Genomic DNA, 115,343 nt, shown 5'->3' with positions numbered 1-115,343 from the left:
AGGCACTGGCTGAAGGTAAGTCAGCAGTGGGCAGCCGGGGCCGCGGAGGGAAGGCTGGCTCAGTACTGGAAGAACGCCATGACCTCGGCGGCGGCCGGCAAGGAGATGCGGGTGTTCGGCTTCGCCGACTGGGCTGTCCAGAGGATGCGCCGGCACCTGCTGGCCCTCTACGGACCTGTGTGGAGCCAGAGCAGGCGCGTGTACACCCAGGAGCTGTGGTCGTTCCTCCTCGTGGCCCTTCCGCTGATCGGCGTCTACACAGCCGTAGCGGCCGCCACCGTGCACGGGCGGGCGAGCATCGCGACCGAGGCCTCGGTACTCGCCGCGGCGTGGGCGGTCTTCGCCGTCATCGTCGGTATCTCGGACGCGTACGACATCGAGTCCGCGTTGCCCGTCCTCAAGGCCTACGGCGAACTGACCGCCCTGGCCCCGCAGCACACCCGAGGCGCAGCGCACCCCGTCCTCCCGGAACCCGGCGCCAAGGCTCCGCCGACGGTCACCCTGACCGACGTCTCCTTCTCGTATCCGGGAGCCGACCAGCCGGTGCTCGACGGCCTGACCCTCGAAATCCGGCCCGGCGAAGTCCTGGCGATCGTCGGTACGAACGGTGCGGGAAAGTCGACACTGATCAAACTCCTGGCCGGGCTGCATCAGCCCGGCTCCGGAACGATCACGGTTGACGGGACACCACTCCGGGCCATCCCGTCGGACATCTGGCGAGCCCGACTGGCCATGGTCTTCCAGGACTTCGTCCGCTACCCCCTCACCCTTCGGGAGAACATCCTGCTCGGGCGGCCTGCCGGTGCGCAGGACACCGCGGCCTTGCGGTCCGCCGTCTCGCGGACCGCTGTCGGGAGTCTCGTCGCCCGCCTTCCGTCGGGCTGGGAGACTCCACTGTCCCCTGTGGCCGAGGACGGCGTGGAACTGTCGGGCGGCCAGTGGCAGCACGTCGCCCTCTTCCGCGCGCTGTACGCGGTGGAGAAGGGGGCCCGGCTCGTGGTCCTCGACGAGCCCACCGCCCAGCTCGACGTACGCAGCGAGCTGGAGGTCTTCACCGGGCTCTGCGCACTCGCCCCGGCCTGCAGTGTCGTACTCATCTCGCATCGACTGTCATCCGTCCGTCAAGCGGACAGGATCGTCGTGCTCGACAACGGCCGGGTCGCGGAATCGGGGTCCCACGACGCGCTGATGGAGCGCGGGGGGATCTACGCGGAAATGTTCACGATTCAGGCGGCTCAATTCACAGACGCCCGCCGCTCCGGGAACGCCGCGCCCGGACAGGAGGCACTGATATGAACCGATCCTCCACAGCGGTGCGCAACCTCCGGCTGTACCGCGAACAGTTCGCCCTCTGCCTGCGCACCAAGCCACTACTCACCGCGGCAGCCCTGGGAGTGCAGCTCCTCGGCGTCGTCTCATTCGTCGGCATCGGTCTCGCCCTGCGTCAGACGGTGAACGCAAGCCAGTCCGGCGTACTGTTCGCGGCCGTGATCGGTGCCGCGGGAGCTGCTGCCGCCTACGCGGTCGATTACGTCATCGGCACCATCGCCCGGAGCCTGCGCATCACCGTCGTGGAGCAGGTCGGTCTGCTGGAGACCGATGCCGACGTCTTCCGCCGGATCGGCCGAATCGATGACATCGACCATCTGGAACGCTCCGACTTCGCCGACCGGGTGGCCGCACTGCACGGTGCCGCCTGGGCGGTAACCGACTCGGCCTGGGGAGGCATCGAGACGGCGCTCAACATCGCCCGGCTCGGCTTGGCCCTGGCCGTCCTGAGCGATGTCAGCCCCTACCTGCTCCTGCTGCTTCCCGCCGCACTCGTACCGCTCTGGTTCGATGCCGTGGGCAAGCGCACCGTCGCGACCACGGAGATCTCGACCGCCGGACGGCTGCGTCTGCAGCGTCAGTTGTTCGACCTCGCCGTACAGCCCGGGGCCGGCAAGGAGATCCGCGTGAGCGGCTCCGCGGACGAGCTGATCAGCCGGCAATCCGCCGCATGGAACACCGTCCATCGCGACCGCTACAGGTCCCAGCTGATCGCAGCGGCCTGGACGGCCGCCGGCTGGACCCTGTTCGTCCTCGGCTTCGTCGCGGCACTGGGCCTGGTGGCCGGACGAGCCGCGGAGGATGCCGCGGTGGCCGGCGACGTGGTGCTCAGCATCACGGTGGCCGCCAACCTCCGGGCCGCCGTTCAGACAACAGTCGCGCGTGCCACCGAACTGGCAGGCCACGGCCGACTGGTGGAGCCGTTCCTCTGGCTGCGCAAATACACTGCCCGCCGGCAGCAACAGTCCTCCGGCGGTCTGGCAGCACCATCGGCCCTGACGAGCGGAATCGAGCTCCGCGACGTCGGCTACCGCTATCCCGGCACCGACCGTCCAGCCGTGGATTCGGTCAGTATCCTGCTCCCTGCCGGGAGTGTCGTGGCGGTGGTCGGGGAGAACGGATCCGGTAAGAGCACACTGGTCAAACTGCTGTGCGGGTTCCACCGTCCGGATTCCGGTGCCGTCCTTGTCGACGGCGTGGACATGCGGAGCATGGACATACCCGCGTGGCGCACCCGCATGGCCTCCGCATTCCAGGACTTCGGACGCTACCCGCTGCCCCTCCGGCACGCGATCGGCCTCGGCGACCCGCCTCGCATGGACGACCCCGACGCGGTGCTGTCCGCGATGCGGGCAGCAGGCGCCGAGGATCTCCTCGAGGTCCTGCCCAAGGGGCTGGACACCCAGCTGGGCGTGGAGTTCGGCGGCACGGAGCTCTCCGGAGGCCAGTGGCAGCGGACCGCTCTCGCTCGGTCCTGCATGCGCGAGCGCCCTCTGCTGTTCGTACTGGACGAACCGACCGCGTCGCTCGATGCCGCGGCTGAACACGCTGTGTTCGAGCGGTATATGGCCCGTGCCCACGAGATCGCCCAACTGGGCGGGGCCGTCACCGTCATCGTGTCCCACCGCTTCTCCACCGTGGCCGGCGCAGATCTGATCCTCGTGATGGACGACGGCGAACTCGTCGAGCACGGCTCGCACGCGCAGCTCATGACCCGCAACGGAATGTACGCCACGTCGTACGGCCTCGCCGACACCGCCTACTCGATGCCGCGCCCCTGATGACCACTGCAACAGCCTCCGTCGAAGGAGACCTCATGCCTCTAGCCCGTACCCATCCGATCTCTGTCCAAGGGCGCAGTTCCCGCACGTACGGACTGAACCGGAGCCAGAAGTGGATCTGGCAGATGATCGAGTCCCTGGCTCCTGACAACCGTCACATGTACCTGCCTGTGCGGATCGACATCGAGGACGGCTCGTCGGTGGAAATCGACGACGTCACCGCCGGTTTGCACGATCTGATCGCCCGGCACGAAGCGCTCCGTACCACGTACGCCCGGGGGGAGCGCGGCGAACAGCTGCAAATGGTCCACGGCGATGCTGAGGTGGCGGCGCGCGTGTTCGAGGCGGGCACGCAGGACGTCGAGGACGTCTGTACGCAGGTGGTGGAGGAGATGCGCGCGCTGCCGTTCCTCCTGGACCTTCCGGTGCGGGTGTCCCTGGTGACCCGAGCCGGCCGTCCGCGCATTCTGCTCCTTCAGGTGAGTCATCTCTCCGCCGATGCTTGGGCATTGCGCCTGATCGAGCAGCAACTGCGGTACACGCTGTCGGCTGACAGCCGCGCCGTGCAGGACAGCGACGGGGGCCGTACTTCCTGGCAGCCGGTGGACCAGGCACAGCACGAGCAGGGTGAGGCGGGTGCTCGGCGCGCCGCCAGGGCACTCACACGCTGGCGGCAGCAGCTGGACCGGTTCCCTGCGACGAGCTTCCCGGAACGGCACGGCTCGGAACCGGAGAACCCGAGGTTCGCCGAGGCGAGGATGGATTCTGCCGCGCTCGCGGCGGCCGCCCTGGCGCTGGCCGATCGCCACAGCGCGACAGCCTCCAGCGTTCTCATGGCGGCGGTGCTCACCTTGCTCGCGGAGCGCTCCGGGAACGGCAGCGCCGGTGTATACACCCTGGTCGCCAACCGGCTCACGGACGATCTGCGGGACATGGTCGGTACGGCAGTGCAGTACGCGCCGGTATCCGTGGAGACTGCCGGTCGCACGTTCCCGGAGACGGTTCGGGCGACTTGGTCCGCCATGATGCAGTCGCAGCGCTCGGCGCAGTACGACCTCGATCAGGTCGAGGCACTCGTCCGCGAAGTGACCGAGGACCGGCAGGGGGAACTCGATGTCGCCTGCACCATCAACCTGTTGAACGAGTTCGACCCCACCGCCGAGGTCGCCGCAGGCCCGCCCCCATCCGTCTCCGAGGTTAACGAACTCGCCCGGCACACGCGCTTCTCGTGGGACCGCGGGATGCAGCAGGAAAACCTGAAGTTCTATATGTCGGTGCGCGTCTCTCCCGAGCGGATCGCACTGTTCGCGCGTGGGGACAGCACAGTGCTTCCCTCGTCGGAGATGCGGGACCTGATGCTCGGAATCGAGACTCTTCTCCTCGAGGCGATGGCGGAATGACACACAGTCTCTCTCTCGCCCGCACGCAACCGGCCTCCGTTCAGCACGTCGTGCGCGTCTCCTTCTTCGCCGAGGACGAACTTCTGCGAAAGGGTCTGCAGAAGATTCTGGGCGACATCCAGGGAGTCGAAATCGCCGTCAGCTGCGGGTCCATTCAGGACGTTGCGCAGGCGCTGGGCAGCGGAAGTACCGATGTTCTGGTCATCTCCGCCCCGGAGAGCACGGCGCTCAGCGCATGTGTGTCCGGGCGGACCATCCCGGCTCCACGCGTCCTGGTGCTGCTCGACGAGTCGCACGTCAACTCGCCGACGCCGCTCGGTACCGTCCCCGCCGACGGCTTCCTCCTGCGGGAGGAAGTGACTGCCCAGGCTCTGGAGCGGGCCCTCTTCCAACTGGCCAGTGACGAAATGCCGATGCCACTCAAACTCGGCCGGCTGCTCGTCGCATCCCTGCAGGGCTCCGGAGGGGGCCGGCCGGCTCGATCCCAGCTCACGGCCCGTGAGCGCGAGAGCCTGGCGCACCTCGCGGAGGGACTGAGCAACAAGCAGATCGCGCGCCACATGGGGATCTCCGAGCACGGGGTCAAACGGCTCGTGGGCAACGTCCTGCTGAAGCTGGGAGCAACCAACCGGACGGCCGCCGCGGTGCTCGCGATGGACGCAGGGCTGCTCGGCGAGCGATTGATGCGATCCGCTGAACGGGGTGGTGGCGACGTATGACCGGCACCATTCAACAGGAGAGCATCGACACGGCCTCTCGGGCGCCGATGGTGCATGAGTTGCTCACGACCGCTTTGGAGCGGCACCCCGACGCCCCCGCGGTAAGGGACGAGTCCGCCGCGTGGACCTACCGCGACCTCGACTCGTTCAGTCGGTCGGTGTGCGCCTGGCTCAAGAACCATGGCGTGCGGCGCGGAGAGCGGGTGGTTGTGTCCCTGCCCAACTCCCGTGTCCTGGTGGGGCTGCTCTTCGGTGTCGTCCGCTACGGAGCGGTGTTCGTTCCGGTGAGTCCCGACGCACGGCCGAATCAGCTGGTCGCGCTGATAGATGACTGCCGGCCGGTCCTGGTCGTCCAGGAGACGGCCGACAGTGAGACCCCTTCAGGGAGTCCCCGCCGCACGAGTGTCGCGGAACTCCTCGCGGAGCTGCCTGTTCCGCTGCCCCAGCCGGAGGCGGACCGGGCAGAACGGTCCGACATAGCCATGTTCATGTACACCTCCGGATCCTCATCCCGGCCCAAAGCAGTCGTGTGCCGGCACCAGCAGGTCGCCTACGCCGTGACGGCTGTCGCCGACAGCCTGCCGTACCGCCAGGACGACGTCGTCTACTGCAGGCTTCCCTTCTCCTTCGACTACGGCCTCTACCAGATCTTCCTCTGCGCTCGGGTCGGCGCGTCTCTCGCAGTGACCGGCCGTCAGCCCGAGCCCGCAGTCCTCAAGTTCGCGGCCCTGTACGGGGCAACGGTCCTTCCGGTGGTACCGACGCTGGCGACCCTGATCCTGAGGCTCGCACGACGAGGGAGACAGCTACCGCCCGTACGCCTGATCACCAATACGGGTGCCGAGCTCACTGCGAGCGCCGCCGAGGAACTGCGGTCCACCTTCCCCGGCGCCGCCGTCGTGTTCATGTACGGCATGACGGAGTGCAAGCGCATCACCATCGCCGCCCCCGACGAGGATCTCCGGGCCCAGGGAAGTGTCGGCACCGCGCTGCCAGGCACCCGCGTCGATGTGGTGGACGGCGCGAAGACGGTCCTTCCTGCCGGACGGTCAGGCCAGATCGTGGTGCGGGGCCCGCACCTCATGGACGGGTACTGGCAAGCCCCCCGGGCCACTGCGGAGCGGTACGGTCCGCATCCCGTCACCGGCGAAAGGGCCTTGTTCACCGGTGACTTCGGGGTAATCGACTCAGCGGGACGCCTGACCTTCCTCGGCCGCAACGACGACATCTTCAAGCGGCGGGGGATGCGGACCAGTACAGCGGAGATCGAGGCGGCTGCCCTGGACGTACCCGGTGTGGTCCAGGCCGCGGTCAATCCGCCGGGTGCGGACGGTGTACTGCATCTCTGGGTGGTCTCGGAGGCCGCCTCCGCCACCGTCCTCGCAGGGCTGGCCGAACGGCTGGAGCCCGCGAAGGTTCCCGACCACTGCTGGGTGCGGGACCGGCTTCCGCAGACGGTGCACAAAAAGATCGACAAGCAACAGCTGCGCGAGGCCGAGCGGAACCTACCGGTGCGGCCGGCGAGGGCGGCGGGAACGACAGGGACGGCAGGGACGACGACATGACCGACTACGTGGGCCGCTACGGCACTCCGCTGTACGTGTACCGGCTGGACGAGGTGCGAAAGACGGCGACCGCTCTGCTGCGGGGCCTCCCGCAACCCTCCCGGCTCTACTACTCGCTCAAGGCGAATCCGCATCCCTCGGTCGTACGGGAACTCACGGCGCAAGGAGTCCACGCGGAGATCAGCTCGTGCGGAGAGCTGCGAGCAGCTCTCTCCGCCGGGCAGAACCCCGCCGATATCCTCTACACCGGCCCGGGAAAGAGCATCCACGACATGCGTACGGCGATCCGCTCCGGAGTCCGGCGGTTCTCCGTGGAGTCCAGGACCGAGCGGGGCCGCCTCGGCGAGGCGGCCGAGACCGAGGCTTCGGACGTCGAGTACCTGGTGCGGATCAACGCTCCAGGCCCGGCAGCCGGGAGCGCCGGCCTGCGGATGACGGGTGTTCCCTCGCAGTTCGGCGTCGACTTCGAGCAGGCCCGCGCTCAACCGGAGCTGTTCCGGGCCCGTGGTCGGCTGCGCCCTGTGGGGATGCACTTCTTCCCGGCCACGAACGTCGCCGACCCGACAGCGCTCTTCGAAGAGTTCCGGCTCAGTGTCGAGACGGCGGCCGCCTTGCGGGAGAGTACCGGATTCGACCCCGAACTGATCGACCTGGGAGGCGGGTTCGCCGCTCCGTTCGCCAAGCCGGGCGACCTACCGGACTACTCCTCACTGCGGGAATCCCTGGAGCCGGTTCTGGACCAGAACTTTCCGGGCTGGCGCGACGGCCGTCCGTCCATCGCCTTCGAGTCGGGCCGGCATCTGACAGCCTCGTGCGGCACCTTGCTCACCACCGTGTTGGACGTCAAGCAGAGCGGTGGCAGGACGTACGTGGTCCTCGACGCGGGTACGAACGTCCTGGGAGGCATGGCCGGGCTGGGGCGCATCATGACCCCTGCCGCCGTGCCGCTGCGGGTCGCGGGTGCCGGCCCGGAAGCCGCCATGGCAGGCCAGCCGCCTTCGCAAGCCGTCACCCTCGTCGGCCCCCTCTGCACCCCGCTCGACGTATTGAGCCGCTCCGCCTCCATCGAACCGATCGAGGAGGGAGACGTACTGCAGATTCCCCATACGGGTGCCTACGGCCTGACCGCCAGCCTCCTGGCCTTCCTCAGCCACCCTCCGGCCACGGAAGTAGTCGTCGACGGCACGACCGAAGTGCATGTCCGCCGACTTGAACTGACTGAGACCCCACTGAAAGGTGTTGCACGATGACGGCCCCATGGGACGAGGCGTTCGAATCCATCCTGCGCACGCTGCTGCGCACGCTGTCGGACGGGGCACCGCTCGACCCCGACCTGGACCTCGCGGCAGCGGGACTGGACTCGATGGCCAGCGTCGAACTGTTGCTCCTGCTCGAGGAGACCTACGGCATCGAAATCCCGGACGACCTGCTGCAACCGAGCACCTTCGCCACGGCAGGCAACCTGTGGCAGACGATCACCGGGCTACGTGTGACGGAGTCGCCGGCATGATCGCCACCGGCCGGACGGACGACGACGTCCCCGCGCAGGTGCTGGAGACTCTGCGCAAGCACGCGGCCGAGGCGGACAGAGAGGGAGCCTTCCCCGCCCGGAACGTCGAAGCCCTACGCGAATCCGGCCTGCTCGGCTTCCTCGTTCCGGCCCAGTACGGTGGCATGGGCGGTGATCTGCGCGGCATGGTGCGGATTGCCCAGCGGCTGGCAGGCGCCTGTCTGAACACGGCGACCATCTGGTCGATGCACTGTCAGCAGGCCGACGCCGTGGTCCGTTATGGCACCGAGGAGCTCAAGGCGCAGCTGCTCCCGTCCGTTGCACGCGGGGACACCTATCTCGCCTCGGTCACCACCGAGGCGGTCAAGGGCTGGAGCTTCATCACGGCCCGGTCCCCGATCGTCAGCCGTGCCGACGGCCTCCACCTGGACCGGCACGCCCCCGTTGTGTCGGGCGGCGCACACGCCGACGGATTCCTGGTGACGATGCGGGCATCCGAGAACGCTCCCCCTCATGAGGTCTCCCTGGTCTACGTGGGGCGCGACCAGGTACGCGTCGAGTGCGCCGGGGACTGGAACACGCTGGGCATGCGGGGTATGGAGAATGTCTCGCTCAGGCTGACGGGCGCCGTCCCCGAACGCAATCTGATCGGCACGTCCGGAGGGTTCCGAAAGGTCGCTGTCGAGAGCGCGATCCCCCTGGCGCACCTGGGACTTTCCGCGTGTTGGCTGGGTGCCGCTCAGGAAGCATTTGCCGGGCTCATCGGTCATCTGCGAAACCCCCGCCGCAAGGGCGGCCCCGACCTTTCCTCCGACCTGGTGCGCGAACGCCTTGCCCGCATTCGCCTGGACCTCGAACTCGTGCACGGCTATCTCCAGCGCGTCACGCAAGAGGTCTCCGACGTGCGTGAAGATGCGCGCGAGGTCCGGGGGGAGGTGCTCCAGATCCATCTCAACACGCTGAAGCTGGCCGCTTCGGACCTCTCCTTCCGAGCGGTGGACCGCATGGTGGAGCTCGCCGGGATGGCCGTCGGGTATTCGGCGAACAGTCACGTCCCCCTGGAGCGCACGCTGAGAGATCTGCGGTCGGCGAGCCTGAACTATTCCAACGACAGGCTGTGGACGGCCAATGGCGCACTTTCCCTCTGGGACCGCTCGGTGACGCTCGCCTGACCCGGGCCGGCACCGAACGGTACGCACCGCCCCCATGAGAGATCACAGTGAGATTCACATGCCCATAGACGCGGAACGGTTCCGTGAGATCTTCGGTTCCTTTCCGACGGCGGTAGCGATAGTCACCGCCGTCGACGGCCACGGCGAGCCAAGGGGATTCACCTGCAGCACAGTCTGTTCCGTGTCGGACGCGCCACCGACGCTCCTTCTCGGAGTTGGCAAACAGTCCCAGACTCTCCCGGCGCTCGTGTCGGCCCAGGCCTTCGTGGTCAATTTCCTCGCAGCGTCGGGTGAACACGCCTCCCGTGAGTTCGCCGGCAAGGGCCGGGATAAATTCGCGGGGGTGAAATGGCGCCCATCGAGTCATGCGGACGGCGCACCGATCCTGTCCGGCATCGCGCTCGCCTTCGCAGAGTGCAGAGTCACTCGCGCCATCGACGCAGGGGATCACTGGCTCTTCATGGCCGAGATCCACGGTGGCGACGTTTTCCGCCGCGAACCGCTACTGCATCACCAGGGGGAATACAGCCGCTGGCCGGCACCCCGATTCCGTATCAGGTCCCAATAAATATACAGAGGATATTCATGTCCATCAGCCCTCCCCTGATCGCGGTGATAGGCCCCGTCGAGCCTGACCTGCTCAGAGCCTTCATCACGCACTACCGGGACGGAGTCGGCATACGCGACTTCCATCTCGCCTTCCACTTCACCGAGCACGCCTCTCGTGCCCTTCGGGACCAGCTGATCACCGTGTGCGAGGAGATGGTCGGCCCGCCGACCGTCATCAGCCAGGGGCCGTGGCACGAGACGGTGCACAGCGAGTTGCGCGACCACCTCCGCGTGCGGGCCGGCGCGGGCTGGCACGTGATCGCTGACATCGACGAGTTCCACGACTATCCGGTTCCACCGGCCGAGTTGATTTCCGCCGCCGAGACCGCCGGCAGCCCCATCGTGGGAGGTCTGCTCTTCGACCGCGTGGCGCAGGACGGATCCATCAAGCCGTGGTCACCGAATGAAGGGCTGGACAAGGCGTATCCGCTCGGCGGCTATCTCACGCCCAAACTGCTGGGCGGCAACCCCGGCAAGATTGTGATCGCTCACTCCTCGGTTCGGCTGGGCCTGGGCAGCCACCGCAGCCTGGACGAGTTCCCGGTCAACCGCCCTCTGGTGCCGGTCCATCACTTCAAGTGGCGCGCCGGCATTCTGCAGGACCTGACGCGCCGGGTGACCGAACACACCAAGGGGGACTGGCACGAGAAGGGCCCTTGGATACGGAACGAGGCTTCGGCTCTGCTCGGCCACGTGGAGCAGCAGGGCGGCCGCATCGATGTGTCGGACCAGCGCCTCATGTTCCGCCCTGCTGCCTTCGGAAAGATCCCTGACGGCTGGGAGAAGGACTCCGTGGACCTCGTCGCAGAAGCAATGCGTCTGTGCGACGAACACGAATGGTCCGACGTCCTGGCACCGATCCCGGCGTCCGAGGCACAGGCAGGAGAACTCCCGTGCTGAGCACAGTCGTTATTCCTGTCCATCAGGAGCTGTCCGTGCTACGGATCTTTCTCGATTCCCTCGTCGACACCCTGGAACCGGAAACCCAACTCGTCGTCGTCAACGACGGTTCGGGCGGGGGCGTGCAGATCCTCCTGGAAGAACGGCTGACTCCGCTCAAGGACAAGGGGATCACGACGGAGATCATCCAGCACGTGCATCCGCTCGGTTGCGCTGCCTCCATCAACGAGGCTCTGGCTCTGGCACTCGGGGACTACGTATATCTCGTGGACTCCGACTTGATCCTCAAGCCCGGCTGGCAGTCCCGTATGCGCGCCACCCTGGAAAGTGACGAGAAAGCAGGGATGACGGGAGGTGTGCTTCTCTATCCGCAGACGGGCGGCGTTCAGCACTGCGGAGTGACCTTCACCGAGTCGGTCGGCCGGCATCTGCTGTTGAATTCCCGGCCGAGTGCCCTGCCTCAAGAGCCCTATCCGGTGCAGTTGGTCGTCTTCGCTCTGTTCGCGATGAAGCGGCAGGTCCTGGAGGACACCGGCCTGCTCGACGAGGACTTCTTCAACGGTTACGAGGACTTCGACTTTCAGATGCGTGCCCGCTCGCTGGGCTACGGCGTGCTGGTCGACCCGCAGGTGGTGGCCTACCACTGGGAGCGCAGCAGCGGCATCCACCGGGCGAGCAACCGCAAGAGCAACCTCGGGCGATTCTGGAAGCGCTGGGGTAATTCCCTCGTACCGGATCTGTGGGAACGGCTCTTCGCGCGCATCGAAAGCACCGCGGGGGCCCAGGCGTTCGACGAGGGGACCGTCGGCGTGGACCTGGCGGAATCCCGCAGCGATGCGGTGGAGTTCTGGAAGCGGATTGATGAACACGCGAACGGACCGAAGAAGGTCCATAACGGATCCCACCAGGTCGCGACCGGATCAACGGTGATGCTCGCACAGGTTCTGCCGGCAGAACTGGTCCGCGAGGAGTCGAGACTTCTGATCCTGACCGACAACTTCGTGCAGCTCCTGGACAACTGGCTCTGGTGGGAGGAGCGGTTCGCCGTCCGTAGTGACGATCTCGTTGTCGACCTCTATGGCAATTGCATGACCGCCTCGGAGATTCACGCCAGTTGCTGGCCGGGCCGGAAGATCAGATGAGGAAACCCGACATGGATTCAGCCGCGCCCGACGGCCGCGCGCCCGTCGAATTCCCGCTCAGTCTGTGCTGGCTCGAGACGGCCACACGCACCATCCCGGCCGCATGCAGCACGCTCGCCAAGAGCCCCACGCGGGTCCTGCCCGGCACCACTGCGATCTGCTGCACGGAGGCGGCCGGCGCCTACTTCAAGGACCTCGACGGCAACACCTGGCTCGACTGCGAGATGGCCATGGGCACCGCCCCTTGGGGTCATGCCCGTCGAGAAGTCGAGGAAGCCGTCATCGCCCAGCTTCGGCGTGGTGTCTCCTACTCGCTGCCCGCACCGCTGGAAGCCGAGGTCGCGAGCAGGCTGCTCCAGCGTTTCGAGCGTTACGACTCACTGCGTTTCTGCAAGAGCGGGGCAGACGCCGTAACAGGTGCGGTGCGCATCGCCCGCGCCGCCACCGGCCGGCAGATCGTCGTGGCGACGAGCTATCACGGCTGGCACGACTGGTCCGCCTATGGTCACTACGGGCAGAACCCAGCGCCCTTGGGCATCGTCGAGACCGTCACACAGACCACCCGTTGGGTGGCCGGTGCCGATCCGGCGGCCCTGGAGCAGGTCCTGGCGGAAACGGCGGGCCGCTGCGCGGCGGTCGTCCTGTGTCCCAACACGTGGGCCGCAGCGGACCTGCGGCGCGTGGTCGACGCATACCGCGGGGCAGGAGCCGTCGTCGTCTTCGACGAGGTGACCTCCGGCATCCGGATGGGTCGTCGGGCCACCGCAGGGGAGTACGGAATATGGCCGGACCTGCTGTGCATCTCCAAGGGCATGGCCAACGGACTTCCTCTCGCCGCGGTGCTCGGCCCGGCCGTGCTCATGGGCCGTGCCACCCAGGTCAAGTTCAGCAACGCGCATTCCAGCGAGTGCCTGGCACTGGCGGCGGCTCTCGCCTGCGAGGACCTTATGGACCTCGCACCCGAATGGCCCACCTGGCGCGTTCGCACCACCCTGATGATCGACCGTCTGAATGCGGAGATCACCCGACTGGGAATCTCGGACGAATTGATCGTGGAAGGCACGCACGCCAGCTTCGCTCTGCGCAGCCGAACGGCCGACGACTTCTGGTCGGACCCGTTCCGCGAACACCTGATCCGCGTGCTGGCAGCGGAGCGAATCTTCTCCAAAGGCTATCTGGTCTTCTCGGACGCCCATGGGGTCGAGGAGTTCGAGAAAGTCGAAGCTGCCCTTATGGACGCCGTCCGCAGCTGGATCCCGGATCGTCACACACCATTCTCCGAAAGCAGGTCATCTTGATGAAGGCTCTTGTCTACGTGTCTCCCGGTAAGACGGAACTGCGCGAGGTACCCGAACCCGGATTGATCTTCCCCCACGATGTGAAGGTGCGAATATACGGAACGGGAGTCTGCGGAAGCGATCTCAAAATTGTCCAGGGTAATTACGCCATCGGCCAAGCGGGCACGATCCTCGGCCATGAGGGTGTGGGTACCGTCGCCGAGGTCGGCCCGTCCGTCACCGGCCTCAAGGCCGGCGACCGGGTCGTCATCAATCCCACCCAGTCCTGTGGGCTGTGCAGCGCATGCAGGGTCGGACACTACTGCTACTGCGAGAAGTTCGAGGACCATCAGGTCGGCTATTCGCTTCCCGGCACATTCGCCGACTACTACGTCGGGCACGAACGGTACCTGTACCGGATTCCGGACTCCATGAGCTGGCGGACCGCGAGCCTCATCGAACCGCTGGGCTGTGCGCTCAACGGACTGGTGAAGGCTCAGGTGCAAGCCGGGGACTCGGTCCTGGTCATCGGAAGCGGTCCGATGGGGCTGCTGAGCCAGAGCATCAGCATGAAGCTCGCCCGGCTGACCGTCGCCACCGAAATCAGCCCGTTCCGGCGGGATTTCGCCCGGACTGTCAGCGACCATGCCCTTCACCCCGACGAGCTCACCCCGGCGTTTCTGCGTGAGATCAACGGCGGCAGGCGCTTCGACGTCGTGATCGACGCCGTGGGCAACCAGATCGAGACCGCTCTGTCCTTCGTGGCCAAGGGCGGACGAGTGGTACCGCTGGGCTGCGACGACAGCTACACAGCGGCAGTCAAGCCGGTGGATCTGATCGACAACGGCATCAGCATCGTGGGAGCGGTGCCACTGCATGACGCCATCGGGCCCGCGATGGAGTTTGCCCACCGGCTGCCGGAGCTCGAGCGGATGGTTACGACCGAGGTGCCGTTGGAGCACTTCATGGAGGCGTTCGACGCGACGATGGGCATCGACCGTGGCACCGGTGAATCCCGCCAACTCGCCGCCATAAAAGCCCTGATCCTTTCCTAGCAGCCGGTCGCCCTGCCCTCCTGCAGAACGTGCCGGGGATTCCGAGAACGGACCCCTCGTGAGATTTGCCCCCTTGAAAGACCTGCCCTCGAACGCCCGGTACTGCGTCCTTCTGGAGCCGCTGTGGGCGCTGACCGGCACGGTCGTGCTCTACTACGCCACGCTCTACATGAAGACCGTGGGTCTGAGCAATCTGTCGATCGGTGTCATCCTGTCGGCCAATCTGTATGCGGCCTTCCTTTGTCAGATCATCGCTGGAGCCGTGACCGACCGGCTCGGGCGCAGAATGACGTCCCTCGTGTTCGACCTGATCGGCTGGGTTCTGCCCATGGTTCTCTGGGCGATCGCCGGCGACTTCTGGATCTTCCTGGTCGCTGCTCTGTTCAACGCCTGCGGAAGCATCGTCAACACGTCCTTCAGCCTTCTCGCCACCGAAGACACTCCCGAGCCGGACCAGCCCAGAGTCTTCGCCGCCATCAAACTGGTCGCTATGGGAGCAGGGCTCCTCACTCCGGTCGCCGGCGTGCTCATGGATCGGCACGGGGTGGTTCCCACCCTGCGGATCATCTATGCCGTCGGTGCGGTCATGATGTTCGTCCTCTTCGTCTGGCGCCACCGACTGACCGAAGAAACGGCCGCGGGGAAGGCGGCCATGAAGCAGCGCGGTTCCGTCGGCATGAGGCACAGCCTGGCCACGAACCTGCGCCTGTTCTGGCAGTTGTCCCGACAGCGCCGGATGTGGCCGTTGATCGGCCTCTACATCGTCACGAGCCTGGCAGTGACGATCAACGTCTTCCAGGTGATCTACCTGGCAGAGGTCCTCGCGATCGGTGCCGGAACCATCTCCTGGATCCCGGCACTCGCAGCGGCTGTAGCGCTGTTGTGCTTCCTGGTGCTGCCACGGCTCCGGGAGCGCTCTGCCGTGAGCACGGCTCGGGCCGCCCTTGTACTGTGCGCCGCGGGATGGCTGCTGTTTCTGTTCGTACCGAAGCAGGGAGTCGTCCTGCTGCTGCTCAGCAGCACACTCACGGCTGCCGGTGTGTTCCTCACAGAGTCCTATCGCGACACGCTGGTGGTGAGCACACTCGACGACAACGGCCGGGCCGCGATGTTCGGAGCGCTGCAGAGCGTAGCCACCATGATGGCCATCCCCTCCGGGTACGTGGCAGCACTCCTGTACAACGCGCGGCCCCAGATGCTCTTCGTCGTGATCTTCCTGCTGTACACGGCCGGCGCGGTCTTCGCCTGGGTACTGAAACCGACGTCCGCGTCCTCCGGCAATGCTCCTCTCAACAGTTCGGAGCAAGTGTGGTCCGGGGCCTGATTCTCGACTTCGACGGGCTGATCGCCGACAGCGAGTCGATCTGGCACCGCGTTCTCAGCAGCATGTACGCCTTGCACGGCGCCGTACTGACCGAGGAGAGCTGGCTCAGAGGAGTCGGTGCCTCCTTGGCCGAGTTCGATCCGTTCGAGGAGCTCGCAAGCCTTACCGGTGCGCCCGCACGAAGAGCATCCTTCGAGGCGGAAGGCGAGTCGATGTTCCGCGAACTCATGGAACGGTCCGTCCCGCTGCCGGGAGTGACCGACCTGCTCGGGCAGGCGGCAGCACTAGGACTCCGGTGTGCGGTCGCCTCCAGCTCACGACGGGAGTCGGTCGTACCGTATCTGCGGCAGTACGGGCTCCTGGGTGGCTTCGACCACGTGATCACCCGCGAATCGGCACCGAGAGCCAAGCCGGCTCCCGATCTGTACCTGGAGGCGCTGTCCCGCCTCGGGCTGAGTCCCCACGAGGCAGTCGCCTTCGAGGATTCCCCTCCGGGCCTCCAGGCTGCCCGCGCCGCGGGTATCCGCTGTGTGGTCGTTCCCGGAGCAGTCACGCGAAGCCTTGACTTCGAGGGCTACCACCTGCGACTCGCCACTTTGCTGGGCTTCGAACTGAACGGCGCCGCGTTCCTGCGACGGCACGCCTGACCGGTCCGCTCGGCGTCCTTCCCTCGCAGGCCGGGGCAGGTGCGAGCGCTGCCCATGGCCGAGGTCGGTGACGACAGCGGGCGGGCCGACGGGACCGGAATGTGCCGGGGCGCCCGCTGGCAAACTGGGGGCACGCTTCGAAAACCGTCGGGGCCCGTACCGAGGGGTACGGGCCCCGACGCGTTCCGGGCGCCGGACCGAGGAAGGTTCCCCCATGAACGCGAAGCCGCCGGCCCCGGCGGGCGAAATCACACGCCGCAGACGGCGACGATGACCGGCCTCGGGGTGATGGAGCCCTTCGCGTCCACGATCCGCCGACGTGGGTGCTTCTCCCGCCGCCCGCCCGGGGGAGATCTCGGCGGGGGCGATCGGCCCGTGCTCACCACCGAGCAGGACATGGTCAAAGGCTGCTCGGTCCACCTTCCGAGAGCGAGGCGCGGTGGGGACGTCCCAGGGACTTTCAGGGGATTTCAGCTCTGTCGGAGGGACTTTCGCGGGACGATCCGTTGTACAGACCCGGAAGCCCGTTACAGAGCTGAAAGACGAGAAATCCCTGATCAGCACCCCTGTAAGGATCATTGCGCGACGTCACGCGGCGCCTGACACGCGCCGCCCCTTGTAGTTGATCTTCATCGTGTCCATGTCGGTCGCGGTGGAGCGCAGCGTGCCGTGGCCGTGACCCCGCTCCGCGAGGTGCGTCTGCGCACGGTCCTCGGCGATCGCCGACGCCATCTCCTCGCCGTCCACGGCATCCGAGACGACCACGTAGCGGAAGCTGAAGTGCTTCAGGGCCGAGTCATAGGTGAGGGTGCCCTCCTCGGTGAACTGCATCCCCGTCAGCCCGTGCTCCCCCGCCTCGGACAGAAGCCGTTCCCGCTCCGTGTCCGTCAGCCCCTCCCAGGTTCCCCGCACGATCACCCGGTACGTGTGCTGCGTGTCCATCGTTCTGCCTGCCCTTTCCTGGGGAACCGTCGAGCATGAATGCTACGGCGGTGAGGATGGACCGCACGCGGAATATCGTCGTCCTCGACGCCCCTTCCGGCCTGGGGCTCCGGCCCCCCGTCATGGAGATCCCCGGTCTCGACGGCTTCTGGGTGCCTCTCGATGCCGATGTGCTCGACCCGAGCGTGAGGCCCGCCGTCGACAGCCCGACGACGGCGGGCTGTTTCCCGAGGAGCTCGGGCCGTTGCTCCGGATCCTCGTCCGCTCACCGCGCTGCGCCGGGCTCAACGTCACCGTCTACGACCCGGATCTCGACCCCGACGCCACCGCGGGCGCCCTGCTCACCGACCTCGTCGTCGCCGCCTTTGCGGAAGACTGACACCCCGACCCCCTGGCCGGGGCGCCGTCCAGCGTGTTCCATGGTCATCGGGGGGCGCCCGGACCTGTGGCGGCCCGCGAGGGAGCGAGGTTGTCTTGGCCACGACCGTACGACGTGCCGTACTTACCCTGCCCGTAGCAGCGACCGGGCCGGAGAACCCACTGGCCGCGCTGCGGCCGCTCGACGAGACACACGCCGTCGGGAGCCGTGAACGGGACGACCTGCCCCGGGACATGGCACGGCAACTCGGCCACGAACCGCTGCGCACCGTCCTCCCGGTCCGGATCCTCGACGGGTACACCCGTGACCGCACGGCCACCGACCTGGACGCGATCGTCATCGAGAACGACCGGCTGCGCGCCACCGTCCTGCCCGGATTCGGCGGCCGGATCCACTCCCTCCACCACAAGCCGACCGGACGCGAACTGGTGTACCGCAACCCGGTTCTGCAGCCCGCGGACTTCGCGCTCAACGGTGCCTGGTTCTCCGGCGGCATCGAGTGGAACATCGGCGCCACCGGACACACCACGCTGTCCTGCGCCCCGGTCCACGCCGCCCTCGTCACCGCACCCGACGGCGGAGACATGCTCCGGCTCTGGGAGTGGGAACGCCTGCGGGACCTGCCCTTCCAGGTGGACCTGTGGCTGCCCGAGGATTCCGACTTCCTGTACGTCGGCGTACGCCTGCGCAACCCGCACGAGCATCCCGTGCCGGTCTACTGGTGGTCCAACACTGCCGTCCCCGAGAACGAGCACACCCGTGTCCTGGCCCCTGCCGACGAAGCCTGGCACTTCGGCTACGAGCGCACCCTGAGCCGGGTCCCCGTCCCGGAGACCGACGGCGCGGACCGTACGTATCCCGTGCGCAGCGAGTACCCCGCCGACTACTTCTACGAAGTGCCCGACGGCGCCCGGCGCTGGATCGCCTCTCTCGACGGGGAAGGCCACGGACTCGTCCAGACCTCCACCGATGTCCTGCGCGGCCGGAAGCTCTTCCTCTGGGGCAGCGGCACCGGCGGACGCCGCTGGCAGCAGTGGCTGACGGAGCCCGGCACCGGCGGGTACGCCGAGATCCAGGCCGGACTCGCCCGTACCCAGCTGGAGCACATACCCCTCGAAGCCGGCGCCGAGTTCAGCTGGCTGGAGGCGTACGGGCCGCTGTCCGCGGACCCCGCTGCCGTACACGGTGACGACTGGACGGCGGCCCGGGCCGAGACCGAGCGGCGGCTGGCCCGTGCTCTGCCGCGCGCCGATGTCGACGCGGCGTACGAGGCATGGCGCCAATGCGCCGACACCGAGCCGGGCGAGGTGCTCGCCACCGGCTCCGGCTGGGGTGCGCTGGAGGTCCGGCGCGCACGGTACAAGCTTCCCGGTACGCCCTTCGACCCGTCCACGCTCGGCGAACAGCAGGCACCCTGGCTGGAGTTGCTGGAACAGGGCACCTTCCCGCAGCCACCCCGGGTGACTCCGCCCGGACCCTCCCTGGTCTCCCCGCACTGGCGCGACATGCTGGAGACCGCACCCGCCGAACCCCTCACCGAGTACCACCTGGGCATCGCCCAGTGGCACGCCGACGACCGTGCCCAGGCGGTACGCAGCTGGGAGCGCGGTCTCGTACTCGCGCCGTCCCGCTGGCCCCTGCTGCGCTGTCTCGCCGTGGCGGCACGGGAGAGCGGTCAGAGCGACCGGGCCGCCGACCACTACACCGAGGCGTTCGACGACCTGTGTGCGGAGCGCCGCGACGACGGCGACACCTGGACGGCGGCCACCTCCGCGCTCGGCCGTGAGACGGTCGAGGCCCTGCTGACCGCGGGACGGACCGGCGCCGCCCGTGCGGTGCTCGAAAGCCTGCGCCCGGAGATCCGGACACGGGGCCGCTTCCGTCTGCTGGAGGCCCGAATCCTGTTGGCCGAGGGGGACACAGCGGCTGTGCGCGTGCTCTTCGACGCAGGCTTCGAGGTCGCCGACCTTCGGGAAGGGGCCGAGATCCTGGACGAGGTCTGGCGCTCGGCCACTGACGATCCGCTGCCGGACATCTACAACTTCCGGATGCGCCCGTTGCGTTGAGCCGGTGACCGTCCGGCTGGACGGCGTGCGGCCTGTGTGCGAACCGGCCGATGACGTCAGGGCGTCATCGGCCGAGCCGCCATCAGGCGGGCACGTTCCGGTCCACGTACTCGAAGACCGAGCCGTCCGGGTGCAGAGCGATCAGATTGCGGCCGGCCGGGGTGGGGACCGGGCCCGCGATGATCCGTGCCCCCACCCGGGCCAGGGCCGCATGAGCCTCGTCGACATCCTTGACCGCGATGGTCGCCGACACCTTGCGCAGAATCTCCAGCTCCGACTCCGGGCCGCTCATCAGCAAGAAGCAGCCGATCGCGGCGACCGAGACCCCGCCGCGCTCGAAGCGCAGCGCCGGAGTGCTGGTGAGGCCCTCGTAGAAGGCCACCGAGGCCTCCAGGTCGTCGACGCAGATTCGCAGCGTGGTTCCCAGGATTTCCATGCCCACGAGGGTAGTCGGCGGCCGGCCGGCATGTGATCGGATCCGCTGGGGAACGCCGGTGATCAGGCCCGGCAGAGCACCTCGCCGTGCGGCACCATGAACCACCCGTCGGGCTCCTCGCCCCACGCACGCCAGGCAGCCGCGACGGCCGTCAGCTGTCCGGCGTCGGCATGTCCGCCGTCCACCGCCAGTTTCGCGTACACCGATGCCGTCGTACGGTCCGCCCACAGACCGCTCCACCAGGCGCGGTTCTCCGGGGTGGCGAAGCACCAGGCCGCCGCGGTGGGAGTGATGTCGGTGAACCCGGCCTGCCGGGCCCAGGACAGCAGCCGGCGACCGGCGTCGGGCTCGCCCCCGTTGGCGCGGGCCACCCTGCCGTACAACTCCTGCCACTGCTCCATCCCCGGCACCTCCGGATACCAGGTCATCGCCGCGTAGTCGCTGTCGCGCGCCGCGACGACACCGCCGGGCCGGCACACCCGCCGCATCTCGCGCAGTGCCTGCACCGGATCGCCCACATGCTGGAGCACCTGGTGGGCGTGGACCACGTCGAAGGAGTCGTCCGGGAAGTCCAGCGCGTGCACATCGGCCGTGGCGAACTCGATGTTGTCCAGACCGCGTTCGGCCGCTGCGGCGGCTGCCCGGTCGAGGATGTCGCGGTTCGTGTCGACGGCGGTCACCCGGCCCGGGGCGACCAGCGCCGCCAGATCGGCGGTGATGGTGCCCGGTCCGCAGCCGACGTCCAGCACCGTTTGGCCCGGGTGGAGTTCACCGATGAGGTAGGCCGCCGAATTGGCCGCAGTCCGCCATTGGTGCGAGCGCAGCACCGACTCGTGGTGACCGTGGGTGTACACGGCGGTTTCCTTGGGCATGGCCGTACGTCCTCTCTGGGACTTCGCGAGCGGTAGGGCTACGGTACGCCGCGATGTCGCATCCTGAGATGGGCGTCTTGTCATCCGGACAAGCTATATCGGCATCGGGCAGTAGACCGTCAGCGCCTCCGGCAACTTGTCGATCATCAACTCCTTTCCGGAGTGCGCCACTTCGCCGTCGTACGCGTACGGCGTGCCCGGTGCGAGGCCGGAGATGCGCACCCTGCGCCGCCGTTCCGCCGCATGGACGGGCGACCGGGTCAGCGGCCCGGCAACCGCTGCCGCGAGCAGCCGCAGGCCCGGGGTCCGGCCGCCGTGCACCACCCGTACGTCCAGCAGGCCGTCGGCCAGGTTGTGCCGGCGGCCGGGCGCGGGACCCACCCGCTGGAACAGTCCGTTCCCCACGAAGAGCAGCCACAACGGCCGTCGCTGCCCCTGTACTTCCGCCGTCAGCGGGCGTTCGCCGCGCAGTACCTCGAAGGCCGCCAGCACTCCTGCGGGCCAGCCGCCGATACGGGGTGCCCAGCGCTCCCGGGTCCGTACGAGCTCCGGATACACCCCGAGGCTGAAGGCGTTGAGGAAGTAGCCGTGCGCCCCGCCCGGTCCCTGGGGGCCGGGCCGGAAGCGGCCGAGGTCCACCCGGACCGCGTCACCCGAGGCGAGCGCGGCCACCGTGTCCTGCACCGTCTCGATGCCGAGGTCGTAGGCGAAGTGGTTGAGGGTCCCGCCGGGGAACACGGCGAGCGGCACACTGTGAGTCGCCGCGACGGCCGCGGCCAGATTCACCGTGCCGTCGCCCCCGCAGACGCCCAGCGCCTTGGCCCGCCTCGCTGCCTTCTCCAGCGTCCCGGACAGATCGGCGGGCGCGCACTCCACCACCTCGGAGAGCGGCAGCGCATTGCGAACCAAGTCGGCCGTAGCGGTTGCCGACCCCGACTCCCGGTTGACGACCACGACCAGATCCTGCCCGGTCGGCAGCGCCGGAGCCTCGGCCGGCGGTCTTCCCGGTGCGGGCAGCTGTCCACGGGTCGGGACGACGCCCCGCAGTGCGAACGCCGCCCCTATGCCGAGCGCCGCGCCTGCCAGCACATCGCTCGGGTAGTGGACGCCGGTGTAGACGCGGGAAGCGGCCACGGCCACCGCAACCGGGGCGACGACCGCACCCCAGCCCTTCGACTCCAGGGCGACGCCCGTCGCGAATGCCGCTGCGGACGCCGCGTGCCCGGAGGGGAAGGACGTGGTGAACGGCTGCCGCTTGAGCTGTCGTATCACCGGCACCAGGTCGAGTATCGGGCGCTCCCTGCGCACCGCTCCCTTGCCCACGGTGTTGATCGCGGCCGAGGCCACGGCAAGTGAGGCGATGCCGCGCAGTGCGGCCCTGCGGGAGCGTGCGCTGCTGCCCAGCGCCGCCATGCCTGCCGCCGCCCCGAACCACAGCAGCCCGTGATTGGCGCTGCGGCTCAGCCGTGGCAGCAGGGGCTCGGCGCCCGGCCAGTGCCGTGCGGCCACGCTCTGGAAGGCGGCGAGGTCGCACTGATGGAGCCAGGTCTGCCAGCGGGTGGGCGAGGGAAGGGTGCGCAGTGTCGACATGGGACAGCGAATACCCTGCCGCAGGGCGGTGAACCAGGAGGCGCGCCCACCGAAGCCTGTCGGAACCGGGCCGAATCGAGGACAATCCGATGAATTGCCCCGGTGTCCGGCCTCTCCGGCGCGTCACGAACATTGCCCGGACAAGTTCCCAGCCGTTAGCCTGCGTTCGTAATTCCGGTCATTGGCCGGAGTGTCGAACGAGATGGGTGGGCGATCATGGGGCGACTCGTCCCTGCGGTGACCAGGGCGCTGGACGTACTGGAGCTCTTCCTCCAGGGTGAGGGAACCCTCTCGGCGCCCGAGGTCACCCGCAAGCTCCAACTGCCAAGGACCACCGTCCACGAACTGCTCACCACCCTTGCCGCGCGCTCCTACCTCGTCACGGTCCCCGAGCAGCCCGGCCGCTACCGGCTCGGCGTGCGGACGTACCAGCTCGGCAGCCGGTACGCGGAGAAGCTCGACCTCGCGGCCGAGGGGCAGCAGGTGGCCCGGGAGGTCGCCGAGACCTGCGGCGAGACGGTCCATGTCGCGATCCTCGAGGACACCGAGGTCATCTACATCGCCAAGGTGGACTCGACGCACGCAGTCCGCATGGTCTCGGCCGCCGGGCGCAAGCTTCCCGCACACTGCACCTCCGTGGGCAAGCTGCTGCTTGCCGCCCTGCCCGAGGCGGAGCTCGACGCCCGCCTCGACGGACGCGAACTCATCGCGATGACGGACAACAGTCTCACCGACGCCGCGGAGCTGCGTGCCGCGCTCGCCGCCGTGCGCAAGCGGGGGATAGCTGTCGAGCACCGGGAGTCGAACCCGGACGTGAGCTGTGTGGCGGCGCCGGTCCGGGACCGGTCGGGACGTGTGGTCGCGGCGCTCTCCATCTCCGTACCGATGATCCGCTGGAGCGAGGAGCGTGAGGAAGAGCTCGCGCAGCTCGCCGCGGGCGGCGCGGACGCGTTGTCCGGCCGGCTCGGGCACCACCGGGGGCAGGGGTGAGGCACGCCGTGGAGGTGGCCGTCCGGGAACAGGCCGAGCTCGGGGAGGGACCCACCTGGGACCCGGTGACCGGACGGCTGATCTGGGTCGACATCCTCTCCTCCCGGATCCATGCGTACGACCCGTCGAGCGGTCGCCGTACGGTCATGGTCACCGAGCAGCACGTCGGAGCGGCGAAGCCGCGGGCGGGCGGGGGGCTCGTGGTCAATCTGCGGGACGGCATCGGCCTGTACGACCCCGACGGGACCTTCTCGTGGCTGGCCCGCGACCCCGTTCCGGGGCGCCGGGGCAACGACGCGGCCGTGGCACCGGACGGGGCCCTGTGGGCGGGCACCATGCGCTACGACGAGAGCGAGGCGGGCGGCAGCCTGTCCCGGGTCGGGCCGGACGGCAGGGTGACGGTCGTGCCGGATGCTGTGACGGTCAGCAACGGCACCGGCTGGAGCCCGGACGGGCGGCTCATGTACTACATCGACACCCCCACACGGCGGATCGACGTATTCGACGTGGAGGGCGAACACGTCCTGAACCGGCGTCCGTTCGCCGTCGTCGAGGCGGGCGCCGGCTGGCCCGACGGGCTGACGGTGGACGCCGAGGGCTGCGTGTGGGCCGCCCTCTGGGACGGTGCGGCGCTGCGGCGCTACACGCCGGACGGCCGGCTGGACCTGGTCGTGGAGCTACCGGTCCGGCGGCCGACGGCGTGCGCGTTCGGGGGGCCGGGCCTCACCGACCTGTACATCTCCTCGGCCCGGACCGGCCTCGTGGCACCGCACCCGCTGTCGGGATCCCTGCTGGTGCTGGCCGACGCGGGGCGAGGGGTGGCGGGGACTCCGTTCGCGGGGTGACCGGCCCTGTCCGCCCTCGATCGCCGGACGGTCCCGACGGTGCCCCGGGGCCGCGGGGCACCTCGCGGGTGGGCGGCGGCCCGGGACCCCTGTGGGGCCCCTCCCGCCACATCTGGGTCCGGTGCGGGGGCGGAGCCGGTGAAACCTCCGTATAAAGGGCCCAGGGCGATGCAGGCGGAGGAGGCCCCGGGATGCACTGGAGCGAGCGGAAGCAGCCCCACCCCGTCCGGGAGGACCGCGGCCCCGTGCGCTACGGGCCGCCCGCGCCCGATCCCGGTCTTCCCGTGCTGCCCGAGCTGGCCGACGTGCTGGCCGCTTCGGCCGCCAGGCCCCGCCCCGAGCCCCCGGGTGGCGGAACGATCCTGCGGGAGGCGGCCTGCGCCTACTGGCAGCGGCGCGGCCTGCACAGCGGTCCCGGGGACATCGCGGCAGCCCCGGGTGCCCAGCCGCTGCTTCTCGCGCTCATCGCCGCGCACGGCGGCGATGTGCTCATGCCCCGTCCCTGTCCCGCCACCTGGATGCCGCAGGCGCGGCTGCTCGGCCGGCCCGCCTACCACGTGCCGACCCCGGCGGAGTGCGGTGGCATACCCGATCCGTTCGCCCTGCTGGAGACCGTACGCAGGGTGCGCGCCGAGGGAGGCAGGCCCCGGCTGCTGCTGATCTCCGTGGTCGACGACCCGACCGCCACCGTCGCCCCGCCGGAGCTGGTCCGGGAGGCCTGTGAGGCCGCTGTTGCCGAGGGCCTGCACATCGTCAGCGACGAGACCTGGCGCGACACCGTGCACCGTCCCCTCGACACGGTTCTGCTCAGCCCCGCCGAAATGTGTCCCGACGACGTGACCGTCCTCGTGGACCTGGCCGGTGCGCTGACACCGTCCGCGTGGCCGGTCGCCGTCGCGCGCTTCCCGGACACCGAGCGCGCGGCCGTCCGCCGCGCACGCACCCTCGACATCCTCACCGCCCTCGGCGCCCTCGTGGCAGAACCCGTCGCGCGGGCGGCCGCCCACGCGCTCAGGGAACCGGAGGCGGTCACGGCCAGGATCCGGCAGGCCGCCGGACTCCAGGCCCAGGTAGCCCCCGCCGCACACCGTGCCGTGCTCACCGTCGGCGCGCTGGCCAGGCCTCCGCAGGCGGGCCGGCATCTCTACGCCGACCTCGGCCCGCTCCGTACCCGGCTGGCAGCCAGGGGCGTCACGGACTCCATGGAGCTGGAGGAATACCTGACGGAGCGGCTCGGCACCCCGACTCCGGGCGGGCACCGGTTCGGGGACGAACTGGGCGCGCTGAGGGTACGGCTGGGCACCGGGCCGCTGCTCGGCTCAACCCCGCAGGAGCAGATGGAGTCCCTCACTGCGGTGGAGCCCTTGAAATTGCCCCATGTCGCACGAGCACTGAGCATTTTCGCAGCAGCCCTCGATGAACTCCGATGAAGGAGCCTCTCGATGACGGAACAGACCGAGCGCCCGCTCGCCGGTGCCGGCCCCGCGGCCACCGGCCGTGCCGTCGCGGGGCGCCCCCTCGGTGAGGTCCGGTCCTGGCCCCGCAGCTTCGCGGACCGCCTCACCGCCCCGCTCCCGGGTGTCAGGGGCATGACGCGGCTGGCCCGCGAGCGCGCCATGCGGCCCAGTACCGAAGGGCTGCGGGGCATCCACCGGCTGCCGTTCGCGCCCGGCCCGCTGCCCGCCGCGGGGACGGACACCATGGCCATCACTTGGGCAGGACATGCCAGCTGGATCGTCCGGGCCGGCGGGCTCACGATCCTCACCGACCCGGTCTGGTCACGCCGGATCCTCGGCACCCCGGCGAGGATCACCCCGGTCGGGATCCGCTGGGAGGAGCTGCCGCCGGTCGACGCCGTCGTCATCAGCCACAACCACTACGACCACCTGGACGCCCCGACGCTGCGCAGGCTGCCGAGGGACACTCCGCTGTTCGTCCCCGCCGGGCTCGGACGCTGGTGCCGACGCCGCCGGTTCACCTGCGTCACCGAGCTCGACTGGTGGGAATCGGCGGAACTGGGCGGCGTGCGTTTCGACTTCGTGCCCTCCCACCACTGGTCCAAGCGCACCCTGGTGGACACCTGCCGGTCCCTGTGGGGCGGTTGGGTGCTCGGCGACCGGCAGGGGCGGCGGATCTATTTCGCGGGGGACAGCGGCTACGGGCACTGGTTCAAGGAGATCGGCCGCCGCTACCCCGGAGTCGACCTGGCGATGCTGCCCATCGGCGCGTACGAACCGCGCTGGTGGCTCTCGGATGTGCACACGGACCCCGAAGAGGCCGTGCAGGCGTACGAGGACCTCGGTGCCCGCGCGATGGCGCCGATGCACTGGGCGACGTTCCTGCTCTCCGCAGAACCCGTACTCGAACCGCTGACCCGGCTCCGTACCGCCTGGCAACAGGCCGGCTACCCGCGCGCAGACCTCTGGGACCTGCCGGTCGGCGGCTCACGTGTCCTTGGCGGCTGAGTGCGTCGGGTCAGTGGCCCAGCCGCGCCCGCAGCCTGCGCCACCGCATCGGTGCCCCGCTGATCAGCAGCGTCAGAGCGACCGCGGCGACCACGCCCTGCCACGGTTCGGCGAAGAGGGAACCACCCAGGATTCCGATCAGCTGATACGTCGCGGCCCAGGCCAGACACGCGGGCACATCGCCGCGGGCGAACTGCCGCAGCGGCATCCCGCCGAGCAGGCAGGCCAGCATCACCGGGATCCGCCCGGCCGGCACCAGCCGGGACAGCACCAGCACCACCGTGCCGTGCTCGTCCAACTTCTGCTGTGCCTGCGCGAGGCGCTCCGGAGCGGCCCGGCTGCTGATCGCCTCCAGCCACTTCGAGCCGTTCCTGGACCGCACTCCGCGCTGCCCCAGCCAGTACAGACATATGTCCCCGAGGAAGGCCCCGGCCGACGCCACCGCGAAGATCAGGAGCAGGGCGAACGGTGACGTCTGGTGGAACGCCACCACGGCCGCCGAGCTCACCAGTGCCCCCGTGGGTATCACCGGCACCAGCGACCCCAACGCCACCAGCAGGAACAACGACGGATAGCCGACGGCCTGCTGCGTCGACTCCGTCGGCAGCTGCCGCACGACTTCCTGGATCATCTACGGGCCTCCGGCCGCACATGCTCGCCGTGCCCCAGCCGGTGCACCGCCACCTCCGGCGCCACGAGCGCGGCCTGCCGTACGAACTCGTCCCCCGGCGCATGGAACTCGTGCGGCCGGACCCCGTCCATCCCGATCGGCCAGTACGTGCCGTAGTGCACCGGTACCGCGGAGCGCGGCGCCAGCATGGCCAGCGCCTGCGCGGCGCGGGCGGCGTCCAGATGGTGGTGGCCGAGATACGGACCCCAGCCGCCGACGGGCAGCAGCGCCACATCCACCGGCCCCACGGCATCGGCCATGTCGTCGAACAGCCCGGTGTCCCCGGCGAAGTAGGTACGGGCCTCGCCCTCGACCACGAAGCCCAGGGCAGGAACACGGTGCGGGCCGACCGGCAGCCGCCGGCCGTCGTGCAGGGCGGGTACCGCCCGGACCAGCACCGCGCCGACACGGACCTCGTCGCCCGGCGCGACCTCGGTGATCCGCAGCCCGCGCCGCCGGCGCAGCACCCGCAGACCCGGTACGGCACCGGTCGCGCCCCTGGGCACGATCAGCAGACTGCCCGGGGAAAGGCGGGCCAGGGAGGGGAGATGCAGATGGTCGGAGTGCAGATGGGAGATCAGGACCGCGTCGGCGACAGCGGCCTCGGGCGGCGGCACCTCACCACGGCGGCGCCGCAGATGCGCGAAGCGCCGTACGAACAGAGGATCGGTCAGCACCCGGACCCCGGAGTCCTCGATCGTGCAGGTGGCATGACCCCACCAGGTGATCTCCACCGCCCTGCCTCCCTGCTCCGCCGGCCCGCGCACCCGTCACGGCCGTGCACTGTCCCGTACGAGCGTAGGCGCTCCGCGCCGTTCTCACGCCGGTGCGCACCTTTCCGCTCCTGTCCGCCCGGGTACGCGCGGCTACGGAGGGCTACGGCCGGGGTAGGGTCGGGCGCAGCATCCGAGTGCGGGGGGATCCGTTCATGGGGGACGTCATCGACGGCGTACGGGTTGCGGCCATCGCCAGTCTCACACCGCTGGAAGAGCTCGACGGCGATCCGTTCATCGTCGACACCCGCAGCCAGCACGCCATGTGCGCACGCTGGGCCGCCGACCAGGGATACGTCGTCACCCGGCAGCTGCGCGTCTACGGGCTGCGCCCCGATCACCACGCACTGTGGGCCGACGTCGAGGGTGGGCAGGTCGAGCTGTTCGTGGCACCCAACGACCGGGTGCTCGCCCGGGCCGTCGTTTCGGTGCCGGACTTCGCCGCGGAGTGCGAGCGGCGCGGCGTCCGGCTGGAACTCGCCGGTCTCGCAGAGCCCGTGTACACGGCACGCACGAAGGCGAGCGTCCACCGCAGACTCTCCATGCCGACCGCGGGATACGACGGCTGCTGACCACCTGCCGGGGCTCGGACCAGCTGTGAAAAGCTGGATCCGGACCCATGACGGCACCGGGTCCGGACGTGAGGTGGAACGGCGTGGGTGACGGGCGATGGCGTACGGCGGGGAGAGCCCTCATGCGCGTGATCGCGGTGTGGGCGGTCTCCACCCTCACCATGCTGGCGCTCGCCGGGATCCTGCCCGACTTCCAGCTCCAGTCCGACGACGGTGACACCGTCACGAGGACCGCGTTCACCGCGGCCTGGGGGGCGGGCGCCTTCGGTCTGCTCTCCGCACTGGTGTGGCCGGTCCTCGTCCGGGCACTGCTCATCGTGCCCGCCCTGGTGCTGGGCGCGCTGGTCTTCTTCCTCAACGGCTCGCTGCTGCTGATCGCTCTCCGGCTCATCCCGGACGGGCGCGGAGCGGCCGACCCGGAGACCGCGGTGGTCGTCGCTGCCGTCATGTCCGCCGTCGCCTCGGCCACCTCCACCGCGCTCGCGGTCCGCGACGACGACGCCTACCGGCGAAGACTCTCCCGCCTGGCCGACCGGCGCCGCCGGCGCAGCGGTACGGCAGGCACCGCGGACGGCGGCCGCGGCGGCCCGCCGGGCATCGTGTTCGTGCAGCTCGACGGCGTCGGTCACGACGTGCTCGAGCAGGCGGCGGCAGCCGGACTGATGCCGACCGTGGCCGGCCTCCTCGCCGACGAGGCAGGCCACCGGCTCACCCCGTGGAGCACCGACTGGTCCAGCCAGACCGGCGCCAGTCAGCTCGGCATCCTGCACGGCAGCAACTTCGACGTGCCCGCGTTCCGCTGGTACGAGAAGGAGACCGGCACCGTGATGGTCTCCAGCAGGCCGGCGAGCGCCCTCGAGCTGCAGCGCAGGGCCATCGCCCGCACCCGCGACGGCGGCCTGCTCACCGTCGACGGGGCGAGCCGGGGGAACCTCTTCAGCGGCGGCGCCGACCAGCTCGCCCTGGTCCTGTCGATGGCTGCCAGACGCGGCAAGGGACGCCGGTCGCGCGCCGGATACTTCGCCTACTTCTCCGACCCGGCCAACGCCGTCCGGACCGCGCTGTCCTTCGTCGCCGAAGTGGGCAGAGAGATCGGCCAGTCCACCCGGGCCAGGATCAGGAAGGAGTCCCCCCGGGTCAAGCGCGGCGGGCTGTACCCCTTCATCCGGGCGTTCGCGACGGTGGTCGAACGCGATGTCGTGGTCTCCGCGGTCATCGGCGACATGTTCGCGGGACGCACTGCCGTCTACGCCGACCTCGTCGCGTACGACGAGGTCGCCCACCACTCGGGGCCGCACAGCAGGGATGCGGAGAAGGTCCTGACGCGGCTCGACCGCTCCCTCGGACTCGTCGCGAAGGTCGCGGAACACACCCCGCGCACCTACCGGATGGTGCTGCTCTCCGACCACGGCCAGAGCCCGGGGGAGACCTTCGCCGGGAGGTACGGACTCACGCTCAAGGATCTGGTGCGGGCGGGCTGCGGGCTGCCCGTACCCCGCAGGGCGCAGCGCACCCGCAGCGCGTCCGAGGCGCGCGACGCCGTACGCATCGCGCTGCACCGGCCCGTCGGGGAAAGGGAGGCGGAGCATCCCGCCGGGCCGTCCGACCCGGTTGTGCTCGCCTCCGGCAACCTCGGGCTGCTGTCCTTCCCGGACATCGAGGGGCGTGCCTCCCGCGAACAGCTCGAGCTCCGACACCCGGCGCTGCTCGGCACGCTCGCCGGCCACCCGGGCATCGGCTTCCTGCTCGTGCGGAGCGAGAAGCACGGCTCGGTGGTGCTGGGGCCCGGCGGGGCCGAGGTCCCCGTCCCGGAACTGACGGACGGGGAAGGTCCGATCGCCGCCTTCGGGGCGGGCGCGGCCGAGGCGGTGCGGCGCACCGACACCTTCCCGCATGTCGCCGACGTCATGGTCAATTCGATGTACGACCCCGGCACCGGTCGCGTACACGCCTTCGAGGAGCAGATCGGCTCGCACGGCGGGCTCGGTGGCGAACAGTCCCGGCCGTTCCTGCTCTGGCCGCGCACGCTGGCGGACCCGCTGGACGTCGTGGCGGCCGAGGGAGGTGCGGTGGCGGGCGGTCCCGTGGGCGCGGAGGCGGTGCACCGGATACTGGCGCGCTGGCTGCGGGAACTCTCAGGGCCCCAGGTGCCGTTGCGGCCGGAAGGCTTCACCGGGGCGGTTCGGGCGGACGAGCCCTTCCCGGACGCGGACGCCGATGTACCCGGTGCATGGGGCTGACGGCCGCCGACGTACCCGGTGCACGGGGCTGACGGCCGCCGACGTATCCGGTGCACGGGGCTGGCGGACACCGACGTACTCGGCGCACCGGGCTGACGGACGCCGCGTCAGGTGGACTTGCGCTCCACCAGCGTCGGATGGAAGACGACCGAGGGCGTGGGCCCGCCGGGCTTGCCGATCTGCTTCAGCAGGAGCCGCGCCATCTCGGCGGCCATCTCCTCCACCGGCTGCCGCACCGTGGTCAGCGGCGGATCGCAGGCCAGTGCCGCACTGCTGTCGTCGAAACCCACCACCGACACGTCCGACGGCACGTCCTTGCCCGCCCGCAGCAGCACGGGCAGGGCACCGAGCGCCATCAGGTCCGAGGCGATGAACACCGCGTCCAGATCCGGCCGGTCACGCAGCAGCTGCCGCATCGCCGACGCACCTCCCGCATGGGTGAAATCGCCCTCGGCGCGTGCCACATCGTGGATACCGTGCAGGGCGAGTGCGTCCAGAAAGCCCGTCAGGCGTGCCTGGCCTGCGGGCATGTCCTGCGGCCCCGCAACGGTGCCGATGTGCAGACGCCCCAGGGACGCCAGATGATCGGCGGCCAGCTGAGCCCCGGCACGCTGGTCCGCCTCGACATACGTGAGCGGGGACGGCCGCCAGGGCCTGCCCGCGAGCACGGCGGGCAGCCGGGTGTCATGGAGCAGACCGGGCAGTGGATCCTCCGCGTGCGAGGAGATCAGCACCACGCCGTCGACATGGCCCTGGCGCAGGTAGGACAGCAGCTGATTGCGCGAGACCTCGTCGTCGGCCAGCATCAGCACCATCTGGATACCCGCAGGGCGCAGCACCTCGAGCAGGCCGCTCACCACACGTCCGAAGTACGGGTCGGAGAACATCCGGCCTATGAACGGTTCGGACACCGGGCGCCGTTCCCGCTCGGAGACGACGAGGGCGATCGAGTCCGTCCGCCGGGTCACGAGCGAACGTGCCGCACGGTTGGGGACGTACCCCGTGGTGACCACGGCCTCCTCCACGACCCGTCGCAGGGCCGGGTCCACCGTGGTCGCACCGTTGATCACCCGGGAGACCGTGGCCCGGGAGACGCCCGCCACCGCGGCCACGTCCTCCAAGGTGGCGGGGCGTGCGGGCTCGGTCACGTGCTCAGTCATGCAGCCTTTATACCGGGTGGCTGTTCCGGCGGGTCCGTAAATGGGCTCGGGCACGTCAGCTGCCGTTTCCGGCCAGTGCGTCCATGACCGCCAACTGGCCTTCGCGCGCCGTCACGAGCGCCTTCGCCCGCTCCTTGGCGTCGGTTCTGCTGCCCGCCGTGATCTCCGAGCGCGAGACCTGCGCGGACTGCCGCAGATGGTCGCGGATCTGCACCACGAGGAACCGGTCGAACGGGGCGCCCTCTGCCGTGCCGGCCTGTGCGAGGTCCTCGGCCGTCACCATGCCCGGCATGTTGTGGCCCGCGTGCACATCGGTGGCGGGCAGTCCCATCCGGTCCCGCAGCCCGCGCAGCGCGGTCAGTTCGGCGTCCTGGGCGGTACGCAGACCGGTCGCCCAGGACCGCAGCTGCGGGTCGGTCGCCTTCTTCGCGGCGAGGGCCAGCAGCGAGACGGCCTGTTCGTCCATCGGGATCATCAGCTGGACCCAGGCGGAGTCCGTCGGGTCGCCGGACGGTGCGGGCGTCCCGCCGGAAGCGGGGACGGCCGAAGGCCGGGACGCCGGTTCCGGGCCGGCGGAGGCGGAACACGAGGTGAGTCCGGTGACAAGGAGCAGGGGGAGCAGGAGCGACGCTGCTGCGCCACGAGCAGCCTTCAATGGAGTGTCCTTGTGTGGGGAACCGGTCGGTCCCCGTCCGGAGGCAGTGCGGCCCAAGACGGGAACCCACCGGTCACGTGGGTGAATCGCGTCGGCCGGACCTCAGGGAGTGCCGTCGGCCCCGCACTTCACGATGGCGTTGATGCAGTCGCGTACACGCTGGGCCATCTCCGCCTCGGGCCACACATTGAAGAAGTCACCGTGCATCGTGTAGCCGCGTCCCGATGCCAGTCTGAGGCGAGCAGGGTCGCCGTTGACCGGATAGCGCAGCACCTGGCGCAGTTTGGGGACCGGGACGGGGTGGGTCGCCGGGCAGGCGCCGCCCACCGGGTAGGCCATGTGGCTCTTGTGGTCGGCCGAGTCCAGATCCCTGCCGTTCCAGCACTGCGGGAAGTCGAGGTACGACTCCAGCATCGAGCCCGCGGGGCAGTTGACGAAGTCGTGGGACGGGTTGACCTCGCCGTGGTGCAGACACGACCAGCGCGAGATCGTGTTGTCGTCGGGGCCCGTCGCCTTCGAGTTGCCCGCGACGATCCGCAGACCGCGGGGGAAGGGCTGGATCGTGCGGATGATGTCGTCCCGGACTCCCTCTCCCAGGTAGTAGAAGGTGGTGCCGGTGGGTTCCACCTCCCTGTCGGCGTCGTACAGGGTGGGAACCCAGTACGACGAGATGTCGGTTGCGGGAGCGCAGCTGGTGCCGCCCGTCTCCAGGGACGCCAGATCGGAATGGGCGTTCGTGGAGTCGTTGCCGAAGAAGCTGTGCATGTGGGAGGCACCCGGCAGATTGGGCAGCACGATCGGGTCGTCGGGAGCCCGGTGGGTGTATGGGCATTCGGCGAGGAACTCGGCCACCCGGACCACATCGGCCGGGGCCTTGGGTGCGGCACCGGCCGCCTGGTCGCCGGCGGCGTTGCCCACGTCGGCCTGGACGAAGGACAGGGCAAGAGCAGCGACTGCGAGCCCTGCGATTCTGTGGCGCCACGGGGGGAGGGATCTGCGCCCGCGGCGTTCGGTCGTGCGTCGGTTTCGGAAGAGCACGGCACTCCTGTCTGAGGAAGTGGGGTTCCTTGACCAGTTCTCTGATCACTGTAGAGAGCGCTCTCTCGCAGAACGTAAGAGTGTGGCGTAAGCATGTCAAGCGCATGCGCAGCATCATCAATTGCCTGCTCATTGAACCGATTTGAGGGTGCCGAAGATGGGAGAGCGCTCTCTCGGGAGGGGTTCGGGATGCGGGCCGCGGGGCGTTGTCAGTGGTGGGCGGCAGGATGGTGGTCATGACGACGAACTCAGCTGCTGTGCTCGCCGATGCCGCCGCCTACGCCGCCGCGGTGGAAGGGGCGACACAGGCCGCCGCCGCGTACTACGCCACAGGCGAAAGCACGCTCGACGACGACGCGTACGACCGCCTGGTGCGGGGGATCGCGGTCTACGAGCTGGAGCACCCGCAGGAGGTGCTGGACGACTCGCCGACCGGCAAGGTCGCGGGGGGCGCCGCGGTGGGCGACATACCGCACACGGCCCCCATGCTCTCCTTGGACAATGTGTTCTCCGCCGAGCAGTTCGTCACATGGACCGCGTCCGTGGAGCGGCGGATCGGCAGGCCTGTCGCGGCATGGAGCGTGGAGCCCAAGCTCGATGGTCTCGCGGTCGCCGCGCGCTATCACGAGGGCCGTCTCGACCGGCTGATCACCCGGGGCGACGGGACCGCGGGCGAGGACGTGTCGCACGCGATCGGCACGGTGCTCGGCCTCCCCGAGCAGCTCACCTCTCCTGCGACCATCGAGGTGCGCGGCGAGATCCTCATGACCAACGAGCAGTTCGAACAGGCGAACACGGTACGCACGGAGCACGGCGGCGCCCCCTTCGCCAACCCTCGCAACGGGGCGGCGGGCACACTCCGCGCCAAGGACCGCCCCTACCGCGTCGAGATGACCTTCTTCGCGTACGGGGCGCTCGCACTGCCCGACTCCGGTGAGCTGACCGTCACCCTGGCCGAGCTTCCGCACAGCGAGGTCCTGGAGCTCGTCGCCGGCCTCGGCGTGCACACAGCGGCGGACACGGCGGTGGCGCCGCGCACAGTCGGCACGGCCGGGGAGGTGCAGGCCGGGGTCGAGGACATCGCCGCGCTGCGCGCCTCTCTGCCGTTCGGGATCGACGGCATCGTCATCAAGGCGGACCTGGCGGCCGATCAGCGCGAGGCGGGTTCCGGGACGCGGGCGCCGCGCTGGGCCATCGCGTACAAGCTCCCGGCCGTCGAGAAGGTCACCCGACTTCTGGGCGTCGAGTGGAATGTCGGCAGGACCGGCATCATCGCCCCGCGCGCCGTGCTGGAGCCCGTGGAGATCGACGGATCGACCGTGGGGTACGCCACCCTGCACAATCCGGCCGACATCACCCGCCGCGATCTTCGCCTGGGCGACCAGGTGATGGTCTACAAGGCGGGCGACATCATCCCCCGTATCGAGGCGCCCGTCGCACATCTGCGGACCGGTGACGAGAAGCCGATCGAATTCCCCGAGGCCTGCCCGCAGTGCGGCTCGGAGATCGACACCAGCGAGCAGCGCTGGCGCTGCATCAGGGGACGCAACTGCCGTCTGGTCGCCTCCATTTCGTACGCGGCCGGGCGTGACCAGCTCGACATCGAGGGCCTCGGTGCCTCCCGGGTCGTTCAGCTCGTCGACGCCGGTCTCGTCACCGACTTCGCCGATCTCTTCACGCTCGGCCGGGAGCAGCTGCTCTCTCTGGAGCGGATGGGGGAGACCTCCACCGACAATCTGCTCGCAGCCATCGACACGGCGCGGGCGCGCCCGCTGTCCCGCGTCTTCTGCGCCCTCGGCGTACGCGGCACGGGGCGTTCCATGTCACGAAGGATCGCCCGCTACTTCGCGACGATGGACCGGATCGTCGCCGCCGACGCGGAGACGCTGCAGCAGGTCGACGGCATCGGCAAGGAGAAGGCAACGGGCGTGGTCACCGAGCTGGTGGAGCTGGCTCCGCTGATCGGCAAGCTGGTGGCCGCCGGGGTCAACATGACGGAGCCCGGTGCGACCCCGCCGCCGGAGCCCGGGGCCGCGCAGGAGGACCCGCAGGAGGACGGTGAGGCGATCGACGGGTCGGTGACCGGGCTGCCTCTCCACGGCATGACCGTCGTGGTCACCGGCACCATGACAGGGCCTCTGGGAGAGCTCTCGCGCAATCAGATGAACGAGCTGATCGAGCGGGCCGGAGGGAAGTCCTCGTCCAGTGTCTCCAAGCGCACGAGTCTGCTGGTCGCGGGGGAGAAGGCCGGATCGAAGCGGACCAAGGCCGAGGACCTGGGCATCGAAATCGCCGCGCCGGACGAGTTCGCGGAGCTGATCGCGTCGTTCCTGAGCCCGGAGGTGTGAGAGGGGATCGAGAGGCCGCGTCCCTTGGAATCGGTGAGGGAGTAGCGTTCCTCATCCCGTTATTGCATAGTGAGGGTTCGGTCATGCCTCGCTATCAGCGGGTCATGGGTGGTGAACGGCTGCACTGACAGGCCGGGGGTGAGGGGCGATGCGTTCTTTGCGCGACGGAGGGCGGCACAGGCGTCCCGTCCACCGGTGGCCCGGCGGCCGTACCGCTGTGGCGGACCACGTCGGGGCGACCCGGGGGCTGGCCATCGACCTCGGCAGCTCCGGAGCCCGTGCCTGGATTCCCGGCCAGGGCCTCGTCGTCGGCCCCGCGCCGCAGGAAGGCTCCGGCCGTCCGGTCCGGCGGGGACGCATCGTCGACGCGGAGTCCTGCGGCAGACTCCTCGGACACCTTGCCGATGCGGCGCTGGGCGCCGACCGCAGCGGCACCGTGATCGTCCTCAGCCATCCGGTCCTCGCCGGAGCCGAGCACCGGTCCCTGGCCAGGGACCTCCTCACGGCCCTCGGCCCGTCCGGTGTCGTGGTCCTCAGCAGCGCAAGAGCCGCCGCCGCGTACGCCGGACCGCAGGGCGGCGGTCCGCTGCTCGTCGTCGACATGGGCTCCGAGATCACCGAAGTCACCCTGCTCGTCGACGGGAGGGTCGCCGACGCCCGACAGGCCGACACCGGGCTCATCGACCTGGAGCCCACGGCTCCTCCCACAGAGCTCGTCCTGACCGTGCTCGACATGGTCATGTCGATGTGGCGACAGGACAAGCACGGAGCGGTGCGCGGCGCGCTGCGCAGGGGCCCCGTGCTCGCCGGAGGCGGTGCGCTGCGCAGTGACGTCACCGACAGGATCGCGGTGCGCCTCGGCGTACCCGTGCGCCTGGCCGATGACCCCTCGACCACGGTCGTCCGGGGCGCGGGACTCATCCTCGACTCCGTCCTGCGTCACCCCGGTACGGGTGCGGTGGCCGCCCTCCCCGGCCGACCGAGGTGAGCCCCCTCCCGGGGGCACCCCAGGGGAACGCGCCTCCGAGGAGGCGGCCGGACGCACCGGCGCACCGGGCACGGCATGCCCTGGCCGCACTCCTTCTTGCCGTCCTCGCACTCGTCGCGGGCGCGCCGGCCGCAGCCGGAGCGGCGCCGCCCCTCGGTGTGCTCGCCGGCCAGGCACCGGTCACCGCGAAGGCGCCCGGAGCGCACCCGCCCTCCCCTCACACCGACCGGACCGCGCGCCAGGGAACAACCCACGACACCCGCCGTGTCCGTGCGGCCGCAGCCGCGTCCCTTTCCCCGGGCAGCATTCCGTCCGGCAACTCCGGCAACTCCGGCGACCTCACGTCCGTGTCCGGACGGGCCGAGGGAGCCCACGGGCCCGGCTTCGACGCGGCAGCCGCGCACGGGCCGTGGACCGAGGCCCTGCCCCGGCCCGGGCCATGGGCAGGCGCCGACCGCCCGCACACCCCGCACCACTTTCCTCCGCCGGACCACGGAGCACTGCAGCCGTGCGCGACCGGCCTGCCCGGACTCCGCAGCGCTCCGCGAGCGGCTGCCGGGGCCGGCCTCTTCGTACCCGACCGTGGCCGGACGGCGCTGCCCGACGTGCGGGGTCCTCCCGGAGCGACGGCCGGTCAGCCGGTCCTTCACCGGTCCTGTTCGACAGACCTGTCGTCCGGTCCTCTCTGAGAGACGGGCGGACGACGCCCCTCGGAGGATTCCCATGACTCGCGCCACCACGGTGCGAGCAGTTCTGGCTGCCGCCGTTCTGCTCGTCTCCGTGCTCATCACGCTGACCATGTCACCCAGACTCGGACTCGACCTTCAGGGCGGCACCCGGATGGTGCTGCAGGCCAAGGACTCGGACACCGCGAAGGCGGACCGGGAGAGCACCGAACGCACCCTGGAGGTGCTCCGCAAGCGCATCGACTCCCTCGGTGTCGCCGAACCGGCCCTGACGCGTTCGGGCGAGGACCGGATCATCGTCGAACTGCCCGACGTCCAGGACCCGCGCCAGGCCGCCGAAGTCATCGGCAGAACCGCCCAGCTGAGCTTCCACGCAGTTCAGGGCATCGGAACCGAGCAGAAAAACGCGACGCGGACGGGGCTGACGCTGCCCGACGAACAGGGCACCCTCCTCGCCCTCGGCCCGGTGCAGCTCTCCGGCGCCGGAGTGAAGGACGCCACCGCGACCTTCGACGCCCAGCAGGGCACGGGCTGGTCCGTCTCGCTCGACTTCCACAAGGAAGCGGGCAGGAAGTGGACCGGGCTGACCGGGGAGGCAGCCTGCAACCCGGTCCAGGACGAACGGCGCAGGGTTGCGATCGTCCTCGACGGGAAGGTCATCTCATCGCCCCAGGTCGATCCGTCGATCGGCTGCAAGATCGGACTGCCCTCCGGATCCACTCAGATCACGGGCTCCTTCAGCGCCGACGAGGCACGTGATCTCGCCCTCCTCATCAAGGGGGGCGCGCTTCCCGTCCCCGTGGAGATCGCCGAGCAGCGGACCGTGGGCCCGACGCTCGGGGCCGCAGCCATCGACGCCAGCGCCCAGGCTGCGCTCATCGGCGCAGCGGCCACCGCACTCTTCATCACCTTCATGTACCGGCTCTTCGGCGCTCTCGCCGCCCTCGCTCTCGCCGCCTACGGTGTGATCTCCTACGCCGCTCTCGTCGCCCTCGGCGTCACCCTGACCCTGCCGGGGCTCGCCGGATTCGTCCTCGCCATCGGGATGGCGGTCGATGCGAACGTCCTTGTCTTCGAGCGGGCCCGTGAGGAGTGCGCGGCCCGCCCGAACCGCTCGCTGCGATCGGCGCTGACCGCGGGATTCCGGAATGCTTTCAGTGCCGTCGCCGACTCCAACGTCACCACCCTCATCGCGGCGGGCCTGCTCTTCTTCCTGGGGTCGGGGCCGGTCAAGGGCTTCGGTGTCACGCTCGCGATCGGCGTTCTCGCCTCGATGTTCTCGGCGCTCGTCATCGCCCGCGCGCTCACCGAGACGGCGGCGGGTTCCCGGTTCGTCAGCGACTACCGGAACATCAACGGCATCGCACGGCCCGGCCGTGTACGCACCTGGCTGAACGAGCGCGACCCCCAGCTGTTCCGGTCGCCGCGCCGCTGGCTGCTGGTCTCCACCGCGCTGGTCGCCGTCTCCGTGCTCGGCATCGTCGTCCGCGGTGTCGATCTCGGCGTCGAATTCACCGGAGGCCGGCTCGTCGAGTACTCCACCAGCCGCACCGTCGATGTGGAGACCGCCCGCACCACCCTTGCCGCCGCCGGGTTCGGCGACGCCGAGGTCACCACCGCGGGCGAGGGCGATCTCTCCGTACGTACCGGAAAGCTCGACAACGACGGCGAACACGCTCTGCGGACGGCGCTGGCCGCCGAGGGCGGCGAGACCACCAAGGTGCGCGACGAGCTCATCGGTCCCAGCCTCGGTGACGAACTCCGCCGCAACGCGCTGATCGCCCTGGCCGTCGCCGTGTTCGTCCAACTCGCCTATCTCGCAGCCCGGTTCCGCTGGACGTTCGCCGTGACTTCGGTCGGGGCGCTGGTGCACGACGTCATCATTCTCGTCGGCGCCTTCGCCTGGCTCGGCCGTCCCGTCGACGGAATCTTCCTGGCCGCCCTGCTCACCGTGATCGGCTACTCCGTCAACGACTCGGTGGTGGTCTTCGACCGGGTACGGGAACTGTGGGCCAAGAGCCCGCGTACACCGGTCGCCGACATCGCCAACCGGGCCGTTGTGCAGACGGTCCCACGAACCGTCAACACGGGTATGGGCGCCTTGTTCATCCTGATCGCCCTCGCCGTACTGGGCGGTGACTCGCTCGCGGACTTCGCCCTCGCTCTCCTGATCGGCATCTGCGTGGGCACGTACTCCTCGGTGCTCACCGCCGTACCCGGGGCGCTCATGCTGGAGAAGAGCAGCAAGGCTCCGCCACCGGCCCGGAAGCGTGCCACCGGCCGCAGAAAGGGAACCGGACAGGCGCGCCGGGATCCGCGCGACACCGGGGCACGCGTGTAGCGCCGCTCGCCGGACGGGTGGATTCGGGCCCGTCCGGCGCGTGCGGACAAAACGGCCTCCGGGCTGCGGCACACTCCGATCACATCCAGCGATCGGTGTGTGCCGCCCATGTCCGTCGTCCTGCGTGAGGCCTGGGCCACCCTCGTACCCGACACGACCGGCCGGCACGGTCCCCTGCCGCCGCTGATGCTGGCTCTGACCGTGCTCACCGGGCTGGTCGACGCATTCAGCTATCTGCTGCTGGGCAAGGTCTTCGTCGCCAACATGACCGGCAACGTGGTCTTCTGCGGCTTCGGCGCCGCCGGTGCCCCTGGGTTCTCGCTGGTCGCCTCGGCGGTGGCACTGGGCGCGTTCGCTGCGGGTGCGCTGGCCGGCGGGATCGTCGTGCACCGGGCCCGTGCTCACCGGGGCCGGCAGCTCCAGCACGCGCTCCTTGCCGAGACCACCTGCGTGGCGGCCGCCATGGCCGTCACACTGGCCTCGGGCGAGCCGTACACCGGCGCCGCCCGCTTCACGCTCATCGCGCTGCTCGGCCTCGGCCTCGGTGTCCAGAACGCCGCCTCCCGCGCGCTCGCGGTCCCCGACCTCACCACCACCGTGCTGACCCTCACCATCACCGGGGTCGTCGCCGACAGCCGGCTCGCCGGAGGGCCGGGTCGCCGTGCCGGGCGCCGGATCCTCTCGGTCGCCGCCATGCTGGCCGGCGGCCTTGCCGGGGCGCTGGCCGTGCTGAACGGGCATCCGACGCTGCCGTTGCTGATCGCCGTGCTGTTCCTGGTCTTCGCGAGCACGGCCGCGATCCGGTTCGCCCGCAGCGGTGCCCCTTGGACCCGCCCGCTCGTCACGGCGTGAGCGCGTGCAGATACGCGGCGGTGGCCCGGTCGGCGGGCAGGAACGTTTCGATGGCCAGCTCGGCCACGGTGACGTCCATCGGTGTGTTGAACGTCGCGATGGACGAGAGGAACGACAGCACCTGCCCGCCGTGAGCGATCCGCAGCGGCAGCGCGAGCGACGGCACGCCCGTGGACGCCGCCGTCCCCGCCGCCGCCCGGTCCTCCGGCGGCCCGGGCAGAGGATAGGCCGCGACCTCGTCGTACAGGGCGCGGAGCTCAGCGGAACGGGCCAGGGCGATCTGACGCCCCATCTGGGCCAGCAGATCGGCTCGCCACTCCGGCAGATTCAGGATGCGCGGGGCCAGACCGTCCGGGTGCAGTGTGAGCCGCATGGCGTTGATCGGCGGGGCGAGCAGATGCTCCGACACGCCTTCGAGCAGCAGCTGGATCCCCCGGTTCGCCGCCACCACCGTGTACGTCGCGTCGAGGACGAGGGCCGGATAGGGGTCGTAGCCCTCGAGCAGCCGGTCCATGGCCTCGCGCAGTACCCCCATCGTCGGGTCGTCGAGTGCGGTCTGTGCGAAGCGGGGCGCGTAACCGCCCACCACCAGCAGCGCGTTGCGTTCCCTGACCGGAATGTCGAGATGCTCGGCCAGCCGCAGGATCATCTCCTCGCTGGGGCGTGAGCGTCCCGTCTCGATGAACGAGATGTGCCGGGCCGAGGAGTCCGCACGCAGGGCCAGCTCCAGCTGGCTGATCCGCCGCTGCTCCCGCCAACCGCGCAGCAGTGGTCCTACCCCCGTGTCACGCGCGACAGTTGTCATATCCAGACCGTAACGTCACGGGCACTGTTGATCGCACCGATCCCGGTAGGAGCCGCCGCATGCCTGCTGAACCACTGTCCCGGCCCGATATCGAGGCCGGTCTGCGTGACCTGCCCGGCTGGGAACTGGAGGGGGACAGGATCACCCGTACCTACCGGCTGCCGTCCCACTTCGCCGCCGCCGGGCTGACCGTCCATGTCGCCCGGATCCAGGACGAGCTCAACCACCACTCGGATCTGACACTGGGTTACAACACCGTGCGCCTGTCCGTGAACTCGCATGACGCGGGCGGTGCGGTCACGCAGAAGGACCTGACGCTGGCCGGCCGGGTGGAGGCGGTGGCTCCGGGGCACGGCGCGAAGTAGCAGCCTCCCAGGGCGTCGGGCCGAAGCGCGGATGGGCGGCGAGCCGGCGGGTGGGACTGTCGCTCCGCCGTCCGCCTCCGCGTACGCAGCGGGTGTGCCCACTCACCGCACCGGCCGCTCCGGAACGACAGCCGCCCGGGTGGGACTGCATGGGTCGGCGATGTCCCTCGCGATGGGCAATGACGAAACTCCAGCTCCGTGAGCGCGCGTCATGTCCGATGCCACTCACCGGTCATGCGTCCGGCGCCCAAAGTGCTGTGTGCGCCCTAGAGTCGTCCCCGTGCTGGACTACAACGCCGAAGCCGCCGACTACGACGACACCCGGGGTGGGGTGCCCCGCGCCGAAGCCGCCGCCCGCGCCGTACTCGGTCTGGTGCCGTCGTCCGCCCGCACGCTGGTGGACATCGGCTGCGGTACGGGACTGGTCGCCGAGCGGATCGCCCTCGGCCGCCCCGCACTGCGGGTGTTCGGCGCCGATGCCTCGTACGGCATGGTGCGGCTGGCCCGGCAGCGGATCGGAGCGGTCGTCCTCGCCGACGCACGGAGGCTGCCGCTGGCCGGTGCGTCGGCCGACGCCGTCAGCGCGGTCTGGCTGCTGCACCTGCTGCGCGGTGACGGCGAGGTGCGGGCGGTGGTGGCCGAGGCCGCGCGAGTACTGCGGCCGGGCGGGGTGTTCGTCGCGACGGTCGACAAGGACGCGGGGCACCACGTGGGAAGCGACATCGACGCGGTGCTCGCCCCGTATGTCGGCCCGCAGCCTTCCGACTCCGCGGACCTGGTCACCGGATACGCGGACTCCCACGGCCTGGAGCCGATGGGCCGGGCCGGGTTCGCCGGCCACGGTCAGGGCCGCACGCCCCGGCGCGCGGCGCGCGCCGTGCTGCGGGGCGACTACGCCGCACGCCTGGCGCTGCCCGGGACGGCGGCGGAGCGGCTCTCGGCGGAACTCGACGCGCTGCCCGACCCCGACCGGCAGCGCCCGGACCCCGCCTACCGGCTGCTCGCCTTCCGCAGACGGGGCTGAGCCGCCCCGCCCGCGCCGCGCGCCGGAGGAGGGGCCGCCCAGCAGCGGAAGAAGCCTCAGCCGTGCCAGGCGCCGTCCTCCGCGGCCTCCCGGGCGAACACGGAGAAGTCCTTCGCCTCCCTGCCCAGGGCTCGCTTCACACCGTCCGTCGTCATGGCGTTGTGCCCGTCCATCAGCATCGTGAACAGCCCTGCGAGGAACCCTGCTTCGGCCACCGGCATGCCGAACTGCTCCAGTGCCGCTGCGTACTGGGGTCCGGTCACCGGTACGTACCGCACGTCGCGCCCCGAGGCACGGGTGAGTTCGCCCGCCACCTCGTCGAAGGTCAGCAGCCTCGGTCCCGTCAGTTCATGGACCACGCCCGTGGGAGCGTCACCGGCGAGTACGGCCACGACCAGATCGGCCAGGTCGTCCGCGTCCACGAACGGCTCGGCGGTCGAACCCGCGGGGAAGACGAGCTCTCCGGTCAGCACACCGTCGAGCAGGGCGCCCTCGCTGAAGTTCTGCGTGAAGAACGCCGACCGCACGACGGTGAGTTCCGCGTCCGGAGCCGCTTCCCGCAGCGCCTCCTCCGCGATCACCGCCTGCGGCTCGCCACGCCCCGAGAGCAGCACCAGCCTCCGTACACCGCTCCGCGCGGCGGCCTGCCCGAAGGCAGCCATCGCCTCCGGCGCGCCGGGTGCCGCCAGATCGGGGTAGTACGCGACGTACGCCGCGTCCGCGCCCCGCAGAGCGGGCTCCCAGCCCCGCTCGTCCTCCCAGTCGAAGGGGACGTCGCCCCCGCGCGAGCCCGCCCGGACCCGTACTCCGAGGGCGTCGAGCCGCTCCACCACACGACGGCCGGTCTTGCCCGTGCCGCTGGTCACCAGCACCGTTTCCCGCTTCTGGTTCTCCGTGTTCGTTGTCATGACCCAAGCCTCGCCGGGACGCCGGGAGCGGAACATCCTCCACAGACTCATCTCCATACGTGTGCGTCCAAGGACGCCATACGTGTGCGTCCAAGGACGCCATACGCGTGCGTCCAAGGAGGTCATAGGCTGGCGGGCATGGATGCACTCGCCGGGCTGCTGGACGGACCGCGGGCCAGAGGTGCCTTTCTGCTCCGGATGGTGATGAGGCCGCCCTGGTCGGTCCGTATCGAGGACCGTGCCCCGCTCTGCCTGATGTCCGTGACCCGGGGTGAAGCGTGGGTCGTCCCGGCCGGCGGCGCCGGCCCCACCCTGCTGCGCCCCGGAGACATCGCCATCGCACGCGGCCCGGACCCCTACACCGTTGCGAACGCGCCCGGCACGGTCCCGCACGCGCGCGTCGGGCCCGGCGGCATCTGCACCACGCTGCACGGGGAGCCGCTCTCGGAGTCGATGCAGCTGGGCGTACGGTCCTGGGGCAATGCCCCCGACGGTGCGACCACCGTGCTCGTCGGCACGTATCTGCTCGACGGCGAGATCAGCCGCCGCCTGCTGGACGCGCTGCCACCGCTGCTCAGCCTTCCCTCCGACGGCAGAAGCGGCCCTCTGCTGCAGCTGCTCGACGGCGAGATCTCCCGGGACGAACCCGCGCAGAGCGTGGTCCTGGACCGCCTCCTGGACCTGCTGCTGATCGCGGTGCTCCGTACCTGGTTCGCCCGGCCCGGTGCCGCAGCGCCGGCCTGGTACCGGGCGATGGGGGACCCGGTCGTCGGACAGGCCCTGAGGTTCCTCCACAACGGCCCGGCACACCCGTGGACGGTCGCCTCGCTCGCCGCCAGGACCGGCGTCTCCCGGGCCGGACTCGCCCGGAGGTTCACCGAACTCGTGGGAGAGCCCCCGATGGCCTATCTGACCGGCTGGCGCATCGCCCTGGCCGCCGATCTGCTGCGCGAGACGGATGCCACGGTGGAGGCGGTCGCGCGCAAGGTCGGTTACAGCAGCTCCTTTGCGTTCAGCGCCGCCTTCAAGCGCGTGCGGGGCCTCAGTCCTCAGGAGCACCGCAACGGAAAACAGACTTGCTGAAACGGCAAGAGAACTGGCCCTGGATGTCCTTCGAGGAGAAGGTGGGCCCATGAGCAAGCACACCGTGCACGGCCACGGTCATACCCATGCCCATGCCCACGGCACCGATGACTTCGACTGGGACGTCGTGGGTCCGTGGCTGGAGGAGGAGGCCGAACTCAGCAGTACGCAGTACGAGGCAGCCGCCCGCTGGATCGCGGCTCTCCCCGAGGCCCCGCAGGTGCGCAGGGTCCTCGACATCGGCAGCGGACCCGGTGTGATCAGCTGTCTGCTCGCCGAGGTGTTCCCCGGGGCCGAGGTCGTCGCCGTCGACGGCACTCCGGCCCTCCTGGAGCGCACCCGGGCCCGCGCGGCACGGCACGGCGTGGGTGAGCGGGTGCGGACCGTGCACGCGGAGCTTCCGAAGGACCTGGGGAAGCTGGACGAGGCCGATCTGATCTGGGCGGGCAATGCCCTGCATCACATCGGCGACCAGCGCGGCCTCCTCGCGGGCTTCGCCGGACTGTTGCGCCCCGGTGGCACCGTCGCCCTGCTCGAAGGAGGGCTGGCCGCCCGTCAGCTCCCGCGTGACATCGGCTTCGGAAGGCCTGGGCTCGAGGCAAGGCTCGAGGCGATCTCCGCGGACCGGTTCGAGGAGATGCGGGCGGGGCTGCCGGACGCCACACGGGAGATCGAGGACTGGAGCGCCCTCTTCGCGGCCGTGGGCCTGGAGCCGCAGGGCACCCGCAGCTTCCTGCTCGATCTGCCCGCCCCGATCAGCGGCATCGCCCGCGACCGTGCCGTCGTCGAATTCGCCCGCAAACGCGAGGCGTTCGCCGACCGGCTCACGGCCGAGGACGCGTCGGCGCTCGACCGGCTGCTCGACCCCGGTGACCCTGTGGGGCTGAGGCTGCGTTCGGACCTCTTCCTGCTCTCCGCGCGCACCGTTCACCTGGCCCGGCGGGAGCCCCGCACGGCAGGTTGACGTCCCGGCTCAGGACTCCGGCACGGGCTCCAGTCGCCACCACTGACCGGGGGAGTCGCTGTCCTCCCACTGCTGGACGTTGGCCCCGTCGTCGGTGGCGCCGTCGGCGACCTCAAGGACGCGGCCGCTGACGAAACTGACCAGCGTCACGGTGCCCGGTGCCTCCAGGTGCTGTTCGATGAGCCATTCCTGGGCACCGAAGTTGTTCGCCTTCCACTGCTGGACGTTCGCGCCGTTCTCCGTGGAGGCGCCCGCGACATCCAGCCGCTTGCCACTGTGCACGTTGACCAGGTGATACAGGGCGGCGCCCTCGTGCACGGGGTCGAGTCGCCAGTGCTGGGACGCGGATTGGTTCTCCTTGCCCTGCTGGACGTTGGCGCCGCTGCCCGTGGCCCCGCCGTACACCTCGAGCAGCAGTCCGCTGCCCACGTTCCGCAGGCGGTAGACGCCCGCCTCGACGACGGGCGCGGTCTCCCCGCTCATGGTCCGTTCCCTTTCGGTGTGCTCGGGTTCGGCGCCCGCCGCTGCGGCAGGGCGCCGAACACCTGTCTGCTCAGGCGCCCGCGGCGAATTCGGCCGGGTCGGGGCCGATGCGCTTGCCCTCGTCCAGTGCGGCGAACGCGGCGAGGTCGTCCGCGTCCAGCTCGAAGCCGAACACATCGAGGTTCTCCACGATCCGCGACGGCGTCACGGACTTCGGGATCGCCACGTGGCCGGTCTGCAGATGCCAGCGAAGCACCGCCTGAGCGGGGGTCCGGCCGTGCTTCCGGGCGATCGCGAGGACCGTCGGGACGTCCAGACCCTTGCCCTGTCCCAGCGGGGACCAGGCCTCGGTGACGATGCCGTGCCGCGCATGGAAGGCACGGGACTCCGCCTGCTGGAGCTGGGGGTGCAGCTCGATCTGGTTGACCGCCGGGACGATGGAGGTCTCGTCGATCAGGCGCTCCAGATGCGCGGGGAGGAAATTCGACACGCCGATGGCCTTGGCGCGGCCGTCGGCATGGATCTTCTCGAGGGCCTTGTACGTGTCGACGTAGGTGTCCTTGGCCGGCAGCGGCCAGTGGATCAGATACAGGTCGACATGGTCCAGACCCAGCTTGTCCAGCGAGGCGTCGAACGCCCGCAACGTCGAGTCGTAGCCCTGGTCGCCGTTCCACAGCTTGGTGGTGACGAACAGCTCGTCACGCGCCACACCGGAGGCGGCGATGGCCCTGCCGGTGCCCTCCTCGTTGCCGTAGATCGCGGCGGTGTCGATGCTCCGGTACCCGGACTCGATGGCCGTGGCGACGGCCGTCGTGGCCTCGTCGTCCGGCACCTGCCAGACACCGAAGCCGAGCTGCGGCATCTCGAGACCGTTGTTGAGGGTGATGGAGGGGACCTGGCTCACGAGCAGTCGATCCTTACGTTGTCGGTTGGTACTCCCGTTGAGAAACGATCAACGAAGCCTACGCATTCCCGCCTGCGGAGAACCGGCGAACGCAAGAACCGGCGAACGCACGAACCGGTAGCGGTGCACGCAGCGTGACGACCGCGAGGTTGCGTGCCGCCAGGATCCTGCCGCGGGCCCCTACGGCCCGGTGATCAGCTTCCGCCTCGTGATCAGTGATAGAGAGCGTCGACCTCGGACGCGTACGCCGTCTCGATCGCCTTGCGCTTCAGCTTGAGCGACGGTGTCAGCAGGCCGTGCTCCTCGGTGAACTGGTGCGCCAGGATACGGAACGTGCGGATGGACTCCGCCTGCGACACCGCCGTGTTCGCGGCCACCACCGCCCGTCGGACCTCCATCTCCAGATCCGGGTCCCGCACCAGGTCCGCGGTGCGCATCGGCGGCCGGCCCTGCATGGTGAGCCAGTGGTCCACCGACTCCTGGTCCACGGTCACCAGTGCGGCGATGTAGGGCCGGTCGTTGCCGACGGCGATGCACTGCGCCACCAGCGGGTGCGAGCGGACCCGCTCCTCCAGGCCGGCCGGCGCGACGCTCTTCCCGCCGGACGTCACCAGGATCTCCTTCTTGCGCCCGGTGATCGTCAGATAGCCCTCCGCGTCGAGTGCGCCGAGGTCGCCCGTGGCCAGCCAGCCGTCGTGGAGCACGGCATCGGTGGCCTTGGGGTCGCCCAGATATCCGCTGAAGACGTTGGCGCCGTGCACCCACACCTCGCCGTCCTGGGCGATGTGCACGGTGGACCCGGGGATCGGCTGCCCGACCGTGCCGTACCGGGTGCGCTCGGGCGGATTGGCCGTCGCCGCGGCGGTCGACTCGGTGAGGCCGTACCCCTCGTAGACGATGACTCCCGCGCCCGCGAAGAACAGCCCGAGCTGACGGTCCATGCCGGAGCCGCCCGACATGGCGTGCCGCACCCGGCCGCCCATCGCGTCGCGGACCTTCTTGTAGACGACCTTGTCGAAGAACTGGTGCTGCATCCGGAGCCCGGCGGAGGGCCCGGGGCCCGTCCCGAACGCCCGCTCCTCGATCGCCTCCGCGTACCTCACCGCGACATCGACGGACTTGTCGAAGGCCCCGAGCCGGCCCTCGGCCTCCGCCTTGCGGCGCGCACCGTTGAAGACCTTCTCGAAGATGTACGGCACCGCCAGGATGAACGTGGGCCGGAACGACACCAGGTCCGGCATCAGTGCCTTCGCCGACAGCTCCGGCTGATGGCCCAGCTTCACCCGGCCGCGCAGCGCCGCGATCTCCACCATGCGGCCGAAGACATGGGCGAGCGGCAGGAAGAGCAGCGTCGTCGCCTCTTCACCCGGCTTGGAGTGGAACACCGGCTCCCAGCGGCTGACCATGGTGTCGGACTCGAACATGAAATTGGAGTGTGTGATCACACAGCCCTTGGGGCGTCCTGTCGTGCCGGAGGTGTAGATCACGGTGGCCACCGAGTCGGGCGTCACCGCGCGCCGGTGTCTGTGCACCGTCTCGTCGTCGATCTGGACCCCCGCGTCGACGAGCTCGGTCACCGCGTCGGCGTCCAGCTGCCAGAGCCGCTTCAGATTCGGCAGCCGGTCGATCACCGAACCGATCGTCATCGCATGGTCCTCGTGCTCGACCATGACGGCCGCGACCTCGGCGTCATGGAGCATCCACAGGACCTGCTCGGCGGACGAGGTCGGGTAGATCGGCACGGACTGGGCGCCCACGGTCCACAGTGCGAAGTCGAAGAGCGTCCACTCGTAGCGCGTACGGGACATCAGAGCGACCCGGTCGCCGAACCGCACGCCGTGTGCGATCAGCCCCTTGGCCAGCGCCAGCACCTCGTCGCGGAAGACAGCGGCGGAGACGTCGTGCCACTTCCCGTCCGCGTCCTTGCGGCCGAGGGCGACCCGATGGGGATCGTCCTCGGCATGGTCGAAAACGGTATCGGCAAGACCGCCGACTTGAGGGGCAGCGGCCATGGGTGGGACAGTGAACTCGCGCAATGACCTGCTCCTTGTGGCGCTCCGCACGGCGCCGCGACGCTACCCCACCTTGCGTGGAAGCGGGAGGGTCCGAAGTCTCCGGAAAACGTGGGATCTGCACAGGTCAGCCACTGAAATCGGGCCAGATGGGCAAGGCTCGGGCGCACTTCTGACCGCTGGGTAAGTAGCTCGCACGGGAATCTCCACCGAATCTGTACGTTGTGATTACGCCGACTCCGTGCGGGTGGGCGTGCCCGTGACCCGGTGAAGCCGGTCGCCGCCCGCCAGGATCGCGGCCGCAAGAGCGTCGGCCGCTTCCTGCGCGGCGCCCCTGCGCCTCCCGTGCAGCAGGACGAAGTCCACATCGCCGAGCTCCGGCAGCCCCGCTCTTGGGGGCACCGGGACCAGCCCCGGCGGAATCAGCCCACGCGTGTGCGCCATCACCCCCAGGCCCGCACGGGCGGCGGCGATCAGCCCGCTCAGGCTCGCGCTCGTGCAGGCGAACCTCCAGGACCTGCCGTGCTCCTGGAGGACCTCCAGGGCGCGGGCCCGGGTGATGCCGGGAGGCGGGAAGGCGATCAGCGGCAGCGGCCGGTCCGGATCGATCCTCAGCTGCGGGGCACCGATCCAGGCCAGCGTGTCCTGCCAGACCACCTCGCCGTGGGTGTCGCCGGCCCGCCGCTTGGCGAGTACGAGGTCGAGCCGGCCCGCTTCGAGCTGCTGGTGCAGTGTCCCGGAGAGCTCCACGGTCAGCTCCAGCTCGACCTCGGGATGCTCGCGCCGGAAGGACTCCAGGATCTCCGGCAGTCGCGTCAGGACGAAGTCCTCGGAGGCCCCGAAGCGCAGCCGGCCACGCAGCCGGGTGCCGGTGAAGAAAGCCGCCGCCCGCTCGTGGGCCTGCAGGATCGTCCGGGCGAAGCCGAGCATCGCCTCACCGTCCTCGGTGAGATCGACCCGGTGCGTGTCCCGGGCGAACAGCTGCCGGCCGGCCTCGGCCTCCAGTCGCCGTACGTGCTGGCTGACCGTGGACTGCCGGATGCCGAGTCTGCGTGCCGCCTGGGTGAAACTCAGGGTCTGAGCGACGGCCAGGAACGTGCGGAGCTGGACAGGGTCGTACATGAGGCCAGGTTATCGCGAATCATGATGGCAGTCAGAGCGGTGTACGGGATTCCCGATCACGGTGATCAGGAGCAGGATGGGGAGGGCACGACCCCGCCGAGAGAGCACGTGGAGCACATGAGCAGCCGCACCAGCCGCCGTACCCCGACGCTGCCGTCCTGGCTGCCGGTGGACCCGTACATCCTGGCGCTGATCGGCACGGTGGTGCTTGCGGCGCTGCTGCCCGCATCGGGAACAGCCGCCGATGCGGCCGCAGGGGCGGCGACCGGAGCGGTCGCCCTTCTCTTCTTCCTCTACGGGGCACGTCTCTCGACCGCCGAGGCGCTCGACGGACTGAAGCACTGGCGGCTCCATCTCACCGTCCTGGCCTGCACCTTCGTCGCGTTCCCGCTGCTGGGACTCGCGAGTCACGGCCTCGTACCCCACGTGCTGACCCCACAGCTGCAGGACGGCTTCCTCTTTCTCTGCCTGGTCCCCTCGACGATCCAGTCCTCGATCGCCTTCACGTCGATGGCCCGCGGCAACGTGCCGGCCGCGATCTGCGCGGGCTCCTTCTCCAGCATTGCCGGGATCCTGCTCACCCCGCTGCTCGCCGCACTGGTGCTCGGAGGAAGCGCGGGGGGCTTCTCGACGGACTCCCTGGTCAAGATCGTCCTCCAGCTGCTGGTCCCCTTCCTGGCCGGACAGCTGCTGCGCCGCTGGGTCGGTGGCTTCGTCGCGCGCCACAGGAAGGTGCTGAGCTACGTCGACCGTGGATCGATCCTGCTCGTCGTCTACACGGCATTCAGCGAGGGCATGGTCGCCGGAATCTGGCACCAGGTCACCCCGGTCAGGCTCGGTGCGCTCATGGCCGCGGAAGCGGTGCTGCTGGCGCTGATGCTCTCGCTGAGCTGGTACGGGGCGAAGCGGCTCGGCTTCGGCCGGGCGGACCGGATCGCGATCCAGTTCGCCGGTTCGAAGAAGAGCCTGGCCGCCGGACTGCCGATGGCGAGCGTCCTGTTCGGTGCGCACGCGAGCCTGGCCGTGCTGCCGCTGATGCTCTTCCACCAGATGCAGTTGATGGTCTGCGCGGTGATCGCCAAACGCCGCGCGCGCGACCCGCTGCCGGAGTCCGCCGAGGTGTCACAGGTGCCCGTTACCGTGGGCTGAGAAGCTGCCCGCTCCGGAAGGACGACACCCCGTGACGAGTGACAGCACCCCACCGTCGGACGACTTTCCGCACGGTGTAGGCAACCCGGCCCGCCGTGCCCTGCACGCGGCGGGCTACACGGCACTGGACCAGCTCCCGGCCGTCAGCGAGGCGGAACTGAAGCGGCTGCACGGTGTGGGACCGAAGGCCGTGGGAGTGCTTCGCGCGGCGTTGGCGGCGAAGGGGCTCGCGTTCGCCGGGGAGTGAGCGCGGGGCCGGAAGGCCGCGGAGGAGACCACGGGGGCAGGACCGCGGAGGAGACCACAGGCACGGAGGGACCGGCCGGCGCAGGGGGCGCTCCCCGCCGGCCGGACCCCTGACCCGTGCAGCGGGCGCGGGCCGCCTCAGCCCCGGCTCACCGCTGCCTCCAGGGCGATGCGGTGCTCACCCGCGTACACGTTCATGGACGGACCCCGCAGGAAGCCCACGAGGGTCAGTCCGCTCTCGGCCGCCAGATCCACGGCCAGCGACGACGGCGCGGACACCGCGGCGAGCATCGGGATCCCCGCCATCACCGCCTTCTGCGCCAGTTCGAACGAAGCGCGCCCCGACACGAGCAGGATCGCCTGCGAGAGGGGCAGCCGGTGGTCCGTCAGAGCCCGCCCGACCAGCTTGTCGACCGCGTTGTGCCGGCCGACGTCCTCCCGGATGTCGAGCAGCTCACCCTCCGGCGAGAACAGCGCCGCCGCGTGCAGACCCCCGGTCCGGTCGAAGACCCGCTGCGCCTCGCGCAGCCGGTCGGGGAGAGCGGAGAGCAGCGCGGGTTCCACCCGGACCGGGGGAGTGTCGGCGATGGGATGACGGGTCGTGGTGCGGACGGCGTCCAGGCTCGCCTTGCCGCAGAGTCCGCAGGACGACGTCGTGTAGACGTTGCGCTCCAGGGTGATGTCGGGGACCACGACGCCGGGTGCGAGCTTCACGTCGACCACGTTGTACGTGTTCACGCCGTCCGCCGTCGCGCCGGCGCAGTACACGATCGACTGCACCTCGGAGCCGTCACCGATCACGCCCTCGCTCACCAGGAAGCCGGCCGCGAGCGCGAAGTCGTCTCCCGGGGTGCGCATGGTGATGGCGAGCGGTTTGCCGTTCAGCCGGATCTCCAGGGGCTCCTCGGCGACGAGGGTGTCGGGGCGCGTGGTGACTGCCCCGTCCCGGATGCGGATGGTGCGGCGACGCTCGGTGACCCGTCCCATAGCCGTTAAACCCGATTCTGTACGTGTTGGTAGCCGAAGCGGCCCTTGATGCAGAGGTTGCCGTGGGTCACCGGGTTGTCGTGCGGTGAGGTGACCTTGACGATTTCATTGTCCTGCACATGGAGTGTGACGTTGCAGCCGACGCCGCAGTACGCGCAGACGGTCGTGGTCTGCGTCTGCGCCGGTTCGTCCCACGTCCCGGCCGCCCGCATGTCGAACTCGGTGCTGAAGGAGAGTGCTCCGGTGGGGCACACCTCGATGCAGTTCCCGCAGAAGACGCAGGCCGAATCGGTGAGCGGAGCGTCGTGCTCGGTGGAGATGCGGGCGTCGAAGCCGCGCCCCGCGACGGCGATCGCGAAGGTGTTCTGCCACTGTTCCCCGCAGGCGTCGACGCACTTGTAGCAGAGGATGCACTTGTCGTAGTCGCGGACGTACAGGTCGTTGTCGATCTTCGGCTGCTCGTTGACCCGTGCGGCGTCCGCTCCGAAGCGGGCGGGTTTCGCGTCGTACTCCTTGATCCACTCGGCGGCCCTCGGAGTCGTCGACAGGTCGGTCGAGGAGGCCAGCAGCTCCAGGACGACCTTCCGGCTGTGCCGGGCCCGTTCGGTGTCCGTGAGGACCGTCATGCCCGGCTCGGCGCGCCGGGAGCAGGCCGGGGCGAGCGTGCGGGCACCCTCCACCTCGACGACGCACACCCGGCAGGCGCTCTTCGGGGTGAGCGTGTCGCCCTGGCACAGGGTCGGGATGTCCTTGCCCGCCGACCGGCAGGCGTCCAGGATCGTCGAACCCTCGGGGACCCGGGTCTCGGAGCCGTCGAGCGTGAACGAGACGAGACGGCGCGGCGGCTGGAGCGGCACAGTGGTCACTTGTAGACCCCCAGACGGTCGATGGCGGACTCCACGGCATTCCACGCGGTCTGGCCCAGACCGCAGATCGAGGCATCCCGCATGGCCTGTCCCACCTCTCTCATGAGTGCGATGTCGGCGGCTGCCCCGGCTCCCGTACGGTCCACGATCCGGTGCAGGGCCTCCTCCTGGCGGACCGTGCCCACCCGGCAGGGCACGCACTGGCCGCACGACTCGTCGCGGAAGAACTCCGCGATGCGCAGGAGGATGCGCGGGAGCTCCACCGAGTCGTCCAGGACCAGGACCACACCGGAACCGAGCGTCGTTCCGGCCGCGCGGGTGCCCTCGAAGGTGAGCGGGATGTCCAGCTCGTCGGGGCGTACGAAGCCGCCCGCGGCGCCGCCGAGGAGCACCGCCCGCATGTCCTCGGGCGGACCCGCCAGGGCGAGCAGCTCGCGCAGGTTCGCGCCGAAGGGCAGTTCGTAGATGCCGGGGCGGGCAACCTGTCCCGACACGCAGAACAGCTTGGTGCCGGTGGACGTCTCCGTGCCCGTCGCGGCGTAGGCGGCGGCGCCGTGCTCCAGGATCGGCAGCACGTTCACCAGCGTCTCGACGTTGTTGACCGCGGTCGGCTTGCCGAAGAGACCCTTCTCCACAGGGAACGGAGGCTTGGAGCGCGGCTCACCGCGCTGCCCCTCGATCGAGTTGAAGATCGCGGTCTCCTCGCCGCAGATGTAGGCACCGGCGCCCCGCCGGATCTCGATGTCGAAGGCGTACCCCTGGCCGAGGACGTCGGATCCGAGCAGTCCGCGGGTGCGGGCGCTCGCCAGGGCGTGGCTCAGGCGTTCGTACGCGCGGGGATACTCGCCGCGAAGGTAGATGTAGCCGTGCGCGGCACCGATCGCGTATCCGGCGATCGTCATCGACTCGATCAGGGCGTACGGGTCGCCCTCCATCAGCACCCTGTCCTTGAAGGTGCCGGGCTCGCTCTCGTCGGCGTTGCAGACCAGGTAGTGCGGGCCGTCGGCCTGCTGGGCGGTGGCCTGCCACTTGCGGCCCGTGGGGAACGCTGCGCCGCCCCGGCCCACCAGGCCCGCGTCCAGCACCTCACGGATCACGCCCGCGGGACCGAGTGCGAAGGCGCGGCGAAGGGCGGTGTAGCCGCCGGTGGAGCGGTAGTCGTCCAGCGAGGACGGGTCGATCGCGCCGATGCGCTTGAGGAGGACGAGAGAGGGGTCGCCGGCCTGCGGAACGGCTGTTCCGGCCGGGGGTTCGGTGGGGGCGGCCTCGGGGGATCGGGTGGCTGTGACGACGGCAGGCGCGGTGGCGGGCGCGAGCACGGCGGAGCACCGGAAGGCGTCGGCGGCCGGCTCTTCCCCGCTCCGCCCCTTCCCGTGACCGGGAGCCCGGCCCCCGGACCCCCGCTCCTCAAGCGCCACAGGGGCTGGATCTGCGCCCGCCTGGAGCAGTAGTGCCGCCGGGGCCCGTTCGCACAGGCCCAGGCAGGGGCTCTCCTGCCAGACCGCGCCCTCGGCCGGGGTGCCCGCAGGACCCAGACGCTCCGTCAGGTCCGCGCACAGTGCCCCGGAGCCGCGGGCCGCGCAGGCCAGGTCCGTACAGACATGGAGGACCTTCGCCGGGCGGGGCCGCACCGAGAACATCGCGTAGAACGTCGCGACCCCGTACGCCTCCGCCGGGGCCACAGTCAGTCGCCGGCAGATGTAGTTCAGCGCGCCCTCGCTGATCCAGCCCACCCGGTCGTTCACCGCGTGCAGGGCGGGCAGCAGCTGGTCGCGGCGGTCCTTGGCCGCCGACGCACCGCCCTTCGCCCAGCGCAGGTCCTCCTCGGTCCGCTCCTCGCCGCCCTCCCACCCGGAGGGCGGCGGTCCCAGCAGGGAGTCCACCGTCGCCCGTTCGGCGTCGGAGGGGACGGCGTCGGTGTACCTCAGGTCCATGCGGGCACCAGCTTCTCTATCCGTACGGCGGAGGCCTTGAACTCGGCGGTGCCGGCGATCGGGCAATTCGCCTCGATGGTCAGCTGGTTGGTGTCCACCTCGTCCGGGAAGTGCATCGTCATGAAGGCCAGACCGGGCCGCAGCCCGGTATCGACCCACACGGGCGCGGTGACGCTGCCCCGCCGGGACGAGACCCGCACCTCCTCGCCCACGGCGACGCCGTAGGCCTCGGCGTCCTCCGGGCAGAGCTCGATGTACTCGCCGCGCCGCAATGGCGAGGCGTAACTCCCGCTCTGTACACCGGTGTTGTACGAGTCCAGCCGCCGTCCCGTTGTCAGGCGCAGCGGGTAGGACTCGTCGGTGAGGTCGACCGGAGGGTCGTGCTGCACCAGGCCGAACGGGGCGGCGGCGCCGCGCCGCACCGGATCGGTCTCCCAGAGTCGGGCGTGCAGGAAGCTCGACGGGAGCTTCTCGGTGTCGGGGCAGGGCCACTGCAGGCCCTGGTGCTCGGCGAGGCGCTCGTACGTCATCCCGAAGTGGTCGGGGGAGAGTGAGCGCAGCTCGTCCCAGACGGCCTCCGCGTCCTCGAACTTCCAGTCATGGCCCAGGTGTTCGGCCATGGCGCAGATGATGTCGATGTCCCCGCGTGCCTCGCCCGGCGGAACGAGCGCCGCCCGGACCCGCTGCACCCGCCGCTCGCTGTTGGTCGTCGTGCCGTCGGTCTCGGCCCAGCCGGCCGTGGCGGGCAGGACGACGTCGGCCATGTCGGCGGTCTTCGTCAGGAAGATGTCCTGCACCACCAGATGATCGAGGGCGGCGAGCCTGCGGACGGCCTGGTCGCTGTCGGCCTCGGACTGCGCCGGGTTCTCCCCGATGCAGTACACGGCACGCAGTTCGCCGGTCTCCATCGCCTCGAACATCTCGGTCAGTGTCTTGCCGTACCGGGGCTGGATGACGGCGTCCCAGGACCGCTCGAACTTCTGCCGGGACTGCGGGTCCAGGATGTCCTGGAAGCCGGGCAGCTTGTTGGGGATGGCGCCCATGTCGCCGCCGCCCTGCACGTTGTTCTGCCCGCGCAGGGGCTGGACCCCGGAGCCGTACCGTCCGACGTGGCCGGTGAGCAGGCAGAGATTGATCAGCGCGCGGACGTTGTCGGTGCCGTTGTGGTGCTCCGTGATGCCCAGCGTCCAGCACAGCTGCGCGCGTTCGGCTGTGGCGTAGGCGTGGGCGAGATCCCGGATCGCTTCGGCGGGAACTCCGGTCACCTTCTCGGCGGCGGTCAGGGTCCAGGGCTCGACCAGTGCCACGTAGTCCTCGTAACCGGTCGTCGCCCTGTCCACGAAGGCGTGGTTGACCAGTCCGGCATGGATGATCTCGCGGCCGATGGCGTGGGCGAGCGGAATGTCGGTGCCGACGTTGAGCCCGAGCCAGCTCTCCGCCCACTCGGCGGTCGAGGTGCGGCGTGGGTCGACGGCGTGCATCCGGGCCCCGTTGCGGATCCCCCTGAGTGCGTGCTGGAAGAAGATCGGGTGGGCGAAGCGGGCGTTGGAACCCCACATCACGATGAGGTCGGTGTGCTCCACCTCCTCGTAGCTGGAGGTCCCGCCGCCCGATCCGAAGGCGGCCGACAGTCCGGCGACGCTGGGGGCGTGGCAGGTGCGGTTGCAGCTGTCGACGTTGTTCGTGCCCATGACGACACGGGTGAACTTCTGCGCCACGTAGTTCATCTCGTTGGTGGCGCGGGCGCAGGACAGCATGGCGAAGGCGTCGGGGCCGTACGTCTCGCGGATCTGTCGGAATCCGGCAGCCGCCCGTGTCAGTGCCTCGTCCCAGCTCGCACGCCGCAGCACTCCGTCGGTGCCGCGGACCAGGGGGTGGGTGAGGCGTTCGTAGGTCTTCGGCTGCCGGCCCTTGCGCTTTCGGGGGCCTGTGCGGTCGCTGTTCATGGTGCGCTCCCTGCTGGGGCCGAGGAGGTGGTGGAGAGGAGATCGGCGAGCGCGTGCACGGCGCGCAGCGTCGGTACGGGCGTGCCGGCCAGCGAGGCCAGCTCGACGACGGCCGCGAGCAGCACGTCGAGTTCGAGGGGCTTGCCCTTCTCCAGGTCCTGGAGGGTGGATGTCTTGTGGTCGCCGACGCGCTCGGCGCCCGCGATGCGCCGCTCCACGGAGATCTCGGGCCGGCAGCCGACGGCCGCCGCCACGGCGAGGGTCTCGCGCATCATCGACTCCACGAGCGCACGGGTGTCCGGATGGCGGCAGATCTGGCCCATGGTGGCTCTGGCCAGCGCGCTGATCGGGTTGAAGGAGATGTTGCCGAGCAGTTTGATCCAGATGTCGTTGCGCAGATCCGGCTCGACGGGGCACTTGAGTCCGCCCGCGACCATGGCCTCGCTGAAGTCCAGACAGCGCCTGGACACGGAACGGTCCGGCTCCCCGATGGAGAACCGGGTGCCCTCGAGGTGGCGTACGACTCCGGGCGCCTCGATCTCGGTGGCGGCGTAGACGACGCATCCGATGGCGCGCTCGGGCGGCAGAGTGGCGCTCACCGAGCCCGCCGGGTCGACGCTGTCCAGCCGGCGCCCGGTGTACGGCCCGGCCAGACCGTGGAAGTACCACCAGGGGATGCCGTTCTGCGCGGCGATCACGGCGGTGCGTGCGTGCATCAGGGGATGGACCAGCGGTCCCGATCCCGCGTACGAGTTGGCCTTGAGTCCGAGGAACACGTAGTCGACGGGCCCGACGTCCGACGGGTCGTCGGTGGCGGCGGGCCGTGCGGTGAAGTCACCGCGCGGGCTGAGCACGCGCACGCCGTCACGGCGCATGGCCGCCAGATGCGGGCCCCGGGCGATGAGATGGACCTCGGCGCCTGCGCGGTGGAGCGCGGCCCCGACATAGGCGCCGATGGCACCGGCACCGACAACTGCGACTTTCACGGGGCTCTCCGTTCGGTGAGAGGACCGAGCGAGGGTGTCAAGTCGACAGAATATTGTCTACAGTATGCGGTTAGGGGGGTCAAGACTCGTGACAGCGGGTGCCTTCCCGGCGGCGTTGCGGTGGGTGGCATCGCAGGTGGCTGCGCGAGTTCCCGCGGAGCTGCTCGAGACGCTCCAAGCTCCGGCCCAGATATCTGTGGGGTTACGTGCCCTTGTACCGATCGGTAGCAACCAAGACTGGATAGTTCCTGCCATACGTAGCGAGGGGACCCGTACATGACCGGCTCACGAGTCGTGGCGCTCGGCCACTATCAGCCCGCCAAGGTGCTCACCAACCACGACCTGGCAGCCATGGTGGACACCAGCGACGAGTGGATCACCAGCCGAGTCGGCATCAGGACCCGGCATGTGGGCGGCCCCGACGAGCCCGTCGACGAGCTGGCCGCGCACGCGGCTGCCAAGGCGCTGGCCACGGCCGGCCTGCAGCCCGCCGACATCGATCTGGTTCTCGTCGCCACCTCCACGGCGATCGACCGCTCGCCGAGCATGTCGGCCAGAGTCGCGGCCCGGCTGGGCATGGGTTCGCCCGCGGTGATGGACATCAACGTGGTCTGTTCGGGTTTCACGCACGCGCTGGCCACCGCCGACCATGCCATCCGTGCCGGGGCCGCTACCCGAGCCCTCGTCATCGGTGCCGACAAGATGGGCGACATCGTCGACTGGACCGACCGTTCCACCTGTGTCCTGATGGGCGACGGAGCGGGCGCCGCCGTCGTCGTCGCCGACCCGGACTCCGGTGACCGGCCCGGGATCGGGCCGGTCCTGTGGGGTTCGGTGCCCGAAATGGGCAACGCGGTACGGATCGAGGGGACGCCCTCGCGGTTCGCGCAGGAGGGGCAGTCCGTCTATCGCTGGGCGACCACGAAGCTGCCGCCCATTGCCCGCAAGGTCTGCGAAAAGGCCGGTATCACCCCTGAGGATCTCGCCGCCGTCGTGCTGCACCAGGCCAATCTGAGGATCATCGAACCGGTTGCCAGGAAGATCGGTGCGGTCAACGCGGTCATCGCCCGGGATGTGGTGGATTCCGGCAATACGTCCGCCGCGTCGATCCCGATGGCCCTGTCCAAGCTGGTGGAGCGCGGTGAGGTCGAGAGCGGCGCTCCGGCCCTGCTCTTCGGCTTCGGTGGAAACCTCTCTTATGCGGGTCAAGTGATCCGCTGCCCCTGAAGTGCATTGTGCTCGGTAGACTGTAGACGATAGGCAATTGCCCGGCGCCCGGAGGGGGAACCGCGATGTTGTCCGCAGGACTGCCGCAAGGAACGGTGCCGAAGCTGGATCGGCCAGGGCCGCTGCGCGAGCGTGTCTACGAGGCGCTGCTCGAGCTGATCACCACGCGCGCTCTCGGCCCCGGCCAGCACCTCATCGAGAGCGAGCTGGCCGGACACCTCGGGGTGTCGCGACAGCCGGTGCGTGAGGCGCTCCAACGACTGAACACCGAAGGCTGGGTGGATCTGCGGCCCGCGCAGGGTGCCTTCGTCCATGAACCCACCGAGGAGGAGGCCGACCAGCTGCTCTCGGTCCGCACCCTCCTGGAGGCCGAGGCGGCCCGGCTCGCCGCGGCCAACTCCGGAAGTGCGGGCATCGAGGCCCTCGAGGAGCTCTGCGTCAAGGGGGAGCGGGCCGTCGCCGACGACGACGTGGACCTCGCCGTCGCCACGAACGCCGCCTTCCACGCCAAGGTGATGGAGCTGGCCGGCAATGTCGTCCTCTCCGAGCTGGCCGCGCAGGTCGACCGCAGGGTCCGCTGGTACTACACGCCGGTGGCCCGCCAGCGCGGCACCCGGTCCTGGATCGAGCACCGCTCGCTGATCGCGGCGATTTCCTCGCGGGACGGACAGCGGGCGACCGAGATCATGCGGGCGCACACGGAGCACACGCGTAAGACGTACCACGAGCGCGAGAAGAACTGACCGTCGCGCACGGGAAAGAGGCCGGGGCGCCCGCCCCGGCTTTTTTTGCTGCTCCGGGGCATCGATGCGGCTTGACGCCGGGTCCTCCTGGCGGCCTCCTGGGGCCACGGCCGCCCATGAAGGGCTGGATCGGCAGCGGACCGGGGTGGCACCTCCGGGGCCGACCTTTGTCCTCGGGGTGGAGAAAGTTGGACCGGATTCGTGCGCAACTTCTTCCCACTCGGGGAAAGCGCTGCTACGTTCCCCCTCGAAAGCCCGACGGACTGGCCGATGTGGCGGGGAGGGACGCGTGAGACGGATGACGGCACGACCCGCGAACGCCCATCAGGCGCGACTGTTGCGACTGTTGCGCGACGGCGGTCCCAACTCCCGTGCACAGCTGGGTGACCAGGTCGATCTCTCGCGCTCCAAACTCGCCGTCGAGGTGGACCGGCTGCTGGAGACCGGACTCGTCGTCGCCGACGGACTCGCCGCCTCACGCGGCGGACGCCGTTCGCACAACATCCGGCTCGCTCCCGCACTGCGCTTCCTCGGCGTCGACATAGGCGCCACCTCCATCGATGTGGCCGTCACCAACGCCGAGTTGGAGGTACTCGGCCACCTCAACCACCCCATGGACGTGCGTGAGGGGCCCGTCGCCGTCTTCGAGCAGGTGCTGGCGATGGCGGCCAAGCTGCGGGCCTCCGGGCTCGCCGAAGGGTTCGACGGCGCCGGCATCGGCGTACCCGGACCGGTCCGCTTCCCCGAGGGCGTACCGGTCGCGCCGCCGATCATGCCGGGCTGGGACGGCTTCCCGGTCCGTGAGGCACTCAGCCAGGAACTGGGCTGCCCCGTCATGGTCGACAACGACGTGAACCTGATGGCCATGGGGGAGCAGCACGCGGGCGTCGCACGCTCCGTGGGCGACTTCCTCTGCGTCAAGATCGGTACGGGAATCGGCTGCGGCATCGTCGTCGGCGGAGAGGTCTACCGCGGTACGACGGGCAGCGCCGGCGACATCGGCCACATCCAGGTGGAACCCGACGGACGCGCCTGCGCCTGCGGCAACCGGGGCTGCCTGGAAGCCCACTTCAGCGGCGCGGCCCTCGCACGCGACGCCGAGGACGCGGCGCGCGCGGGGCAGTCCGCGGAGCTGGCGGCCAGGCTGGACGCGGCCGGAAAGCTCACGGCCATCGATGTGGCCGCTGCCGCGGCAGCCGGTGATCCCACCGCGCTGGACCTGATCCGCGAAGGCGGAAACCGGGTCGGCCAGGTCATCGCGGGACTCGTCAGCTTCTTCAACCCGGGCCTCGTCGTGATCGGCGGCGGGGTGACCGGGCTCGGCCACAACCTTCTGGCCAGCGTCCGGACCCAGGTCTACCGGCAGTCCCTGCCGCTGGCCACGGGCAACCTCCCCATCGTCCTCGGTGAGCTGGGGCCGACCGCCGGAGTGATCGGCGCGGCCAGGCTCATCAGCGACCACCTGTTCTCGCCGGCCTGATGTCCGGGCCGGTGCGCCGTTCTCCGAGCGTCCCGCAGTCACCTCCGTAGCAGCCCGTTCCGAGCTCCGCCCCGCAGCACCGTCCAGCAGTTCCGTCAGCAGTACGGCACCGCCGGCACTGCGCCCTGCCCGCTCACCGGCCTTCCCCGCGCTCTCGCTCCGCTCGAGCAGGGGAGACCCCATTCGCCGAGGGGATCTGTCATGGCACCAGAACCACCCCTGCTCACGATGTCCGGTATCACCAAGTCTTTCCCCGGTGTGCGCGCCCTCGACGGCGTGGACCTCGAGGTCCACGCCGGTGAAGTCCACTGCCTCCTCGGCCAGAACGGCGCCGGCAAGTCCACTCTCATCAAGGTGCTGGCCGGGGCCCACCAGCCCGACGGCGGCGCCATCACCTGGCGCGGCGCGCCCGTCTCGCTCTCCTCGCCGATCGCCGCGATGCGTCTCGGTATCGCGACCATCTACCAGGAACTCGACCTGGTCGAGGGGCTGTCGGTCGCCGAGAACATCTTCCTCGGCCATGAGCCGACCTCCGCGGGCTTCGTGGTCCGTACCCGCGAGGGCCGTGGCGCGGCTGCGGTGCTCCTCGCGCGCCTCGGCCACCCGGAGATCGATCCCGCCCGGGAGGTCGGCGATCTCTCCGCCGCCCACCAGCAGATCGTCTCCATGGCGCGGGCGCTCTCCCACGACGTACGGCTCATCGTGATGGACGAGCCCTCCGCCGCCCTGGACCCCGACGAGGTCGACAACCTCTTCCGGATCGTCGACGGTCTCACCGCCGACGGTGTGGCCGTCGTCTACATCTCCCACCGGCTCGAGGAGATCCGCCGTATCGGCGACAGGGTGACCGTCCTCAAGGACGGCCGGGCCGTGGCCGTCGGCCTTCCCGCCAAGTCGACACCCACGCGTGACGTCGTGGCCCTGATGACCGGCCGCAACGTCGAGTACGTGTTCCCCGAGCGGCCCGGACCCGCCACCGAACGGGCTGCGACGGAGCCCGTACTGAAGGTCGAAGGGCTGTCCAGGAAAGGCGAGTTCGCGCCCGTCGACCTGGAGCTCAGGCCCGGCGAGATCGTCGGTCTGGCCGGACTCGTCGGCTCGGGGCGCTCCGAGATCCTGGAGACCATCTACGGCGCCCGCAAGCCGACGGCGGGACGGGTCACCGTGGCAGGGAAACTCCTGCGCCCGGGAAGCGTCCGCGCGGCCGTCGCCGCCGGCATCGGCCTCGCACCCGAGGAACGCAAGGCGCAGGCCCTGCTGTTGATCGAGTCGGTCACCCGCAACGTCTCCCTCTCCTCCCTGTCCCGCTTCTCGCGCGGCGGCTGGGTCGACCGGGGCGCCGAGCGGAAGGCCGCACAGGCCGCCACCCGTGAACTCTCACTGCGCCCGGACAATCCGGATGCCCCCGTCCGCACCCTCTCCGGCGGCAATCAGCAGAAGGCGGTCCTGGCCCGCTGGCTGCTGCGTGGCTGCCGGGTCCTCCTGCTCGACGAACCCACCCGTGGTGTCGACGTCGGCGCCCGCGCCGAGCTCTACGCCGTGATCCGCCGGCTGGCCGACGAAGGCCTCGCCGTTCTGCTCGTCTCCAGCGAAGTGCCCGAAGTGCTGGGCCTCGCCGACCGGGTGCTGGTGCTCCGCGAAGGCCACGTCGTGCACACGGCGGATGCCCGGGAGCTCGACGAGCACCGCGTCCTCGACCTCGTCATGGAAGGGAGCCCGACGTCATGACACAGCCCGCACCGTCGGCGCAGCACCACGGGCCGGACAAGGGGACCGTGACCGGCCCCTCCGACGCACCGCCCTCCAAGCAGAGCGGTGGCCTGCGCGCACTCGGCCTGCGTGCCGACGTCCGCAATCTCTCGCTGCTGGGTGTACTCGCCGCACTGGTGGCAGTCGGTGGCCTCACCGAACCCGAGGCGTTCCTGGACACCGGGAACCTCCAGCTGATCCTGACCCAGTCGTCCGTCATCGGTGTCGTCACCGTGGGCATGACTCTGGTCATCATCGGCGGCGGCATCGACCTGTCGGTCGGCGCGATGGTCGCACTCGCCTCGGTCTGGGCGACCACGCTGGCCACTCAGGAGTTCGGCTTCGCCGGCATCCTCTTCACCGCCGTGATCGTCGGGCTGGCCGCGGGGCTCGTCAACGGGGTCCTCATCGCCTACGGGCGCATGGTCCCGTTCATCGCGACGCTGGCCATGCTCGCCTCGGCCCGCGGTCTCGCCCTGCAGATCACGGACGGCAAGACGCAGATAGTCACCGTGCCCTCCGTTCTCGACCTGGGTCTTCCCGACTCCTACGTCCTCGGGATCCCGCCCCTGGTCCTGGTCTTCGCCGCGGTGACCGTGGCCGGCTGGCTGATCCTGAACCGGACCACTTTCGGACGCCGTACGGTCGCCGTCGGAGGCAACGCGGAAGCAGCACGGCTCGCCGGCATCGACGTACGCCGCCAGCGGCTCTACCTGTACCTGCTCTCCGGTCTCTGCTGCGGCATCGCCGCCTTCATGCTGATCATCCTGTCCGGCTCCGGCCAGAACACCAACGGCAACCTCTACGAACTCGACGCAATCGCCGCAGCGATCATCGGCGGCACCCTGCTCAGCGGCGGCCGCGGCACGATCGTCGGCTCCGTCCTGGGCGTCCTCGTCTTCACCACCATCACCAACATCTTCGCGCTCAACAACCTGCAGAGCGATGTCCAGCAGATCGCCAAGGGCGCGATCATCGTCGCCGCCGTCCTGGTCCAGCACCGCACGACGCGCCACGGCGAGACCTGAGCACTCCCGCTTCATCACCCACCCGCTGTTCCGTATGCCACGCACCGGATGAAGGGTTTGACAGCCATGCCAGAAACCAGCCGCAGGGGACTGCTCTTCGGAACCGCAGCCGTCTCCGCGGGCGCCTTCCTCACCGCTTGTACCAGCAACGAACCGAAGGAGAAGGCAGCCGCGCAGACCAATGCGCCCGCCGCCGACGACGCGCCCGGCAAGCCCGTCACCATCGGCTTCGCGGGCCCGCAGGCCGACCACGGTTGGCTCAACGCGATCAACGTCAACGCCAAGTCGCGGGCGGAGAAGTACTCCGAGGTGACCCTGGAGATCACCGAGGGCTCCAACGACACCGCCGCCCAGATCGGCCAGGTCAAGACCCTCATCAACAAGAAGGTCGACGTCCTGGTCATCCTCCCCGCCGATGGCAAGGCACTCACCCAGGTCGGCCTCGAAGCCATGAAGGCGGGCATCCCCGTCGTCAACCTGGACCGGATCTTCGCCTCCCCGCAGGCCTACCGCTGCTGGGTCGGCGGCGACAACTACGGCATGGGCCTCAACGCCGGTCACTACATCGGTGAGCAGCTCAAGGGGAAGTCGAACGCCAAGGTCGTGGAGCTTGCGGGCATCGACAACCTGGAGCTGACCAAGCAGCGCAGCCAGGGCTTCGCCGACGCCCTCAAGAACTACTCCAACATCAAGCTGGTGGCCCGTCAGGCCGCCGACTTCACCGTCGAGTCGGGGCAGGCCAAGATGGCCCAGCTCCTGCAGGCGCAGAAGCAGTTCGACGCCCTGTGGAACCACGACGACGACCAGGGAGTGGGCGCGCTGCGCGCCATCGAGCAGGCCGGCCGCGACGAGTTCATCATGGTCGGCGGCGCCGGGGCCAAGTCCGCCATGGACGCCATCAAGGCCGGCAACAGCGTCCTCAAGGCCACTGTCCTGTACCCGCCGACGATGGCTGCGTCCGCGATCGACCTGGCACGTGCCCTCGGTCAGGGCAAGGGAGTCTCGGGCCTCTCCGAGATGGAGATCCCGACCTCCCTCACCCTCTACTCGGCCGTGGTCACGAAGGAGAACATCGACCAGTACCTGCCGACGGGCTTCAGCTGATCCCGCACCGCCGCCGCCACCGAACCACCGACGAGGAGGAAGTCCGCATGGCCCGTAGGGAAGAGACGGAGCAGGAGCCCGCAGCCCCGCCGCCGGTACAGCAGCAGACGGCGACGCTCGGGGTCGGCATGGTCGGATACGCGTTCATGGGCGCCGCCCACTCACAGGGATGGCGCACCGCGGGACACGTCTTCGACCTGCCGATGAGACCCGCTCTCGCCGCGATCTGCGGGCGCGACCGTACGGCCGTCGAGGCCGCCGCCGCCCGGCACGGCTGGGCGGCGGCGGAGACCGACTGGCGCGCCCTGATCGCCCGGGACGATGTACAGCTCGTGGACATCTGCACCCCCGGTGACAGCCATGCGGAGATCGCCATCGCCGCCCTCGAGGCGGGCAAGCACGTGCTGTGCGAGAAGCCGCTCGCCAACACGGTGGCCGAGGCGGAGGCCATGGTGGCGGCCGCCGGGCGGGCGGCGGCCCGCGGCCAGGTGGCGATGGTGGGCTTCAACTACCGCAAGGTGCCCGCCATCACCTATGCCCGCACGCTCATCGCGGAGGGGCGGCTGGGCACTCTGCGACACGTACGGGCCACCTATCTCCAGGACTGGCTGGTCGACCCGGAATCGCCGCTCACCTGGCGGCTCAAGCGCGAGCAAGCCGGATCCGGTGCACTGGGGGACCTCGGGGCGCACATCGTGGACCTCGCCCAGTACCTGACGGGGGAGCTGCTGGTGGGCGTGTCGGCGGTGAGCGAGACGTTCGTACGCGAACGGCCCGTGCTCGCGGGTTCCGCGGCCGGTCTCTCGGGCGCCGCGGACAGGACCGCACGGGGGGCGGTCACTGTCGACGACGCGGCACTGTTCACGGGGCGGCTGGCCTCCGGCGCGCTGGCCTCCTTCGAGGCGACGCGGATGGCGGCCGGCCGTAAGAACGCCCTGCGGCTGGAGATCAACGGGGAGCTGGGTTCGATCGCCTTCGACCTGGAACGGCTCAACGAACTCTCCTTCCACGACCACACCGAGCCCGCCACCTCGGCCGGCTTCCGGCGGATCCTGGTCACCGAGCCCGAGCACCCCTACCTCGAGGCGTGGTGGCCGCCGGGCCATGCGCTCGGTTACGAGCACACGTTCGTTCATCAGGCCCGTGACGTGGTGCGGACGATCGCCGAAGGGGCGCCGCCCGTACCGTCGTTCGCCGACGGGCTCCAGGTGCAGCGGGTGCTCGCCGCCGTGGAGGAGAGCGCCGAGAAGAACTCCGTACACACCCCGGTCCCGTTCTAGGAGGTCCTGCGCATGCCCCGCCCCTTCACACTCTTCACCGGCCAGTGGGCCGACCTGCCACTGGAGGAGGTCTGCCGGCTGGCCCGGGACTTCGGCTACGACGGACTCGAACTCGCCTGCTGGGGAGATCACTTCGAGGTCGACAAGGCACTTTCGGACCCGGGCTACCTGGACGGGCGGCGGCAGCTGCTCGACAAGTACGGCCTCAAGTGCTGGGCGATCTCCAACCACTTGGTGGGCCAGGCCGTCTGCGACAGTCCGATCGACGAGCGCCACCAGGGGATCCTGCCCGCCCGGATCTGGGGGGACGGGGAGCCCGAGGGTGTGCGCAGGCGCGCCGCCGAGGAGATCAAGAACACGGCCCGGGCGGCGTCCGCGTTCGGCGTCGACACGGTCATCGGCTTCACGGGGTCGTCGATCTGGCATCTGGTCGCCATGTTCCCGCCGGTACCCCCGCACATGATCGAACGCGGCTACGAGGACTTCGCGGAGCGGTGGAACCCGATCCTGGACGTCTTCGACGCGGAGGGTGTGCGTTTCGCCCATGAGGTGCACCCGAGCGAGATCGCGTACGACTACTGGACCACGCACCGCGCACTGGAGGCCGTCGGCCACCGTCCCGCGTTCGGGCTGAACTTCGACCCGAGCCACTTCGTGTGGCAGGACCTCGACCCTGTCGGCTTCCTGTACGACTTCCGGGACCGGATCTACCACGTGGACTGCAAGGAGGCCCGCAAGCGCCTCGACGGACGCAACGGCAGGCTCGGCTCCCATCTGGCGTGGGGCGATCCCCGGCGCGGCTGGGACTTCGTCTCCGCGGGCCACGGCGACGTGCCGTGGGAGGACGTGTTCCGGATGCTGCGGTCCATCGACTACCAGGGGCCGATCTCCGTCGAGTGGGAGGACGCGGGAATGGACCGACTGACCGGCGCACCCGAGGCACTGGCCTCGTTGAAGCGGTTCGACTTCGACCCGCCTAGCGCGTCGTTCGACGCGGCATTCGGGGGCGGCGACTGAGGGTTCGGGGCTCCGCCCCGGGTCGGGAAGGGGCGGGTGGGGGAGAGGCCCACCCGCCACAGCCCGCGGCACCCGCACATCGCCGCCGGGTCGATCCCCCCTGCCCTCGCCCCGCTTTGTCCTGGCAAAGGAAAAAGGTCGATCCGGGGGCTGCGTAAGGGCTTTCCGTCCCGGACGAACGGGTCTACCGTCCCCTAGGTGTACACAGCATGACTCGCGTAACCCGGGTCCCTCACGGCGCCCCGGGCTCTCGAGCGCGGCAGTCCCCGCGCGCAACGGTACGGCTCCATCAGCCCGTACAACCGGCACTCTCCGGAGGACGCACGTGCACAGAAGCAGCAGACGGATCCGCGCCCGAAAGTCACTCGCTCTCCTCACCGGCGGACTGCTCGCAGCGGCCACCCTCACCCTGGGGTCATCGCCCGCAGCCACCGCCGACACCCCGGTCTCCCCGGCCGCCGCCGAGGACTTCCAGCAGGTCACCCTCGCCAAGGGCAGCGCCGAGACCGGCGAGCCCATGTCACTGGCGGTGCTCCCCGACCGCAGCGTGCTGCACACCTCCCGCAGCGGAGAGCTGCGGATCACCGACAGCGCCGGAAACACCCGGGTCTCCGGCACCATCCCCGTCTACTCGCACGACGAGGAAGGGCTGCAGGGGGTCGGCATCGATCCCGGCTTCGCCGAGAACCGGGCGATCTATCTCTACTACGCGCCGCCGCTGGACACCCCTGCCGGCGACGCTCCGGAGAACGGTACCGCCGCCGACTTCGCGAAGTTCGACGGCGTGAACCGGCTTTCCCGCTTCGTGCTCAAGGAGGACGGAACCCTCGACAACGCGAGCGAGAAGAAGGTCCTCGACATCCCCGCCACCCGCGGCATCTGCTGCCACGTCGGCGGCGACATCGACTTCGACGCGCAGGGCAACCTGTACCTGTCGACCGGCGACGACTCCAACCCGTTCACGTCCGACGGCTTCTCTCCGCTCGACGAACGGCCCGACCGCAACCCGGCGTTCGACGCACGCCGCACGGCGGGCAACACCAATGACCTCCGCGGCAAGATCCTCCGCATCAAGGTCGCCGACGACGGGACGTACACCGTCCCCGAGGGCAACCTCTTCGCCCCCGGTACGGACAGGACCCGCGCCGAGATCTACGCGATGGGCTTCCGCAACCCCTTCCGCTTCAGCGTCGACAAGGCCACCGGCATCGTGTACGTCGGCGACTACGGTCCCGACGCGGGCGCCGCCGACCCGAACCGCGGACCGGCGGGCCAGGTCGAGTTCGCCCGGGTGACTAAGCCCGGCAACTTCGGCTGGCCCTTCTGCACCGGCGACAACGACGCCTACAACGACTACGACTTCGCGACGAGCACCTCCGGGCCGGCCTTCGACTGCGCGGCCCCGAAGAACGAGTCGGTGCACAACACGGGCCTCGTCGACCTGCCCCCCGCGCAGGCCGCCTGGATTCCGTACGACGGCGCGTCCGTTCCCGAGTTCGGTACGGGGTCCGAGTCCCCGATGGGCGGGCCCGTCTACCACTACGACGCGGACCTCGACTCACCGGTGAAGTTCCCCGAGGAGTACGACGGGGACTTCTTCGCCGGTGAGTTCGGCCGGCAGTGGATCAAGCGCATCGAGCAGGACGGTGACGGAACCGTCCAGACCATCAGTGACATCCCGTGGAACGGGACCCAGGTGATGGACATGGCCTTCGGGCCCGACGGGGCGCTGTACGTCCTGGACTACGGTCTCGAATGGTTCGGCGGCGACGAGAACTCCGCGCTGTACCGCATCGAGAACGCGACGGGCGGCCGCTCACCCATCGCTGAGGCGTCGTCCAACAAGACCTCCGGTCCGGCGCCGCTCCGGGTGAACTTCTCCTCGGCGGGCACCACCGACGCGGACAGCGACACCCTCACCTACGCGTGGGACTTCGGCGACGGAGGAACATCCACGGCTGCCAACCCCTCGTACACGTACAAGAAGAACGGCACGTACACGGCCACCGTGACAGCCAAGGACCCGACGGGCCGTACAGGTGCGGCGAGCGTCCATGTGACGGTCGGCAACACCGCACCCGTGGTGAACATGCAATTCCCGTCGGACGGGCAGCAGTTCGCGTTCGGGGACGAGGTGCCCTTCAAGGTCACCGTCACCGACCCGGAGGACGGCACCATCGACTGCGCCAAGGTCGCGGTCAAGTTCACCCTGGGCCACGACAGCCACGGTCACGACATCACCACGGAGCACGGCTGCGAAGGCACCATCAAGACCGCGATGGAAGGCGGGCACGACCCGAACGCCAACATCTACGGCGGCATCTCGGCCTCGTACACCGACGGCGGGGGCGGCGGCCAGGCCGCGCTCACCGGCCGCGACCAGGCCCAGCTCCAGCCGCGCCACCGGCAGGCCGAGCACTTCGACAACTCCTCCGGCATCACCACACCGGGCAAGGCCAGTGCCCACGGCGGCCGGACCGTCGGCGACATCGACAACGACGACTGGATCTCCTTCACGCCGTACATCCTCGACGGCACCACCAAGCTCACCGCCCGTATCTCATCGGCGGGCGCGGGAGGCTTCCTGGAAGTGCGGTCCGGATCGCCCACCGGAAAGATCCTCGGCTCGGCGCCCGTACCGGTGACCGGCAGCTGGGACACCTTCCAGGACATCGACGTGCCCCTGCGCGGTGCGCCGAAGAAGGTCACGGAGCTCTTCCTGGTCTTCAAGGGCGGCGCCGGAGCGCTCTACGACGTCGACGACTTCGAGCTCTCGAACAGCGCCCCGGACAGGTCCGCCAAGAGGGTCCTGGTCTTCTCCAAGACAGGCGGCTTCCGCCACGACTCCATCCCGACGGGCATCGCCGCACTGAAGGAACTGGGCAAGGACACCAACATCACCGTCGACTCCACCGAGGAGGCCGGCCAGTTCACGACGAGCAACCTGGCGCGGTACGACGCCGTCGTCTTCCTGTCGACGACCGGTGACGTCCTCAACGGCGACCAGCAGAAGGCCTTCGAGAACTATGTGGCCACCGGAGGCGGCTACATGGGCGTCCACGCGGCCGCCGACACCGAGTACGACTGGGAGTTCTACGGCGGGCTCGTCGGCGCGTACTTCGACTCGCACCCGCAGATCCAGCCCGCGACCGTCCGCGTGGAGAACCACGACCACCCGGCCACCGCGCATCTGGGCGAGGCCTGGGACCGTTCCGACGAGTGGTACAACTACCGCACCAACCCCCGGGACAAGGCCCAGGTCCTGGCCACGCTGGACGAGACCAGCTACACCGGCGGCAAGATGAAGGGCGATCACCCCATCGCCTGGTGCCAGGCCTACCAGGGCGGCCGCTCCTTCTACACCGGCCTCGGCCACACCAAGGAGTCCTACGCCGAACCCGCCCTGCGCCAGCACCTGCTGGGCGGACTGCGCTACGCCGCAGGCCAGGTGAAGGCCAACTGCAAGCCGGACACCGGCTACCGGTCGATCTTCAACGGCAAGACGCTCGACGGCTGGAAGCAGGCCGGCCCCGGAAAGTTCGCCGTCACCGACGGTGAGCTGCGCTCCGAGGGCGGCATGGGCCTGCTGACCTACCAGGCCAAGGAGCTGAAGTCGTACTCGCTGAAGCTCGACTGGAAGCTGTCGGGGGACGACAACTCCGGCATCTTCGTCGGCTTCCCGGAGTCCGACGACCCCTGGTCGGCGGTGAACAACGGCTACGAGGTCCAGATCGACGCCACGGACGCCGCGGACCGCACCACGGGGGCCGTCTACACCTTCAAATCAGCCAACATCAAGGCCCGTGACCAGGTCCTCAGGCCGCCCGGCCAGTGGAACAGCTACGAGATCCGGGTCCAGGGTGAACGACTCCAGATCTTCCTCAACGGAGTGAAGATCAACGACTTCACCAACACCGACCCGGTCCGCAGCCTGAAGGACGGCTACATCGGCCTGCAGAACCACGGGGCCGACGACCAGGTGTCCTTCCGCAACATCCAGCTGAAGGAGCTGCCCTCGACGTAGGGCGGCCACCCCTCTGCCGACGGTGGGCGGGGGAGGCTCACACACCTTCCCCCGCCCACCGTCCTCCACTCCTCTTCATCCCCCCAGGGAGGCAGCCCGTGACCGCACATGCCGTTCGTACCGGAGTCTGGTTCATCGGAGCACGCGGCTCCGTCGCCACCACCGCCACCGCGGGGTGCGCCGCCATCGCCGCGGGCCTCCACCCGGCGACCGGCATGGTCACCGAGACGCCACCCTTCGCCGACAGCGGGCTGCCACCCCTGACCTCCCTGATCTTCGGCGGCCACGACACCATCGACTGCCCGTTGCCCAAGCGGGCCGAGGCCCTGGCCGCCGGAGAGGTCCTGCCGTACGGACTCCCGTCGGCCGTCCGGGCCGAACTCGGCGCCGCGGACAGGGAGATACGTCCGGGGGGACCCCTCCCCGGTGACACCCGCTCCGACGAGGAACTCATCACGGCCTTCGCCGCGGACCTCGACGACTTCGCCCGGCGCCACGCACTGGCCCGCACAGTCGTCATCAACGTCGCCTCGACCGAACCGGCACCCGGCGACGGCGCCACCCGTCTGCCCGCCAGCTCCCTCTACGCGGCAGCCGCGCTCCGCGCCGGCTGTTCCTACGTCAACTTCACCCCGTCCACGGGGCTGCGCAGCCCGGCACTCCGGGACGCCGTCGACTCCTGCGGACTTCCTCATGCGGGGCGCGACGGCAAGACAGGCCAGACGCTGCTCCGTTCCGTGCTCGCCCCGATGTTCGTGCAGCGCGCCCTGCCGGTACGGGCGTGGTCGGGCACGAACCTCCTGGGCGGCGGGGACGGAGCGGCGCTGGCCGACCCGGCCGCCGCGGCGGCGAAGAACGCGGGAAAGGAACGCGTACTGGCCGACACGCTCGGGTCTGCCCCCGAGGGCGAGGTCCACATCGACGACGTCCCCGCGATGGGTGACTGGAAGACCGCGTGGGACCACATCGCGTTCGACGGCTTCCTCGGTTCGCGGATGATCCTGCAGACGATCTGGCAGGGCTGCGACTCGGCGCTGGCCGCCCCCCTCGTCCTGGACCTGGCCCGGCTGATGGCCCGTGCGCATGAGACGGGGCTGACGGGGGCGCGCCCGGAACTGGGCTTCTACTTCAAGGACCCGGACGGCGGCCCGGCCGCGCTGTCCGAGCAGTACGCGGTCCTGGTGGCCTTCGCCGGGCGGCTGCGGGCGGCCCTGTGAGGCCGCTCCGGCTGTTCGCGACGCTGACAGGTGTGCCGGCACTGCTCGGTGCCAGGAGTGCTCGGAGCGCCGGCAGTACCCGGAGCGCGAGCTCCTCAGACAGCCTGTCCGGTGCGGGCGGGACTGCGCCCGCACCGGACAGGCCCCGTACCCGGGTGCCCGTCCGCGCCTGGGCGGAACTGCTGCGGGTGTCCGCCCTGTTCACCGTCCCGGGTGACGCCCTGGCCGGGGCGGCTGCCACCGGCCGGCGCCCCGACCGCGGCACGGCCCTCGCGGTCGGCGCGTCGCTGTGCCTGTACGAGGCGGGCATGGCGCTCAACGACTGGGCCGACCGCGACGAGGACGCCATCGATCGTCCGCACCGCCCGATCCCGTCGGGCCGGATCGCACCCGGCGCGGCGCTGGCCGCGGCGGGCGTCCTGACAGCCGCGGGCCTGACCCTGGCGGCACGCGCCGGCCGCCCCGCCCTGGCGGTGGCATCCGGCCTGGCAGCCACGGTCTGGGCCTACGACCTGCACCTGAAGCACACGAAGGCCGGCCCGGCGGCCATGGCGGCGGCCCGTGCCCTGGACCTCCTGCTCGGCGCGACGGCCACGGCGACGGGGGCGGGGGCGGGGGCGGCGGAACGTGGGGGAGCGGTGGGCCGCCCGGTTTCCGGAACCCGCCCCGGCGTGGGCCGAACCGGCCCCCGTCCGGGTCGGACCGGTTCTGGACCAGGCCGGAACGCCGTCCCCGTGGCCACCACCGTCCACCCGGCCCGCGCCGCCACCCCGTACGGCACGGCACGGGCCACCCGCGCCGCGCTCCCCGCCGCCCTCCTGCTCGGGGCGCACACCTATGCGGTCACCGCCGTCTCCCGCAACGAGGCGCAGGGCGGTTCCACCGCAGCGCCCCTCGCGGCGCTCGCCGCGACCATGGCGCTCGGCGCCGCTGTCGTGCGCGAGCTGAGGGGGGAACAAGGCCCGCCCCGGCTTTCGGTACCGAGCGGTGCAGGGAAATTCCTCCGCCCCCCGGCCGCCACCGACCGGCTCCTGCTCACCACCTTCGCCGGGGCCTACCTCCGTACCGCCGCACCACCCCTTCTCCACGCCGCCCTCAACCCCTCCCCGCCGCTCACCCAGCGCGCCGTCGGCGGCGGCATCCGGGCCATGATCCCGCTGCAGGCCGCGCTGGCCGCCCGGGGCGGGGCACCCCTCAGCGGGCTCGCCGTCATGGGACTCGTCCCCCTCGCCCGCAAGCTCGCACGGAAGGTGAGCCTCACGTGACCCTCCGCCTCGGCTACGGCACCAACGGCCTGACCGACCTCCGCCTCGACGACGCCCTCGGGCTCCTCGCCGACCTCGGGTACGACGGGGTCGGGCTGACCCTCGACCACATGCACCTCGACCCCCTCGCCCCCGACCTCACCGCACGTACCCGCCATGTGGCCCGCCGGCTCACCGAGTTGGGCCTCGGCGTCACCGTCGAGACCGGTGCCCGCTACGTCCTCGACCCGCGACGCAAACACGGTCCGTCCCTCCTCGACCCCGACCCCGGCGCCCGTGCGGCCCGCACCGCGCTGCTCGTACGGGCCGTGGACGTCGCCGCCGACCTGGGTGCGCACGCCGTGCACTGCTTCAGCGGCATCACCCCGCCGGGCACCACCACGGACGCCGCCTGGCAGCGGCTGACCGACGCTCTCGCCCCCGTACTGGACGCCGCCATCCGCACCGGCATCCCCCTCGCCATCGAGCCCGAGCCGGGCCACCTCCTGGCGACGCTCGCCGACTTCCACCACCTGCGCACCCTTCTCGGCGATCCGGAACCGCTCGGGCTCACCCTCGACATCGGCCACTGTCAGTGCCTGGAACCCGCCCCGCCCGTCGACTGCGTCAAGGCCGCCGCGCCCTGGCTACGGCACGTCCAGATCGAGGACATGCGGCGCGGGGTTCACGAACACCTGCCGTTCGGCGACGGCGAGATCGATTTCCCACCGGTGCTCGAAGCCCTCGCCGCCACCGGGTACGGCGGCCTCACCGTCGTGGAGCTGCCCCGCCACTCCCACGCGGGACCCGAACTGGCCCGCACCTCACTGGAGTTCCTCCGGAGTGCCACCCGGGCGACGAACGGAGCCACAGCGTGCTGACCAGCCGCAAGGAACTCGACGCCCTGCTCCGCGGAGCAGCCAGAGCCTGGCTCGACGAGGCGCTCGCCGAGGCGGCACACGCCGCGGCGCACCCCGGCTCCGACACCGGAACCCCGCCCTGGGAGCTGCGCTTCGCCTCCGCGGGACGGCACTGCGGACTCGAACACGCCGACTCCGTACGTGCACTGCTGCTCCTCGAAGCCCGGGCCGGTCTTCCCGCCGTGACCAGGCTCTACGAGCAGGGCACCGCCGCCGAGCGCCGGGCCGTCCTGCTCACCCTGCACCGGCTGGGCCTCGGCGCCACCGCGCTTCCGCTCGTCGAGGACGCCCTGCGGACCAACGACACCCGGCTGGTCGCCGCGGCCGTCGGCCCGTACGCCGCCGCCCACCTCGACACGCACGGCTGGCGGCACGCCGTCCTCAAGTGCCTCTTCACCGAGGTCCCCGTCGAGGCCGTCGCCGAGCTCGGCCGCCGCGCCCGCGGCGACGCCGAACTCGCCCGCATGCTCGGCGACTTCGCTGCCGAACGCACCGCCGCGGGCCGCGCCGTCCCTGTAGGCCTGCGGACCGTGCTCGACCTCACGGCCCCTGCCCCCGCCCCCACGGAGGAGTCCTGATGCGCATCTTCGACCCCCATATCCACATGACCTCCCGCACCACGGACGACTACCGGGCGATGTACGACGCGGGCGTCCGCGCCCTCGTCGAACCCTCCTTCTGGCTCGGCCAGCCCCGCACCTCGCCCGCCAGCTTCTTCGACTACTTCGACGCCCTCCTCGGCTGGGAACCCTTCCGCGCCTCCCAGTACGGCATCGCGCACCACTGCACACTCGCCCTCAACCCCAAGGAGGCGAACGACCCCCGCTGTACACCTGTTCTCGACGCGCTGCCCCGCTATCTCGTCAAGGACGGCGTTGTCGCCGTAGGGGAGATCGGCTACGACTCGATGACGCCGGCCGAGGACACCGCCCTCGCCACCCAGCTCCAGCTCGCCGCCGACCACGGCCTGCCCGCGCTCGTCCACACCCCGCACCGCGACAAGCTCGCCGGTCTGCACCGCACCATCGACGTCATCCGCGAATCGGACCTCGCCCCGGAGTTCGTCCTGCTCGACCACCTCAACGAGACGACCGTGAAGGACGCCGTCGACAGCGGTTGCTGGGCCGGCTTCTCCATCTACCCGGACACCAAGATGGACGAGGACCGCATGGTCACGATCCTCAGGAACCACGGAACCGACAAGATCCTCGTCAACTCGGCCGCCGACTGGGGCAGGAGCGACCCGCTGAAGACCCGCAAGGTCGCCGACGCCATGCTGAAGGCCGGGTTCAGCGAGGACGACGTCGACAAGGTGCTGTGGCGCAACCCGGTCGCCTTCTACGGGCAGAGCGGCCGGCTCCAGCTCGACATCGCCGCCCCCGACCCGCTGCACGAGGGCAACTCCATCCTCCGCGGCGGGGAGTGACACGATGCGCTTCCGTCACCCCGACGGCTCCGTCGTCCACCTCGCGTACTGCACCAACGTGCACTCGGCGGAGACCCTCGAAGGAGTCCGCGCCCAGCTGCGCGACCACTGCGAGCCCGTACGTAAACGGCTCGGCCGGGACCGCATCGGCATCGGCCTCTGGCTCGCCAAGGACGCCGCCCGTTCCCTGATCAACGACCCCTCCGCGCTGCGCTCACTGCGGGCCGAGCTGGAGCACCGCGGCCTCGAAGTGGTGACCCTGAACGGCTTTCCGTACGAGGGTTTCGGGGCCGAGGAGGTCAAGTACCGCGTCTACACACCGGACTGGACCGACCCCGAACGGCTCGCCCACACCACCGATCTCGCGCGGCTCCTCGCCACCCTGCTGCCCGACGACGTCACCGAAGGCACCATCTCCACCCTGCCGATCGCCTGGCGCACCCCGTACGCCGCCGATCCCACGGCACCCGGCACCGCGCAGAAGGCGCTCACCGTACTCGCACAGCGGCTCGACGCCCTCGCCGAGCTGACCGGGAAGTCCATCAGGATCGGCCTCGAACCCGAACCGGGCTGCACCGTGGAGACCACCGCCGACGCCATCGCGCCCCTCACCGCCGTGGGCCACGACCGCATCGGTATCTGCGTCGACACCTGCCACCTCGCCACCTCCTTCGAGGACCCGGACACCGCGCTCGACGCCCTGTCCGCGGCCCGGGTTCCCGTCGCCAAGGCCCAGCTGTCCGCGGCCCTGCACGCGGAACACCCCCACCTGCCCGAGGTGCGTACCGCGCTCGCCGCCTTCGCGGAACCACGCTTCCTGCACCAGACGCGCACCCTTACCGCGGCCGGTCTGCGAGGGACCGACGACCTCGACGAGGCCCTGACCGGCAGGGCGCTCCCCGACGGCACCCCCTGGCGCTCCCACTTCCACGTGCCGCTGCACGCACCCCCGGCGCCCCCGCTCACCTCCACGCTCCCCGTGCTCCAGTCCGTGCTGACCCGGCTCGTCGGCGGAGGGAAGCCCCTGACCCGGCACCTCGAGGTCGAGACGTACACATGGCAGGCGCTCCCGGCAGAGCTGCGGCCCCGGACCCGCGCCCAGCTCGCCGACGGCATCGCCAGCGAACTCACCCTCGCCCGGGACCTCCTGGTCGACCTCGGACTCAAGGAGCTGCCATGACCGCCGACCCCACCCCTCTCCTCGTCCTCGACGTCGTGGGCCTCACCCCTCAGCTACTGGAACACATGCCGAACCTGCGGGCCATGGCGGCAGCCGGCGTACAGGCCCCCCTGTCCACCGTCCTGCCCGCCGTGACCTGTGCGGCTCAGTCCACCTTCCTGACCGGCACCACCCCCGCCGAGCACGGCATCGTCGCCAACGGCTGGTACTTCCGCGAGCTCGGCGACGTCCTGCTGTGGCGCCAGCACAACGGCCTCGTCGAGGGCGACAAGCTCTGGGATGCCGCCCGCCGTGCCCACCCCGGCTACACCGTCGCCAACATCTGCTGGTGGTACGCGATGGGCGCCGACACCGACTGGACCGTCACACCCCGCCCCGTGTACTACGCCGACGGCCGCAAGGAGCCTGACTGCTACACCCGGCCGCCTGCCCTGCACGACGAGCTCACCGAGAAGCTCGGCACCTTCCCCCTCTTCCACTTCTGGGGTCCGGGCGCCGATCTCGTCTCCTCGCAGTGGATCATCGACGCGACCCGGCACATCATCGCCACCCGCACCCCCGACCTGGCCCTGTGCTACCTCCCGCACCTCGACTACGACCTCCAGCGCTACGGCCCCGACGACCCCCGCTCCCACCGGGCGGCGACCGATCTCGACCGGGCCGTGGCACCCCTCATCGAGGACGCACGCGCCGAGGGCCGCACCGTCGTCGCGCTCTCCGAGTACGGGATCACCCGTGTCGACCGGCCCGTCGACATCAACCGGGCCCTGCGCCGCGCCGGGCTGCTGGAGGTCCACACCCAGGACGGCATGGAGTACCTCGACCCGATGGCGTCCCGGGCCTTCGCCGTCGCCGACCACCAGCTCGCCCACATCTACGTACGGCGCCCCGAGGACCTGGACGCGACCCGGGAAGCCCTCGCGGACCTGCCCGGCATCGAGCAGCTCCTGGACGACGAGGGCAAGAAGGCACACCACCTCGACCATCCGCGCTCCGGGGAGCTCGTCGCCGTCGCGGAGAAGGACGCCTGGTTCACGTACTACTACTGGCTCGACGACGCCCGCGCGCCCGACTTCGCGCAGCTCGTCGAGATCCACCGCAAACCCGGCTACGACCCCGTCGAGCTCTTCATGGACCCCCAGGACCCCTACGTCCGGGTCAAGGCCGTGACCGCGGTCGCCCGCAAGAAGCTCGGGATGCGCTACCGCATGGCGGTCGTCCCCCTGGACCCCTCACCCATTCGCGGCAGCCACGGCCGCCTTCCCACGAGCGACGACGAAGGTCCGCTCATCCTCTGCTCCACCCCCCACGCGTTCACCGGCCGAGTCCAGGCCACCGAAGTGAAGTCCCTGCTCCTCCAGCTCGCCGGACTGCACTGACCATCCGATCGGCCCGCACACCCACACAGGGAGTTACGTGATCATGAGCCGCACCCCGAAGGACTCCGAACTGGCCCGCAGACTCAGCCGCCGCAACGTCCTGGGCGTCGCCGCCGGAGCCACCGCGGCCACCCTCCTGGGCGCCGCGACCGCACAGGCGGCAGGCAATCCGGGCCAAGGACACGGCCACGGCAGGAGCCGTGCCGTTCTGCCCCCCGGCCGCCTGGGAATCCAGCTGTACAGCCTCCGCGACAAGGTCTCCACGCTCGGCTTCGCCCCCGTCTTCGCCGAGCTGGAGAACTACGGCTACGACGAGATTGAGTTCGCCGGATACACCCAGGGCTCGGCCGGAGCCATCACCCTCGCCCAGCTCAGGAAGCTGGCCAAGGACCACGGACTGAACCCCATCGGCAGCCATGTCGGCTACTACGACGACAACAACCCCGGCGCCTACACCTTCGCCCAGAACCTCACCAAGGTCCTCGATGACGCGGAGGCCCTCGGCCTGAAGCACATCGGCACCGCGTCCGGCCCGTTCCGCTACGGCTCCACCGTGGACGGCTGGAAGCGTGCGGCCGAGGAGTTCAACACCTACGGAGCGGCAGCCCGCAAGCGCGGCATGAAGTTCTACCAGCACAACCACGCGGAGGAGTTCTCCTTCGCCACCGACAAGCCGGGTGTGCGGCTCTACGACGTCCTGCTCGCCGAGACCGACCCCGACCTGGTCTATCTGGAGATGGACATCTACTGGGCGTTCGCCGGCCAGTTCCGCTTCGGCAAGAAGGCCGACGGCACCCCCGCCCCCTTCAACCCCATCGACTACGTACTCAGGCAGCCCGACCGCTACCCCCTCTTCCACGTCAAGGACGGCACCCGTAACGACTCCGCCCGCGACGGCTACGACATGACGGACGTCGGCGACGGAGACATCGACTACAAGACCTTCCTCAGCCGCGTCACCGAGCGGACCCACCGCGGCCGCACCTACCACCACTGGCAGACCGAGCACGACAACCCGGTCGAGTCCTTCGCCTTCGCCCGCAAGTCCAGCGAGCACCTGCACTCCCTCCGGGAGCGCTGCGGCGACTGACGCCCGATGACACATACGTGTGGGGCCCGGTTCCAGGAACCGGGCCCCACACGCATGCTGCGGGTGTGCGATCAGTCGCTCTCCCGGCTTATCGGGGCCGGGTTGGCCTTCACCAGTCGGTTGCCCTTTCGGTCGCGTCCGGGTGCCGCGAGGAACAGGGCGAGGAATCCCGCGAAGAACGAGATGCTGCCCGCCAGGATGAAGGCGCCGTTGAGCCCCCAGGCGTCGACGACCAGGAAGCCCATCCCCGCTCCGAGTCCGGAGACGAGCTTGGAGCTGTAGACCATGCCGTAGTTGGTGGCGTTGTTGTTCTCACCGAAGTAGTCCGCGGTCATTGCGGCGAACATCGGGAAGATGGCGCCGCCGCCGAAGCCGGAGACCGCGGAGAAGAGCAGGAACAGTGGCAGGCTCTTCAGCTCGGCCGCCCAGATGATGCCGAACTGAGCCAGCCCCAGGATGACGCAGACGTAGAGCAGGCACTTCTTACGGCCGTAGAGGTCGGAGAGCCAGCCGATGACGCCGCGCCCGGTGCCGTTGACGATCGCCTTGAGCGACATGGCGGTGGCCACGATCCCGGCGGCGAAGCCCGCGTCCTGGCCGATGTCGATCTGGAAGGCGATACCGAAGATGTTCACGCCGGAGGTACAGGCGAGGCAGCACCACATCAGCGCCACGCGGCCGGTCCTCCAGGCCTCGCCCGGGGAGAACTGCTTGATGGCCGGCGGGTTCTTCTCCAGCGAACGGCGTGCCCGCGGGTCCTCGGGCGGGTTGAGCGGGTCGACCTCGGCGGGCCACCAGTTCTTCGGCGGGTCCCGGAAGAAGAAGCCGGCGCAGGCCACGAGCGCGGCGAGGAAGACGCCCACCGAGACCAGGACCCACTTGAAGTTGGTGATGTCCATGAATCCGGTGAAGATGAAGACGAACGGCACCGAACCGTAGGCGAAACCGCCGTTGACGAAGCCCGTCTTGCCGCCCCTGCGCTCCGGGTACCACTTGCCCACCATGTTGACGCAGGTGGCGTACACCATGCCCGCGCCCATGCCGGAGAACACACTGAAGCCGATGTACGCGAAGATCACGTGCGGCGCGTAGGCCAGTGACAGGTAGCCGAGAAGGGTGCCCGTCGCGCCGAGCATCATCGCCCAGCGGGCCGGCAGTCTGCCGGTCTCCCGCAGCCTGCCCGCGGGCATCGCGACAGCGGCCTGGAAGAACACCCAGACGGTCATCATCCAGTAGATGTGACCGCTGTTCCAGTTGTGCGCGTGGTGCAGCGTGTCCTCCGCCGACGCGAACGCGTACTCCGCCGAACTGATGCCCATCATGCCGACCCACGGCAGGATGACCATCCACTTGCGCTTGCGGCCCATGATGTCGACATCGGTCTCGCCGATGCGGTACATGCGCCCGTTGGCGTCCGTCACCTCCCTGAAGGGGACGGACGTGGAGATGTCAGTTGTCGTCATTGTCGATCGAACCCCTTGCGTGGAAGAAGTCTGGCCAGCGCCCCCTGCCCGTTCTCACTTCGCGTCGCGCGCGGGGTCCGCGGCCGAGCGGTCAGCCGCAGACCCCGTGGTTCGAGCCCTCTCAGGTCATCGCCCACCGCCCAACAGGCCGGCCGCGCGTGCCCATCGGTACTTGGCGCCCAGCACGGCCACCGGCTGCTCCGTGGTGTACGGATACGCGACGACACCGTGCTCGTAGAGGTACTGGCACGCCTCTTCCACTTCCGTGTCACCCGCCAGCGATGCCACCACCGGCTTCTCGATCCCCCGCTCCCTGAACTCCTGGACCACCCGGGCCGTCAGTTCGGCGAAGACCATCGGGGGAGTGACGATCGTGTGCCAGTAACCCAGCACCAGGGCATGGATGCGCGGGTCCTCCATCCCCAGCCGGATCGTCGCCTCGTACGTCGACGGCGGCTCGCCGCCCGTGATGTCGATCGGGTTCCCGGCCGCGCCGAACGGTGGAATGAACGCCTTGAACGCCGCGTCCAGATCGGGCGGGATCTCCATCAGGGAGAGCCCGTTGTCGACGATCGCGTCCGACAGGAGCACACCCGAACCACCCGCGCCGGTGATGATGACGACGTTGTCGCCCTTGGGCGTCGGCAGGACGGGCAACGCCCGTGCGTACTCCAGCATGTCGTTCAGCCCCGGTGCCCGGATCACCCCCGCCTGCCGCAGGATGTCGTCGTACACCGCGTCGTCGCCGGCCAGTGCACCCGTGTGCGACCCGGCCGCCTTCGCGCCCGCGCTGGTGCGCCCGGCCTTCAGGACCACGATCGGCTTCTTCGGTACGGTCGCCCGCGCCGCCTCCACGAACGCGCGACCGTCCTTGAGGTCCTCCAGATGCATCGCGATGCACTGGGTGTTGGGGTCCTCACCGAACCAGGTCAGCAGGTCGTCCTCGTCGATGTCCGACTTGTTGCCGAGCCCGACGATCGCCGACACCCCGGTCTTCGTCGACCGGGCGAAACCGAGGATCGCCATGCCGATGCCACCGGACTGGGAGGTCAGCGCCACCCCGCCCTTGACGTCGTACGGAGTGCAGAACGTGGCGCAGAGGTTCTGCCAGGTGGAGTAGTAGCCGTAGATGTTCGGCCCCAGCAGGCGCACGCCGTACCGCTCGCCGATCGCCACGATCTCGTCCTGCAGACCCTGTTCGCCGGTCTCGGCGAACCCCGACGGGATGAGCACGGCATTGGGAATCCCTTTGCGCCCCACCTCGTCCAGCGCCGCTGCCACGAACGTGGCGGGGATCGCGAAGACCGCCACATCCACCTCACCGGGAACGTCGGTGACACTCTTGTACGCCTTGCGGCCCAGAATGTCATCGGCCCTGGGGTTCACCGGATGGATCTCGCCCGTGAAGCCGCCGTCGATGAGGTTGCGCATCACCGAATTGCCGATCTTCCCCTGCTCGTTGGAAGCGCCGATGACGGCGACCGAACGGGGCTCCATCAGCCGGCGCATCGACACGAGGATCTCCTCGCGGCCGTAGGTGCGCCGTGCCTTCACCTCCTCGGTGGCCAGCAGAACGCGGATGTCCGCGGCGATCGCACCGTCCGGCGACGCGATCACGGGATTGAGGTCCACCTCCGCGATCTCCGGAAAATCCGTGACCAGTTGGGAGACACGCCGGATCTGCTCCGCCAGTGCCCAGCGGTCGACCGCCGGCGCCCCGCGCACACCCCGCAGGATCTCCGCCGCGCCGATCGAGTCGAGCATCGACTGCGCCTCGTCCGCGGTGACGGGCGCCAGCCGGAACGTGATGTCCTTCAGGACCTCCACCAGGACGCCGCCGAGACCGAACGCCACCACCTTCCCGAACGTCGGGTCGGTGACCGCTCCGATGATCACCTCCTGCCCCGGTGGTACCAGCTGCTGCACCTGCACCCCGTCGATCCGCGCATCGGGCGCGTACGCCTTCGCGTTCTCGACGATCCGGCAGAAGGCGGCCCGCACCTCGGCGGCGCCCGCGACCCCGACCACGACTCCGCCCGCATCCGTCTTGTGCAGGATGTCGGGGGAGACGATCTTCAGTACGACGGACCCGCCGAGCCGGTCCGCGAACGCCACGGCCTCCTCGACGTCCCGGGCCAGCTCCTCGCCCGGCACGGCGATGCCGTACGCATCGGCGACGACCTTTCCCTCCGGGGCGGTGAGCGCGCTGCGACCCTCGCCCCGGACGGCGTCGAGCAGTTCCCGTACCCGCTGCTGTTCCTTCTCTTCGACTGTTCCGGCCATGCTCAGATGACTCCGTTCGTCTTCAGCAACAGCAGTTCCTCGTCGCCCAGCCCGAGTTCGCCGACGTACACCTCGGCGTTGTGCTCACCGAGCAGCGGCGACGTGAGGATCTCGACGGGGGAGTCGGACAGCTTCAGCGGACTGCCGACCGTCGTGAAGGTGCCGCGCTCCGGATGGTCGACACGCACCACCATCTCGTTGGCGGCCAGGGACTCGTCCTCGACGATCTCCTTCGTGGAGAGGATCGGGCCGCACGGGATGTTGTGCGTGTTCAGCTGCTCCAGGACGTCCCACTTGGGGAGCGTGGCCGACCACTCCTCGATCAGCTGGAACATCTTGCCGAGCTTCGGCAGCCGCGCCTGGGGCGACGCCCACTCGGGATCCTCCGCCAGCTCGGGCCGGCCGATCAGCGCGGACAAGGGCTTCCAGCCGACGGGCTGCACGATGACGTACACGTAGTCGTTGGGCCCGCCCGGTGCGCACTTCACCGCCCAGCCCGGCTGGCCGCCGCCGCTGGCGTTTCCGCTGCGCGGCACCTCGTCGGCCTCGGCGGTGTCCTGGGCGTTGGGGTACTCGGCGAGCGGTCCGTGCGCCAGGCGCTGCTGGTCACGCAGCTTCACCCGGCAGAGGTTGAGCACGGCGTGCTGCATCGCCACGTTCACCCGCTGTCCGCGCCCCGTGTTCTCGCGCTGGAACAGTGCGGCGAGGATGCCGGCCACCGCATGGACTCCGGTGCCCGAGTCGCCGATCTGCGCACCGGTGGCGAGCGGTGGCCCGTCCTCGAAACCGGTGGTCGACATGGAGCCGCCCATGGCCTGCGCGACGACCTCGTACGCCTTGAAATTGGTGTACGGGCCATCGCCGAAGCCCTTGATGGAGGCATAGATGATCCGAGGGTTGATCTCCTGGATCCTCTCCCAGGTGAACCCCATGCGGTCCACGGCGCCGGGGCCGAAGTTCTCCACCATCACGTCGCTGCGCCGGATGAGCTCGGTCAGGATCTCCTTGCCGCGCTCGCTCTTCGTGTTGAGGGTGATGCTCCGTTTGTTGCAGTTGAGCATCGTGAAGTAGAGGGAGTCGACGTCGGGCAGATCGCGCAACTGCTTGCGGGTGATGTCGCCGCTCGGCGCCTCCAGCTTGACCACGTCCGCACCGAGCCAGGCGAGCAGCTGGGTGGCGGAGGGACCGGACTGTACGTGTGTCATGTCGAGGACGCGCACGCCCTCAAGAGCTTTGGTCATGCCAACGGCTCCTCTGCTACTTGTACATGGTCTGGTTCATCGTTCCGGGGGCGTACGCGTCGGGGTCGACCCAGACGTTGATGAGCGAGGGCAGCCCCGACTCGCGCGCCCGCTGCAACGCGGGGGCGATGTCCGCGGGGTCGCGCACCTCTTCGCCGTAACCACCCAGCATCTGGGCGAACTTGTCGTAGTGGACGTCACCGAGGGTGTTGCCGACCCGCTCGCGCTCGTCGCCGTACTTGGCCTTCTGGCCGTAACGGATCTGGTTCATCGAGGAGTTGTTGCCGACGATGCCGACGAACGGGAGGTTGTAGCGGACGAGCGTCTCGAAGTCCCACCCGGTCAGGGAGAACGCGCCGTCGCCGAAGAGTGCCACGACCTCCTTGTCGGGCCTGGCCTGTTTGGCGGCCAGGACGAACGGCACGCCGACGCCGAGCGTGCCGAGCGGGCCCGGGTCCATCCAGTGGCCCGGTGTGCGGGGCTGGACGACCTGGCCGGAGAAGGTGACGATGTCGCCGCCGTCCCCGATGTAGATGGAGTCCTCGGTCAGGAAGTCGTTGATCTCGCTCACCAGCCGGTACGGGTGGATGGGCGAGGCGTCCGACTTGAGCTGGGGCAGCCGCTTCTCGATCGCGGTCTGCTCGGCGGCCCGGAGCTCCTCCAGCCAGGCCTTCCGCCTGACCGAACCGCCGTTGAGCCGCCCGCTCGCCGCCTCCGTGACCGCCTTCAGGACGACCGAGGCGTCCCCGACGATCCCGAGGTCGATGTCGCGGTTCTTGCCCACGGTGCGGTAGTCGAGGTCGATCTGGACGACGGTCGCATCCTGCGAGAGCCGTTTGCCGTAGCCCATCCTGAAGTCGAAGGGCGTCCCCACGATCACGATGAGGTCGGCGTTGGAGAACGCGTACCGCCGCGAGAGCTGGAAGTGGTGCGGGTCGCCGGGAGGCAGGGTGCCGCGGCCCGCGCCGTTCATGTACGCGGGGATGTTGAGGGTCCGGACCAGCTCCGTGGCGGAGTCCGTGGCGCGCGTCGTCCAGACCTGGCTGCCCAGCAGGATCGCGGGCTTGTCGGCGTGGACGAGGAGATCGGCCAGTTTCTCGATGTCGGCCGGGTCGCCGGCCGCTCGTGTGGAGGCCCGGTACTGCCCGGCCTCGGGCACCCGCGCTTTGCTCACCGGCACCTTGGCGTCGAGCACATCGCGCGGGATCTCCAGGAAGGAGGGTCCGGGTGCGCCGTGGTAGCACTCCCGGAACGCCATCGACACCATGTCCGCCGCCCGCGCGGTGTCCGGCACGGTGGCCGCGAACTTGGTGATGGGCGTCATCATGTCGACGTGCGGAAGATCCTGGAGCGAGCCCATCTTGTGCTGGGTGTGCGCCCCCTGACCGCCTATCAGCAGCATCGGTGACTCCGCGCGGAAGGCGTTGGCGACACCGGTGACGGCGTCGGTCGTCCCCGGCCCCGCGGTGACGACGGCGCACCCGGGCTTCCCGGTGATGCGGGCGTAGCCGTCGGCTGCGTGGGCGGCGACCTGCTCGTGGCGTACGTCGACGACCTCGATGCCCTCGTCGACGCAGCCGTCGTAGATGTCGATGATGTGGCCGCCGCAGAGGGTGTAGATGCGCTCCACCCCCTCCGCCTTGAGTGCCTTGGCGACCAAGTGCCCACCGGAGACGAGGTTCTGGCTGTCGTGGCTGTCCTCGGGCATGGCGATGTCCTGTCCCTTCGTAGGGGATCGCGGGAGCCGGTCCGCCGCTCTCGCGGTACATTGCATACAGTCGACGAATACTGTATGAAGATTGTTATCCCGCATCCGGTGGGTGGTGTCCAGGGGGCGTGCGGCACTTTCACAATCGGCACGATCGGGAGTGGCTATGGATCTGTACGAGCACCAGGCAAGGCAACTCTTCGCGGATCACGGCATCGCCGTACCGGACGCCGAGGTCGTGGACGACCCGTCCGAGGCCCATGCGGCAGCCGAACGGCTCGGCGGGCGCGTCGTCGTCAAGGCGCAGGTGAAGACCGGCGGCCGGGGCAAGGCGGGCGGGGTGAAAATCGCGGCGGACCCCGGGGCCGCCGTCGTCACCGCACGCCAGATCCTCGGCATGGACATCAAGGGCCACCGGGTACGGACGGTGATGCTCGCCCAACCGGTCGCCATCGAGGCGGAGTTCTACGTGAGCTACGTCCTGGACCGGGCCTCAGGCACCTTCCTGGCCATCGCCTCGGCGGAGGGCGGCATGGACATCGAGGAGGTCGCGGCCACCCGTCCGGAGGCGGTGGCCCGTATCCCCGTCGACCCGGTCGAGGGAGTCACGGCGGCCAAGGCGGCCGAGATGGCCGAGGCCGCCGCTCTGCCGTCGGCCGCAGCCCCCGTACTCCAGGCGCTGTGGCAGGTCCTCGTCCAGGAGGACGCCCTGCTGGTCGAGGTCAACCCGCTGGTCCGCACCACGGACGGCCGGATCCTCGCCCTGGACGGCAAGGTGACGCTCGACGACAACGCCGCTTTCCGGCAGTCCCGTTGGGGTACGGACGCGGTGGACCCGCACGGGGACCCGCTGGAGGCCGCTGCCGCCGCCAAGGGCCTCAACTACGTCAAGCTCGACGGCGAGGTCGGCATCATCGGCAACGGCGCCGGACTCGTCATGTCCACCCTCGACGTGGTCGCCGGCTGCGGGGCACGACCCGCCAACTTCCTCGACATCGGGGGCGGTGCCTCGGCCCGCGTCATGGCGGACGGCCTCACCGTCATCCTCTCCGACCCCTCGGTGAAGTCCGTCTTCGTCAACGTCTTCGGCGGCATCACCGCCTGCGACGCGGTCGCCGACGGCATCGTCCAGGCGCTGGACGCAGTCCACCTGACGAAACCACTGGTCGTACGCCTCGACGGCAACAACGCGGCCCGCGGCCGCGCGATCCTCGACGACCGCGCGCACCCCCTGGTCCAGCAGGCGACCACGATGGACGGCGCAGCCGACCGAGCAGCCCAACTGGCCCTGGGAGGGCACTGATCATGGCAATCTTCCTCACCAAGGAGAGCAAGGTCCTCGTCCAGGGCATGACCGGCGCCGAGGGCATGAAGCACACCCGGCGGATGCTCGCCGCGGGCACCCAGATCGTCGGGGGCGTCAATCCGCGCAAGGCCGGCCTGACCGTGGACTTCGACGACCGCACGGTCCCGGTCTTCGGATCCGTACGCGACGGGATGGACGCCACCGGGGCGGACGTCACGGTCGTCTTCGTCCCGCCACCGTTCGCCAAGGCGGCGGTCATCGAGGCGGCCGACGCAGGTATCGCCCTGGCCGTGGTCATCACGGAGGGCATCCCCGTCCACGACGCGGTGGCCTTCCACACCCATGCGCGCTCACGCGGCACGCGCATCCTCGGCCCCAACTGCCCCGGAGTGATCAGCCCCGGCCAGTCGAACGCGGGCATCATCCCGGCCGACATCGCGACGAAGCCCGGCCGCATCGGTCTGGTCTCCAAGTCGGGGACCCTCACGTATCAGTTGATGCACGAACTCCGGGAGACCGGCTTCTCGTCGGCGGTGGGAATCGGCGGCGACCCGGTGATCGGGACGACGCACATCGACTGTCTGACAGCCTTCGAGAACGACCCCGACACCGAGCTGATCGTTCTCATCGGCGAGATAGGCGGCGACGCGGAGGAACGGGCCGCGGCACACATCGCGCAACACATCACCAAGCCGGTGATCGGCTACATCGCCGGCTTCACCGCCCCCGAGGGCAGGACGATGGGCCACGCGGGAGCGATCGTCTCGGGCTCCTCGGGCACGGCGGCCGCCAAGAAGCAGGCGCTGGAGGCGGCAGGGGTAGCGGTCGGCGCCACACCGACGGAGACGGCACGGCTGGTGGAGGACCGGCTGCGAGCAGCCTGACCCCACGTGTGAGGGCATACACCGGGCCCGTCCGGCGATCGAGGAGCGGGGTCCGGGCGGAGCCCCGGTTACGGGAAGGAGCGGGTAGGGGACAAATCCCAGCGCAGGCGCCCCGCCCGTTCCGGCTCCCGCACCTCAACCGCCCTGCCACCTCGTCAACCGCCCCCCGCCCACGCACGCGCACCGAGAGCGGAGATCCATGAAACCCCCAGCAACCACCCTCACCCTCAAACCCCACACCACCTGGCCCGAAGCCTGGCAACGCGCACGCGCGACGGCCCCCGAGGCCTTCCTGGACGACCGGGTCCGCAATCTCTGGGCCGCCACCTGGCACCAGGACGGCCGTACGCTCACCGCCACCAGCCCCATCGACAACACCCCCGTCGTCGGCCCGCCCCGCCTGGACGCGACGACCGCCCAACAGGCCGTACGGGCCTCCCTCGACCAGCACCGCGCCTGGCGCCACATCCCGCTCCCCGAACGCCGCGCCCGTGTGGGCGCCGCCCTCGACGCCCTCACCGAGCACCGTGAGCTCCTCGCACTCCTCCTGGTCTGGGAGATCGGTAAACCCTGGCGCCTCGCCCAGGCGGACGTCGACCGCGCCATCGACGGGGTCCGCTGGTACGTCGACAACATCGACCGGCTCCTGGCCACCCGTACACCCCTCCCCGGCCCTGTCTCCAACATCGCCAGCTGGAACTACCCCATGTCCGTGCTGGTCCACGCGATGCTCGTGCAGGCTCTTGCGGGCAACGCGGTGATCGCCAAGACACCCACCGACGGAGGTGTCGCCTGCCTCACCCTGGCCTGCGCACTCGCCGCCCGCGAGGGCATCCCGCTCACCCTTGTCAGCGGCAGCGGCAGTGACCTGTCCGCTCCGCTCGTCCGCTCGCCCGAGATCGGCTGCGTCTCCTTCGTCGGAGGCCGCGACACCGGGGCCCGTATCGCCACCGCGGTCGCCGACCTGGGCAAGCGGCACATCCTCGAACAGGAGGGCCTCAACACCTGGGGCATCTGGAACTACTCGGACTGGGCGTCCCTCACCGCCGTCATCCCGAAACTCTTCGACTACGGCAAGCAGCGCTGCACGGCCTACCCGCGCTTCGTCGTCCAGCGCACCCTCTTCGCGGACTTCCTGGCGGCCTACCTGCCCGCCGTCCGCTCCCTGCGCACCGGCCACCCCCTCGCGGTGGAGCACCCCTCCGACCCGCTGCCCACGCTGGACCTCGGCCCGCTCATCAACGCCACGAAGGCCAAGGAGCTCGCCGACCAGGTGGCCGAAGCGATCGACCGGGGAGCGGTCCCCCTCCATCGGGGATCCGCCTCGGACGCCCAGTTCCTCCCCGGCCAGGACACCAGCGCCTACTTCCACCCCGTCACCCTGCTCAACCCTCCCCCCTCCTCCCCGCTGCACCACGCGGAACCCTTCGGTCCGGTCGACACGATCGTCCTGGTCGACACGGAGGCGGAGCTCCTGGCCGCCATGAACGCCTCCAACGGGGCACTGGTGGCCACGCTGTCCACCGACGACCCGGCCACGTACGACCGCTTGGCCCCGCAGATCCGCGCCTTCAAGACCGGCCACGGCAAGCCCCGATCGCGCGGCGACCGCGACGAGCTCTTCGGCGGCTTCGGCGCCTCCTGGCGCGGTGCCTTCGTGGGCGGCGAGCTGCTCGTGAGAGCCGTGACCGAGGGCCCGGCGGGGGAGCGGCTGCCGGGCAACTTCCCGGACTACCACCTCATGCCGTGACCGGTGGGAGGCGTCAGCCGATCCCCTGACGGTCCGGGTGCAGGGCGAACGCCCGCCCGGCAGCCTCAGGCACTGTGCGCTCCACCGCCTCCACCAGGAGCGCACAGTGCCTGAGCAGCGGCTTCCTCCGTTCTTCGGACGCGAGAAGCAGCAGATCGTCGAGCCCGGCCAGCAGCCGCCGCGTGACCTGCGGACTGCCGGCCGCGCACCCCCGGATCTCCTCGAACGCGAGATCCACCAGATCCGACCACCCCGGCACCTCCTGGACAAGCCGCACCGCACCCCGCCGGTCCCGGTGGTGCAGCGGCCCGAGCGGCAGGCGCACGGCGACGGCGAGGAACTGCACGATCCGGTCCAGACACTGCACGGCGGTGGTCGGATCGTTCACGGACCCCGACAGGGCCCGCAGCGCGATGTCCGACAACTGACGCAGCCCGAACGCCGGATCCTGGCGCACCGTCCGCTCGACCCCGACGGAGACCGCGGACCTCAGGGCGGACGAAGGAGGCGCGGCCCCACCGTGCACGGCCAGCACCGGCATACCGGGCACGATGAAGTCCCCGATCCGCGGGATCAGCCGCAGCACCACTCCGCGCCGGCGCGCGGCCCGCACCAGCCGGGCCACATACACATCCCTTACTACTCCCGCCCGCTCCCGGTGCACGACCCGCGCCGTCTCGGGCCCGAGCGGTGCCTTTCCGGGCTCGCCTCCGGGCTGGCGCTCCAGAGCCCGGAACGACTCGCGGGCGATGTGGTCGAGGACGGGCCCGACCCGCATCAGCCGCAGCGTGGAGGAGACGAAGGCGACGAACAACAGCAGGCTCAGGCCGACCATGCCCAGCGTCAGCGTGCTCTGCAGAACGGGTACGGAGGTGATGCGCCGCGGATCCGCGGCGCCCCCGCCTTCGTACGACGTCAGCACCAGCAGCGAGAACGCGAAGGTCGCCAGGAACACCGTCAGAGTGAGCTTGCTGATCCGGCTCCGTACGAAGATCCGGACCACGCGCGGCGTGAGCTGCCCGCTGGCCATCTGTACGGCCACCAGCGAGATGCTGAAGACGACCCCGATGAAGGTCATCATGGCCGCGCTGATCGTGGTGACGATCAGCCTGGTGTCCTGGGCGAACGCGAGGAGGTCCCCGAGCTCCTCGTACGCCTGCTCCTCCTGCAGGTGGGCGACGATCTTCGTGTCCACCTCGGCGAGGACCCACCACAGCGCGAAGGCGCACGTCAGTCCGACGACCGGTGCGAACCAGAACGTGTCGCGCAGACGCTCACGCAGGGAGGCCAGAGCGCGGGGCGGTGATGCACGGGGCAGCAACCGGGTGCGCTGATTCGTGCCGCTCGTGCCACTCGTGCCGCTCATGCCCGCGAAGGTAGCCCGGACGACTCCTCGTACACGGCAGGCGACAGACCGTACGCGCGTCGGCGTGTGCCGGTCACCGGTCGGCGCTCCGTACCCACCCGCACCGCACTGACCACTGAAAATGCAGGTGAGAGGCACCCCAAACCCCTGGTATTGTTTTCTTTGTCGCCACGGGGAACACGCCGTGAACGACAGACACCTTGTCCGGGTGGCGGAATGGCAGACGCGCTAGCTTGAGGTGCTAGTGCCCTTTATCGGGCGTGGGGGTTCAAGTCCCCCCTCGGACACCAGAGCGGGACGTTCACGAGATCGTCCACCAGAACCACCAGGCGTAAACGGGGATGTTCACGAGATCGTCCGCGATGCGTTCACGAATTACCGGTCGAGTCATATGGCTCACCGGTTTTTCGTCGTTCCCGAGGCCTTCGGGTCGCGTGAATCGGCCAGGTGAGGGGCGGGGCGGTGGCAGTTCGGGTGCTGCACCTCTCGCCTGAAGCTTGCCCTCCCCGTAGCCGGGCCTATCGCCGCGGCACCGGGCCCGACCGGACCAGCCTGGGCCCGTCCTGAGCCGCGCCCGACGGGCCGGTCACTGATACTGAGAAAATGGGCAAACTTGGGCGATACGTCCCGGCGGCCCGTCGGCGCGACCGTGTGCCGCCGAAGGCCCGGCCGCCGGAAGCCCGCCCGGATACCCGTCGCCATTCGGCCGGGCGGCGTGTGCTGTCGTTGCTGAAGCGGCGCAGCGTCGCCAGTCAGGTCTTCCTGCTGCAGCTGGGGGTCGTCCTGCTGCTCATCGCCACGGCCGTGGTGGCGCTCGTGATCCAGGACCGCAACCGCGCGATCCAGGAGGCCGGCGACCGGTCACTGGTGGCGGCCGAGTCGTTCGCGAACGCCCCGGGCACCGCGGCGGCGATGAAGAGCGATGACCCGACAGCGGCACTCCAGCCACATGCCGAGGCGTTGAGGATGAAGACCGGCGTCGACTACGTCGTGGCGCTGAGCCCCTACGGCTTCCGGTGGACCCACCCGGATCCGGACCAGATCGGGAAGCACGTCTCCACCTCCTACGGCGAAGCGCTCGAAGGCGAGCCCCACCAGACCACGTTCGACAGCAGTCTGGGGAAGGCTGTCGACTCGACGGTGGCCGTCTTCGACGCGAAGGGGACCGCGGTCGGCCTCGTCACCGTGGGGGTCACGGTGGACAAGGTGACCAGTGTGGTGGAGCACCAACTGCCGGTGATCTTCGCCGCAGGCGGTGTCGCCCTGCTGCTGGCCGCGGGCGGGTCGGCACTGGTCAGCGGGCGTTTGCGGCGCCAGACCGGAGGCCTGGGGCCGGTGGAGATGACCCGCATGTACGAGCACCACGACGCGGTGCTGCACGCGGTCCGTGAAGGCGTGATCATTCTGGACGGTGACGGACGGCTGCAGCTGGTCAACGACGAGGCGCGCCGACTGCTCGCCCTGCCGCCGGAGGCCGAGGGCAAGGCGGTCACCGGACTGGGGCTGAGCCCGGCCCTGGCCGGGCTGCTGGGATCGGGCAGGGCGGCCACGGACAAGGTCTTCCTGGCCGGGGGCATCCTGCTCGCGGTCAACGTGCGGCCGGTGGGCCCGAAGGGGGGCAGCGTGGCCACCCTGCGGGACACCACGGAGCTGCGCGCCCTCGCGGGCCGGGCGGACGTGGCGGGCGGACGCCTGCAACTGATCTACGAGGCCAGCACACGGATCGGTACCACCCTCGACGTGAAGCGCACCGCTGAGGAGCTGACCGAGGTGGCGGTCCCGCGCTTCGCCGACTTCGCCACCATCGAGCTGTTGGAGCCCGTGCTGCGCGGTAGTGAACCGACGGGGGCGAGTATCGAAATGTGCCGCGTCGCCGCTGCGGGCATTCGGGACGACGCGCCCCTCGACCCCGTCGGGACGCGCAACCCCGCGGCCCTCGGTATGGCCACCGACCGGCCGGTCCTGGTGGAGCACCTCGCCATGACCGACGCATGGAGGACCCAGGACCCGGAGCGGGCCCAGAGGGTCATCGCATTCGGTATCCACTCCATGATCTCGGTGCCGCTGCAGGCTCGAGGCCAACTGCTGGGGGTCGTGGAGTTCTGGCGTTCGGAGCAGGAGCCCTTCGAGTCGGACGACCTGTCCCCTGCCGAGGAGCTCACCGCCCGGGCGGCCGTGTGCATCGACAACGCACGCCGTTACACCCGCGAGCACATCACGGCCGTCACTCTCCAGCGCAGCCTGCTGCCCGGAGTGTTCCCCGAGCTGTCCGCCCTGGAGGTCGGGCACCGGTACCTGCCCGCCCAGGCGGGGGTGGGCGGCGACTGGTACGACGTCATCCCGCTGCCCGGTGCCCGGGTGGCCCTGGTGGTCGGCGACGTCGTCGGACACGGCCTGCACGCCGCCGCGACGATGGGCCGCCTGAGGACCGCGGTGCACAACTTCGCCGCCCTGGACCTGCCTCCGGACGAGCTTCTCGCACACCTGGACGACCTGATCACCCGTATCGACCAGGATGCGACAGCCGAGGGCAACACCGAGGCCATCACCGGTGCCACCTGCCTGTATGCGGTCTACGACCCGGTCTCCGGGCGGTGCGTTCTCGCCCGGGCCGGCCATCCCGGTCCGGCGCTGGTCTCGCCCGACGGCTCCGTGACCTTCCCTGACATCCCGGTCTCCCCGCCACTCGGCGTGGGAGGAGGTCTGCCGGTCGAGACCGCCGAACTCCGGCTGGCCGCCGACAGCCGGCTGGTCCTCTACACCGACGGCCTGGTCGAGGCCCGCGGCCGTGACATCGACACCGGGCTCGGCATGCTGAGGGACGCGCTCGCGCGTACGGACGGCACCACCCCGGACGACACCTGCCGGGTGGTGCTCGACGCGATGCTGCACACCAGGCCGAGTGACGATGTCGCCCTGCTCGTCGCGCGCACCCGACTGCTCGACCCGGAGCAGGTCGGGGAGTGGGAGGTGCCCCACGACCCCGCAGCCGTCTCCCGGATCCGCACCGAGGCCACCCGCAAGCTGGAAGCCTGGGGGCTCGGCGAGGCCACCTTCACGACCGAGCTGATCCTCAGCGAACTGGTGACGAACGCCATCCGGTACGGGGACAGCCCCATCAGCCTGCGGCTGCTGCGCGACCGCGACAGCCTGATCTGCGAGGTCGGCGACGGCACCAGCACCTCCCCGCACCTGCGCCGCGCGGCCATCACCGACGAGGGAGGCCGTGGTCTGTTCCTCGTCGCGCAGTTGTCCCGGCGCTGGGGGACCCGGTACACCGACCGAGGCAAGATCATCTGGGCTGAACAGGCGCTCGACGCCGGAGGCGCCGGGGACCTGAGCGGTCTCCTGATGGCGGACCTGTGAAGCGGGCCGGAAACCGGGCCGCCGCGCATCGGGGTGTGCGCACGCCCGGAACGTTCAGGAGCCGTCGCCGGCCGTGAAGTACGGGATTTTGGCCGGGTCCTGGTTGAAAGCGGCCCCGAGATAGACGGCCGACAGTTTGGCGAGCGTCCCGTCGTCGATCAGCTGCCTGATGATCCGGTCCAGCTCGTCCTTGTCGGGTGACCCCTTCGGGTACAGGGCGCCATAGCCCTGGTCGGTCCTGTACTGGCCCACGAGTCGCACCCTTCCCTTCCGCTTCTGGGGATACGCCAGCAGAATCGTCGTGTCGTGGACGACCGTGTCGATCCGGTCCTCCTCCAGCGCCGTGACCATCTCCGGATCGTTGGCGAAGACGGTGAGGGGCTTGGCCGGCTTGAGGCGGTCCCTGACGAACTCCTCACCCGTGGTGCCCTCGGCCACTCCGATGCGGACGTCGCGGATATTGTCCTCGTTGATCTTCTCCCCGTCCCTGATCAGCACTCCCAGGGTCGAGGAGAGGTAGGGCGGGGAAAATGCGGCGACCTTACTCCGTTCCGGGGTGATCGTGATCTGCGCCAGGGCCAGGTCGAAGTCCTTGGCCCGGCCGGACACGACCTCCGGGAAGGGTGCGTTCTCCACCTTCACCCGGTCGAGTCCTGCCCGGTGGGCGATGTTGGCGGCCATGCAGTACTCGTAGCCGCTCTTGACGGAGTCCGGCGTCCTGCCGTTCCACCAGCCGGGCGCGGGCAGAGTCGTCTTGACCGTGAGGGCGCCCGCCGTCACGGGCGACAGCTGGAACTCCCCGTAACGTCCCGAGACCTGGCAGTCGCCGTAGTGGGCGTTCGACGACTCCGACCCGCCCTGGTCGCACGCCGATGTCGCCACGATCAGCGCCCCGCTGACGGCCAGAGAGACGATCGCTGCCGCGGTGCGCTTCATTGCACCTCCGGTAGGGGCGTATTCCTTGAGTCACCATAAATCACCCCGATCCATACGACCGCTGGAGCCACGTGGGAGGACTCCGGGGCGTGGCCGGATCGCCCGTCGGCCGGTGCTCCCCGGCTGGACCTCATCGGCCCCATGGGCGGACCGGGGCCATGCGACCGGTCGGGAGACAGGGCTGCCCTGCGCGACGGGTGAACCGTTCGGACCGAACGTCCCGGCCGACGCGCCCATCCGCGCCTCGCCGCGCACGATGGGACGGAGACAGCGGGGCCGGTCTCCGATCAGCCGCGGCCGAAAGGTGGTGGGGAAGATGCAGATGCCCTTCGTCCTGGGCATGGATGCGTCGGAACCGGGCCTGGGGGCTGTGCCCGGGCCGGAAGAGGCCGCTCGCCGCAAGGCTCCCCGGCGGGGTGCCTACTGGGCCCTCCGGGGCGCTGTGCGGGGGAGGCGCCTTCGTGCGGCCTCGGCCGCCCCGTGGTGCACGGCCGGCCCACCCACCCATGCCTCACTCCATCGGACTGCCTCTGCCTCTGCCTGCGCCGTTGCCGTCGTACGCAAGGTGTGTCGGCGATGATCGCCGCCCTGCGGGCCATGGACGCAGTGGTCCTCGACACCGACGGAGTGATCACCGACTCCGCGCGGGTCCACGCCGCGGCGTGGAAGAGGGCCTTCGACGCATGTCTGCGGGAGCACCCGCCCGCGGATCCTGAGCTGAGGCGCCCTTTCGACACGGGCGAGGATTATCTGCTGTACGTGGACGGCAGGTCGCGGCTGGACGGCGCCACCGGGTTCCTCGCGTCACGGGGTCTGCGGCTGCCCGACGCCACCGTGCAATCCGTCGCCGCGGTCAAGGAGCGGCTTTTCACCGAGCGGTTGCGGGTGGGCGGCATCGACGCCTACCCGGGAACGGTGACGCTGCTGCACGCGCTGCGCCACGAAGGGATTCCTCTCGCCGCCGCCTCCGCGTCCCGGCACGCCGGTGAGCTCCTTGCGGGCGCCGGGGTGCTGGACCTCTTCGACGCGCTCGTCGACGGCGGCGAAGCCGCCCGCCTCGGCCTGCCCGGCAAGCCGGACCCGGCGCTCTTCCTGGAAGCCGCCCAGCGGCTCGGGAAGCCCGCGTCCCGCACCGCGGTCGTCGAGGATGCCCTGGCCGGGGTGGAGGCGGGCCGACGCGGGGGATTCGGCCTGGTGATCGGCGTGGACCGCGCCGCGGGGCCGGACACCGGAGCAGCACTGCTCCGGCACGGCGCGGACCTGGTGGTCCGCGACCTGGCCGAGCTGCTCGACGACCGCGCGGACGGGAAGGACTGACGATGCCGGACTGGACGTGGACGTACGAGGGCTACGATCCTGATGCCGAGCGGCTCAGGGAATCCTTGTGCACCCTGGGAAACGGCTATTTCGCCACGCGCGGAGCTGCCCCGGAATGCGCGGCGGATTCCGTGCACTACCCAGGTACCTACGTGGCGGGCTGCTACAACCGCCTCACCTCCGACGTGGCCGGGCGGCGCGTCGAGAACGAGGACATGGTCAATCTGCCCAACTGGCTTCCGCTGCACTTCCGTTCGGCCATCGACGACGACCCCGCCCCGTGGCTCGCACCTGACACGGCGACGCTCCTCGACCACCGTCTCTCCCTGGACCTGCGCTCCGGAACCCTGGAGCGACACGTGCGGTACGAGGACGACCAGGGGCGCCGGACGCTCGTGCGGCAACTGCGCCTGGTCCATATGGCACATCCTCATCTGGCGGCCCTGCGCACCGAGTTCACCGCTGAGAACTGGTCCGGCGGCCTCGAAGTCGAGGCCGCGATCGACGGTGGCGTGACGAACTCCGGAGTGGACCGCTACCGGCAGCTGAACGGCAGCCACCTGGACCACGTCAGCATCGGCAGTGCCGCCGCGGACACCGTGTGGCTGCGCTGCCGCACCAGTACCTCCGACATCCACATCGGTATGGCGGCACGCACCACGGTGAACGGGCCCCTCACGCAGACCTCCGACTGCCACACCGAACTGCGCGCCGCGCAACTCCTGGAACTCCCGCTGCTGCAGGGACGTCCCACCACCGTCGACAAGACCGTGGCCCTGCACACCTCCAGGGACCCGGCGATCAGTGACCCGCTCCGGGCCGCGGTCGACCGGGTGATCCGCGCCCCCGGCTTCGACGCAATGCTCGCCTCGCACCGAACGGCGTGGCGGCAGCTCTGGCGCGGAGCGGCACTGGATGTGGCCGGTGAGGCCGGCCGTATTCTGCGGCTCCACCTCTTCCACGTTCTGCAGACCCTCTCCCCGCACACCGCGGACCTGGATGTCGGCGTCCCGGCCCGGGGGCTGCACGGCGAGGCCTACCGCGGTCATGTCTTCTGGGACGAGCTGTTCGTCCTGCCGTATCTCAACCTGCATTTCCCCGAGGTCTCGCAGGCGCTCCTGCGCTATCGCCACCGGCGGCTCGAACAGGCCTGTATCGCCGCCCGCGACATCGGGCGCAAGGGTGCGCTCTATCCGTGGCAGAGCGGCAGCGACGGCCGTGAGGAGACCCAGCAGTTGCATCTCAACCCGCGTTCGGGACGATGGCTGCCCGATTACTCCCGGCTCCAGCACCATGTCGGCTCCGCCGTCGCGTACAACGTATGGCAGTACTGCGAGGCCAGCGGGGACACGGAGTTCCTGCACACCAAGGGTGCGGAGATGCTGCTCCAGATCGCCCGGTTCTGGGCGTCGTCCGCCGTCTACGACGAGAGCCTGGGCCGCTACCGGATCCGTGGTGTCGTCGGCCCGGACGAATATCACGACGCCTACCCGGGCGCGAAGGAGCCGGGGCTCGACGACAACGCGTACACCAATGTCACGGCGGCCTGGGTGCTCGCCCGCACCCTCGACGTGCTGCGCACCCTTCCCGAGCCGCGTCGCCGGGAGCTGTTCGAACGCACCGGGCTCGAAGCCGGTGAACTGGACCGCTGGGAGGACGTCTCCCGCAAGCTTCGGGTCCCTTTCCACGCCGGTGTCATCAGCCAGTTCGACGGATACGGCGACCTCGCGGAGCTGGACTGGGAGGGCTACCGGGCTCGGCACGGAGACATCCGCCGCCTCGACCGGATCCTCGAAGCCGAGGGAGACACGGTCAATCGCTATCAGGCGTCGAAGCAGGCCGATGTGCTGATGCTCGGCTATCTCTTCCCGCCCGGCGACCTCCGGGAGCTGTTCCGCCGGCTCGGGCACGATCTGGACGAGCAGACCTGGTGCCGCACCGTCGACTACTACCTGCAGCGCACCAGCCACGGCTCCACGCTCAGCGGACTGGTCCACGGCTGGGTGCTTGCACGCGTGCGCAGAGCCGAGGCCTGGACGTTCTGCCGGGAGGCTCTCGAGGGCGACATCGCCGATCTGCAGGGCGGAACCACGGGGGAAGGGATCCACCTCGGCGCCATGGCGGGCACCCTCGACCTTGTCCAACGCGGACTGACAGGTCTCGAGACAGGGGCCGGGGCCCTGCGGCTGGACCCCGTACCGCTCCCCGAACTCAGTGAATACAGCTTCGCCCTGCGCTATCGAGGCCACTGGGGCGTACGGCTGCGCATGCGGCCCGGACAGCTCGACGTCAGCGTCCCGCCCTCCGACCGTTCATCGATCGCCGTCGAGCTCCCCGACCGGGCGGTCTCCGTCGAACCCGGGGAATCATGTCGGCTGACTCTGCGGGATCATTGATCCCCGCCCGGCGCACTGTCCGTGAGGGGCGCGACGTGGATCGCTGGGTCGCCAAGCTGGAGGTGACAGGAACGGGCGGCAGTGACTCGCCACCGCGGGCTGGGGTCGGCGTCGACGGGGCGCCGTCGTCGCATGCAGCGCTTCGTCGGGCAGTACGTCACGCCGTTTGGTCGGAGGCGTCGTGGACGCGATCTGCGCGTGGGAGCTGCCCGGGGGTACGGGGATGGTCGGCACCCGCCGTGGACACCGACTTCGACGAAGAGCCTGCTGGGCAACGAGTCACCGACGAGATCCAGAAGGTGCTCGGCGACGAACGACCGTCGAGGTACGGGAGCACCTCACCCGCGGGAACCCGGCAGAGGTGCTGGTCGCGGGCAGCCGGGGCCGGGGCGGCTTCGCCGGCCTGCTTCTCGGCTCGGTGAGTCAGCAGTGCGCCCTGCGTGCCACCGGCCGGTGGTCATCGTCCGTCCTGACAGCAAGGGTGGGCCGGAGGCCGGTGCGGCATCCGCGGCAGGCGGGAGGCGAACCGGTCCTGGCACGGGAGTTCGGCCAGTGGAATGAACCTGGGTACCGCCTGTCCCTGTGCCCCCATGCAGCCCGGGCAGCATGTCTCGAGGCCGATGTGTCGGCACCTTTGACCGGTGCCCACCAGTTGAGACCCCAGTCACCTGGGGTCTTCTGCGTGTCCGGTTCCTCGCGGACCGTGCCCGCGGGCACGGCAGCTCAGCTGCCCTCCGCGCCTGCGCATCGCCCGGGGCACCTTCGCGTCACGATCCGGTCTCGGACGGCATTCAGGGGGTTGTTTTCAGTCATGTAATCGATTCCAATCATCCGTGTAATCGATTCCACGGTCCCTCGGCCGCTGGTTTCGAGGCCCACGGAACCACAAGGAGGTGGTCCGGAAATGGCGAGCATCAAGGATGTCGCGGCCCAGGCAGGAGTCTCTGTCGCCACGGTCTCCCGCGTCCTCAACAGCCATCCCTCGGTCAGTCCGGACGCGCGCAGACGCGTTCTCGCCGCCGTCGACGCCCTCGGCTACCGGCCCAACGCCGTGGCCCGCTCGCTGCGCACCGACCAGACGCGCACACTCGGCCTGGTCATCAGTGACGTACTCAATCCGTACTTCACCGCCCTGGCCCGCTCCGTCGAGGAGGAGGCCCGCGCGCTCGGGTACAGCGTGATCATCGGTAACGCCGACGAGCAGCCCGAGCAGCAGGACCACCACGTCCGTACGCTCCTGGACCGAAGGATCGACGGCCTCCTCGTCTCGCCGGCCGACGGCGAATCCCCGCTGCTGCTGGACGTCGCGCGGACCGGTACCCCGATGGTCTTCGTGGACCGCTGGATGCCCGGCGTCGATGTTCCCGTCGTGCGTGCCGACGGGCACCGGGCGATCCAGGACCTGGTCGCCCACCTGCACGGGCTGGGCCACCGCAGGCTCGCCATCATCGCGGGCCCCGCCGCGACGACCACCGGCAACGAGCGCGTCGAAGCCTTCCGGGAAGCGATGCGCACGCACGGACTGGCCCTGCCCGACGCGTACATCGGCCAGGGTGACTTCCAGGCGGACAGCGGTCGGCGCGCCACCGAGCAGTTCCTCTCGCTCCCCGAACCGCCCGAGATCGTGTTCGCCGCCGACAACCTGATGGCGCTCGGCGCACTGGACGCCATCCGTGCGCGCGGCCTGCGGGTCCCCGAGGACATCGGGCTCGCGGCCTTCGACGACATCCCGTGGTTCGTGCACACCGGCCCGCCGATCACCGCGATCGCCCAGCCGACCGGCGAGCTCGGCCGCGCCGCCGTGCGGGCGCTGGTCGACATCGTCGAAGGCCGTCCCCCGCAGTCCGTCACTCTGCCCGCCCGCCTCGTCGTACGCAGCTCCTGCGGCGAGCCCACCCCGAACCGTTCGGACCGGAGGAGCAACTTGTGAGCGATTCAATCGAGTTGCTGCGCATCGAAGGCGTACGCAAGACCTTCCCCGGCGTGGTCGCCCTGGACAGCGTCGACTTCGACCTGCGCAGCGGCGAAGTGCACGTCCTGCTCGGCGAGAACGGGGCAGGAAAGAGCACCCTCATCAAGATGCTCTCCGGTGCCTACCGCCCGGACAGCGGCCGGATCTTCGCCCGCGGCCAGGAGGTCCGCATCCACGGCGCGCAGGACGCCGAGAAGCTCGGGATCGCCACGATCTACCAGGAGTTCAACCTGGTACCCGACCTGACGGTCGCCGAGAACATCTTCCTGGGCCGCCAGCCGCGCCGTTTCGCAATGATCGACAGGCGGCGCATGGAAGCCGATGCCGAGGTGCTCCTCCGCCGCGTCGGCCTGCACATCTCGCCGCGGGCCAAGGTGCGCGAACTGGGCATCGCCCGGCTGCAGATGGTCGAGATCGCCAAGGCGCTCAGCCTGGACGCACGGGTTCTGATCATGGACGAACCGACCGCAGTCCTCACCTCCGAGGAGGTCGACAAGCTCTTCCGGATCGTGCGGCAGCTGCGCGCGGACGGGGTCGGCGTCGTCTTCATCACCCACCACCTCGACGAGATCGCCGCGCTCGGCGACCGGGTCACCGTCCTGCGCGACGGTCGCAGCATCGACCAGGTGCCGGCCTCGACCCCCGAGGCCGAGCTCGTCCAGCTGATGGTGGGCCGCAGCATCGACCAGCAGTACCCCCGTGAACGCCCCGAAACCGGGGAGCCGTTGCTCTCCGTGCGCGGGCTCACCCGCAACGGTGTCTTCCACGACATCAGCTTCGAACTGAAGGCCGGTGAGGTCGTCGGCCTCGCCGGACTCGTCGGCGCAGGCCGTACCGAAGTCGCCCGCGCCGTCTTCGGGGCCGACCCCTACGACGGCGGCAGCGTCGACGTTCTCGGCAAGCGGCTCGGCAGGCACGATGTGACGGCTGCGATGGCGGCAGGGATCGGTCTCGTCCCCGAGGACCGAAAGGGCCAGGGCCTGGTGCTCGACGCCTCCGTGCAGGAGAACCTCGGTCTGGTCACCCTGCGCGCGGCGAGCCGGTCCGGCCTCGTGGACCTCAAGGGCCAGCGCACGGCCACCGCCCGGATCGCCGAACAGCTCGGCGTACGCATGGCAGGCCTCGGCCAGCACGTCCGTACCCTCTCGGGCGGCAACCAGCAGAAGGTCGTCATCGGCAAGTGGCTGCTCGCCGACACCCGCGTACTCATCCTCGACGAGCCGACCCGTGGCATCGACGTCGGCGCCAAGGTCGAGATCTACCAGCTCATCAACGAACTGACGGCCTCCGGCCACGCGGTGCTGATGATCTCCAGCGACCTGCCCGAGGTCCTCGGCATGAGCGACCGGGTGCTGGTCATGGCCCAGGGCCGCATCGCCGGTGAACTCCCCGCACACGAAGCCACCCAGGACGCCGTGATGGCACTCGCCGTCAGCGCCGCCCCCATAGCAGCGCCCGCAGAAGACGCAGCGAACGCAGAGATCGAGAAGGAGAGCCCCCGTGGCCACTGACACGCTCAAGAGCACAACGGGCGCGGGCGGCGCCGCAGGACGCACGGTCCGCCGCCTTCTGCTGGACAACGGCGCCCTCAGCGCGCTGGTCGTCCTGCTGGTGGCGATGTCGCTGCTCTCCGGCGACTTCCTCACCACCCAGAACCTGCTGAACGTCGGTGTGCAGGCCGCTGTCACCGCGATCCTCGCGTTCGGCGTCACCTTCGTCATCGTCTCCGCGGGCATCGACCTCTCCGTCGGCTCGGTCGCCGCGCTCTCCGCGACGGTCCTCGCCTGGTCGGCAACCTCCGCGGGCGTCCCCGTCTGGCTGGCCGTCATCCTCGCCGTCGCCACCGGCATCGCCTGCGGCTTCGTGAACGGCGCCCTCGTCTCGTACGGCAAACTGCCGCCGTTCATCGCGACGCTGGCCATGCTCTCGATCGCCCGTGGCCTGTCCCTGGTGATCTCCCAGGGCAGCCCGATCGCCTTCCCCGACTCCGTTTCCGTCCTCGGCGACACGCTCGGCGGCTGGCTCCCCGTCCCGGTCCTCGTGATGATCGCAATGGGCCTGATCACGGCCCTCATCCTGGCCCGTACCTACATCGGCCGTTCCATGTACGCGATCGGCGGCAACGAGGAGGCGGCGAGGCTCTCCGGCCTGCGCGTCAAGAAGCAGAAGCTGGCCATCTACGCCCTGTCCGGCCTCTTCGCCGCGGTCGCCGGCATCGTCCTCGCCTCCCGCCTCGTCTCCGCACAGCCGCAGGCCGCGCAGGGATACGAACTCGACGCGATCGCCGCAGTCGTCATCGGCGGCGCCAGCCTCGCGGGCGGTGTCGGCAAGGCGTCCGGCACCCTGATCGGCGCGCTCATCCTCGCCGTGCTGCGCAACGGCCTCAACCTCCTGTCCGTGTCCGCCTTCTGGCAGCAGGTCGTCATCGGTGTCGTCATCGCCCTCGCCGTACTGCTGGACACCCTGCGCCGCAAGGCCGGATCGGGCACCGCGTCCGCGTCCGGTTCCTCGGCGGCACCCGGATCACCGGGATCGGGCCGCAAGGGAGTCATGAAGCTCGGCATCGCGGTGATATGCGTGGCATCCGTCGTGGCCGCGGCGACCTTCTTCAACTCCGGATCCTCCGGCGGCACCACGAAGGTGGGTATGTCGCTCTCCACCCTGAACAACCCCTTCTTCGTGCAGATGAAGGAGGGCGCGCAGGCGGAGGCCAAGGCGGCCGGGGTCGATCTCACGGTCACCGACGCCCAGAACGACGCTTCGCAGCAGGCCAACCAGCTGCAGAACTTCACCAGTTCCGGGGTGGACTCCATCATCGTCAACCCGGTGGACTCCGACGCGGTCGGGCCCGGCGTCCGCAGTGCCAACACGGCCGACATCCCGGTGATCGCGGCAGACCGCGGTGTCAGCAAGGCACGGACCGCGACCCTGGTGGCCTCGGACAACGTGGCAGGCGGAAAGCTCGCCGCCAAGGCGCTCGCCGACAAGCTCCGCGGCAAGGGCAGCATCGTCGTCCTCCAGGGCACCGCCGGCACCTCCGCCAGCCGTGAGCGCGGGGCGGGCTTCACCGCAGGCCTCAAGGCGTACCCGGGCATCAAGGTCGTGGCCACGCAGCCGGCCGACTTCGACCGGACCAAGGGGCTGGACGTGATGACCAACCTGCTCCAGTCGCACCCCGGGATCACCGGTGTGTTCGCCGAGAACGACGAGATGGCGCTCGGTGCGGTCAAGGCCCTCGGCAGCAAGGCAGGAAAGTCTGTCTCGGTGGTCGGCTTCGACGGAACTCCGGACGGCCTGAAGGCCGTCGAGGCCGGAACGCTGTACGCCTCCGTGGCCCAGCAGCCGAAGGAACTCGGGAAGATTGCCGTACGGAACGCGGTGAGGGCTGCCGAGGACAAGAAGGTCGACAGCATGGTGAAGGTGCCGGTCAAGGTCGTCACGCGGCAGAACGTCGCCGACTTCTCCTGACCCCGCAGGCCCAAGGAAGGCAGCAGCACAGAATGCACGAGAACGAGGACTCCGCCCTGTACGACCTCTTGGTCGTCGGCTCGGCCAACGCCGACCTGGTGATCGGCGTCGACCGCCGCCCCGCACCCGGGGAAACGGTGCTCGGCTCCGACCTCGCTGTCCACCCGGGCGGCAAAGGGGCCAACCAGGCCGTCGCCGCAGCCCGACTCGGCGCGCGTACGGCGCTGCTGGCCCGGGTCGGCGACGACGCCCACGGCCGGCTCCTGCTGGAATCGCAGCAGGCGGCGGGAGTCGACACCGGCGGAGTCCTCGTCGGCGGGGCGCCCACGGGGGTCGCCCTGATCACGGTGGACCCCTCGGGCGACAACAGCATCGTCGTCTCCCCGGGGGCCAACGCACGCCTGACCCCCCAGGACATCAGGGCGGCCGCAGCCCTGTTCGGTGCGGCCCGGGTCGTCTCCGTGCAACTGGAAATCCCCCTGGAAACGGTCGCGGAGACGGCGCGCGCTCTCGCCCCCGGCACCCGTCTCGTCCTCAACCCCTCCCCGCCCGCGCCCCTGCCCGAGGACGTACTGACGGCCTGCGACCCGCTCGTGGTCAACGAGCACGAGGCGCGATACATCCTGGGCATCCTGGGGGACGACACGGCGGGCGCCGCACCGGAGGACTGGGCACGAACCCTGCTCACGCACGGCCCGCGTTCGGTCGTCGTCACGCTGGGCGCGGCTGGCGCGCTGGTTGCCGACAGCCGGACGGGCGACTGCGTCCGCGTACCGAGCCCCGAGGTCGACGCGGTCGACACCACCGGCGCGGGCGACGCGTTCACCGCCGCCCTGGCCTGGCGCCTCGGCCTCGGCGAGGAGCTCGCGGCGGCTGCCGCGTTCGCCGTCCGCGTGGGCGCGGCGGCCGTCACCGGGCAGGGCGCGCAGGCGTCCTTCCCGACCGTCGCGGAGGTCGCCGCGCTGTGAAGAAGTCAGGCATCCTCAACCGCCATCTCGCCGGCGCCATCGCCGAGTTGGGACACGGCGACGGTGTACTGGTCTGCGATGCGGGCATGCCGATCCCGTCGGGCCCCCGCGTCGTCGACCTGGCCTTCCGGGCCGGTGTCCCGTCGTTCGCCGACGTGCTCGACGGACTGCTGGACGAGCTCGTGGTGGAAGGCGCGACGGCCGCGGAGGAGGTACGCGACGCGAACCCGGAGGCGGCCCGCCTGCTCACCGCCCGCCTCCCGGCTCTCACCCACGTCCCGCACGACGAGCTCAAGGCGCTCTCGGCAAAGGCCCGGCTGGTGGTGCGGACAGGAGAGGCCCGGCCCTACGCGAACGTGCTGCTGCGATGCGGGGTCTTCTTCTGAACGGACGGATCACCGCGGCCCGACCAGCGGTTCGCTCAGCTCGATGGAGCGCAGAGCCGCCGCCAGTGCCCGCTCGTCGCCGACGTCGAGAGCGGTGTCGGTCAGCTTGATGACGTGTTCGTCGCCGTGCCTCATGGCCCATTCGAAGACCTCTTCGGGGGTGAAGGTGCCCGGCGGGCCGTACGCGACGGGGGCGTCGGGCGCGTACATGGCGGTCACCGCCGCAGATGCCGTCCAGGCGGCCCGCAGGCTCGGTACCCACAGGACACGCGGGAGTGCGGGCAGGGTACGCAGTACGGCGTTGGGGGCCGTGGCCGCGTGGACCAGCATCGTCTCCTCGCCGTGCCCGTGCGTGGCGTACCGGTGGGTGGCGGCGCGCACGAGTTCGGTGAGGCGGCCGTGCGCCTCGTCCGGGTCCGTGACCGCTGCCGCCCACACCGGCAGCCCCGTGACGCGGCCGAGCCTGGCGGTGAAGCCGCCGTCCCGTTCGGCGATCGGGGCCACCGCGTCGAGGGCGGCGGCTGCGGTGTCCGTGCCGGGCAGCGGGGTGAGGCCCGCGACGGGCTGGAAGCGGGCGGCCCAGTAGCCGAGGCCGTGGGCGAGCTCGGCCAGCCGCGGCCCGGTGACCCCGCCGGACTCACCCGCCTCGGTGCTTTCGGCGACCAGAAGCGTGCGCACGGCGTGGCCCACCCGGATCACCGGGTGCGTCGAACCGCCGTACATGCCCGGCAGGAGACGGGGCCACCACTCGGTGAGTACGTCACGCCAGGGACGATCGGCGATCTCGCGGCCGAAGTGGTCGATCCAGTCGGCGGCACGGCGCGGATCGCCCAGTGCCGACTGCCAGGTGCCGGCCGTGACGGCCTCGACCCGGGCAGGGAACTCCTCGAGCTTGGGTGTGTACAGGTCGAGCCACCGGTGCACCGACCCGGACTGACCGTGCGCGGCCAGGGCCTCGACGGCCATCGGCGCGTGATTGGTGAGCCGCCCGAGCCGCTCCGGCCCCGAACTGTGCAGCCGTTGGAGCGCCTCGTCGAGAATGCCCGTCGTATCCATGGCGAGGACGCTAGGCGAGGCACGTCCGCGGCGTAACGGGCGGAAGGCCTAGGACCACCCGTCCGATGGCCGTACGACTTCGGGCGATGCCCGTACGCACTTCGGCTCAGGCCCCTACAGATTTCGGCCGAGGTGTCCCCGCAGCCGGGTGGCGCGGAGCACGGGCGTCGGGCCGAGGACGGAAATGTTCTGGCGGCCCGGCGGTGAGGGCGCTAGGCTGCCCCGCGATGAAGACCTACTCCAGTCACAGATTGGGGGACCCGTCCGCGCAAGGTGAGTGCTGATGCTCACTCAGACCGCGAATGGGGAATCCCTCCCGTCCTTCTGGCCGCGCGTGCGCGAGTTCGCCGTGCCGCCCTCCATGATCGAGACTGCGACCGCCCGCCGTCGTGCCGGGGACTGGGCAGGAGCGTGCGCCGCCGCAGGCGTCGACATCGATCTCGACCTACGATCCGTGGCGCGTCTCCACGGTCAGGAACTCGCGGCCCGGATCCGGGCCGACCTCCGTCATCTGGCACCCGACCTGCTGCGCTGGCACATGCCGAGGATCGGTCCGCACGGCTTGCTGCGACCGGGCGTGACGATCGCCCTGGCCCGGTACGAGGCTGTGGGGAACGACGGCGTACGCCCGTTGCACCTCGTGGTCCGGACCCCGCCGGCCTGGGCGGATGCGGGTCAACGGATGAGCCTCACCCTGTGGGACGGATCCCACGCCGGGGCGGGCGCCCGCCGCCATCCGCATCCTCATCCGAACCGGCGGTTCCGCCTCGACCTGCACCGCCACCTGTGGGACGCGCGCAGAACCGGCGAGCTGCGGATCCGGTCCGGGGCCGGCCGCCAGCCACTCGGCCGCCCCGCGGTGGACCCGGACGTGCTGGACCTGGTGCAGCAGGGGCGCCCCTGCGCCGTCGACCGGTGGGCGGCAGAGGCCGGGATGCTGCTCCACGCCGAAGGGCGGACGTCCGGAACCGTCACCGTGCGTCTGGGGGGCCGGCACCGGCTCCACCTGCACGTTCTCGCGGATGCTGACGGTCCCGGCCCGCCCTCCCTGCGGATCGCGGAGGCGACCGACGGCGGCGTCCTGGTGCCGGTCCTCCCGGACGCGGCGACCTGGGTACTGCCCGACCTCGAGCTCCTGCGTACCGGCGCGGTCGAGGCCGACCGGCTGCACCCGCTGGTCGTCGCGGCACTCGTACCGGACCATGTGCCGGCCGGGCCGTCGCCGACCCCGCACACGGCAGGACAGCCGCGGCTCGTGGACTGCCGCGGGGCTCAGCACCGGATCGGCCTGGTGGACGGGGTACTCGCCCCGCTGGACCACGAGCCGGTCGAGATCCGCCGGGAGGAACTGCTGGTCGCACTGACCGGCACTCCGCTTCCCTGCCTGCAGGCCATCGACGAGGCGCACCGTCATCCGGACTGCCTCACCGGCGTCCGCGAACGGCTGGACCACGGCGACACCTCCGGTGCGCTGGCCGTCGTCGAGGGCCTGCTGGGTCCCGGCGCGGTGCTGCGCAGCGGTGCTCTGCGGGACGAGCTGGAGGCGGCCGCCCAACGGCGGATCACCTACGGGCTGTTCAGGGCGGACCTCGTCGGACCGGGCCCGGTCCGCTACCGCCCGGACCACGTCCTGCTCCGCGACCCCCGCTCGCGCCCGCGCCACCTGACCCCCCGCTGACCCGGGGGACCTCCGTCCCGGCGCCCTGCGCCGCCCTTCGTCGTCCCCGCACACAGCGTCGCCCCCGTCCGCCTTCACCCCTTCCTCCTTCGCTCCCCGGCCCCTCGCCGTACCCCACCACGAACCCAAAAGGTGATCACACATGTCCACTTGCACGCCGCCCGTCACGAACACCACCCCCTCCGACCGAGCCCGTCTCTCCCAACTCGCCGTCGCCGACGGTCTGATGGCCCTGCTGCGCGACACCACCACCGAATCGCGCCCCGACGAACAGCTCGAGGCCCTGACTCTGGCCGTGGCAGCTGATCTGCCCGTGCTCCTGTGGGGTGAGCCCGGGATCGGAAAGACCGCAGCCATCACCCAACTTGCCGCGTCCCTGGACCTTCCGCTGACCACGGTCATCGCCAGTGTCCACGAACCGTCCGACTTCTCGGGGCTGCCCATCGTCGGAGACGATCCCGCGGCGAACGGCGTCCCGATGGCCCCGCCGGACTGGGCGGTGCGCCTCGTACGGGCCGGCCGAGGGCTGCTGTTCCTGGACGAGCTGTCCACCGCGCCGCCGGCCGTTCAGGCCGCCCTGCTCCGCCTCGTGCTCGAACGGCGGATCGGCGCCCTGCAACTGCCGCCCGGCGTCCGTATCGTGGCCGCCGCGAACCCGCGGTCCTCGGCGGCCGACGGCTGGGAGCTGAGCCCGCCACTGGCCAACCGGTTCGTTCACCTCCAGTGGCATCACGACCACGAGGTCGTGGTGCGCGGTCTCGGCGGCACATGGCCCCGCGCCACCCTGCCGCAGCTCGACCCCGGGAGGCTCTCGGAGGCCGTGGACTTCGCCCGCCGGGCGGTGTGCGGGCTCCTCGCCGCCCGCCCCAAGCTCGTACACCAGCTTCCCAGCAGCGAAACGCGGCGCGGCGGCCCCTGGCCGTCGCCCCGGAGCTGGGACATGACCCTGTGCCTGATCGCCTTCGCGACTGCGGCGGGCTCCTCCCGCGACGTACTGTCCCTGCTGGTCAGGGGTGCGGTCGGGGACGGGCCGGGGCTGGAGCTGCTGGCGAGCCTGGACCGGATGGACCTCCCCGACCCCGAGGAACTCCTCGCCGACCCGGCGGGTGCCGTCCTCCCCGAGCGGGGGGATCTGCGCCAGGCCGTGCTCGACGGTGTCGTGGCGGCGGTCCGCAACCGCCCGGAGCGGTCCCGCTGGGACGCGGCGTGGGCGCTCCTCGTCCGGGCGCTGGAGACCGGAGCCCCGGACCTGGTGGTGGTCCCCGCGACCACGCTGGCCTCGTTGCGTCAGGAGAACTGGGACGTTCCGGCTTCGATCGAACGGCTTGCCGGAGTGGTGTCCATGTCCCGGCGCGCCGACCACGCGGCGGCCCGGGCCGTGCTCGCCACGAAGGCCCGCCGATGACCCCGGGGGCAACGGGGGCGCTGGACCTCGACAAGCTCTTCGCCGCACGGCTGCACGCCGCCCGGGTCCGTCCCTACCTGGCGACGGCGCTGTTCGCCCTGCACACCGTGGAGTCGCGGCGCGTACCGACGATGTCCGTCGACCGGCACTGGCGCTGCTACGTCTCGCCGGCGTTCGTGGCGCGCACCTCGGAGGAGGAACTGGCCGGGGTGTGGGTGCACGAGGTGTCGCACCTGCTGCGTGACCACCACGGGCGCAGCGACCGGGTCGCGAGGGAACGGGGACTGACCGGCCCCGGTGAACGGCTGCGGATGAACATCGCCGCCGACTGCGAGATCAACGACGACGTGTTCGGCGACGGACTGGTCCGGCCCGAAGGCGCCGTCGGGCCGGGGACCTTGGGACTCCCCGTGGGGCAGCTCATGGAGGACTACCTGCGCCGGTTCCGGCTCGGGCCGTACACGGAGGGTCTGGCCTGGCTGGACTGCGGTAGCGGCGCCGACGGGCTGGAACGGGAGTGGGACCTGGGTCCGGACGGCGCGTACGGCCTCAGTGCACAGGAGCGGGACGCGGTGCGGTTCCGGGTGGCGCAGGGCATCACCGGCCGTCCGGGGGACACCCCGCAGGGCTGGCAGCGGTGGGCGGAGGAGGCATTCCACCCGCCCCAGCCGTGGCGGGATCTGCTGGGGGCGGCGGTCCGCTCCGCAGCCTCCGGCGCAGGTGCGGGCGAGGACTACACCTACGGCCGCCCGGCACGGCGCTCGGCCGGGATGCCCGGCGTCGTCCTGCCGAGCCTGCGGCGCAAGCCGCCCCGGGTCTCCGTGGTCATCGACACCTCCGGATCGGTCAGCGACACCGAACTGGGCAGCGCGCTCCTGGAAGTTGCCGCGATCTCCCGCGCCGTGGGCGGCCGTCGTGACCTGGTCAGGGTTCTGCCCTGCGACGCGTCGGCCCGGGTCGTGCACCCGCTGTGCCGTGCCGAGGGCATCCCGCTGATCGGCGGTGGCGGTACGGATCTGCGCACGGGTTTCGCCAAGGCACTCAGAACCCACCCCCGACCCGACGTCATCGTGGTCCTGACCGACGGGCAGACACCCTGGCCGAGTTCACCACCCCAGTGCCGGACGGTGGTGGGCCTGTTCCCCCGGCGGGACTCGGGCGGCGGCGGTTGGGACGAGGACGATCCCGACTACGTACCGGACTCGCCGCCTGCGTGGGCCCGAGTGGTCGACATCGGGTAGGGCACCCGCCGGCCGGTGACACCACCACGGCCGTAGCCGCAGTCACCGCACCGTCCGGCTGCGGTCATCGCCTCACGGCTGTGGGTTCACGGGCCTCAGATCCAGCGGTGGTGAGGGAAGCCCGAAGTGGCCGGCAAGGATCCGCACCGTGTGGGCGCCGTCCGCGTTGAAGCCGGGGTCGGCGTCGTACAGGGTGTCCCGGCCGACGATCCGGGCGTCCAGCAACTCGCGACATGGACGCAGGCGCCGTTCCACGCAGCCTGTCGGCCGCCTCCATCGAGGTGCGCAGCAATCAGCACCCCCTTTCGGTCGTGACCATCGCCAACGAACTCCTCGCCCTCCGGGACCGTCCCCAGATCGCCAGGACCACCTTCGGAGGCGACCTCGGCCTCTCGGCGCAGCCGGGGAGTCCGAGAAGCGGCCGGAGGACGGCCAGGGGTTCGGCGCACGGATGTGTCCGGGGCGACGCTCACCTGCCTGACGTACGGGTATCAGGCGCTCGGCGGGCGCAGCCCTGCCACTGCCCATCTCGCCCGCGTGGACAGCGGGCTGAGCGCCTTCGCCGACTCCTTGCCGATCGTGTCCAGCAGGAACCGGGCGTGGACCGCCGTCGCCCGCGCGAGGTCCGCATCACCCGCCTCGACCGCGGCGAGCGTCAGCTCCAGATGCTGTTCCGTGATCAGCCGCCCGAGCCCCTGACGGTGCCACTGGGGCACCGCTTCGTCCGGCCCGCGGCCATCGGCGCCGACCGCTGCCCGTGCCCGCTCCAGTGCCCGCGCTGCCGCCGCGAGGTCGCCCTTGCACCGTTCCAGCCGGGCGAGGACGTAGGCCTCCGAGGCCCGGCCCCGTGCCGTGTCCTGGAGAGAGAGGAGGTTGAACTGGGCGCGGGCCGCCTGCGGGTGGTCGCCGAGACGTTCCAGCGCGCGGCTCAGCTCGCGTAGCCGTTCCGCGTCCGGGCCCGTGTCGTCCAGGATGCGGATGAGCGCAACCCGGGCGTGCTCGACGCGGCCTTGCCGGCGGGCCAGCTCGATCCAGGTGAACTCGCTCTCCGCCTCCATGTCCCGCCCGTGCCGCCGCGTCTCCTCGGCACGGGCCCACTCCACGGCCCGGGCGCCGTCGGTGACCTGCCCTGCAGTGGCAGACCGCAGCAGCGCGACGTCCTCGTCCCGGCCGTACAGTGCCACCAGCACCGCAGCGAGCCGCCGCTCCGAGTACCACTCGGTACGCTCGGCGTCCTCGCACTCCAGCAGGAGTCGCAGCAGCGGCACGTCACCGTCCCGGCGGTCGTACTGGGCCGCCCGCAGTACGCCCGCTCGCAGCACGGGATCCTCGGCCACCTCCACCCGCGCGCCGGGGGCGCCGGAGCGCATCCGCTCCAGCGCCGCCCGTCCCGGGCCCAGGACGACATCGCGCAGGGGCCGGCGCAGGGACTCGTCCAGCCGGTACGCGCAGAGCTCCAGGGAGTTGAGCAGGACGTGGTCGGGTTCGGTGCGCCGGGCGGCCGAAGCCGACCGGGCGACGAGCTCGGGCAAAGGCCGGTCCGGCAGGCCCAGACCGCTGAGCAACGCCGCCCGCTGCGCGTCCAGTTCGGGGGCGAACTCCTCCCGTGCCGCGTCGTCCGCCGCCCGCACCAGGGCGAGCAGGCCCACCTCGTCCAGTTCGGCGGAGAGGTCCTCGCACCACCAGGGCAGCCGTACGAGCATCTCGAGCGCCTCGCCGACACTGTCGGCGAGCAGTACGGCGTCCCCCTCGGAGGAGGCATGGAGCACGGCCGTTCCGCCGCACAGGAAGAACGTGCCGCCGGTGTCGTCACCGGCGATCGGCTCCAGCGACGCGCCGGACGCCAGGTGCACCGCTTCGACGTGGTAAGCCCGGCCCACGTCGAAGTTGAAGGGTAAGGCGGCCAGTTCGGCCAGATCCGGG

General features: G+C 70.2%; 93 protein-coding genes, 1 tRNA gene and 1 pseudogene (2 of these 95 running past the window's edge). 66 read left to right on the top strand and 29 right to left on the bottom strand.

Annotated features, from left to right (window positions below):
- From ACFWBQ_RS02215 to ACFWBQ_RS02145, 15 genes are all read left to right on the top strand, one after another.
- Positions 1–1,296: the 3' portion of an ABC transporter ATP-binding protein gene (locus ACFWBQ_RS02215; RefSeq protein ID WP_385482966.1), read on the top strand. The gene continues 555 nt to the left of window position 1, outside the view; 1,296 of the gene's 1,851 nt are visible here — the last part of the coding sequence; its start codon lies beyond the left edge, outside the window; it ends in the stop codon at positions 1,294–1,296.
- Positions 1,293–3,110, top strand: coding sequence for an ATP-binding cassette domain-containing protein (locus ACFWBQ_RS02210; RefSeq protein WP_385482964.1), 1,818 nt, complete (start codon positions 1,293–1,295; stop codon positions 3,108–3,110). Before ACFWBQ_RS02215 ends, ACFWBQ_RS02210 begins: the two co-directional genes overlap by 4 nt.
- Positions 3,111–3,145: 35 nt before the next feature.
- A complete protein-coding gene (locus ACFWBQ_RS02205) occupies positions 3,146–4,510 on the top strand; it encodes a condensation domain-containing protein (protein WP_385482962.1) in 1,365 nt (454 codons plus the stop codon).
- Entirely contained in the window at positions 4,507–5,229 is a 723-nt protein-coding gene (locus tag ACFWBQ_RS02200) for a DNA-binding response regulator (protein WP_385482960.1), read from the top strand. The genes ACFWBQ_RS02205 and ACFWBQ_RS02200 overlap by 4 nt, the downstream gene beginning before the upstream one ends.
- On the top strand, positions 5,226–6,794 hold the full coding sequence (locus ACFWBQ_RS02195; protein WP_385482958.1) for a class I adenylate-forming enzyme family protein: 1,569 nt from the start codon (positions 5,226–5,228) through the stop codon (positions 6,792–6,794). Before ACFWBQ_RS02200 ends, ACFWBQ_RS02195 begins: the two co-directional genes overlap by 4 nt.
- Complete coding sequence (locus ACFWBQ_RS02190; RefSeq protein WP_385482956.1) at positions 6,791–8,044, top strand: type III PLP-dependent enzyme; 1,254 nt, start codon at positions 6,791–6,793, stop codon at positions 8,042–8,044. Before ACFWBQ_RS02195 ends, ACFWBQ_RS02190 begins: the two co-directional genes overlap by 4 nt.
- The gene (locus ACFWBQ_RS02185) at positions 8,041–8,304 is read left to right on the top strand and encodes a phosphopantetheine-binding protein (protein WP_385482954.1); all 264 of its coding nucleotides are present in this window, start codon (positions 8,041–8,043) and stop codon (positions 8,302–8,304) included. Before ACFWBQ_RS02190 ends, ACFWBQ_RS02185 begins: the two co-directional genes overlap by 4 nt.
- The gene (locus tag ACFWBQ_RS02180) at positions 8,301–9,476 is read left to right on the top strand and encodes an acyl-CoA dehydrogenase family protein (RefSeq protein WP_385482952.1); all 1,176 of its coding nucleotides are present in this window, start codon (positions 8,301–8,303) and stop codon (positions 9,474–9,476) included. Before ACFWBQ_RS02185 ends, ACFWBQ_RS02180 begins: the two co-directional genes overlap by 4 nt.
- Positions 9,477–9,534: 58 nt before the next feature.
- Entirely contained in the window at positions 9,535–10,044 is a 510-nt protein-coding gene (locus tag ACFWBQ_RS02175) for a flavin reductase family protein (protein ID WP_385482950.1), read from the top strand.
- A gap of 17 nt (positions 10,045–10,061) precedes the next feature.
- Complete coding sequence (locus ACFWBQ_RS02170; RefSeq protein WP_385482948.1) at positions 10,062–10,985, top strand: hypothetical protein; 924 nt, start codon at positions 10,062–10,064, stop codon at positions 10,983–10,985.
- The gene (locus tag ACFWBQ_RS02165; RefSeq protein WP_385482946.1) at positions 10,979–12,127 is read left to right on the top strand and encodes a glycosyltransferase family 2 protein; all 1,149 of its coding nucleotides are present in this window, start codon (positions 10,979–10,981) and stop codon (positions 12,125–12,127) included. The genes ACFWBQ_RS02170 and ACFWBQ_RS02165 overlap by 7 nt, the downstream gene beginning before the upstream one ends.
- Positions 12,100–13,425: an aminotransferase class III-fold pyridoxal phosphate-dependent enzyme gene (locus ACFWBQ_RS02160; RefSeq protein ID WP_385482945.1), complete on the top strand. Its 1,326-nt coding sequence runs from the start codon at positions 12,100–12,102 to the stop codon at positions 13,423–13,425. The genes ACFWBQ_RS02165 and ACFWBQ_RS02160 overlap by 28 nt, the downstream gene beginning before the upstream one ends.
- Positions 13,425–14,459 (top strand): zinc-binding dehydrogenase, encoded by a 1,035-nt coding sequence (locus tag ACFWBQ_RS02155; protein ID WP_385482943.1) that lies wholly within the window; start codon positions 13,425–13,427, stop codon positions 14,457–14,459. The genes ACFWBQ_RS02160 and ACFWBQ_RS02155 overlap by 1 nt, the downstream gene beginning before the upstream one ends.
- 73 nt (positions 14,460–14,532) lie before the next feature.
- Positions 14,533–15,783, top strand: a complete 1,251-nt coding sequence (locus tag ACFWBQ_RS02150) for an MFS transporter (RefSeq protein ID WP_385482942.1) — start codon at positions 14,533–14,535, stop codon at positions 15,781–15,783.
- On the top strand, positions 15,768–16,430 hold the full coding sequence (locus ACFWBQ_RS02145) for an HAD family hydrolase (RefSeq protein WP_385482940.1): 663 nt from the start codon (positions 15,768–15,770) through the stop codon (positions 16,428–16,430). The genes ACFWBQ_RS02150 and ACFWBQ_RS02145 overlap by 16 nt, the downstream gene beginning before the upstream one ends.
- 588 nt (positions 16,431–17,018) lie before the next feature.
- Here ACFWBQ_RS02145 and ACFWBQ_RS02140 read toward each other — a convergent pair.
- The gene (locus ACFWBQ_RS02140; RefSeq protein WP_385482938.1) at positions 17,019–17,372 is read right to left on the bottom strand and encodes a DUF6204 family protein; all 354 of its coding nucleotides are present in this window, start codon (positions 17,370–17,372) and stop codon (positions 17,019–17,021) included.
- Between the two features lie 122 nt (positions 17,373–17,494).
- Here ACFWBQ_RS02140 and ACFWBQ_RS02135 point away from each other — a divergent pair.
- Positions 17,495–17,751 (top strand): annotated as a pseudogene (locus ACFWBQ_RS02135) (arginase family protein); the annotation flags it as partial.
- 95 nt (positions 17,752–17,846) lie between these two features.
- On the top strand, positions 17,847–19,817 hold the full coding sequence (locus ACFWBQ_RS02130) for a DUF5107 domain-containing protein (protein ID WP_385482937.1): 1,971 nt from the start codon (positions 17,847–17,849) through the stop codon (positions 19,815–19,817).
- Positions 19,818–19,899: 82 nt separating this feature from the next.
- On the opposite strand, the gene ACFWBQ_RS02125 is transcribed toward ACFWBQ_RS02130, so the two are convergent.
- From ACFWBQ_RS02125 to ACFWBQ_RS02115, 3 genes are all read right to left on the bottom strand, one after another.
- On the bottom strand, positions 19,900–20,253 hold the full coding sequence (locus tag ACFWBQ_RS02125) for a VOC family protein (protein ID WP_385482936.1): 354 nt from the start codon (positions 20,251–20,253) through the stop codon (positions 19,900–19,902).
- Positions 20,254–20,315: 62 nt separating this feature from the next.
- Positions 20,316–21,125, bottom strand: a complete 810-nt coding sequence (locus ACFWBQ_RS02120) for a class I SAM-dependent methyltransferase (RefSeq protein WP_385482934.1) — start codon at positions 21,123–21,125, stop codon at positions 20,316–20,318.
- A 93-nt stretch (positions 21,126–21,218) separates the two neighbouring features.
- Positions 21,219–22,715, bottom strand: coding sequence for a bifunctional phosphatase PAP2/diacylglycerol kinase family protein (locus ACFWBQ_RS02115; RefSeq protein WP_385482931.1), 1,497 nt, complete (start codon positions 22,713–22,715; stop codon positions 21,219–21,221).
- 216 nt (positions 22,716–22,931) lie between these two features.
- On the opposite strand from ACFWBQ_RS02115, the gene ACFWBQ_RS02110 reads away from it, so the two are divergent.
- From ACFWBQ_RS02110 to ACFWBQ_RS02095, 4 genes are all read left to right on the top strand, one after another.
- A complete protein-coding gene (locus tag ACFWBQ_RS02110) occupies positions 22,932–23,705 on the top strand; it encodes an IclR family transcriptional regulator (protein WP_385482930.1) in 774 nt (257 codons plus the stop codon).
- Positions 23,702–24,550, top strand: a complete 849-nt coding sequence (locus ACFWBQ_RS02105) for an SMP-30/gluconolactonase/LRE family protein (RefSeq protein WP_385482928.1) — start codon at positions 23,702–23,704, stop codon at positions 24,548–24,550. Before ACFWBQ_RS02110 ends, ACFWBQ_RS02105 begins: the two co-directional genes overlap by 4 nt.
- A 191-nt stretch (positions 24,551–24,741) precedes the next feature.
- The gene (locus ACFWBQ_RS02100) at positions 24,742–25,980 is read left to right on the top strand and encodes an aminotransferase class I/II-fold pyridoxal phosphate-dependent enzyme (RefSeq protein WP_385482926.1); all 1,239 of its coding nucleotides are present in this window, start codon (positions 24,742–24,744) and stop codon (positions 25,978–25,980) included.
- A 12-nt stretch (positions 25,981–25,992) separates the two neighbouring features.
- The gene (locus ACFWBQ_RS02095; RefSeq protein WP_385482924.1) at positions 25,993–27,015 is read left to right on the top strand and encodes an MBL fold metallo-hydrolase; all 1,023 of its coding nucleotides are present in this window, start codon (positions 25,993–25,995) and stop codon (positions 27,013–27,015) included.
- A 10-nt stretch (positions 27,016–27,025) separates the two neighbouring features.
- Here the strand turns inward: ACFWBQ_RS02095 and ACFWBQ_RS02090 are convergent, their stop codons facing one another.
- Together ACFWBQ_RS02090 and ACFWBQ_RS02085 are read right to left on the bottom strand one after the other, a co-directional pair.
- The gene (locus ACFWBQ_RS02090) at positions 27,026–27,646 is read right to left on the bottom strand and encodes a DedA family protein (protein ID WP_385482922.1); all 621 of its coding nucleotides are present in this window, start codon (positions 27,644–27,646) and stop codon (positions 27,026–27,028) included.
- Positions 27,643–28,419: an MBL fold metallo-hydrolase gene (locus tag ACFWBQ_RS02085; protein ID WP_385482920.1), complete on the bottom strand. Its 777-nt coding sequence runs from the start codon at positions 28,417–28,419 to the stop codon at positions 27,643–27,645. The genes ACFWBQ_RS02090 and ACFWBQ_RS02085 overlap by 4 nt, the downstream gene beginning before the upstream one ends.
- Before the next feature lie 194 nt (positions 28,420–28,613).
- On the opposite strand from ACFWBQ_RS02085, the gene ACFWBQ_RS02080 reads away from it, so the two are divergent.
- The gene (locus ACFWBQ_RS02080; protein ID WP_385482918.1) at positions 28,614–29,030 is read left to right on the top strand and encodes a hypothetical protein; all 417 of its coding nucleotides are present in this window, start codon (positions 28,614–28,616) and stop codon (positions 29,028–29,030) included.
- A gap of 122 nt (positions 29,031–29,152) precedes the next feature.
- Complete coding sequence (locus ACFWBQ_RS02075) at positions 29,153–31,270, top strand: phage holin family protein (protein ID WP_385482916.1); 2,118 nt, start codon at positions 29,153–29,155, stop codon at positions 31,268–31,270.
- A gap of 107 nt (positions 31,271–31,377) precedes the next feature.
- Here ACFWBQ_RS02075 and ACFWBQ_RS02070 read toward each other — a convergent pair whose 3' ends face one another.
- The 3 genes from ACFWBQ_RS02070 to ACFWBQ_RS02060 form a co-directional block, all read right to left on the bottom strand.
- On the bottom strand, positions 31,378–32,430 hold the full coding sequence (locus ACFWBQ_RS02070) for a LacI family DNA-binding transcriptional regulator (RefSeq protein ID WP_385482914.1): 1,053 nt from the start codon (positions 32,428–32,430) through the stop codon (positions 31,378–31,380).
- Positions 32,431–32,485: 55 nt separating this feature from the next.
- A complete protein-coding gene (locus ACFWBQ_RS02065) occupies positions 32,486–33,085 on the bottom strand; it encodes a DUF305 domain-containing protein (protein WP_385482913.1) in 600 nt (199 codons plus the stop codon).
- A gap of 102 nt (positions 33,086–33,187) precedes the next feature.
- On the bottom strand, positions 33,188–34,123 hold the full coding sequence (locus ACFWBQ_RS02060) for a DUF1996 domain-containing protein (RefSeq protein WP_385482912.1): 936 nt from the start codon (positions 34,121–34,123) through the stop codon (positions 33,188–33,190).
- A 236-nt stretch (positions 34,124–34,359) separates the two neighbouring features.
- Between ACFWBQ_RS02060 and ligA the strand changes: the two genes are divergently transcribed.
- The 4 genes from ligA (at position 34,360) to ACFWBQ_RS02040 (ending at position 41,338) form a co-directional block, all read left to right on the top strand.
- Positions 34,360–36,471, top strand: coding sequence for an NAD-dependent DNA ligase LigA (gene ligA / locus ACFWBQ_RS02055; RefSeq protein WP_385482910.1), 2,112 nt, complete (start codon positions 34,360–34,362; stop codon positions 36,469–36,471).
- 148 nt (positions 36,472–36,619) lie between these two features.
- The gene (locus ACFWBQ_RS02050) at positions 36,620–37,459 is read left to right on the top strand and encodes a rod shape-determining protein (protein WP_385482908.1); all 840 of its coding nucleotides are present in this window, start codon (positions 36,620–36,622) and stop codon (positions 37,457–37,459) included.
- A gap of 723 nt (positions 37,460–38,182) precedes the next feature.
- On the top strand, positions 38,183–40,486 hold the full coding sequence (secD, locus tag ACFWBQ_RS02045) for a protein translocase subunit SecD (protein WP_385482906.1): 2,304 nt from the start codon (positions 38,183–38,185) through the stop codon (positions 40,484–40,486).
- Between the two features lie 108 nt (positions 40,487–40,594).
- Positions 40,595–41,338 carry a YoaK family protein gene (locus ACFWBQ_RS02040; RefSeq protein WP_385482905.1) on the top strand — a complete coding sequence of 248 codons (744 nt, stop codon included), beginning with the start codon at positions 40,595–40,597 and terminating at the stop codon, positions 41,336–41,338.
- Here the strand turns inward: ACFWBQ_RS02040 and ACFWBQ_RS02035 are convergent.
- Positions 41,328–42,143, bottom strand: coding sequence for a helix-turn-helix domain-containing protein (locus ACFWBQ_RS02035; protein WP_385482903.1), 816 nt, complete (start codon positions 42,141–42,143; stop codon positions 41,328–41,330). The genes ACFWBQ_RS02040 and ACFWBQ_RS02035 overlap by 11 nt on opposite strands.
- Positions 42,144–42,202: 59 nt before the next feature.
- On the opposite strand from ACFWBQ_RS02035, the gene ACFWBQ_RS02030 reads away from it, so the two are divergent.
- Both ACFWBQ_RS02030 and ACFWBQ_RS02025 read left to right on the top strand, forming a co-directional pair.
- Positions 42,203–42,508 carry a 4a-hydroxytetrahydrobiopterin dehydratase gene (locus ACFWBQ_RS02030; protein WP_385482901.1) on the top strand — a complete coding sequence of 102 codons (306 nt, stop codon included), beginning with the start codon at positions 42,203–42,205 and terminating at the stop codon, positions 42,506–42,508.
- Positions 42,509–42,788: 280 nt separating this feature from the next.
- Positions 42,789–43,532 carry a methyltransferase domain-containing protein gene (locus tag ACFWBQ_RS02025; RefSeq protein WP_385482899.1) on the top strand — a complete coding sequence of 248 codons (744 nt, stop codon included), beginning with the start codon at positions 42,789–42,791 and terminating at the stop codon, positions 43,530–43,532.
- Positions 43,533–43,588: 56 nt separating this feature from the next.
- Here the strand turns inward: ACFWBQ_RS02025 and ACFWBQ_RS02020 are convergent, their stop codons facing one another.
- Positions 43,589–44,440 carry an NmrA family transcriptional regulator gene (locus ACFWBQ_RS02020; protein ID WP_385482897.1) on the bottom strand — a complete coding sequence of 284 codons (852 nt, stop codon included), beginning with the start codon at positions 44,438–44,440 and terminating at the stop codon, positions 43,589–43,591.
- A gap of 138 nt (positions 44,441–44,578) precedes the next feature.
- On the opposite strand from ACFWBQ_RS02020, the gene ACFWBQ_RS02015 reads away from it, so the two are divergent.
- Positions 44,579–45,523 (top strand): cupin domain-containing protein, encoded by a 945-nt coding sequence (locus tag ACFWBQ_RS02015; RefSeq protein ID WP_385482896.1) that lies wholly within the window; start codon positions 44,579–44,581, stop codon positions 45,521–45,523.
- A 49-nt stretch (positions 45,524–45,572) separates the two neighbouring features.
- Positions 45,573–46,487, top strand: coding sequence for a class I SAM-dependent methyltransferase (locus ACFWBQ_RS02010; RefSeq protein WP_385482894.1), 915 nt, complete (start codon positions 45,573–45,575; stop codon positions 46,485–46,487).
- 9 nt (positions 46,488–46,496) lie between these two features.
- On the opposite strand, the gene ACFWBQ_RS02005 is transcribed toward ACFWBQ_RS02010, so the two are convergent.
- The 4 genes from ACFWBQ_RS02005 to ACFWBQ_RS01990 form a co-directional block, all read right to left on the bottom strand.
- The gene (locus tag ACFWBQ_RS02005) at positions 46,497–46,970 is read right to left on the bottom strand and encodes an RICIN domain-containing protein (RefSeq protein ID WP_385482892.1); all 474 of its coding nucleotides are present in this window, start codon (positions 46,968–46,970) and stop codon (positions 46,497–46,499) included.
- Between the two features lie 70 nt (positions 46,971–47,040).
- A complete protein-coding gene (locus ACFWBQ_RS02000) occupies positions 47,041–47,874 on the bottom strand; it encodes an aldo/keto reductase (protein ID WP_385482890.1) in 834 nt (277 codons plus the stop codon).
- 212 nt (positions 47,875–48,086) lie between these two features.
- Positions 48,087–49,886: an AMP-dependent synthetase/ligase gene (locus ACFWBQ_RS01995; protein WP_385483150.1), complete on the bottom strand. Its 1,800-nt coding sequence runs from the start codon at positions 49,884–49,886 to the stop codon at positions 48,087–48,089.
- Positions 49,887–50,114: 228 nt separating this feature from the next.
- Positions 50,115–51,008 carry a LysR substrate-binding domain-containing protein gene (locus tag ACFWBQ_RS01990; protein ID WP_385482888.1) on the bottom strand — a complete coding sequence of 298 codons (894 nt, stop codon included), beginning with the start codon at positions 51,006–51,008 and terminating at the stop codon, positions 50,115–50,117.
- Between the two features lie 117 nt (positions 51,009–51,125).
- On the opposite strand from ACFWBQ_RS01990, the gene ACFWBQ_RS01985 reads away from it, so the two are divergent.
- A complete protein-coding gene (locus ACFWBQ_RS01985) occupies positions 51,126–52,157 on the top strand; it encodes a bile acid:sodium symporter family protein (RefSeq protein WP_385482886.1) in 1,032 nt (343 codons plus the stop codon).
- Between the two features lie 31 nt (positions 52,158–52,188).
- A complete protein-coding gene (locus ACFWBQ_RS01980) occupies positions 52,189–52,404 on the top strand; it encodes a DNA-binding protein (RefSeq protein ID WP_385482884.1) in 216 nt (71 codons plus the stop codon).
- Positions 52,405–52,541: 137 nt separating this feature from the next.
- On the opposite strand, the gene fdhD is transcribed toward ACFWBQ_RS01980, so the two are convergent.
- From fdhD to ACFWBQ_RS01955, 5 genes are read right to left on the bottom strand one after another with little or no spacing between them, the layout of a single operon-like run.
- The gene (fdhD, locus tag ACFWBQ_RS01975; RefSeq protein ID WP_385482882.1) at positions 52,542–53,390 is read right to left on the bottom strand and encodes a formate dehydrogenase accessory sulfurtransferase FdhD; all 849 of its coding nucleotides are present in this window, start codon (positions 53,388–53,390) and stop codon (positions 52,542–52,544) included.
- 5 nt (positions 53,391–53,395) lie between these two features.
- Entirely contained in the window at positions 53,396–54,256 is an 861-nt protein-coding gene (locus ACFWBQ_RS01970; protein WP_385482880.1) for a 2Fe-2S iron-sulfur cluster-binding protein, read from the bottom strand.
- Positions 54,253–56,190, bottom strand: coding sequence for an NAD(P)H-dependent oxidoreductase subunit E (locus tag ACFWBQ_RS01965; RefSeq protein WP_385482878.1), 1,938 nt, complete (start codon positions 56,188–56,190; stop codon positions 54,253–54,255). The genes ACFWBQ_RS01970 and ACFWBQ_RS01965 overlap by 4 nt, the downstream gene beginning before the upstream one ends.
- Positions 56,181–58,136: a molybdopterin oxidoreductase family protein gene (locus ACFWBQ_RS01960; protein ID WP_385482876.1), complete on the bottom strand. Its 1,956-nt coding sequence runs from the start codon at positions 58,134–58,136 to the stop codon at positions 56,181–56,183. The genes ACFWBQ_RS01965 and ACFWBQ_RS01960 overlap by 10 nt, the downstream gene beginning before the upstream one ends.
- The gene (locus ACFWBQ_RS01955) at positions 58,133–59,122 is read right to left on the bottom strand and encodes a 2-dehydropantoate 2-reductase (RefSeq protein ID WP_385482874.1); all 990 of its coding nucleotides are present in this window, start codon (positions 59,120–59,122) and stop codon (positions 58,133–58,135) included. Before ACFWBQ_RS01955 ends, ACFWBQ_RS01960 begins: the two co-directional genes overlap by 4 nt.
- A gap of 276 nt (positions 59,123–59,398) precedes the next feature.
- Here ACFWBQ_RS01955 and ACFWBQ_RS01950 point away from each other — a divergent pair, with 276 nt between their 5' ends.
- The 17 genes from ACFWBQ_RS01950 (at position 59,399) to ACFWBQ_RS01870 (ending at position 81,230) form a co-directional block, all read left to right on the top strand.
- Positions 59,399–60,349, top strand: coding sequence for a beta-ketoacyl-ACP synthase III (locus tag ACFWBQ_RS01950; RefSeq protein ID WP_385482872.1), 951 nt, complete (start codon positions 59,399–59,401; stop codon positions 60,347–60,349).
- A gap of 65 nt (positions 60,350–60,414) precedes the next feature.
- On the top strand, positions 60,415–61,092 hold the full coding sequence (locus ACFWBQ_RS01945; protein ID WP_385482870.1) for a GntR family transcriptional regulator: 678 nt from the start codon (positions 60,415–60,417) through the stop codon (positions 61,090–61,092).
- 298 nt (positions 61,093–61,390) lie between these two features.
- Positions 61,391–62,572 carry an ROK family protein gene (locus ACFWBQ_RS01940; RefSeq protein ID WP_385482868.1) on the top strand — a complete coding sequence of 394 codons (1,182 nt, stop codon included), beginning with the start codon at positions 61,391–61,393 and terminating at the stop codon, positions 62,570–62,572.
- A 201-nt stretch (positions 62,573–62,773) separates the two neighbouring features.
- A complete protein-coding gene (locus ACFWBQ_RS01935; protein ID WP_385482867.1) occupies positions 62,774–64,300 on the top strand; it encodes a sugar ABC transporter ATP-binding protein in 1,527 nt (508 codons plus the stop codon).
- Positions 64,297–65,349, top strand: a complete 1,053-nt coding sequence (locus tag ACFWBQ_RS01930; protein ID WP_385482865.1) for an ABC transporter permease — start codon at positions 64,297–64,299, stop codon at positions 65,347–65,349. Before ACFWBQ_RS01935 ends, ACFWBQ_RS01930 begins: the two co-directional genes overlap by 4 nt.
- Positions 65,350–65,415: 66 nt before the next feature.
- Positions 65,416–66,453: a substrate-binding domain-containing protein gene (locus ACFWBQ_RS01925; RefSeq protein WP_385482864.1), complete on the top strand. Its 1,038-nt coding sequence runs from the start codon at positions 65,416–65,418 to the stop codon at positions 66,451–66,453.
- 47 nt (positions 66,454–66,500) lie between these two features.
- A complete protein-coding gene (locus tag ACFWBQ_RS01920) occupies positions 66,501–67,733 on the top strand; it encodes a Gfo/Idh/MocA family protein (RefSeq protein WP_385482862.1) in 1,233 nt (410 codons plus the stop codon).
- A gap of 12 nt (positions 67,734–67,745) precedes the next feature.
- Positions 67,746–68,750, top strand: coding sequence for a sugar phosphate isomerase/epimerase family protein (locus ACFWBQ_RS01915; RefSeq protein WP_385482861.1), 1,005 nt, complete (start codon positions 67,746–67,748; stop codon positions 68,748–68,750).
- Positions 68,751–69,075: 325 nt separating this feature from the next.
- Complete coding sequence (locus tag ACFWBQ_RS01910; protein ID WP_385482859.1) at positions 69,076–72,774, top strand: ThuA domain-containing protein; 3,699 nt, start codon at positions 69,076–69,078, stop codon at positions 72,772–72,774.
- A 98-nt stretch (positions 72,775–72,872) separates the two neighbouring features.
- A complete protein-coding gene (locus tag ACFWBQ_RS01905) occupies positions 72,873–73,991 on the top strand; it encodes an inositol-3-phosphate synthase (RefSeq protein ID WP_385482857.1) in 1,119 nt (372 codons plus the stop codon).
- The gene (locus ACFWBQ_RS01900) at positions 73,988–75,256 is read left to right on the top strand and encodes an SCO3242 family prenyltransferase (RefSeq protein WP_385482855.1); all 1,269 of its coding nucleotides are present in this window, start codon (positions 73,988–73,990) and stop codon (positions 75,254–75,256) included. The genes ACFWBQ_RS01905 and ACFWBQ_RS01900 overlap by 4 nt, the downstream gene beginning before the upstream one ends.
- Positions 75,253–76,116 carry a sugar phosphate isomerase/epimerase family protein gene (locus tag ACFWBQ_RS01895; protein ID WP_385482854.1) on the top strand — a complete coding sequence of 288 codons (864 nt, stop codon included), beginning with the start codon at positions 75,253–75,255 and terminating at the stop codon, positions 76,114–76,116. The genes ACFWBQ_RS01900 and ACFWBQ_RS01895 overlap by 4 nt, the downstream gene beginning before the upstream one ends.
- A complete protein-coding gene (locus tag ACFWBQ_RS01890; protein ID WP_385482852.1) occupies positions 76,110–76,733 on the top strand; it encodes an EboA domain-containing protein in 624 nt (207 codons plus the stop codon). The genes ACFWBQ_RS01895 and ACFWBQ_RS01890 overlap by 7 nt, the downstream gene beginning before the upstream one ends.
- Positions 76,733–77,581, top strand: a complete 849-nt coding sequence (locus tag ACFWBQ_RS01885; RefSeq protein WP_385482850.1) for a TatD family hydrolase — start codon at positions 76,733–76,735, stop codon at positions 77,579–77,581. Before ACFWBQ_RS01890 ends, ACFWBQ_RS01885 begins: the two co-directional genes overlap by 1 nt.
- A gap of 4 nt (positions 77,582–77,585) precedes the next feature.
- The gene (eboE, locus tag ACFWBQ_RS01880; RefSeq protein ID WP_385482848.1) at positions 77,586–78,761 is read left to right on the top strand and encodes a metabolite traffic protein EboE; all 1,176 of its coding nucleotides are present in this window, start codon (positions 77,586–77,588) and stop codon (positions 78,759–78,761) included.
- Entirely contained in the window at positions 78,758–80,140 is a 1,383-nt protein-coding gene (locus ACFWBQ_RS01875) for an alkaline phosphatase family protein (protein WP_385482846.1), read from the top strand. The genes eboE and ACFWBQ_RS01875 overlap by 4 nt, the downstream gene beginning before the upstream one ends.
- Positions 80,141–80,183: 43 nt before the next feature.
- Complete coding sequence (locus tag ACFWBQ_RS01870; RefSeq protein WP_385482844.1) at positions 80,184–81,230, top strand: sugar phosphate isomerase/epimerase family protein; 1,047 nt, start codon at positions 80,184–80,186, stop codon at positions 81,228–81,230.
- Between the two features lie 71 nt (positions 81,231–81,301).
- Here the strand turns inward: ACFWBQ_RS01870 and ACFWBQ_RS01865 are convergent, their stop codons facing one another.
- The 4 genes from ACFWBQ_RS01865 to ACFWBQ_RS01850 form a co-directional block, all read right to left on the bottom strand.
- Positions 81,302–82,693 (bottom strand): OFA family MFS transporter, encoded by a 1,392-nt coding sequence (locus ACFWBQ_RS01865; protein ID WP_385482842.1) that lies wholly within the window; start codon positions 82,691–82,693, stop codon positions 81,302–81,304.
- A gap of 126 nt (positions 82,694–82,819) precedes the next feature.
- On the bottom strand, positions 82,820–84,976 hold the full coding sequence (locus ACFWBQ_RS01860; RefSeq protein WP_385482841.1) for an acetate--CoA ligase family protein: 2,157 nt from the start codon (positions 84,974–84,976) through the stop codon (positions 82,820–82,822).
- A 2-nt stretch (positions 84,977–84,978) separates the two neighbouring features.
- Positions 84,979–86,217, bottom strand: a complete 1,239-nt coding sequence (frc, locus tag ACFWBQ_RS01855) for a formyl-CoA transferase (protein ID WP_385482839.1) — start codon at positions 86,215–86,217, stop codon at positions 84,979–84,981.
- Between the two features lie 16 nt (positions 86,218–86,233).
- A complete protein-coding gene (locus tag ACFWBQ_RS01850; RefSeq protein WP_385482837.1) occupies positions 86,234–87,925 on the bottom strand; it encodes a thiamine pyrophosphate-binding protein in 1,692 nt (563 codons plus the stop codon).
- 166 nt (positions 87,926–88,091) lie between these two features.
- On the opposite strand from ACFWBQ_RS01850, the gene sucC reads away from it, so the two are divergent.
- The 3 genes from sucC (at position 88,092) to ACFWBQ_RS01835 (ending at position 91,865) form a co-directional block, all read left to right on the top strand.
- Positions 88,092–89,228 (top strand): ADP-forming succinate--CoA ligase subunit beta, encoded by a 1,137-nt coding sequence (sucC, locus tag ACFWBQ_RS01845; RefSeq protein WP_385482836.1) that lies wholly within the window; start codon positions 88,092–88,094, stop codon positions 89,226–89,228.
- Between the two features lie 2 nt (positions 89,229–89,230).
- Positions 89,231–90,115 (top strand): succinate--CoA ligase subunit alpha, encoded by an 885-nt coding sequence (gene sucD, locus ACFWBQ_RS01840; RefSeq protein ID WP_385482834.1) that lies wholly within the window; start codon positions 89,231–89,233, stop codon positions 90,113–90,115.
- A gap of 199 nt (positions 90,116–90,314) precedes the next feature.
- Complete coding sequence (locus tag ACFWBQ_RS01835; RefSeq protein WP_385482832.1) at positions 90,315–91,865, top strand: aldehyde dehydrogenase family protein; 1,551 nt, start codon at positions 90,315–90,317, stop codon at positions 91,863–91,865.
- Between the two features lie 13 nt (positions 91,866–91,878).
- Here the strand turns inward: ACFWBQ_RS01835 and ACFWBQ_RS01830 are convergent, their stop codons facing one another.
- Positions 91,879–93,231 carry a DUF2254 domain-containing protein gene (locus tag ACFWBQ_RS01830; protein WP_385482830.1) on the bottom strand — a complete coding sequence of 451 codons (1,353 nt, stop codon included), beginning with the start codon at positions 93,229–93,231 and terminating at the stop codon, positions 91,879–91,881.
- Positions 93,232–93,433: 202 nt separating this feature from the next.
- Here ACFWBQ_RS01830 and ACFWBQ_RS01825 point away from each other — a divergent pair.
- Positions 93,434–93,521: transfer RNA gene (locus ACFWBQ_RS01825), tRNA-Leu, on the top strand.
- Positions 93,522–93,834: 313 nt separating this feature from the next.
- The gene (locus tag ACFWBQ_RS01820; RefSeq protein ID WP_385482828.1) at positions 93,835–96,597 is read left to right on the top strand and encodes a SpoIIE family protein phosphatase; all 2,763 of its coding nucleotides are present in this window, start codon (positions 93,835–93,837) and stop codon (positions 96,595–96,597) included.
- A 54-nt stretch (positions 96,598–96,651) separates the two neighbouring features.
- Here ACFWBQ_RS01820 and ACFWBQ_RS01815 read toward each other — a convergent pair whose 3' ends face one another.
- The gene (locus tag ACFWBQ_RS01815; RefSeq protein WP_385482826.1) at positions 96,652–97,533 is read right to left on the bottom strand and encodes an ABC transporter substrate-binding protein; all 882 of its coding nucleotides are present in this window, start codon (positions 97,531–97,533) and stop codon (positions 96,652–96,654) included.
- Positions 97,534–98,109: 576 nt separating this feature from the next.
- Between ACFWBQ_RS01815 and ACFWBQ_RS01810 the strand changes: the two genes are divergently transcribed.
- The 8 genes from ACFWBQ_RS01810 (at position 98,110) to rbsD (ending at position 108,040) form a co-directional block, all read left to right on the top strand.
- A complete protein-coding gene (locus ACFWBQ_RS01810; RefSeq protein WP_385482824.1) occupies positions 98,110–98,850 on the top strand; it encodes an HAD family hydrolase in 741 nt (246 codons plus the stop codon).
- A gap of 2 nt (positions 98,851–98,852) precedes the next feature.
- Positions 98,853–101,246: a glycoside hydrolase family 65 protein gene (locus ACFWBQ_RS01805; protein ID WP_385482822.1), complete on the top strand. Its 2,394-nt coding sequence runs from the start codon at positions 98,853–98,855 to the stop codon at positions 101,244–101,246.
- A gap of 223 nt (positions 101,247–101,469) precedes the next feature.
- Positions 101,470–102,063 (top strand): universal stress protein, encoded by a 594-nt coding sequence (locus ACFWBQ_RS01800; RefSeq protein ID WP_385483148.1) that lies wholly within the window; start codon positions 101,470–101,472, stop codon positions 102,061–102,063.
- Between the two features lie 87 nt (positions 102,064–102,150).
- Positions 102,151–103,176, top strand: coding sequence for a LacI family DNA-binding transcriptional regulator (locus tag ACFWBQ_RS01795; protein WP_385482820.1), 1,026 nt, complete (start codon positions 102,151–102,153; stop codon positions 103,174–103,176).
- Positions 103,173–104,729: a sugar ABC transporter ATP-binding protein gene (locus ACFWBQ_RS01790; protein ID WP_385482818.1), complete on the top strand. Its 1,557-nt coding sequence runs from the start codon at positions 103,173–103,175 to the stop codon at positions 104,727–104,729. Before ACFWBQ_RS01795 ends, ACFWBQ_RS01790 begins: the two co-directional genes overlap by 4 nt.
- Complete coding sequence (locus tag ACFWBQ_RS01785) at positions 104,719–106,686, top strand: substrate-binding domain-containing protein (RefSeq protein ID WP_385482816.1); 1,968 nt, start codon at positions 104,719–104,721, stop codon at positions 106,684–106,686. Before ACFWBQ_RS01790 ends, ACFWBQ_RS01785 begins: the two co-directional genes overlap by 11 nt.
- A gap of 32 nt (positions 106,687–106,718) precedes the next feature.
- On the top strand, positions 106,719–107,654 hold the full coding sequence (locus ACFWBQ_RS01780) for a ribokinase (protein ID WP_385482814.1): 936 nt from the start codon (positions 106,719–106,721) through the stop codon (positions 107,652–107,654).
- A complete protein-coding gene (gene rbsD / locus ACFWBQ_RS01775; protein WP_385482812.1) occupies positions 107,651–108,040 on the top strand; it encodes a D-ribose pyranase in 390 nt (129 codons plus the stop codon). Before ACFWBQ_RS01780 ends, rbsD begins: the two co-directional genes overlap by 4 nt.
- Positions 108,041–108,049: 9 nt before the next feature.
- Here rbsD and ACFWBQ_RS01770 read toward each other — a convergent pair whose 3' ends face one another.
- Positions 108,050–109,096 carry a questin oxidase family protein gene (locus ACFWBQ_RS01770; protein WP_385482810.1) on the bottom strand — a complete coding sequence of 349 codons (1,047 nt, stop codon included), beginning with the start codon at positions 109,094–109,096 and terminating at the stop codon, positions 108,050–108,052.
- 283 nt (positions 109,097–109,379) lie between these two features.
- Between ACFWBQ_RS01770 and ACFWBQ_RS01765 the strand changes: the two genes are divergently transcribed.
- From ACFWBQ_RS01765 to ACFWBQ_RS01755, 3 genes are all read left to right on the top strand, one after another.
- Positions 109,380–110,774 carry a hypothetical protein gene (locus ACFWBQ_RS01765; RefSeq protein WP_385482809.1) on the top strand — a complete coding sequence of 465 codons (1,395 nt, stop codon included), beginning with the start codon at positions 109,380–109,382 and terminating at the stop codon, positions 110,772–110,774.
- 142 nt (positions 110,775–110,916) lie between these two features.
- The gene (locus ACFWBQ_RS01760) at positions 110,917–112,179 is read left to right on the top strand and encodes an AAA family ATPase (protein ID WP_385482807.1); all 1,263 of its coding nucleotides are present in this window, start codon (positions 110,917–110,919) and stop codon (positions 112,177–112,179) included.
- The gene (locus ACFWBQ_RS01755; protein ID WP_385482805.1) at positions 112,176–113,420 is read left to right on the top strand and encodes a VWA-like domain-containing protein; all 1,245 of its coding nucleotides are present in this window, start codon (positions 112,176–112,178) and stop codon (positions 113,418–113,420) included. The genes ACFWBQ_RS01760 and ACFWBQ_RS01755 overlap by 4 nt, the downstream gene beginning before the upstream one ends.
- Positions 113,421–113,492: 72 nt before the next feature.
- Here the strand turns inward: ACFWBQ_RS01755 and ACFWBQ_RS01750 are convergent, their stop codons facing one another.
- Together ACFWBQ_RS01750 and ACFWBQ_RS01745 are read right to left on the bottom strand one after the other, a co-directional pair.
- Positions 113,493–113,675 carry a hypothetical protein gene (locus ACFWBQ_RS01750; RefSeq protein ID WP_385482803.1) on the bottom strand — a complete coding sequence of 61 codons (183 nt, stop codon included), beginning with the start codon at positions 113,673–113,675 and terminating at the stop codon, positions 113,493–113,495.
- Positions 113,676–113,911: 236 nt separating this feature from the next.
- Positions 113,912–115,343, bottom strand: partial view of a hypothetical protein gene (locus ACFWBQ_RS01745; protein WP_385482802.1) — the 3' portion only. It continues 35 nt past the right edge of the window; the window shows 1,432 of its 1,467 coding nt (coding positions 36–1,467); its start codon lies beyond the right edge, outside the window — the gene reads right to left on this strand; it ends in the stop codon at positions 113,912–113,914.

The organism is Streptomyces sp. NPDC060035 (genome assembly GCF_042736635.1).
Lineage (GTDB): Bacteria > Actinomycetota > Actinomycetes > Streptomycetales > Streptomycetaceae > Streptomyces.
Note: the sequence above shows the minus strand (reverse complement) of the source record. Positions and strands in the feature narration are given on the sequence as shown.

What these genes read in the sequence shown, in the direction of transcription:
- ACFWBQ_RS01795 (WP_385482820.1), top strand. Translation starts at nt 102,151, where the DNA reads ATGGCGAGCATCAAGGATGTCGCGGCCCAGGCAGGAGTCTCTGTCGCC.
- ACFWBQ_RS02170 (WP_385482948.1), top strand. Translation starts at nt 10,062, where the DNA reads ATGTCCATCAGCCCTCCCCTGATCGCGGTGATAGGCCCCGTCGAGCCT.
- ACFWBQ_RS01850 (WP_385482837.1), bottom strand. Translation starts at nt 87,925, where the DNA reads ATGCCCGAGGACAGCCACGACAGCCAGAACCTCGTCTCCGGTGGGCAC.
- ACFWBQ_RS01960 (WP_385482876.1), bottom strand. Translation starts at nt 58,136, where the DNA reads ATGAACAGCGACCGCACAGGCCCCCGAAAGCGCAAGGGCCGGCAGCCG.
- eboE (WP_385482848.1), top strand. Translation starts at nt 77,586, where the DNA reads ATGCGCTTCCGTCACCCCGACGGCTCCGTCGTCCACCTCGCGTACTGC.
- ACFWBQ_RS02020 (WP_385482897.1), bottom strand. Translation starts at nt 44,440, where the DNA reads ATGACAACGAACACGGAGAACCAGAAGCGGGAAACGGTGCTGGTGACC.
- ACFWBQ_RS02200 (WP_385482960.1), top strand. Translation starts at nt 4,507, where the DNA reads ATGACACACAGTCTCTCTCTCGCCCGCACGCAACCGGCCTCCGTTCAG.
- ACFWBQ_RS01995 (WP_385483150.1), bottom strand. Translation starts at nt 49,886, where the DNA reads ATGGCCGCTGCCCCTCAAGTCGGCGGTCTTGCCGATACCGTTTTCGAC.
- ACFWBQ_RS01835 (WP_385482832.1), top strand. Translation starts at nt 90,315, where the DNA reads ATGAAACCCCCAGCAACCACCCTCACCCTCAAACCCCACACCACCTGG.
- ACFWBQ_RS01935 (WP_385482867.1), top strand. Translation starts at nt 62,774, where the DNA reads ATGGCACCAGAACCACCCCTGCTCACGATGTCCGGTATCACCAAGTCT.
- ACFWBQ_RS02075 (WP_385482916.1), top strand. Translation starts at nt 29,153, where the DNA reads ATGCGCGTGATCGCGGTGTGGGCGGTCTCCACCCTCACCATGCTGGCG.
- ACFWBQ_RS02115 (WP_385482931.1), bottom strand. Translation starts at nt 22,715, where the DNA reads ATGTCGACACTGCGCACCCTTCCCTCGCCCACCCGCTGGCAGACCTGG.
- ACFWBQ_RS02030 (WP_385482901.1), top strand. Translation starts at nt 42,203, where the DNA reads ATGCCTGCTGAACCACTGTCCCGGCCCGATATCGAGGCCGGTCTGCGT.
- sucC (WP_385482836.1), top strand. Translation starts at nt 88,092, where the DNA reads ATGGATCTGTACGAGCACCAGGCAAGGCAACTCTTCGCGGATCACGGC.
- secD (WP_385482906.1), top strand. Translation starts at nt 38,183, where the DNA reads ATGACTCGCGCCACCACGGTGCGAGCAGTTCTGGCTGCCGCCGTTCTG.
- ACFWBQ_RS01875 (WP_385482846.1), top strand. Translation starts at nt 78,758, where the DNA reads ATGACCGCCGACCCCACCCCTCTCCTCGTCCTCGACGTCGTGGGCCTC.
- ACFWBQ_RS02190 (WP_385482956.1), top strand. Translation starts at nt 6,791, where the DNA reads ATGACCGACTACGTGGGCCGCTACGGCACTCCGCTGTACGTGTACCGG.
- ACFWBQ_RS01870 (WP_385482844.1), top strand. Translation starts at nt 80,184, where the DNA reads ATGAGCCGCACCCCGAAGGACTCCGAACTGGCCCGCAGACTCAGCCGC.
- ACFWBQ_RS02140 (WP_385482938.1), bottom strand. Translation starts at nt 17,372, where the DNA reads ATGGACACGCAGCACACGTACCGGGTGATCGTGCGGGGAACCTGGGAG.
- ACFWBQ_RS01990 (WP_385482888.1), bottom strand. Translation starts at nt 51,008, where the DNA reads ATGTACGACCCTGTCCAGCTCCGCACGTTCCTGGCCGTCGCTCAGACC.
- ACFWBQ_RS02015 (WP_385482896.1), top strand. Translation starts at nt 44,579, where the DNA reads ATGGATGCACTCGCCGGGCTGCTGGACGGACCGCGGGCCAGAGGTGCC.
- ligA (WP_385482910.1), top strand. Translation starts at nt 34,360, where the DNA reads ATGACGACGAACTCAGCTGCTGTGCTCGCCGATGCCGCCGCCTACGCC.
- ACFWBQ_RS01810 (WP_385482824.1), top strand. Translation starts at nt 98,110, where the DNA reads ATGATCGCCGCCCTGCGGGCCATGGACGCAGTGGTCCTCGACACCGAC.
- ACFWBQ_RS01765 (WP_385482809.1), top strand. Translation starts at nt 109,380, where the DNA reads ATGCTCACTCAGACCGCGAATGGGGAATCCCTCCCGTCCTTCTGGCCG.
- ACFWBQ_RS02125 (WP_385482936.1), bottom strand. Translation starts at nt 20,253, where the DNA reads ATGGAAATCCTGGGAACCACGCTGCGAATCTGCGTCGACGACCTGGAG.
- ACFWBQ_RS02180 (WP_385482952.1), top strand. Translation starts at nt 8,301, where the DNA reads ATGATCGCCACCGGCCGGACGGACGACGACGTCCCCGCGCAGGTGCTG.
- ACFWBQ_RS01805 (WP_385482822.1), top strand. Translation starts at nt 98,853, where the DNA reads ATGCCGGACTGGACGTGGACGTACGAGGGCTACGATCCTGATGCCGAG.
- ACFWBQ_RS01920 (WP_385482862.1), top strand. Translation starts at nt 66,501, where the DNA reads ATGGCCCGTAGGGAAGAGACGGAGCAGGAGCCCGCAGCCCCGCCGCCG.
- ACFWBQ_RS02210 (WP_385482964.1), top strand. Translation starts at nt 1,293, where the DNA reads ATGAACCGATCCTCCACAGCGGTGCGCAACCTCCGGCTGTACCGCGAA.
- ACFWBQ_RS02205 (WP_385482962.1), top strand. Translation starts at nt 3,146, where the DNA reads ATGCCTCTAGCCCGTACCCATCCGATCTCTGTCCAAGGGCGCAGTTCC.
- ACFWBQ_RS02010 (WP_385482894.1), top strand. Translation starts at nt 45,573, where the DNA reads ATGAGCAAGCACACCGTGCACGGCCACGGTCATACCCATGCCCATGCC.
- ACFWBQ_RS01755 (WP_385482805.1), top strand. Translation starts at nt 112,176, where the DNA reads ATGACCCCGGGGGCAACGGGGGCGCTGGACCTCGACAAGCTCTTCGCC.
- ACFWBQ_RS01940 (WP_385482868.1), top strand. Translation starts at nt 61,391, where the DNA reads ATGACGGCACGACCCGCGAACGCCCATCAGGCGCGACTGTTGCGACTG.
- ACFWBQ_RS02155 (WP_385482943.1), top strand. Translation starts at nt 13,425, where the DNA reads ATGAAGGCTCTTGTCTACGTGTCTCCCGGTAAGACGGAACTGCGCGAG.
- ACFWBQ_RS02005 (WP_385482892.1), bottom strand. Translation starts at nt 46,970, where the DNA reads ATGAGCGGGGAGACCGCGCCCGTCGTCGAGGCGGGCGTCTACCGCCTG.
- ACFWBQ_RS02035 (WP_385482903.1), bottom strand. Translation starts at nt 42,143, where the DNA reads ATGACAACTGTCGCGCGTGACACGGGGGTAGGACCACTGCTGCGCGGT.
- frc (WP_385482839.1), bottom strand. Translation starts at nt 86,217, where the DNA reads ATGACCAAAGCTCTTGAGGGCGTGCGCGTCCTCGACATGACACACGTA.
- ACFWBQ_RS01915 (WP_385482861.1), top strand. Translation starts at nt 67,746, where the DNA reads ATGCCCCGCCCCTTCACACTCTTCACCGGCCAGTGGGCCGACCTGCCA.
- ACFWBQ_RS01860 (WP_385482841.1), bottom strand. Translation starts at nt 84,976, where the DNA reads ATGGCCGGAACAGTCGAAGAGAAGGAACAGCAGCGGGTACGGGAACTG.
- ACFWBQ_RS02095 (WP_385482924.1), top strand. Translation starts at nt 25,993, where the DNA reads ATGACGGAACAGACCGAGCGCCCGCTCGCCGGTGCCGGCCCCGCGGCC.
- ACFWBQ_RS01945 (WP_385482870.1), top strand. Translation starts at nt 60,415, where the DNA reads ATGTTGTCCGCAGGACTGCCGCAAGGAACGGTGCCGAAGCTGGATCGG.
- ACFWBQ_RS01780 (WP_385482814.1), top strand. Translation starts at nt 106,719, where the DNA reads ATGCACGAGAACGAGGACTCCGCCCTGTACGACCTCTTGGTCGTCGGC.
- ACFWBQ_RS01925 (WP_385482864.1), top strand. Translation starts at nt 65,416, where the DNA reads ATGCCAGAAACCAGCCGCAGGGGACTGCTCTTCGGAACCGCAGCCGTC.
- ACFWBQ_RS02100 (WP_385482926.1), top strand. Translation starts at nt 24,742, where the DNA reads ATGCACTGGAGCGAGCGGAAGCAGCCCCACCCCGTCCGGGAGGACCGC.
- ACFWBQ_RS02185 (WP_385482954.1), top strand. Translation starts at nt 8,041, where the DNA reads ATGACGGCCCCATGGGACGAGGCGTTCGAATCCATCCTGCGCACGCTG.
- ACFWBQ_RS02080 (WP_385482918.1), top strand. Translation starts at nt 28,614, where the DNA reads ATGGGGGACGTCATCGACGGCGTACGGGTTGCGGCCATCGCCAGTCTC.
- ACFWBQ_RS01930 (WP_385482865.1), top strand. Translation starts at nt 64,297, where the DNA reads ATGACACAGCCCGCACCGTCGGCGCAGCACCACGGGCCGGACAAGGGG.
- ACFWBQ_RS02040 (WP_385482905.1), top strand. Translation starts at nt 40,595, where the DNA reads ATGTCCGTCGTCCTGCGTGAGGCCTGGGCCACCCTCGTACCCGACACG.
- ACFWBQ_RS02195 (WP_385482958.1), top strand. Translation starts at nt 5,226, where the DNA reads ATGACCGGCACCATTCAACAGGAGAGCATCGACACGGCCTCTCGGGCG.
- fdhD (WP_385482882.1), bottom strand. Translation starts at nt 53,390, where the DNA reads ATGGGACGGGTCACCGAGCGTCGCCGCACCATCCGCATCCGGGACGGG.
- ACFWBQ_RS01800 (WP_385483148.1), top strand. Translation starts at nt 101,470, where the DNA reads ATGGTCGGCACCCGCCGTGGACACCGACTTCGACGAAGAGCCTGCTGG.
- ACFWBQ_RS02070 (WP_385482914.1), bottom strand. Translation starts at nt 32,430, where the DNA reads ATGACTGAGCACGTGACCGAGCCCGCACGCCCCGCCACCTTGGAGGAC.
- ACFWBQ_RS01865 (WP_385482842.1), bottom strand. Translation starts at nt 82,693, where the DNA reads ATGACGACAACTGACATCTCCACGTCCGTCCCCTTCAGGGAGGTGACG.
- ACFWBQ_RS01770 (WP_385482810.1), bottom strand. Translation starts at nt 109,096, where the DNA reads ATGGATACGACGGGCATTCTCGACGAGGCGCTCCAACGGCTGCACAGT.
- ACFWBQ_RS01760 (WP_385482807.1), top strand. Translation starts at nt 110,917, where the DNA reads ATGTCCACTTGCACGCCGCCCGTCACGAACACCACCCCCTCCGACCGA.
- ACFWBQ_RS02050 (WP_385482908.1), top strand. Translation starts at nt 36,620, where the DNA reads ATGCGTTCTTTGCGCGACGGAGGGCGGCACAGGCGTCCCGTCCACCGG.
- ACFWBQ_RS02090 (WP_385482922.1), bottom strand. Translation starts at nt 27,646, where the DNA reads ATGATCCAGGAAGTCGTGCGGCAGCTGCCGACGGAGTCGACGCAGCAG.
- ACFWBQ_RS02110 (WP_385482930.1), top strand. Translation starts at nt 22,932, where the DNA reads ATGGGGCGACTCGTCCCTGCGGTGACCAGGGCGCTGGACGTACTGGAG.
- ACFWBQ_RS01965 (WP_385482878.1), bottom strand. Translation starts at nt 56,190, where the DNA reads ATGGACCTGAGGTACACCGACGCCGTCCCCTCCGACGCCGAACGGGCG.
- ACFWBQ_RS01830 (WP_385482830.1), bottom strand. Translation starts at nt 93,231, where the DNA reads ATGAGCGGCACGAGTGGCACGAGCGGCACGAATCAGCGCACCCGGTTG.
- ACFWBQ_RS01985 (WP_385482886.1), top strand. Translation starts at nt 51,126, where the DNA reads ATGAGCAGCCGCACCAGCCGCCGTACCCCGACGCTGCCGTCCTGGCTG.
- sucD (WP_385482834.1), top strand. Translation starts at nt 89,231, where the DNA reads ATGGCAATCTTCCTCACCAAGGAGAGCAAGGTCCTCGTCCAGGGCATG.
- ACFWBQ_RS01950 (WP_385482872.1), top strand. Translation starts at nt 59,399, where the DNA reads ATGACCGGCTCACGAGTCGTGGCGCTCGGCCACTATCAGCCCGCCAAG.
- ACFWBQ_RS01820 (WP_385482828.1), top strand. Translation starts at nt 93,835, where the DNA reads ATGGGCAAACTTGGGCGATACGTCCCGGCGGCCCGTCGGCGCGACCGT.
- ACFWBQ_RS01815 (WP_385482826.1), bottom strand. Translation starts at nt 97,533, where the DNA reads ATGAAGCGCACCGCGGCAGCGATCGTCTCTCTGGCCGTCAGCGGGGCG.
- ACFWBQ_RS01885 (WP_385482850.1), top strand. Translation starts at nt 76,733, where the DNA reads ATGCGCATCTTCGACCCCCATATCCACATGACCTCCCGCACCACGGAC.
- ACFWBQ_RS02175 (WP_385482950.1), top strand. Translation starts at nt 9,535, where the DNA reads ATGCCCATAGACGCGGAACGGTTCCGTGAGATCTTCGGTTCCTTTCCG.
- ACFWBQ_RS02120 (WP_385482934.1), bottom strand. Translation starts at nt 21,125, where the DNA reads ATGCCCAAGGAAACCGCCGTGTACACCCACGGTCACCACGAGTCGGTG.